A 115343-nucleotide genomic window follows, 5' to 3' on the forward strand; every position below is an offset into this window, starting at 1 on the left:
AATGATCAGATCGTGCCGAAGGCGAACCTGAAAGCCTGGAGTTTGCTGTACGATATCAAGCGTAAGAAGCCCGCGATGGAAATTAAGCCCGGGGTTTTTTACGGAGATTTACCGGGGTATAAGATTCGGGTGAAGGAGGTTTCAGAGAATGGGAAATCCATGAAGGACATGATCATTTATAATCATGCTGATGGGCAGGGGAATAAAGAAGTGATTTTGGCGGATTCCGGGGATATGTACATGATCCATAATGAACGCTATATGGTGATGGAGCTTTATCATGGAAATTCCTATACGGAGTCTAATCCCGATGGTGTGCAGTCCGGTTCGGGTTATCATGATATTGCGCCTTTGATGCGGAATAATTTCATTCGCTCCAAAATGGTGTTCTCCATGCAGTCTTTTGATTTGGAAAGAACCAGAGAGGATTTATTCTCCGGTAACCGGATGATGAAAAACGTGTCCCAGTTAACGCACGATATTGATTCTTTGCAAATGGATGCGGATGCTTTCCGCTATGAACTCTTTAATGGAGTTAACTCCTATTTCACTTACCATATGAGAGACCAGGTGGAGGTGCCTACCCAATATGCGGAACAACATGCCCAGCGACAGGAGATTATTCGTCAAAATAATTTGATTAAAAAAGTCGCGAAAGAAGAGCGAAGGTTGGATTCCCTGGCGCAGAACGGGACAGATACTACCGGAATGATGGCCTTATTCTGGGAAAAACAAAAAACTGGAAAAGAAGATAAGGAGCAAGTTGCTGATGCTAAGCTTAAGAAAATAACGGAGGGCGCAAAGGCTGCTGGTGCTATAGCCGGAGTGAGTGAGGATTCCGTAGCGGCCATCATGGATAGTGCGGAGGGGCTGTTAGCGCAGCAAGAAATCGAGGCGCCCGAGCAAGAGGAGAAGAAAGAGATGATCGCGCCAAATTATTATGCAGATTATTCTTTTGAGGAGGCAAAGTTGACTGAGGCAAAAGTGGATTCACTGCTGTTGGTGAAAAAGCGTAACGCCCGTATGTACCGATCCGCTTTAAGTCAATCGAGATATGTAAAAAACACCATCATGTCTCAGGCAAATAAAATTAAGAACCGCAATAAGTCGCGTTATGGCTTCCAGATCGAATATCAAAAGAAATTTGCCATGTCCATGGCTTGTCTGATCATGTTCCTGATCGGGGCGCCACTAGGGGCGATTATTAAAAAAGGCGGGATTGGTTTTCCGGTGCTGATCTCCATCGTTTTCTTTATTTTCTATTTCATCGTCTCCATGACAGGGGAGAAATGGGCGAAAGAAGGCGTGGTTTCGGCCTTTGCCGGGATCTGGGCAGCAGATTTTGTCCTGCTTCCCTTTGGGTTGTTCTTCCTGCGTCAGGCCAGAATCGATGCCCGACTGTTTGATACCGATTTCTACGCAGTGGTGTTTGATCGGGTGAAGCAGCTGTTCATCAAAAAAAAGAAAAAAGAACAAGCTGAATCGGAAATTGCGGAATAATTTTTGTTAAATGATCAGCCGCAGAGGTGGAAAAATGTTTTACATCACCTTGTAGTAGGGGATTAATTTGCTACCTTTGTGTTTCTTAAATTTATTATCAATCCTAAATTTTTGCTAGCTATGTATTTGGCGAAGGAGAAAAAACAAGAAATCTTTGAAAATCATGGTCGGTTGAAATCTAAGGGTGATACAGGATCAGCGGAATCGCAAATCGCGCTTTTCACGTTTCGTATCAACCATTTGACCGAGCACTTGAAGCAGAACAAAAAAGACCACTCGACTCGTTTGGGTCTTTTAAGATTGGTTGGTAAGCGTCGTTCTTTGTTGGATTATTTAGCAAAGAAAGATATCGAGCGTTACCGTGCGATCATCGCAGAACTTGGAATTAGAAAATAATTTCAAAATACTGAAAGGGAATCCATTTCACAGGATTCCCTTTTTTTGCTAAGAATACCTCCCCCTTATTTGGATAGTTGAAACCTTTTTCGAGGTGATGCTTAAAGATTAAGAGAAATTTTGGAAGTGACATAACCCAAGTTTTGAGCGGATGCGTCTGGTGGGGTAAATGCTGGACGAAAGGGGTTATCTTTTTTGCCTCGAATATAGTTTTTAGAAAGATTCGATTTATAAAATATTAATATGTATCCAAACGTAATTAACAAAACCTTATCGCTACCTGATGGCAGAACCATCAGCGTGGAAACCGGTAAATTGGCTAAGCAAGCCGATGGATCCGTTGTTGTTCGCATGGGAGATACCATGTTGTTGGCCACAGTGGTTTCATCGAAAGATGCTCGTGAAGGTGTAGACTTTTTGCCATTGTCGGTAGACTATCAAGAAAAATTTGCTTCTGCCGGGCGTATCCCTGGAGGCTTCTTGAAGCGTGAGGGTAAGCTTTCCGATCATGAAGTATTGGTGAGCCGTTTGATTGACCGTGCATTGCGTCCATTGTTTCCTGGAGATTATCATGCTGAAACGCAGGTAATGGTTTCCTTGATTTCTGCAGATGAGACTGCCTTGCCGGATGCTTTGGCTTGTTTCGCAGCTTCTGCAGCTATCGCTGTTTCGGATATTCCTTTTGCTGAGCCGGTAGCGGAAGCACGTGTAGCGCGTGTGAACGGGGAGTTTGTGGTGAATCCAACTCCGGCACAAATGGCGGAGGCTGATTTGGACTTGATCGTAGCGGCTACGATGGAGAATATCATGATGGTAGAGGGTGAGATGAAAGAAGTTTCTGAGCAGGATATGCTAGAGGCTTTGAAAGTAGCGCATGCCTCCATCAAAGAAATGTGTAAAATTCAGATTGAGTTGACCGAAGAAACCGGTAACACTGAAAAGCGTGAGTACTCTCACGAAACACATGACGAAGAGTTAGAGAAAGAAATGTTTGAGCAATTGTACGATAAAGTATACGCAGTTGCTAAACAATTGATTAGTAATAAAAAAGAGCGTTCTGCTGCTTTTGCGAAAGTAAAAGAAGAATATATCGAGTCTCTTGGTGAGGATACGGAAGTAGATCTAGGTTTAGTGAGTACTTACTTCGGTAAAATCAATAAAAAAGCGTCTCGTAATTTAGTGTTGGACGAAAAAATCCGTTTGGATGGTCGTCAGCCAGAGCAGGTTCGCCCAATCTGGTCAGAGATTGATTATTTGCCTTCAGCACATGGTTCTGCAGTATTTACCCGTGGGGAAACGCAATCATTGTGTACAACAACTTTAGGTACCAAGCTGGATGAGCAAATGATTGATGGTGCGATGCATCAGGGAACGAATCGTTTCATCCTGCACTACAACTTCCCGGGTTTTTCTACTGGTGAGGCAAAACCTAACCGTGGACCTGGACGTCGTGAGGTAGGACATGGTAATTTGGCATTGCGTGCATTGAAGCAGGTATTGCCATCTCATGAAGAAAATCCATACACCATCCGTATCGTTTCTGATATTCTGGAATCAAATGGTTCCTCATCTATGGCGACCGTATGTGGTGGGTGTCTTTCTATGATGGATGCTGGTGTGCCGATTAAAGCGCCTGTATCTGGTGTTGCAATGGGGATGATCTCTGATGTAGAAACAGATCGCCATGTAGTATTGACAGATATCTTAGGTGATGAGGATCACTTGGGAGATATGGACTTCAAAGTAACCGGTACGGAAGATGGTATCACTGCTTGTCAAATGGACATCAAAGTAGAGGGTCTTTCTTATGAAGTATTGGAGCAGGCATTGATGCAAGCGCGTGACGGTCGTCTTCATATCTTGAATGAAATGAAGAAAACCATCGCTACTCCTCGCGGAGAGATGAAGCCGCATACGCCAAGAACGGTAAGTTTGAAAATCGCTCGTGATATGATCGGTGCGGTAATCGGGCCTGGTGGAAAGATTGTTCAGGAGATTCAAAAAGAAACTGGTGCTACTATCGTGATCGAAGAAGTAGAAGCTGGTGGATTGGTGAATATCTTTGCCGCTTCTCAAGATACCATGGATAAAGCTGTAGCTTGGGTGAAAGGTATTGTAGCGATGCCGGAAGAGGGCGAAGTATACGAAGGTAAAGTGAAGTCAATCACTGCTTTTGGTGCTTTCGTTGAATTTATGCCTGGTAAAGAAGGATTGTTGCACATTTCTGAAGTGAAGTGGGAGCGTCTGGAAAGCATGGAAGGTGTGATTGAAGTAGGCGAGCAGATTCAGGTGAAATTGATCGAAATCGACAAGCGCACTGGAAAATATCGTCTTTCTCGCAAAGTATTGCTAGAAAAGCCTGAAGGATATCAGGAACGCCCTCCTCGTCAAGACAGAGGAAATCGCGGTGACCGTGGCGATCGTCGTGGTGGACGCGATAATCGTGACCGAAGAAGAGATTCTTAATTTCCTGATTTTCAGGAATATTGGTTCGATATTTGTAGTTTGTTAAGAGGTTAACGAAATAAAAAGTAGGAAAATTGATTACACCTTGAAACCCGCTTTTTCTTTTGTCGTATAATAAATGATGCACTTCTGCCTGAAGGCATATTTCGTTAACCTCGGATTTCAGTAAACGCTTAATTACGGATGAGACAACTTAAGATCAGTAAACAGATCACTAACAGGGAAAGCCAGTCCCTTGATAAATATCTTCAGGAAATTGGTAAAGTTGACCTACTAACTCCAGAAGAAGAGGTAACGCTAGCAAAGAGAATCCGCGAAGGAGACCAAATGGCTTTGGAGAAATTGACTAAAGCTAACCTTCGATTCGTAGTTTCTGTAGCCAAGCAGTATCAAAATCAGGGTTTGTCCTTGGGTGATTTGATCAATGAGGGTAACCTTGGTTTGATCAAGGCCGCTCAGCGTTTTGATGAAACTCGTGGTTTTAAATTTATCTCTTATGCGGTTTGGTGGATTCGTCAGTCCATCCTACAAGCTTTGGCAGAGCAGTCTCGTATTGTTCGTTTGCCATTGAACCGTGTAGGGTCTTTGAATAAAATCTCCAAGACTTTCTCAGAGTTGGAGCAGCGCTTTGAGCGTGAGCCATCTCCGGAAGAATTGGCAGAGGTATTGGATGTAAATACTTCTGAGGTGGTGGATACTTTGAAGATTTCCGGTCGCCATGTGTCTGTAGATGCTCCTTTCGTTCAGGGAGAGGAAAACAGTTTGTTGGATGTATTGGAAAATGATACAGAGGAAACACCGGATTCAGAATTGATCAGTGATTCATTACGTCGTGAGGTGCAGCGTGCGCTTTCTACCCTTACTCAACGTGAGGCAGATGTGATTTCGCTTTATTTCGGACTGAATGGAGAGCAGGCCATGACTTTGGAAGAGATCGGGGAGAAATTTAATCTTACTCGTGAGCGTGTGCGCCAGATCAAAGAGAAGGCGATTCGCCGTTTACGTCATACTTCACGTTCTAAAGCACTTAAGCCTTATTTGGGCTAATAGAATATTGATTATTTCATCATTAAAAGGTCTCAGTAGAGACCTTTTTTTTGTAACTTTGGAGTTATTATTGTTCGTTTTTTACAAGTAAAAGCGCTTTTAAGCAATAGAATACTATAAAACAAAAAATAAAATGACAACCGAATCTGTTGACGTATTAATCATTGGTTCTGGTCCTGCGGGTTATACTGCAGCCATTTATGCTTCACGTGCTGGTTTAAAGCCAGTATTGTATCAGGGAATTCAGCCTGGTGGTCAGTTGACGATCACTAATGATGTGGAAAACTTCCCGGGTTATCCTGAAGGAATTAATGGTCCTTCTATGATGATGGATTTCCAAAGTCAGGCGCAGCGTTTCGGAACAGACATTCGTACCGGTATTGCCACTTCAGTGGATTTCTCTTCTTACCCTCATAAAGTGGTCATTGATGAGGCTCATGAGGTAACCGCTAAGTCGGTGATTATCTCTACTGGTGCCTCTGCAAAGTGGTTGGGGCTTCCTTCAGAGGATGAATATAATGGTAGAGGAGTTTCTGCCTGTGCGGTATGTGATGGTTTCTTCTACCGTGGGAAAGACGTTGCGGTAGTAGGTGGTGGTGATACCGCTGCAGAAGAAGCGACTTATCTTTCGAAATTGGCCAATAAGGTTTACTTGATTGTTCGTCGTGATGAAATGCGTGCTTCAAAAATTATGCAGGCGCGTGTTGAACAAACGGAGAATATTGAGGTTTTGTGGAATACTTCTACAGATGAAATTCTGGGAGATGAGAACGGGGTGAACGCGGCGCGGTTGATCAATAATGTGACGAAGGAGAAATATGAAATTGAGGTTTCAGGATTTTTTGTTGCCATTGGTCATAAACCGAATACCGATATCTTTTCTAAATATGTTAATATGGATGAGAGCGGTTATATCCAAACGGAAGCCGGAACATCCAAAACCAATGTGGAAGGAGTATTTGCTGCCGGAGATGCGCAAGACAATGTTTATCGTCAGGCCATCACTGCTGCAGGAACAGGATGTATGGCAGCCCTGGATGCTGAACGTTTCTTAGCCGCCAAAGAAATGGAAATGACAGCTGAATAAGTAGCGTGAAAAAACATTATTTAATTATGATTTTGGCCATCGTCGTGAGTATTCCGGCGATGGCGCAAAAATCCCAAAAGAAGTCTTTCTGGGATTTTTTTAGGTTAAAAAAACAGAAAACACCATCCGAAGTATACTTTGTTCCAGATTCATTATTGGAATACAGTATGGAAGAGGCTTATTTAAAGGAAAGTGAGGCCATTGACGATTTTAATTTCGTTTTTGATTCATTAGAAATTGCGGAAATGGTGCGTCCTCCCCGATCTGTTTTTGACTATGATGATAGTTGTAGAACGAATATAGGCACCTTGGATATCCCTTGTTTCTTTTTGGAGAGCCAGGATTATTATTCGGAATGGTCAACAGTAAACCTAAATCCTTATCAGGTAGATGGTACCAAATTTAAGGACACTTTGGATTTACCGTTGTTCGATGATAAACACGCTTATGTGTCTCCTTTGGCCAAGGATACTTATATTACTTCAGGTTTTGGTATGAGAAGATATCGTTGGCATTATGGCACAGATCTTAAATTGCAAACCGGAGATAGTGTATTAACTGTTTTTGATGGCGTGGTACGTATGGCTCGCTATGACCGTCGCGGTTATGGTTATTATGTGGTCGTGCGCCATTCCAATGGGTTGGAGACTTTATATGGTCATCTTTCGAAGATTTTAGTAAAGGTTGGTCAGGAGGTTAAAGCAGGCGAATTAATTGGGAAGGGTGGTAACACGGGACGAAGTACCGGTTCGCATTTGCATATAGAAGTACGCTATAAGGGGATGGCGATTAATCCGGAAGAGTTTTTTGATTTTGAAGACAAAAGTATTCCATTAAAAGAGGAGGTTTTGAGTTTGAATCCGGAAACTTTTGCCTATTTGAAAGAGGTTAGAAAGGTAGTTCACCACCGAATTCGTAGTGGGGATACTTTATCCCATATTGCAAGAAGGTATCATACTTCCATTAATAAGATTTGCAGGTTAAATGGGATGAGCCGAAATACGGTACTCCGTGTCGGTAAGGTAATTCGGGTAAGATAGATTTTTTATGAAATTAGATATATTAGTATTGGCTGCGCATCCTGACGATGCGGAGCTTTCTTGTTCCGGGACAATTTTATCTCACATAGCTCAAGGTTATAAGGTCGGCATAGTGGATCTGACACGTGGTGAATTAGGTACGCGTGGTTCTGCTGAGCTTCGGGATCAGGAGGCGGCGGCTTCGGCTAAGATCATGAGTTTGTCTGTACGTGAGAACCTGGCTTTTGAGGATGGGTTCTTTCAAAATGATCGGCAGCACCAATTGGAGGTGGTGAAAGTGATCAGAAAATATCGGCCAGAAATTGTTTTGTGCAATGCGCAGTCTGATAGGCATCCTGACCATGGGAAGGGTGGGGAATTAGCTAAAACGGCTTGTTTCTTGGCTGGATTACCAAAGATTGAAACCAGGCTGGAGGGAGAAAAGCAAGAAGCATGGAGGCCGAAAAATTTATACCAGTATATCCAGAGTAATTATATTCAGCCCGATTTTGTAGTGGATTGTTCTGATTTTTGGGAAAAGAAGGTAGCGGCTATTCGAGCATTTTCTTCCCAATTTCATACTGGTGCTGCGGGCAGTGATGAAGGACCTCAAACCTTTATTTCCACCGCCGGATTCATCGATTTTATCAATGCCAGAGGGCGTGAATTTGGGCAGCATATTGGGGTGCAATATGCGGAGGGTTTTACCACTATAAAGTTGATTGGGGTAAAGAATATATTTGACTTAAGTTAACAGGCCGGATTTCCGGTCTTTTTTTATGTCAGCGTTTATTTCAATGCATTGAAGGAATTAAGCAGGTTTATTTATGCCAAAATTTTCCTTTAACTGCAAGGCGGAAAAAATAAAGGTAAAGGCTCTATTTCAGCTTTTTTCCAAGGAAGCAGGGGGTGGGGAGAAAGTAAACTTATTCAATTTGGAACTTATTAAACACTTTGGGAAAATGATTCCTGAGGCTGATAATAGGCCCCTTTATGAGTTTGTTGAGTCTAGTGGTGAACAATTCAGCCTAAGTGTTGGTGCAGCATATTTCGGCCCCTTTAAGTGGGAGAAAGGGTGATCTTCTTATCAAGTGCTATAAAGGTAGCGAGAAATTGGCTTTTGATTGATCAGTTTTGGTGCGTGATTGATATTTGAATAATTTCCAATTTTCTGGCATCTACGATTCCTAATTTCTTTTCGTTCGCTGAATAAACGTCGAAAACTTTTCCTTTTGGAATGAGGGTGTTAAGTTTTCCATTGCTATCAGTAACCATTTTTCGGCTTTTACCTGACTTTTGTTCTTTAAGGATGATTTCCCGTTTGGCTAATTTTTGATCCTGAGGGTCAATTAAAGTGAGTTTTAAAACGGTGGTTGTTGGGGAAGGCATTAATTGACCGTCCAGGTAAAACGGCAGCACAACCGAAGTGTAATAGCGCTGATTTTCAACGTCAGGGACAGTGATTTTTTCAATTTTAGAGGTTGAAGGAGTGGAGATCCAATAGTGCCCTCCTTTGGGTAATGCTCCTTGAATGACCCCGCGGTCATCCGTTGTCATGGCAAAAATTGCATGACTACGGAGATCTTCAAAGTAAATTTCGCCCTGATAGGGGAGGTTTCTCAAATTTTTAAAAGTGATCTGAATTTTTGAATTATCTGCAGATTGTCCGAATGCAAAAAAAGAGCAAATAATTAGGCTTAGCGTAAATGTCAGTGTGGTTTTCATATTATAAAGGTCAGCTTTAATGAGCTAAACAAAAAAATACCGGCAAATGTGTCTCCGGTGGAGAAGGTAAAACTTTTTCGCCAAAAGTCCGATAAAACAAAATTAAATTATACCAATTTATTTTTGCCTTATATCAATGAGGAGGACTCATTTTTTTAAAAATAAGTCAAATAAAAAAGGCTGTCACCCTGACAGCCTGATAATTATTTAATTTTCACCTCTTTAAAGTATTTTCTGAGGATTTCAGCAGCTTCTTCAATACTTTCCTGGGTTGGAGGTTCTACATCCTTTAATTCGTATTCCATGTTCAGGACTTCCCACTTATTGACGCCTAATTTGTGGTAAGGAATAAGTTCGATTTTCTCTATGGATTGGTAATCTTTGAAATGTTGACCGAGTGCTTCAATATGCTCTGGCTGATCGGACCAGCCTGGAACCAATACATATCGTAACCACATGGGCTTACCGGTTTCTTCCCGATAAGCGGCAAGACTGAGGGTAGTTTTATTGCTTAATCCTGTAAGCTTCTTGTGCCATTCTTCATCAAAATGCTTAACATCGAGCATGATGAGGTCTGTTTCCTCCAGTAGATCTTTGGTTTGTTGATCTAACACACGACCATTGGTGTCCAGGCAGGTATTGATGCCTTCCTCATGCAACATTTTGAAGAAGGTTAATAACTTTCCTCTTTGCAATAATGGTTCACCACCCGAGACGGTAACGCCTCCGGTTTTTGCAAAGTAGGAACGCATGTTTTTTGCCCGACGCAAAAGTTCACTCATCTCCTCGAATTTTCCGCCATTCACATCGAGGGTGTCCGGGTTTTGGCAATAAAGGCATCTGAATTGACAGCCTTGAACAAAAATCACGAAGCGAATCCCCGGTCCATCGTGCGTACCAAAGGTTTCCAGGGAGTGAATTCTTAATTTATGGGGATCTTGTTGATTGAGGGCTGTTGCGTCTTGAGCGGCTAGCATAGTTTGTGGAATAATTTGAGTTTTGTTGATCGCGGAGAATATACGGATTGCGAATGGAAATAAAAAAGGCGCCCGGAAGATCGAACGCCTTTTTGAATATTACTAATCTTCAAAATCGACTGTTGTCAATTTAAAAGAGCTTGATTACATAGACTCGTGGAAAGTACGAGCGATAACTTCCAACTGGTGTGCTTTAGACAAACGAACGAAGTTTACAGCGTAACCAGAAACACGGATCGTCAACTGTGGATAGTTCTCAGGATTTTCGTAAGCATCCATCAAAGTATCACGGTTCAATACGTTTACGTTCAAGTGGTGTGCCATATCAGCTTCAGTTTCACCATTGAAGTAACCGTCCATCATGTTCACCAAGTTAGTGATTTGATCACCGCGATCAGCACCCAAAGCCTTAGGAACGATAGAGAAAGTATTGGAGATACCATCCTGTGCATCGTTGTAGTCCAATTTCGCTACTGAGTTCAATGAAGCAACCGCACCATTTCTGTCACGGCCGTGCATTGGGTTAGCACCCGGAGCAAAAGACTCACCTGCTTTACGTCCGTCAGGAGTAGCACCGGTTTTCTTACCGTACATTACGTTAGAGGTAATGGTCAACAATGACATGGTAGGAACCGCGTTGCGGTAAGTAGCATGTTTCTTCAATTCGTTGAAGAAGTAGTGCGTGATTTCTTGTGCGATGCTATCTACGCGATCGTCATCGTTACCGTACTCAGGATATTCTCCTTCAGTTTTGAAATCAACAGCCAAACCTTGCTCGTTACGGATGGCCGTAGTCTTACCAAATTTGATTGCAGACAAGGAGTCAGCGATGATAGAGATACCAGCAGCACCGTAAGCCATATCGATACCTGGGTTGGTATCCAAGAAAGCAAACTGTGATTTTTCGTAGTAGTAATGATCGTGCATGTAGTGGATCATGTTCATCGACTTCGCGTAAACACGAGCAACTTCATCCATCGCCTTTTTGAAGCGATCCATTACTTCGTCATAGTTCAATACATCAGAAGTAAGTGGAGCGATACCCTCAATACAAGTAACACCGTCTTTTTCCTCACGACCGCTGTTCAATGCCAACAACAATGTCTTAGGCAAGTTAGTACGAGCACCGAAGAACTGGATACGCTTACCGATAGACTGCTGAGATACACAACATGCGATACCATAGTCATCAGAACCACGGTTTGGACGCATCAAGTCATCATTTTCGTACTGTACAGAAGAAGTATCAATAGAAACCTGAGCACAGAATTCTTTGAAACCTTGAGGTAAAGCCTCAGACCAAAGCACAGTCAAGTTTGGCTCTGGAGATGCACCCAAGTTGTAAAGCGTCTGCAAGAAACGGAAAGAAGTTTTCGTTACTTTAGTACGACCGTCATTGAATTGACCACCAATCGCTTCAGTTACCCAAGTTGGGTCACCACCGAAGATCTCATCGTAAGCGCCTGGACGCAAGTGACGTACCATACGCAACTTCATTACGAAGTGGTCGATGAACTCCTGAGCTTGTGATTCAGTTAAAGTACCTGCTTTCAATTCTGCCTCGATGTAGATATCAAGGAAAGAAGAAACGTTACCCAATGACATCGCAGCACCATCCTGCTCTTTAACAGCAGCCAAATAAGCGAAGTATACCCACTGTACTGCTTCCTGAGCGTTTTTCGCTGGCTCAGTTACATCAAGACCGTAGAATCCAGCCATTACCTCGATGTCTTTCAATGCAGAAATCTGCATATTGATTTCTTCGCGTAGACGGATTTGATCTTTGATGTCACCGAATTCAACTTTAATGTTGTTGAAGTCAGCAGTTTTTGCAGCGATCAATTGCTTCGTACCGTAAAGTGCTAAACGACGGTAGTCACCAATGATACGACCACGTGCATAGTTATCAGGAAGACCAGTCAAAATTCCTTTAGAGCGGAAAGTACGGATCTCTTTGTCGTAAACCGAGAATACCGCATTGTTGTGGTCTTTAACGTAGTTGAAAACATTTGTAACAGAAGGGTTAACTTCCATTCCACGTTCTTTAACAGCGTTTTCTACTACACGGTAACCTCCGTAAGGCTTCATTGCACGCTTCAACAATTCGTCAGTTTGTAAACCTACGATAGTTTCCAAACCTTCAACGATGTAGCCTGCTTTGTGACTTGTTGCAGAAGAGATAGTATCAGTGTCGATGTCGCGACAACCATCTTTCGCACGCTCTTCTTTCATTGCCACCATACAAGCTTCCCACAATTTAGTGGTCGCCTCTGTTGGGCCTGCAAGGAAAGATGCATCTCCTTCATAAGGAGTGATGTTCAATTCAACGAAGTTCTTTGGGTTGATTTCATTCACCCAAGTACCTTCTACAAAGCCAAGCTCTTTAACTTCTGCCATTTTTAAAGGAATTTGATATTTAAGGGATATACTTTATTTCTTAATTAATTCTCCTTCAGGATTAACTGCTGAGAACTGTTTGTGGTCTAACTTCTCGTCTTCTTTTTTAAGATAAATAAACCAATAGGCTAATCCAACAAAAAGAAAACCTCCCACTATATTTCCTAGCGTTGCCGCTATTAAATTATCAGTAATAAACTGTGTCCAGCTAATATGTGCGCCCTGCAAAATCGCGGCTGGAATTACATACATATTCGCTACACAGTGCTCAAAACCAAAGGCTACGAAAGTCATTACCGGTATCCATATTGCAATAACTTTACCAAAAGTATCTTTAGCAGAGTAGGCCATCCAGGCTGCCATACATACCATCCAGTTGGCGCCCATACCTTTTACAAAGGTAACCCAAAAATGCGCTTCATCCGCTTGTTCTGGTAGAATTCCAACTTTATGTTCTGCAATGTGAATAAGCGTATGTAAAGCAGCACTTCCTTCCGGGAAAATACCGGTTTGCTGAGTAAATAACCAGGCGGTCATTAATCCGCCGATGAAATTACCCGCGTATACCAGACCCCAAACTCTTAAAACCGGCCCAATGCCCGTTTGCTTTCTCAATAGCGGCATGGGCATCGCTGCACATGCACTGGTGAAAATTTCTCCACCCCCAATCACACACATGATGAATCCGATAGGGAATGTTGCGCCTAGGATAAAACTTTTCAATCCCGGATTATTAGCTGCAAGTTTAGGGGAACCTCCCGCAACCAAAATAGCTAACATGAAACCTAAAGCGATAAATGCGCCTCCTAAAATGGATAGCACTAACAGCCTTGCTGTGGAATGTCCATTTTTATCAAATGCGGAGTCGCTGAATACTTTAGCGATATCTTTTGGTTTTAATACTGACATTATGAAATTTAGTGAATTTTCGCTAATTGAAATGTTTGTTAGGTTTCTTTTCGCTGTTTGATTACACTACAAATGTGCGGGCTTAAATTGTTTTAAAACATGACCGTTGTCATTTCGAAACAAGATTTTTACCCAACTAAAGTACGTATACGGAGAGGAAACGCGTTTTTGTGTCTTATTCCCCCTTTTTGTACTTCCATTGTTGTAAATGCAATCATTATGCCATAAAAAAATCTCCTTTCGTTTTAAGCGAAAATTCGCAGTTAGCATTATGAGGCTTTTTGATTATGCGGAAAAATTATGATTCGCTATCGTGAAAAAGAGGGCCAAAAAATGATCAAGCGCATTTTGTCATTATTAAATGATTTTTTTTCTTTTAAAAACAATAATGGGTGTTCATTTTGTTGTATAATCAGTTAATCATTTAATTTTTTAACTATATTTACCAACTAAGTAATTAACCTAATATTCAACCATAGTAAAGCGTATGAGATTCTTAACAACGCTCTGTTTATTACTGATTGGGCAATTTGCCCTTGGGCAGACGGTATCACCTGGAAAAGGTGTGGGCGAGTTAACACTGGGGATGACGGTAGATGATGTTACCTGGGTGTTGGGCTTTGAGGGAAAAAAAATCAGTTATGATGACTACCTGACCGCCTCCGTTAGGGCCAATCCAAAATCATTGCCGGAGACCAAGATTGATTTTGATTATTGTCTGGATTACGTTTTTATTATGACCCTGCCTGTAGAAAAGGTGTTTGTGAAAGATGAAAAGGTAGTGATGATCCAGTTGAGTAGTTTTCCGGATTATAATAAAATCCTGTGTGAAGACATTCAAACAGATGATGGCGTGAAATTTTTTCAGGATGCTCAAATCCTGGACGGACATTATGCTGAAGGTGTTAAAGGACCAGCGGCACTTCACAGCAATTTAAACAATGTATTTTACTATAATAAAGGCGTTGCCTTTGGCCTGGATAATGACAAAATACGTGCGATGTATATTTTTAATCCGCAATAAGGCTTGAGCTAAAGATTGATAACACCCAACGAAAACTGAAATGAAAGCAGTATATAAAAACATTTTGCTGGTGCTGACCGTCAGCTCGATAGGTTTGTTTTCCTGCGAGTCCGCAAAAAAAGACAAGTTGGCCAACGTAGGCGTGGAAAAAACAGAAGCTCAGCGTTTGGCGACGATAGCTGAGGCCATTCCTGCGCCATCCGTTATTCCGGAAATGATTAAAAAGACCGGCGTGGATTACCAGCAGGATTTGATTAATGATATTAATAAGTCTACAGAATATACCTCTTCCACGACTAAGGCGGCCATTAATTTGGGCATCTATGCTGTGGATGTGGCCTACCTTTCCTTGTATGATCGCTCCAATGAGGCTTTGAAATATATGAATGCCTCGGTGAAGATGACGGAGAGCATTGGTTTCTCCTCCGCCCTGGATTATAATATGATCAATCGCTTTGAGAAGAATATGGGGTCGAAAGATTCTCTTTCTAATATTGTCAACGATGCCATCGGTAATGCAGATGCTTACTTCGTGAAGACGAATCGTAAGACGCTGGCTGCTTTAATGCTTGGTGGTGCCTTTATTGAAGGCTTATATATTTCTTCGGAAACCATTAATAGAATTCCTACCGGAAAAGAAGTGCCGGATTTGATTCACGTTATGTTGGAGCAGGAAGAGGCAATCACGGAGCTGGTGGCCTTATTGGATCAGGTAGAAAAGGATGACTGGACTATGGCGTTAAGTAATTCTTTAGAGCAAATTAAAACCTCTTACGGACGTTTAGAATATAAGGATTTGCCTAAAGGTCAGGCAAGTTTGAAGGCGCCTACTGACCGATCTTTAAAACTTTTATTCCGCCAGATATCTGCGGTAAGAAATAATTTTATTCGTTAAGCAGGCATTAAGTAATTTCGCCTTGCCACAAGAATTTATTGGGAAAAGCACTGCTTTTCCCTTTACTTTTTACGCTCATTTTTACAGCTCCAGATTTCCCGAATCACTATGAATGAGAAAACCCTGAAAGGGATTATTCGATTCTTCGCCGTTATTCTTCCTTCGGAAAGCATCAATGAGGAGGTTCGATCTGCTATAGCAAGATTTTCCGAATACCAGTCCGGCTCGGTGGCCTCGGAAAAATACCTCACTATTTTAGAGGCAGAGCTTTCCCAGCCCTATTTGCATGAAGACTTTTTCAAGGAGTCTACCTTAATGACCATTAAGGAAAAATTCTCCTCAAAAGAGCGATTGATGATCATCGCCCTGCTGGCAGAAATTCTTTTAGTGAAGGCCAATGCTGGAGATCACCATCTAGAGATTTATTATGAAGTGTGCCAGTCTCTGGATATTCCATTGGAAGCAGCTGAGGTGATGAAACGCTTTTCGATCGCTTCCAATTATTTGGAAATGCCGAAGGAAAATATCATGGTGATCCATGAGGAAGGAGCGGAGCAGGGGTACCGATTTTGGGCTTTTCGAAAGGTGAGGGAGCATATTTGTGTGCTTCGGGTTCCGGTTTTGGGTGGTTTATTCGTGAAACAATTGGGGCAGGGGAAATTATACCTGGATAATAAACCCGTTCCTGCCAATGAGGTCATTCCATTGCATAAAGGAGGATTTTTGCGTTTGGAAGGTTCCGACGATATGTATTATACCGATTTGGTATGGCACTTTTTCAATCAACAAACCGAGGATGCCTTTCTTTTTGAGGTGAATCATGTTGATTATGCCTTTCCCAATGGACATTTGGGCTTAAATGATATTCATTTTACAGAAAAGCATAGTTCTTTGGTAGGGATAATGGGGCTCAGCGGTGCCGGGAAAACCACCTTGGTCAATGTTTTAAACGGAAATAGCAAACCACTCGCTAATGCAGCACATCCAGAGGGCGGAACCATAAAAATTAATGGGGTTGATATTCATCAGGACCCTGAATCGGTTAAAGGAGTGATTGGTTATGTACCGCAGGAAGATGCTTTGATCGAAAAGCTTACGGTATCTGAAAACCTGACTTTTTCCGCCAAGCTGTCTCTGTCTCATTTGTCTGAGAGTGAGATTCAGTCATTAGTGCATGATAAGCTGCAGGAGCTCAGTTTATTGGAGATTGCGGATTTGCAGGTGGGTAATCCGCTGGAAGGAGGGATTTCCGGTGGGCAAAGAAAGCGACTGAATATTGCGATGGAGCTGCTGCGGGAACCTTCGGTATTGTTTGTGGATGAGCCCACATCAGGTTTGTCATCCAGAGATTCGGATAGGATCATGCGTATTTTGCGAGAGCTCTCACAAGCCGGAAAATTGGTTTTCGTGGTGATTCATCAGCCTTCCTCTGAGATTTTTAAAAGTTTTGACCGTATTCTTATTCTGGATCGTGGTGGCTGTCAGATTTATCATGGTCAGCCGATTTTAGCAGTTCAGCGAATTAAAAAATACCATACGGACCGCAGTGGTGCCGTTTGTGTGCAGTGTGGAAATGTGGATGTTGAGCATCTTTTTGAAGAAATTGATAAACAAAAGTTAGTCGTTGGGGAAAATGGTCGTCCGGAGTATGCCCGGGAGACTGAGCCGATGGATTGGAAGCGGAGTTTTTCGCCTTTTAATTTTCTTTTGGAAGATCAGATCGCGGATAAAATCAAGGCATCCTCCGCCAAGCCGAAGATTAATCTGAACGTTCCTTCCAAATTGAAACAGGCTCGGATTTACTTAAAACGAGATGTTTTATCAAAATTTCGCAATAAACAATATTTACTCATTACCTTATTGCAAGCCCCTGTTTTGGCCTTTGCCCTCGCGATGGTGGTACGTTATGCCCCTGAAGGACAGTCTTATTCTTTTGGGGAAAATATTAATATTCCTTCTTACCTTTTTATGTCTGTTTTTGTGGCCCTGTTTATGGGATTGGTGCAGAGTGGGGAGGAGATATTCAAGGATCGGCCTGTCTTGAAGCGAGAGGCCTTTTTGAATTTGAACCGATCAGCCTATTTAAGTTCGAAGATCCTTTTATTGTTCCTGGTTTCTTTTGTGCAGTCTATGTTTTTCGTAACGGTCTCCATTATGGTTTTGGAAATTCCTATTTCCAATGCTTTTTTCTGGTTGATCATTTTTTCAATAACCTGCCTGGCGAATGTTCTGGGATTGATTATTTCTACTTTATTTAACTCCGTAGTAAATATCTATATCAGTATTCCCATCCTGATTATTCCTCAGCTTTTATTGAGTGGTGTGGTCGTGGATTTTAATGAGGTAAATCCGGTGTTGTCCAATCAAAATGCGGTACCGATGGTAGGAGAGATTATGCCTTCTCGCTGGGCTTTTGAAGGCGTTATGGTGGGTACATTTTTGTATAATGAGTATGAGGAGCAGGTCTATGATTTTGAACAAAAAAATGCCGAGGCAGAATATTATCAACTCTATTACACCCAGGAACTGAATGATATTTTAAGAAAAAGCTACGTGCTGCAGGGCGAAGTCAGGGAAAAGGCAGCTAAAGTTTTGGCGATTGAGATAAAGTACCTCAGCAGTGTATTTGAGGGCTTGCCCGAAGAGCTGCTTCAAAAAGTATTAAATAAAGAAGACCTTGTTCTGGCGGAATTTGAAATGGTGGAAGGTTATATCGATGGGGTGCGTTCCTATTATGCTAATGTTCAAAAGGAGGCATTGAAAGCGCAGAAGCTCTATCTGGAACATATGACTTTGGGGAAGGGGGATCGCAATTTATTTGAGGCTTATAAGAAGCAGTATTATAATGCGACCTTGGCGCGGTATGTTAAGGCGACCAGCAGTATTGCCAGAATTGTGGAGACTGAATCGGGTCTGGTGCAGAAAATCAACCCCATATTCATGACGCCTCGTCCATTTGGTGTACTTGGTTTTCGTTCCATCATGTATGTTCCTAAAAAGTATTTCATGGGGTTTTATATTCCTACACCGCTTTTTAATACCCTGTTTTTATGGGTCATCACCTTATTGCTCATTGGTGTTTTGTATACGGATGTTTTGAATAGGCTTGTTAGTCGAATTAGGACTAAATTTCATTAGCCCATGATTTTTGAGGAGATTATTTATTCTGTTAGGCAATATCCCAGAGCGTGGAAGTTCATTAAAGCGCAAGGTTTATGGTGGATATTTGTAATTCCTTTTTTTCTGGCTATTCTTCTATTTTTACTCTTCGTTTGGGGTGGAAATGAGATGGTGGACAATATGTGGTTATTTTTAGCGGCTTACTTTCCGGATAAAGCCTCCTCCGGCTTCATGAAATTTCTGGAAGGTCTCTTTCACATCGTGGTGAAACTATTACTATTATTATTTTACCTGAAAATAAACCGCTATTTTTTGCTGATTTTACTGTCCCCCTTTTTCTCCTATGTTTCGGAGGTGGTGCAATCCAGAATGACCGGCAAAAAAAAGAAGAACAGCCTAAAGATCGTTTTTTCGGATGCTATTCGGGGCGTTCGAATAGCCGGACGCAACCTGTTTTTAGAGTTGTCTTTCTCTCTTCTTATTTTTGTAGCTTCCTTTATTTTTCCTTTCGGCTTCCCTATTTATTCCATTTTATTGTTAGGAGTGGAAAGCTACTTTTGGGGTTTTTCGATGTTAGATCTTCGAAATGAATTTCATTCAGTGCCTGTAAAAGATTCTCTGGAAGAAGTAAAGAAACATCCTGGTTTAGCCATAGGAAATGGGCTCCCAATGATTTTAGGTTTATTAGTGCCGGTGCTCGGGATTACTTTTATGCCCATGTTCGCCCTGGTAGCAGGGGCATTTAGTGCCAATGATCGCTTTCTGTTCCGTTAATCCCTATTTATTATCCCTGAAAATTTTCCTAATTTGCACCCATGCAGGAGGAGTTAGATTTAAAAAGTTTTAAAGAGGAAGCGGACAGTCGGTTGGCTCATAATAAAGAAATCGCAAAGAAATTACGTAAAGTTAAGCCCAGAGCGCTGGACGGTTTATTTCATGCGGCCCATGATCAGGTTTTTGAAGCAATGGATTGTTTGACTTGTGCCAACTGTTGTAAAACTACCAGCCCCATATTTAAACAGGGGGATATTCAGCGGATGGCCAAGGCTTTTAAAATGAAGGTGCCCGAATTCATAGATGCTTATCTGCATTTGGACAGCGAGGGAGATTACGTGTTGAATGAGGCGCCATGTCCTTTTCTCGCGGCGGATAATACCTGTATCGCGTATGAGTCCCGCCCAACGGCTTGTAGAGAGTACCCCCATACCGACCGAAAAAAAATGAGACAGATTGTAAATCTGACCGTAAGAAATACCTTGGTTTGTCCGGCAGTTTTAAGTGTTTTAAAAATAATTGAAGAAAAGATATAAATACAATTCTAAAAAATAATAGGATTATTTCAGTAAAACAGATTAAGATTTTTATTAAATCATAATGACTCCCTTGTTTTTTTCCACAGTGCCGAACGATTAATTAAGTGCTTGGTTTAATGGTTAGTGGTGTAGAAAATCACCCTTTTTTTGTTTGATTTTTAAGATTTATTATCAGGATTTCAAGCAAAAAAAGTGGTGGTCAGATACCGGAATTTCACAAACTAATTAACCGTTATGACCAAAAATTATCTGTGGAGGGGATGGCTGATAACCTTAGGGTTGATGCTGGGAGCATTTACTACTTTTGCCCAGCAAGCCATTACCGGAAAAGTAATCTCTGGGGATGATCAGCAGCCCATTCCCGGGGTCAATATTGTCGAGAAAGGTACCGCCAATGGTACCATCACCGATTTTGATGGAAATTACAGTATGAGCGTCAGCGGACCTGATGCCATTTTGCTATTTTCCTTTGTCGGGTATCAGGATACAGAACAACAAGTCGGTAGTCAGACCACCATGAATATTTCTATGGCCACTTCCGTGGAGGAGTTGTCTGAAGTGGTGGTAATTGGTTATGGTTCTGCAAAAAAAGAAGATCTTACCGGCTCAGTAAAAGCCATTTCAGCTTCGGACTTTAACCAGGGGTCCCTTAACTCCCCCCAGGAGTTGTTGAACGGGAAAGTTCCCGGGGTGCAAATTACGAACTCCGGAGGTGCGCCCGGAGCCAATTCCACTATACGTATTCGGGGGGGATCCTCTCTTTCGGCTTCCAATGATCCTTTGATTGTGATTGACGGAGTGCCCATTGATAATAATGAGATCGCCGGGATGGCCAATTCCCTGAACACCATTAATCCGAATGATATCGAAACCTTTACGGTATTGAAAGATGCCTCCGCTACCGCCATCTATGGTTCGCGTGCTTCAAATGGGGTGATCATGATTACCACCAAAAAAGGGACTTCAGGTGGGATTTCACTGGATTATAACGGTACTTTTTCGGTGAATACGGTTCCCAAAACCATTGAAAGCCTAAATTCCAATCAGTATCGGGAATTGATGAATACTCGATTCGAAACGACCAATCCGGCTGTGTTGGATTTGTTGGGAGATGCCAATACCGATTGGCAGGATGAAATCCTGAGAACCTCTGTGGCAACGGATCATAATGTTTCGGTTGGAGGAGAAATTGCAGAATTCCTTCCTTATCGTGCCTCTGTTGGGTATTCTTTAAATGATGGTATATTGAAAACTTCCCAATTGAAACGGTGGACGGGTAATATCAATCTGAATCCTAAGTTTTTTGATGATCACCTGGCCGTAAACATCAGTGCCAAAGGGATGAATATTGAAAACCGCTTTGCAGATACCGGGGCTTTGAACGGTGCAATAGGATTTGACCCTACGCAGGTGGTGCGAGATCCGGAACGTTTTGCTCCTTATGGAGGTTACTTTGCCTGGGCAGGCTCGACCGGTCTTCCGATTAATATAGCTCCAGGAAATCCCTTGGCGCTTTTGGAACAAAAGCTAGATAAATCCACTGTTAATCGTTTTATTGGTAATATCCAACTGGATTATAAGTTCCATTTCCTGCCGGAGTTAAGAGCCAATCTGAATCTGGGAACTGACCGTTCGAAAGGAGGAGGGAATGTGATTATTGATCCACAGGCGGCTTTTGATTTAGGAGCTTTCCAAAATGAAGGCGCCAACAAGCGCTATGATGAGAAGAAACGAAATGAATTGCTGGATTTCTATTTACAGTATGTTCATAAGTTTGAAGGGCCGGATTTGAATTTCGATCTGATGGCTGGATATTCCTGGCAGCATTTCTGGAATGAAAAGATTGAAACGGACGTTTTTGGTAACGGAACCATTCGTAATCCGGAATTGATTCAACGCTCAGAGAACTTTCTTGTCTCCTTCTTTGGTCGTCTAAACCTGAATTTGAAAAATCGTTATTTACTGACAGCTACGCTGCGTAATGATAATTCCTCGAGATTTGCGGAGGGGAACCGTGAGGGAGTTTTCCCATCTCTTGCCTTTAGCTGGAATATAGATCAGGAAAGCTTTATGGGCGGAAGTGGGACCTTGTCTACTGCGAAAATCAGAGCGGGATACGGTATAACCGGTCAGCAGGATATTGGGGAGGACTATGGTTATTTAGGAATCTACACCCGTGGACAAGAAACCGCTCAGGCGATTGGTTATAACCCGGATGGTAGTCCGATCTTCGTGTCTACGCTTCGTCCAGAAGGTTTCGATGCTGACTTAAAATGGGAAACTACCACTACCTGGAACGTAGGTATTGATTATGGATTTAAGGATGATCGCTTCACCGGTAGTTTGGATCTATATCTTAGAACTACTGATGATTTGTTGAACACCATTCCGATTCCTGCAGGTTCGAATTTAAGTAATGAGCTGCTGACCAATGTGGGTAGCTTGGAAAATCGTGGTATTGAGTTCTCTTTTGATGCCAATATTATTCAAAATCAGGACTGGTTCTGGAGTGCCGGCATTAATTTCACCTACAATGTGAATGAAATAACCAAGCTGACCCAGGTGGATGATCCGTCCTACAAAGGGGTGCCGACCGGAGGAATAGCCGGAGGTACCGGTAATAATATTCAAATTCACTCCGTAGGATACCCTGCCTTTTCTTTCTTTGTTTGGGAGCAAATATATGATGAAAATGGAAATCCAATAGAAAATGCCTATGTGGATCGCGATGGGAATGGTATCATCAATGACGATGATAAATATAGATATAAAAACTCCGCACCGGATGTTTTGATGGGAGTAAATACCAAAGTGACTTACAAGAATTGGGATTTCAGTGCTTCTGGTCGGGCCAGCTTTGGCAACTACGTTTATAATAATGTGAATTCTGATGGTGCCTTTTACAACAAATTGCAGACCAACGGGCAGTTTACCGGTAATGTCACGACCAATATTTATGAAACCAATTTTGTGACTCCTCAATATTTCTCAGACTATTATGTGGAAGATGCTTCTTATTTCCGATTAGACAACATTATGATCGGATATAATTTTAATAATATTTTCGGAGGAAAGTGGAGAGCCCGGGTTTACGGAACCGTCAACAACGTGTTTGTTATTACAGGGTATGATGGTCTTGATCCTGAGGTTTTTGACGGGATTGATAACGAAGTTTATCCAAGACCGAGAACCTTTATGTTGGGAGTGAATTTGGGATTCTAAACTTAGCTTAACCATGATGATGAAAAAAATAACTGGTGCCTTTCTGGCCATTGTGCTGATGTTAGGCCTTGACTCCTGTATTTCTGATCTGGATGTTACACCAATTGATCCAAATCTGAATACAGCTGATAAAGTATATCAAACTCAAGATGACCTTCGTGAAGGTCTTGCAAAAATTTATGCCGGATTTTCGGTTTCCGGTCAACAAGGACCTGCCGGGCAGGGGGATTTGTCCGGTTTTGATGAAGGTCACTCCCAGTACTTGAGAGGATTGTTTGTGTGTCAGGAATTGCCCACCGAAGAAGTAATTAACGGCTGGAATGATGGTAATTTGCCAAAAGTCAGTCAGATGACCTGGGGAGATGGTAATGAATTCATCCGGTCATTCTACTATCGCGCAATTTATCAGGTTTCACTGGCTAATGAATTTATCCGGCAGGCCTCCAGATTTGTAGGCCAGGAAGGTTTTGAACGCGTTCCTGAGTTCATTGCTGAAGCCCGATACCTGAGAGCTTTCTCTTACTGGCATGCTTTAGATCTGTTTGGCAACGGCGTGCCCTTCGTTACGGAAGCCAATGAAGTAGGTGCTTTTCTTCCGCTTCCGGCAGGGGAAAATGCGCGTGGCCCGGAATTGTACAAATATATTGAATCCGAAGCCTTGGCCATTATTGGAGATAATCCGGAGGATAATGCCAATGTATTGCCAGATGCCGAAGCAGCAGTCTTTGGTGAGGCAGATAAAGCAGCAGCCTATATGCTCCTTGGGAAGTTGTATTTGAATCATGCCGTCTATCTGGGATCTGAGGATAATGGTGAATATCAAAAGGGACTTCAAATCCTTCAAAGACTCTATGATGCGGGTGTATATTCTTTATACACTACGGATGGCCCTAATTACTCCGCTTATGAAGCATTGTTTCTGGCCGACAATCAGCTGACGTCTAATGAAATTATCTGGGCCTTTACCTTTGACGGCTTGAATGCCAAAACCTTTGGAGGAACCACTTATATTATTAATGCTTCCATGGGTGGTGCGATGGATCAGACCGATTACGGAACCGCCGATGCATGGGGAGGAAATAGAACCACCCCGGAATTTGTGGATTATTTTGAAGTAGACTCCCCTAACGATGGGCGTGCATTGTTTTTTACAGAGGGGCAGTCAAAGGAAATTCAAAATCAGGATCAATTCACCGAAGGTTACGCGGTGGTTAAATTTAAGAATAAGAAACAGGATGGTTCTGATGGTAGCAACCTGTCAGAGGGATTTGCGGACACGAATTTTCCGGTATTTCGATTGGCGGATGCTTATTTAATGACCGCCGAACTAGAATGGCGGATTAATGGTTCGATCTCGGCTGCGTCAATTGGGCGTATTAACGAGATTAGAACAAGAGGTGGGGCTAGTACAGTTAATTCCATTACTGATCCTAAAGACTTTCTGTTAAAAGAAAGAGCACGAGAGCTTTATTGGGAAGGGCACCGAAGAACAGATTTGGTCCGCTTTGGAGAGCTTGTTGGGGATAATTATGTATGGGCATTTAAGGGAGGAATTCCTTCGGGTACATCGGTAAATTCACGATACAACTTGATGCCTATTCCAAGTACGGATGTGAATGCAAATCCGAATCTTAAGCAGAATCCTGGTTACTAGGCTATTATTTAAAGAGATTTCAAAGCTATGAAAATAAAATTTTTAATTTTTGGATTGCTAGCCTTCTCCATAGGATTAGTGTCCTGCAATGATGACGACCGCTCCAACCCAAGGGTCAATGGTCCTGACAATAGAACTGCTCCTGTGATTGATCTCCCGGAGTCTATTGTCCTGACGGAGGAAAATTCCGGAGATTCTATTCGATGGGAATGGACCCCAGCAGATTTAGGTGTGGGAATTATTACGAATTATACCGTATTTATGGACCCTGACGGTGGGGACTTTGCTAATGCACAGGCCTTAGGGACAGTAACTACTCCTTATTGGGAGTCCACCAGTAAACAATTGAATATTGGTTTGGTGTTAGCCGGAATTCAGGCTGAAACGCCAACTAATGTCGATATCATCATTCAGGCTATTGTTCCTGGTGTGGATACTTTAATGTCCAATGCGGTGTCAACTACTGTAACTACATGGAATGATCCGGCGGCCTTCCCGGTTGAGCTATTTCTCGCGGGATGGTTTCAGGATTGGAACAATGCGGATGATAGAACAACGCTTGAAGGCGAAGAAGGATTATATTCTGGTGTAATGCCTTTTTATGGCGTGGAGGATCCCGATCAAGGCCATGATGAATTTAAGATTTTAACGCAAAAAGGCAATTGGGATTCTCAGTGGGGAGATAATGAACCTGATGGTGTTTTAGATCCTAAGCAAGACGGAGATCCAGCAGCATTAACCATTCCTGGACCAGCTGGAGATTATAGAATAGATGTGGATTGGACGACCAAGGAGTACACCATTACGCCTACTACTTGGGGTGCAATAGGTGATGCTTTTCCCGAAACGGGTTGGAATAGTAGCAGAGCAATGACATTTAATCAAGCAGATTCTACTTATTCGCTGACTACTGATATGAATGCTGGTCCGTGGAAATTCAGGCTGGATGATAATTGGGATGTGAATTTGGGAGATGATGGTTCTGGAGGCTTAAGCTTTGGAGGGGGAGATTTCAACCTCGATGAAGCAGGAAATTATACCATTATTCTTGACGTGAAGAAAACACTGGACGGTCAGTATTCCTTTACGATTACAAAAAACTAATTACTGTGAATACTTCAATAAAAAAGCCGTCCTCTTTGGGCGGTTTTTTTGTTTCGCTTTAGTCCATATTATTACTTTTTTAATTTTTAGGGGAAAAAAGTGTACCCTGGCTTTTATGGGGTGAGCAAAAAAGAGCGACAAGTGGAGGTATATGCTGCCTATTGGGGAGTCTTTGAGTTGTTAAAAAAACAGAGAGTTCAAACGTTTGCGTTTTAATATTCGCAAAAACACGCACATAAAAGGGTTGAAAATTAAGGAATATGAGATATTGAATTAGTTATTTTTATAAATGGAATACTTATGAACAAAACCTTATACTTTTTAATTGGATTTTTCCTGTTTCTTTCTCAGAGTGTAAGTGCTCAAACTATTACGGCCAGCCCTGAGAAGTTTAAAGCTACGGATGAAGTAACATTTACTGCTGATGTAACCGGTAATGCTTCTTTGGAGGGCCTGACCGAAGCCTGGGCCTGGGTTTGGGTGCCGGATGGGGCAGGTGCAGCAACGAATGTCAATCCTGCTACAGATGCACAGGATGCAGCAAAATGGACCAAGGGAGCAGGGAATGTTTGGACGATTACTTTCGTGCCTACTGAATTTATTGGGGCTTCAGCCGATCAGATTTCTCGAATGGGAATTATCCTGAAAGGAAGAGATTGGAATGACGGGCAAACCTCAGATGTCTTTTTTGATGTAGAGCAAGCAGGCGTTTTAAGTCTGGATTTTACAGCCAGCGTAAGTGGTCCGGTGGAAATAGGGGAAACCGTTACCCTTACAGCGACACCCAATGAAACTGCTGATTTGATCATTAAAGATGCGGAAGGCGTTGTTTTCAGCTCAGAGGCTGATTCCGAGGGAATATCCCATGATTTCACTCCTGAAGCTTCCGGAAGTTATAAATTTATTGCGACCGCCAATACAGCAGATCAGTCTTCTGAAAAGGAATTGGAGATCTTTGTGAAGCCTGATGTAGTAGATGCCGAATTACCCGCAGGCCTGAAATTGGGGCCGAATTACGATGCGAATGATGATACCAAAGTGACCTTTGTTTTAGTGGACCCATTGAAACAAAAGGAATTTGTGTATGTGATCGGGGATTTTAAAGAAACTGATTGGGAAGTTCAGGATCAATATTCCATGAAACGTTATGAGACCGATACTGCCAACTATTGGTGGTTAGAGGTGACCGGACTGACCCCTGGAGAGGAATATATTTATCAATACCTGATGGATGGTAGTGTGAAAATCGCAGATCCATATACTGATAAGGTTTCTGATTTTGATGATCAGTATATTGATGAAGCGCGCTATCCCGGCTTAAAGCCTTATCCGGAAGAAAAGACGCAGTTCCGTGCCTCTTATTTTCAGACAGGACAAACGGAATTTAATTGGTCAAACGAAACCATTAATTTCCAAAAACCGGCATCGGAGTCTTTGGTCGTTTATGAATTGCATATTCGCGACTTTACCGAAGAGCAAACTTATGAAGCCGCTATCGCCCGTTTTGACTATTTAGAATCTGTGGGGGTGAATTGTATAGAGTTGATGCCGGTGAATGAGTTCGAAGGCAATAATTCGTGGGGTTATAATCCGAACTTTTATTTTGCAGTGGATAAATGGTATGGTCATAAAAATGATCTGAAAACCTTCATTGATGAGGCGCATAAAAGAGGGATGGCTGTAGTGATTGATATGGTATTGAATCACACCTTTCACTCTTCTCCTTTCAACAGAATGTACAATGAGGGCGATTATGGAGACCCAACCGCCGATAACCCATGGTACAATCCACAAGGAAATTTCCCGGATGCTGATTTAAATTGGGGGGTAGACTTCAACCACGAAAGTGTGTGGACGCAGGCTTTGGTGGACTCGGTGAATACCTATTGGATGGAAGAATACAAAGTGGATGGTTTCCGTTTTGACTTTACCAAAGGTTTTACCAACCATGTGAAGGAGGGAGATGATATGTGGGGAAGTCGCTATGATCAGGACCGTGTGGATATTTTGAAGCGTATGAATGCGGTGATTAAGGCAAAGGATGAGGATGCCTATGTGATTTTGGAACATTTAACTGATTGGGATGAGGAAGCGGAACTTGCCAAAGAAGGCATGTTGCTTTGGACGGGCGCCGGGCCTCATCATGAGTTCGCTAATGCTGCAAAAGGTGATGGTGCTAATTTGATTGATCAATATTATGGTCGTCGTGATGGTAACGGAAGCTTAGGTGATAATATGGCCCTGGTTTCCTATATGGAGAGCCACGATGAGGAACGCATGAAGTTTGAGTCAGATTATCATGGAAAGGCACTTCATGGATATGATTTGAAGCAGGATAAATATTCAATTGACCGTCAAAAATTATTGGCCGCTTTTTTCCTTCCGGTACCTGGTCCAAAAATGGTATGGCAGTTCGGGGAATTAGGCTATGATGTTTCCATTAATCAAATTGAAAAAGACGGGGAAATCAGCGGAGATTACCGTACGGCAGAGAAGCCGGTGCTTTGGGAGTATAATGATAATGCAGAGCGGGTGAAATTGCGTAAAGTGTATAAGGCCCTATTCGATTTAAGAAATGAATCAGCCTTGTACAAGGCCACGAAAGCCAACACGCAGCTAAAACTGGGCGGTGATCAGCAAGTAAAAACCATTCAGTTGATGTCAGAAACCGGCCTGAAAGTGCATGTAGTGGGTAACTTTGGTATGCAGGCAGCAGAGGTAGGAGCGGCAGATCTTCCTTCGGCAGGTACCTGGTATGAGTATTTCAATGGCGGCAATGAAGTGGTATTCGGTCAGGAAGATAAGAAATTATTGGGCCCTGGAAACTTTCAGGTATATGTAAGTGAAGTAATTGAATTTCCCGAGACGGGATTGATTAATAATGATTTGCCATTCTTTTCCGTAAATCCGGCATCTTTCAAAAAAGAAGAGACCGCAGAGGTGACGTTTTACCCTGAAGGCGGAAATGCAAACTTAATTGATGCTGAAAATGTGAAAATGATGGTGGCGCCTGTTATGGAGATTGGTGGAAATGCAGGGGAATTTTTGAGTGTCGATATGACCGAGGATAGTGGTCGCTTCATTGCTTCCTTCAATCCTATGGAGTTGTTTGGACTGTCCGAAGAAGATGACTTAGTTGCTGTAGAGGTCTATTTTGAAGATGATCAGGGAAATAAAGGATTGTCTAAAGAGGAGGAGAATGGTATCCTGTCCGTGGAGGTGGAACGCGTTTCCATTAACCCTAAAGCATGGAGGGCTTATGAAGAGATCACCATTAATTTTGATCTTTCCGGTTTGGCAATTGGTCAGCAGGAAGATCTTTATCTATGGGCCTGGCATAATGGAGATGAGGAGGAAGAGGTGCTTAATGGTGATTGGGGGGCTTCGGATGAAGCCGCGAAATTAACCAGTTTAGGGAACGGACAGTTCGAAATGAAAATGGTGTCTGCAGATTATTATAATTTATCTCAGGCTGCGATCATGGCAGATGGCATCGAGTTTTTAGTGAAGACCAAAGACGGTGGCATGCAAACCGAGGATTTTGGCCCATTTAAAGCAACGGTTGTGTCGGATTCGGAAGCTGCATCAGATGGCCTTTTGATCTACCCGGTTCCAACGAATGGCCCGCTATTTATCAGTAGTGAGCAGTGGTCCGGAGAAGAGCTGCAAGTGCGAGTGTTAGATGCTATGGGGCGACTGTTAAAACAAAACACCGCCAAGGTGCAAAAAGGTGATCGCCTACAAATAGATCTTTCCGCTTATCAAACTGGATATTTCTTTGTTGAAATATTACAGGGAAGTAAGCGATCTGTTAGAAAAGTAATTAAACTTTGATGAGTTAAAAATAATTTTTGAAAAGCCTCAGTTTCCTTACTGAGGCTTTTTTGTTTGTATTTCAATCACTTCCGTAAAACCCATTCTTTGAGTAAATTAAATTTTAATTGAAATAATACTTTTGAATTTTCAGACTGTTTCATAAAGTCTGACCTGTATCATACCTATGACCACAAAATTCCCTAAATTTGCAGCCATAAAGACTTATTCAGTTTAATAAATACATTATCATGAAATTTCAACCAGGAGTATTATTCGGTGAAGAGTTGATGAAACTTTACCGTTATGCAAATGACAATAAGTTTGCGCTTCCAGCAGTAAACACTATCGGTACTGATTCTATCAATGCAGTTTTGGAGACTGCTGCAAAAGTAAACTCTCCTGTAATCGTTCAATTCTCTAACGGTGGTGCGCAATTCATCGCTGGTAAAGGAGCAGGTAACGCTGATCAAAAAGGTGCTATCGCAGGTTCTATCGCTGGTGCTAAGCACGTTCACTTGATGGCTGAGCTTTACGGTGTTCCAGTTGTTTTGCACACTGACCACTGTGCTAAGAAATTGTTGCCTTGGATCGACGGTTTGTTGGATGCTGGTGAGCAATTCTTCAAAGAGACTGGTAAGCCATTGTTCTCTTCTCATATGATCGACCTTTCTGAGGAGCCATTGGAAGAAAACATTTCTATTTCTGCTGAGTACTTGAAGCGCATGGCGCCAATGGGTATGACTTTGGAAATCGAATTGGGTATCACTGGTGGTGAGGAAGACGGTGTTGATAACTCTGATGTAGATGAGTCTCGTCTTTACACTCAGCCTGAGGAAGTAGATTACGCGTACACTGAGTTGTTGAAAATTTCTCCTAACTTCACTATCGCTGCTTCTTTCGGTAACGTACACGGTGTATACAAGCCAGGTAACGTGAAGTTGACTCCAACTATCTTGCGTGACTCTCAGGCTTATATCCACGAGAAGCACAACACTCCTGAAACTAACCCTGTACACTTCGTATTCCACGGTGGTTCTGGTTCTGAGAAAGCTAAGATCGAGGAAGCTTTGGGTTACGGTTCTATCAAAATGAACATCGATACCGATATGCAGTGGGCTACTTGGGAAGGTGTGATGAACTACTACAAAGCAAACGAAGCTTATTTGCAAGGACAAATCGGTAACCCTAAAGGTGCTGATGAGCCTAACAAGTCTCACTACGATCCTCGTAAGTGGTTGCGTACTGCTCAGGAGTCTTTCGTAACTCGTTTGGAAGAAGCATTCGCTGATTTGAACTGCATGAACCGTAACGCATAATTCGGTTTATTCCAGAAAATAAAATTTAGCCCGGGTATTTAGCCCGGGCTTTTTTTGTTCCCATTTTTTCTATAATTGCTTGATGTAAGCCTAATTATGCATACTTAATTCCTCGTTTCGCAAGGTGGGATACATGAAGGGATATTTTTTATTTCAAGTATTTCCCCACTAAGGTGTGTGGTAAGGAGGAAGCAATTTCACCCCAATTTGGGTATTAAAAATTAGCAAAACCACTCAAATTAATCTGACAACTTAGATCTGCGCGCGACCCTCTAAAGCAAGCGGTGAATAATGCGGCTAAATCCTGAAAGAAAGCGGTTATTAAATGCAATTGATTGTGTGAATATTCATAACAATCGTTTACATTAACATTATTCTGGGATGTCGGATTACGATTTGTATGGATCGTTTAATTTTTTGTATCTTTATTAAGTATTGGCTATGAAAATCAACATTTCCCCAACCTGTTTGTTTTTCAGTAAATTAGCTTAATCCCGGCATCTGTGCTTTCCTTATAATTTCCTGCTTACAATAGTAGGAAAATGACCGCTCGGTCAAAAATTTCGCCTTCGTGTGAAATTTCAGTTTTGAATTTTATTTAGAAGAATCCATTATATTCTATCCTATGAAAAGAGCGATGATTTGGACTTGCGCGTTGGCATTGGGCTTTAGCGCTTGTGGTGGAGGTGCTGATAAAGAGCAAACCACGACATCCAATACAGAGAAAACCACCACTATGCAAACCAGTGAAGGAAAAGCAGTGGTTTATCAGGTATTTACCCGTTTATTCGGAAATACCAATACCACCAACAAACCATGGGGAACCATTGAAGAAAATGGGGTCGGTAAATTCAATGATTTTACAGATAAAGCCCTGGAAGAAATTAAGGACCTTGGCGTAACACACGTTTGGTACACCGGAGTTCCACATCATGCCGTAATTACTGATTATACAAAATATGGTATTTCTAATGATGATCCGGATGTGGTAAAAGGCCGTGCAGGTTCTCCTTATGCCGTAAAGGATTACTATAATGTGAACCCGGATTTGGCTGAAGATCCGGCGAAGCGTTTGGAGGAATTTAAGGCTTTAGTGGACCGTACGCACAAACATGGAATGAAAGTGATTATTGATATCGTTCCGAACCATGTTGCCCGTAAATATGAATCTTTGAATAAAGAGGCAGAAGGTTTCGGGGTAAGTGATGATACTTCTGTGGATTATAAGAAGGATAATAACTTTTATTATATTCCGGGAAAATCATTCAAAGTACCAGCGTCTTTGGATAACTATAAGCCGCTTGGAGGAGATGAACATGCGCTCTCGGATGGCAAATTTGATGAAAATCCGGCTAAATGGACCGGTAATGGTTCTCGTGAAGCGCAGCCTCATTTCCACGATTGGTATGAGACTGTGAAAATCAACTATGGTGTTCGCCCTGATGGTACCTATGACTTCTCAGCGCTTCCTGAAGGATTTGACAAAAAGCCGGCAGCAGATCATTATGCTTTCTGGCAGGATAAGGAAGTGCCATCTTCCTGGACTAAATTTCGTGATGTGGCCTTGTACTGGACAAAAATGGGCGTGGATGGTTTCCGTTTTGATATGGCAGAGATGGTGCCGGTAGAGTTCTGGTCTTATATGAACTCTTCCATTAAAAATGCGAATCCGGATGCCTTTTTGGTGGCAGAGGTTTATAATCCAGCGCAATACCGTAATTATATCCACTTAGGTAAAATGGATTATCTGTATGACAAAGTAGAGCTTTACGATACGTTGAAGCATATCATGCAGGGGCATGGTAGTACGGATAATTTGGCACCAATTCAGGACGGTTTGGCAGATATCGAACACCATATGTTGCACTTTTTGGAAAATCATGATGAGCAACGTATTGCCGCGCCGGAATTTGCAGGTGATATGATGAAAGGTAAGCCCGCTATGGTGGTTTCTGCTTTGATTTCCACTTCTCCAACCATGATTTACTTCGGACAGGAAGTAGGAGAGCCAGCGGCAGAGGATGCCGGTTTCGGTACCAATTCAAGAACGACCATCTTCGATTACTTTGGTGTTCCTCATCACCAGCGTTGGGTCAATGACGGTAAATTTGATGGTGGGCAGTTGACCGAAGAGGAAAAAGGTCTTCGTGATTTCTATGTTCGCTTGTTGAATTTCACCAAGAACAGCAGCGCGCTAATGGGAGAGTATGCCGATATCCATGCCTTCAACCGTCAGAATGCCGCTGATTATGGTGATAAACTGCACAGCTTTGTGCGTTGGGATGATCAGGAAAAACTGATAGTGGTGAATAATTTTGATGCCGCGCAGGGAGCGGAAGTGGAAATGCAGTTGCCTGCCGAAATTGTTAAAGCCTGGGGCTTAAAAGATGGGGATAAAGTGACCATGATGGATCAATTGTATCAGCAGATTTCAGCTGATCTGAAAGTGGAGAATGGGGTAGGTAAATTCAATGTGAAATTAGCGCCTTTGGGTTCCTTTATTTTCAAATTGTAAAAATTGATTATTAGGAATAAATGAAAAGAAAAGCCGTATGCTTGAGTTTACTCAGGGGTACGGCTTTTTATTTTTAATAATGAACCGCAGTTTTCCAGGGATTAAATAATGATGAAAGTCACCTTTTTTAGTAGTCCAAGAGCAATAGCAACCGTTTGCGTAAAGTTATATCGCTGGATTTTGACGGCTTTTTTGGCTTCCTTAAAATTGAGGTATATTTGTATTAATAATTCAAGAGATTGATAATTTTTGGAGCTTATTCTGTAAATTACTTAAAACAGACCCCCTATGTTGAAAAGAATCCGCAATATTTTTTCTGTCGCTTTGATGTCGTTATTGACAGTAGCCTGTGGTGGAAATCAAGTATCGGAACAGGCGGCGGCCACGCCTGAAAATTTACCCTCACATTGGCCAAAAGGTATAACCTACGAAATCTTTGTTCAGTCCTTCGCAGATTCTAATGGCGACGGCATCGGGGATTTTAATGGAATGACTTCTAAGTTGGATTATTTAGCTGACCTCGGTGTTGAGGCCATCTGGTTAATGCCGATTATGAAATCACCTTCTTATCATAAGTATGATGTGGTGGATTATAAATCTGTTCACCCGGATTATGGTACAGAAGAGGAGTTCAAAAAATTCGTAGAGGAAGCGCACAAGCGAAATATTCGCGTGGTGGTTGACTTCATCATTAACCATACCTCTCATGAGCATTGGTGGTTTAAGGAGTCTGCGAAGGGGGATTTTATCACCGATGAGAATGGCGAAAAGGTGAAAAACCCTTACCGTGATTATTTTGACTGGATGACAGAGAAAGAGGCAAAGGCTTCCATTCACTGGGCAAAAGAGGCACAGGGTGATTCGGATAATATCATTCAATGGTATCAAAATCCTTATAATAAAGAAGATAAAGAGCTGTTCTACGGCTACTTTGGCGATCATATGCCGGATATCAACTATGACAATGCGGAAGTAAAAGAGGCCGTATTTGAAATTGGTAAATGGTGGTTGGCTGAAATGGGGATTGACGGCTTCCGTTTAGATGCAGCCAAGCACATTTTTGACCATGAGGAAGAGAAAAACCACGCTTTCTGGGTGGAATTCTACAATGAAATGAAGACCGTAAAGCCAGATGTTTATTTGGTAGGTGAGGTATGGGCGGATTCTGATATCGTAGCGCCTTATCTGCAGGGACTTCAGTCGTTGTTTAACTTTGATTTTGGTTATGCCATAACCGATGCCTGTAAAGATGCGGACGGAACAGGCCTGATTGATAATTACAATGCGATTAGCGCCAAATATCAGGCAGTACAGCCAAATTATGTAGATGCTACTTTCATTACCAATCACGATCAGAATCGTGCGATGTCGGTATTGGAAAACGATATGGATAAAGCCAAAATGGCTGCTTCCATTCTGATGACCTTCCCGGGATCTCCTTACCTGTACTATGGGGAAGAGATCGGAATGCGTGGATTGAAGCCAGATGAGTTGATTCGTGAGCCTTTCCTTTGGGCGAAAGATGCTAAAGAAAATACCACTTGGGAAAAAGCAGAATACACTACTTTTGAGACAGTAGCCACTGCGGAGGTGCAGGAGAAAGATCCGAAATCCATTTTGAATCACTATAAGAACCTGATGCATGCCCGCCGTGCAGAGGATGCACTGACCATGGGGACAATGACTGCCTTGCGTGTAGAAGGAGCTTCAAAAGCAATTTTGGCTTTCGAACGTGATTATAAAGGAGAAAAGGTACTGGTATTCCACAACCTGGGAGACCAGACAGAAAGCCTGAACTTCAAGGCCAGGGATTTCAGCAAAGTGGTATTGGATACGAAGAACAATAAGGTTAAAGACGATAGCATTGAATTGGCAGCTTATTCGACTTTGATTTTAAAGAAATAAGAAATCGGGGGGAGGCCCCCGGTTTTTTTGTGTGCCGGGGAATGGCCCGGGCATAATTTAAAGAGAATCGATTTATATTTTTCAATTAAAACACATGAGACAACAACCAAAATTATCGTTTTGGCAAATGTGGAACGTCAGCTTCGGCTTCCTGGGCGTTCAGTTTGGTTTTGCGTTGCAGAATGGTAACGTGAGCCGTATTCTTCAGGCATTGGGTGCTGATGTGCATCATCTTGGTTTTTTCTGGCTGGCCGCTCCGATCGCAGGTATTATCATTCAACCGATTATTGGGGGTGCTTCTGATCGTAGCTGGATTCAGTATTTACCCGGACGCAGGGGTCGTCGTATTCCATTTATTTTGGCGGGAGCCATCGCCGCGACCATTGCCATGTTCCTGATGCCGAATTCGGAGTTCTTTACTACTTTGATGCCGGCGATGTTTTTTGGTGCGACCATGTTGTTGATCATGGATGCTTCCTTTAATATTACCATGCAGCCCTTCCGTGCTTTGGTGGGGGATATGGTGCCTAAAAACCAACGTGACAAGGGCTATGCTATCCAGTCATTCCTGATTAATACGGGTGCAGTTGTGGGTTCCTTGTTGCCCTTTATTTTGACGGCCGTTGGGGTGGCGAATGAACCTCTTCCAGGTGAAAAAGTGGCTCCCTCTGTGACCTGGTCTTTTTATATCGGAGGCTCTGCCCTTATCTTGTCGGTATTATGGACTTCTCTGAGAACAAAGGAGTATACACCGGAGGAATATTTCGAATATCACCCGATTGAGGAGAAACCAAAAGAGGCGAAAAAGGATTCTTTCATTGATCTACTGAAAAATATGCCAAAACCTATGATTCAGTTGGCTTTGGTACAGTTCTTTTCCTGGGTAGCTTTTTATATGATGTGGGTTTATTCTACGCCTGCAGTAGCAGAACATGTTTGGGGAGCTACGGATCCGCAATCTTTGGAATATAATGAAGCCGGTAACTGGGTTGGCGTATTGTTTGGTGCATATTCTTTGTTCGCTGCTTTATTCTCTATTGTGATGGCGCAGTTGGTGGAGAAATTTGGAAGAAAAACAGTATATGCATTTGCCTTGGTCTTGGGGGGTATAGGATTGGCTTCCTTCCCATATGTGACAGATAAGTATATGTTGATCGTTTCAATGGCTGGGGTAGGGATTGCTTGGGCGGCGATTTTGTCGATGCCATTCGCGATCCTGTCTGAGGTATTACCAGCCGATAAGATGGGGGTTTATATGGGTATTTTCAATTTCACCATTGCCGGCCCACAAATATTGGCAGGTTTAATGGGGGCAACCATCGCAAATGCCTTGGGTGCACCGATCTGGATTATCTTTGTAGCAGGTATTTGCTTATTATTAGGAGCGCTTTCAGTAGGATTAGTAAAACAAAAATAGCGATTCAATAAAAATTTAATAACATAACTATCTTATCTTTAGTTAAATAGTAATTAAGGGGTTAGCTTGTGGCTAATCCCTTATTTTTTTGTACTATTCTCATTGCGCCCAGTGCAAACGAGTGCAGGAGAATTTTAGGTGAAATTATCATATTACTATTGTTGTCCCTTATAATGGGATTAAATTTGATTTATAATCAAGGAAGGGATAGTCATTTTGTGGGATTAATAAAAGCCCTGAAATTATTAGAACTATTTTTACCGAGATCGATTTGTAATATAAGGTTACCATTAGAGCCTTATTGGAAATGAATTTACTTGTCAACTAATAATATTATGGATATCAAAGGATGTATTTTTGATTTGGACGGAGTAGTAGTCGATACCGCCAAATATCATTATCTGGCTTGGAAAAAATTGGGTGCTGAATTGGGCTTTGATTTTACTGAGCAGGACAACGAACGCCTGAAAGGTGTAAGCCGCATGCGCTCTTTGGACATCCTGTTGGAAATCGGTGGTTTGACGATTTCTCAAGAAGAGAAGGAAGCAGCTGCTACTAAGAAAAATGAGTGGTATTTGGAGTTTATTCATCAAATGCAACCGGATGAAATCCTGCCTGGAGTTTTGGATTTCTTCAATCAACTAAAGGAAAATAACATCAAAATTGCCTTGGGTTCTGCATCCAAAAACGCGGTTTTGATCTTAGATATTTTAAAAATCAAAGATTACTTCGATGTAATCGTAGATGGTAACTCGGTATCCAAAGCCAAGCCGGATCCTGAAGTGTTTACTCAGGGAGCGGAAAAAATGGGCTTGACGGCAGCAGAATGTGTGGTATTTGAAGATGCGGAAGCAGGGGTGGAAGCAGCGAAAAATGGTGGCATGCGTTGTGTTGGAATTGGGGAGCAGGAAGTGCTTTCTCAAGCAGACGTAGTCGTATCCGGTTTTACCGAATTTAATATTGAAAATCTAAAAGCTTTATAAAAAACAACCACTGCCTTTGGTAGTGTAGGAAAGTATAATGTGTGGGATTGTTGTCCTCACCCGGTTGGGGGATTGGGTGCAGGACAACCCTTTTTCTTTCTTGGAATTACAATAGCGTTATGAAGGAATATATCAAGCATCACGAGTGGAATATTGTTGAGGAGGGGTTTGACCCTGCTGACAATCGCGTTTCAGAATCTCTATTCTCATTGGGTAACGGCCGTATGGGTGGTCGTGGTAACTTCGAAGAGAAGTATTCTGGCGATAGCCTTTTAGGAAATTATGTGGCAGGTGTTTACTATCCGGACAAAACCCGTGTAGGTTGGTGGAAAAACGGTTACCCTGAGTATTTTGCTAAAGTTTTGAATGCGGCAAACTGGTTAGGGATCCATGTAGAAGTTGACGGCGAGGAGCTGGATTTAGCTACTGCTAAAGTAGAAAACTTCAAGCGTGACCTGAATATGAAAGAAGGTTACCTACAGCGTACCTTCGAAGCGACTTTGCCATCAGGCAAAAAAGTAGCAGTAGTATCTACTCGTTTGTTGTCCATTGTTGATGATGAGGGTGGAGCAATCCGTTACGAAGTAAAAGCGGTTAATTTCTCCGGAAATATCAAGTTTTCTCCATTCGTTGATGGTGACATCGAGAATGAAGATTCGAACTACGATGAAAAATTCTGGGTAGAGGTCGCTAAAGAAAACGAAGCGGGTCAGGCAATCTTGGTGAGTGAGACTTTGAAGACTCAATTCCAGGTGGCTACCGGTATGAAATGGAACTTGACTTTGAACGGTGCCGTTCAGTCTACTGCCATTGAAACCGAAAATAAAGAGAAATTTGTAGGTAACAGCACTACTGTAGCAGTAAGCGAAGGTGATGTTGCGACTATTTTCAAATATATCTGTAACATTTCTTCCGAGAATCATGACAAGGGAGATTTGATTGCAGTAGCTAAGGATTATTTAGCGCGTGTGGAAGCCAAAGGCTTTGATACGATGATGGAAGAGCAGGCTGCTGCCTGGGCGAAAAAATGGGAATTCTCTGATATCCTGATTGAGGGCGATGTGAAAGCGCAGCAGGGTATCCGCTTCAATATCTTCAACATGAACCAGACTTACACTGGTGAGGATGCACGTTTGAACATTGGTCCTAAAGGATTCACTGGTGAGAAATACGGCGGGGTGACTTACTGGGATACGGAAGCTTACTGTGTGCCATTCTACTTGATGACTGCAGAGCCTGAGGTAGTAAGAAATCTGTTGATCTACCGTTACAACCACTTGGAGCGTGCCATCGAGAACGCACAGAAGTTGGGCTTCACTGACGGAGCAGCACTTTACCCAATGGTAACCATGAACGGTGAAGAGTGCCACAATGAGTGGGAGATTACTTTCGAGGAAATCCACCGTAATGGTGCTATTGCATTCGCAATTTACAACTATATCCGCCACACAGGGGATGACAAATACCTTGCAGATTACGGTTTCGAGGTATTGTTGGGAATTACCCGTTTCTGGAAACAGCGTGTGAACTGGTCGGTAGGTTACAACAAATACGTAATGTTGGGGGTAACCGGTCCGAATGAGTTTGATAACAACGTGGACAATAACTGGTACACTTCTTACATCGCAATGTGGTGTATGGAATACACGACCAAAGCAGTCGAAATTCTAAAAGAGAAGTACAGCGAGCGCTATGCGGAATTGGTAGCGAAAACCAATTTCAACGAAGCAGAGGAAGTGGCGAAATGGGCTGAGATCCGTGACAATATGTACCTTGGATATGACGAAGAGCGTAATATCTTCATCCAGGCGGACGGTTTCTTCAACAAAGAGCAAATCTTGGTGAAGGATATGGATCAGTCTCAGTTGCCAATCGTACACCACTGGTCTTGGGATCGCATTCTACGTTCTAACTTCATCAAGCAAGCGGACGTATTGCAGGGAATTTACTTGTTCGAAGAGCGTTTCTCTGTAGAGGAAATTAAAGCGAACTACGATTTCTACGAGCCACGTACGGTTCATGAGTCTTCTCTTTCTCCATGTATCCACTCTATCCTGGCAGGTAAAATTGGTGATCAGGCACGTGCTTACGAATTCTACTTAAGAACTTCTCGTTTGGATTTGGATGACTACAATGCCGATACACGAGACGGTCTTCATATTACTTCCATGGCAGGTACCTGGATGGCAGTGGTAGAAGGTTTTGCAGGTAAGCGTGTATTCGATGACGGCGTATTGCGTTTAGCACCATTTATCCCAGCTGAGTGGGGTGCTTATACTTTCAACATCACCCATCAAGGAGCGATGTTGGCGGTGAGAGTTTCCGAAGGAAAAGTGGAAATTACCAACACTTCTGATGTAGCGATCAACGTATTCGTACATGACAAAGAGGTGGCAGTTCCGGCAAATGGAAATGTAGCGATCTGATAACGATATTCAATAATTGTAATATTCGAAGAGGGGAGGTTTAACTTTCCCTCTTTTTTTATGCAATTGTATTTTCCTGAGGCCTTGGTATAGCAAAATAATCGCATATTTTTCATAATTTAGCCGATATATGATTCTATTTGGGAAGGCATATGCAGTAGTAATGGAGATTTAATTTTTAGATCATGAAAGCGCAAACGACAATTAAAGATATTGCCAAGGCTTTGAATATTTCCCCCTCTACGGTTTCTCGTGCTTTGAAGGATCATCCTGATATTAGCCAAAAAACAAAAGATGCGGTGAATCAGGTGGCAGAGGAGTTGGATTATCACCCGAATACCATTGCTCAGAGCTTGAGAAAAAGCCGTTCGAATACCATTGGGGTGGTTGTGCCGGAGTTGGTACATCATTTCTTTGCCAGTGTGATTTCGGGTATTGAGGATGTTGCCTATAAGGCGGGCTATCGAGTGGTGATTTGTCAAACGAATGAGGATGTGGAGCGGGAGAAGCAAAATGTGAGCGCACTGATTTCTTCCAGGGTGGATGGGATTTTATGTTCCATGACCAAGGAGACCCGGGATTTTAAGCATTTTAAGTCAGTACAGAAGCGTAATATTCCATTGATCTTTTTTGATCGAATTGCCAATGAAGTGAAAGCGGATTCTGTCGTAGTTCAGGATTATGAAGGAGCTTTTCAGGCGGTGGAGCATTTGATCAGTCAGGGTTGTAGAAGGATTGCCCACTTCAAGGGACCGGATTCGCTTTTGATCACCAAACAGCGAATCAACGGTTTTCACGATGCCATGCGTGAGCACAAGTTGCCGGTGGAGCAGGATTTGATTATTGAAGCCGATAACCGGGATTTGGCCAGAGCGACCATAAGACAAATGGTGGAGAGTGGAGCGCCACTTCCGGATGGTATTTTCTGTGTGAATGATAATGTAGCGGTGGGAGCCCTTTTGCAGTTGCGGGAAATGGGGGTAAAAGTACCGGAGCAGGTGAAAATTATTGGTTTTGAGGATGATGTCACCTTTACCCAATTAACGGATCCTCAGATCAGCTCCGTGGTGCAGCCATCCTTTGAAATGGGGCAGTTAGCCACCCATATGTTCTTGGATGAGCTGGCCAGAAAGGAAAGTCATCCGGATAAAATTTTGGAGATTAAAACGCCTCGAATTGAAGTGCTAAAAACCAAAGTGGTAGTCAGAGGATCTTCTTGTGAGAAAGTTTGGGAAGAGGAAAAGAATAGAAGGGTACAGGAATGATCTGTAGGGAAAATATAAAAATGAAAAGCTCCGTATGTGGAGCTTTTTTTATTTCATGAAAAATTGCCTTCAAATAATTTAGGACTTTTCGACTAAACCTTTAAATTATACTCTTCTTTTTACATCCGGGAGACACATTAACTGGTAATCCTATGTTTATCTTGATAATCAGTGCGCCTTTCGTGTAACGATGATTGCGTATAATGAGTTTCCATTTTATAAATAACCAAATTAAACACTATGAGTGAGACCTACTTGGGTATCGACATAGGCGGAACCAATACAAAGTTCGGGATTGTGAGCCGTCAGGGCGAGTTGCTGGAGAAAGTAAAGTATCCTACCGCTGAATTAAGCGCAGAGCCAGATGGATATATAGAGGCCTTTCTGGGAAAATTAACTGCTTTCTTAGAAACGCATCCGGAAATCAAAAAAGTGGGACTTGGCGTCCCGGGGACATTAGGGCCGCGTCGACGTAAGACCATGGAATTTCCCAATATTCCGGGATTGAGTAATTATGATCTGATGGATCGTCTCGAGTCTGATTTTCCTACCCATGTTTTCCGCCTGGAGAATGATGCAAATGCGGCGGCCTTAGGCGAGTTTTTCTTCGCCAAAGAAGTTATTCCGGACGATTATATATTTTTGACCCTGGGTACTGGTGTAGGCGGTGCTGTGATTTATGAAAAAGACATTTTTGGGGGTGAAGGCGGAAATGCCATGGAAGTCGGGCATATTCCGGTAGGCAATGGAAAGTCTTTAGAGGAAACCATCGGTAAGAAAGGGATAGTGGCCATGTGCCGGAAATACCTGGAGGAAGGAAAGTTGGATTCTAAATTAAAAAACAATGAGTCCCTGAATTCTAAAAAAATTCAAAAAGCCTGTCTGGAAGGTGATCCCGTAGCAGTAAAAGTTTTTACAAAAGTAGGAAAATACCTGGGGCAGGGGATCGTTTCCAATCTCCGCATTCTGGACATAGCTACCGTAATTTTAGGCGGAGGAGTGGCAGAAACCTATGACGTGCTTTATCCCGCCATGATGGAGGAGTTAGAAAAATGGCTGACGCCTTATTATCTGGAGAAATTGAACATCAAAACCGCCTCTTTAGCCAATGAGGCCGGTATCCTTGGGGCGGCCTCTCTGGTGATCGCTTCCTGAAAAAAAACAGCTGGTGAGCATGCTCTTCAGCTGTTTTTTTTTGCCATTTCGCAAATTATTTTTTCAACACCTCAATCTCAATCAGGTGATCTGTGGCCGTAAACCGAAGTCGGTAAACGACCTGCTGCTGCTCTTCACAGCCTTTTCCTCCCGAAATCTGGTAATGAAAAAATCGTTGCGATCGTCGGTATAGCTCTTCCTTATTGGGGCGACCTAATAATTTCACGATTTGCGTGGTACTAATTTTTTCCAAATCAGCCTCTTTGGCTTGTAGCAGGGGTAAAAGCGCTGCTCTTTTGCCCTGACAGCCCTCTCGATCGGCTTTCCAGCTTTCCTGATCAAAGCCCGGAATTTCAGGGGTAGGTTTACAGGAGAAAAAACTTAAACAAGTGAATAGGAATAAAAAGGATAATAGATTCATAGGTCGTGCTTAGTCAAAAACGAAAATAGTCAAAATGTAGGTTTTATCCACTGTCGGTTGCTTTTGAAATGCGAGATTTGCCGAAATTCTATATTTATTCGCATTGATATAATCAAAGCTTAATGAGTGGAAATGCATTGGCGTGTAAGGTAAATTCAAAAAATCACTTAAATTGCCGATAAATTTTTATAACACATCATGGAGTCTTTTTTAAAGTTTTTTAGAACCAGCTCATTGGTCTTGGCCGTCGGGGTGTTCTTGTACGTTTATGCCTGGATGCCAGAAGGAGTGACGGTTTCGGTGGATGCAGTAGGGAATTCGGAACTAATTGTGACCAAGGATTCCTTTTTCTTCGGGGGTTTGATTTTCTTATTGTCTATCAATGGGGTGTTTTTCATTTATCTGAATTTGTTGAAAAATATGAAAGTGAGGAAAATTTCCGGAGGCCTGACTTATCGGAATCCAATTTTTCGTCATGAGATGATTCAATGGTTTTTGGCGCTGAATGGCATCCTTAATTTGGGATTTATTTTATCTATGGCCTTTTTGGCTTCGTTCAATAATCAGCAGTTTGGAGATGGTGGCGTTTTGGGCAATACCATTTTCTTATTTCCGGTGGTAATGTTGGCTGCTATGGTCTGGTTGGTGGTGATATTGTCGAAAAACAGGCGCTAGTGACGACAATTTTAAGGAATACCAGTAAAATATTTGCAACCCACCCAAAAGGTTTAGTAAATTAACATGCCTTTTTCTTAAAAATTGTAAGATTTTGGAAAGGGTTGAGATTATATATTTTTTCAGCGCGCGATCTTAGGATTAAAACAATGGCGAAACAGCAAGAAGCAGTATATACCGAAGACAGTATTAAATCCCTGGACTGGAAGGAGCATATCCGGCTGCGTCCGGGTATGTATATCGGTAAGTTGGGGGATGGATCTTCAGCGGATGATGGGATTTATGTACTCGTCAAAGAGATTATAGATAACAGTATCGATGAGCATATGATGGGCTACGGCAAGCAGATTGACGTGACCATTTCGGATCATCGTGTAAAAATCAGAGACTATGGTCGTGGGATTCCTTTGGGAAAAACCATCGACTGTGTTTCCAAAATCAATACCGGTGGAAAGTACGATTCCGGTGCCTTCCAAAAATCAGTAGGATTGAATGGGGTAGGTACTAAGGCGGTAAACGCCCTTTCCAATTATTTCAAGGTGCAGTCGCACCGCGAGGGGGAAACCAAAATAGCGGAATTTAATCAGGGAGAGTTGGTAACCGATCATCCAATCGGTAAAACGGATCAGCCCAATGGTACCAAAATCACCTTTGAGCCGGATGGTACGGTATTTAAGAACTACCATTTCATTCCGCAGTATCTGGAAAACCAGATCTGGAACTATGCCTTTTTGAATGCGGGTCTGACCATTAATTTCAATGGACAGAAATACCATTCCGAGCATGGTTTGCGTGACCTGTTGGAAAGAAAAACCAATGCGGAGGAATTGCGCTATCCGATTATTCACCTGAGAGGGGAGGATATCGAAATCGCCTTTTCACACTCTAATCAGTACGGAGAGGAATATTACTCCTTCGTGAATGGTCAGTACACTACGCAAGGTGGTACACACCTTCAGGCTTTCCGTGAGGCTTTGGTGAAAACGGTTCGGGAGTTCTTCGGCAAGAATTTCGATGCGGCGGACGTTCGCGCCAGTATCGTAGGTTCTATAGCTGTACGAGTGCAGGAACCTGTTTTTGAATCTCAAACCAAAACGAAGCTGGGCTCTTTGAATGTAGCGCCTGAAGGAGCCACGATGCGCTCTTTCGTGGGAGACTATGTGAAGAAGGTGTTGGATGATTATTTACATAAGCATCCGGATGCGGCGGAGGCATTGCTGAAGCGTATCAACCAATCGGAGCGGGAGCGAAAGGAGATTTCCGGCATTAAGAAGTTGGCCAATGAGCGTGCGAAAAAGGCCAATTTGCACAATAAGAAATTACGCGACTGTCGCATTCACTTTAATGATGCCAAGGCAGGAGATAAGAAAGAAAATACGATGATCTTCATTACCGAGGGTGACTCTGCCTCCGGTTCCATCACCAAGTCCAGAGATGTAAGTTCTCAGGCGGTATTCTCTTTGAGAGGAAAGCCATTGAATTGCTTCGGTCTGACCAAAAAGGTGGTCTATGAAAATGAAGAGTTCAACTTATTGCAACACGCCCTGAATATTGAAGACGGTCTGGATGGTTTGCGTTACCGGAAGATCGTAATCGCAACGGATGCCGATGTTGATGGTATGCACATTCGCTTGCTACTGTTGACCTTCTTCCTGCAGTTTTTCCCTGATTTGGTGAAACAAGGACACGTCTATATTTTGGAGACGCCACTTTTCCGTGTTCGAAATAAAAAAGCTACTCATTATTGCTACGATGAGGAGGAAAAACAGAAGGCGATGAAGAAATTAGGAGGTAAGCCTGAAATTACCCGATTTAAGGGTTTGGGGGAGATCTCTCCAGACGAATTCGGGAACTTTATCGGCGAAGATATCCGTCTGGATCCGGTAATTTTACAGAAAGAAACAAAAATCGAGGATTTGCTCAGCTTCTTCATGGGTAAAAACACGCCAAAACGTCAGTCTTTTATCATTGACAATTTGCGTGTGGAGAAAGATTTAGTGGAAGAAGAAGTGGTTTAATTTTTTTTAAGTATTCCTAAGGCAAGGCCTTTTTAAAAATATCATGAGCGACGAAAATACTTTTAATGACGCTGAAGATCAGGAAATGAATGGAGATATTCACGCGGCCACCATGGTCTCGGGAATGTATGAAAGCTGGTTTCTGGATTACGCCTCTTACGTAATTTTGGAGCGTGCTGTACCCGCCATTCAGGATGGTCTGAAACCGGTGCAACGCAGGATTTTACACTCCATGAAGGAGCTGGATGATGGACGCTTCAATAAGGTAGCCAATATCATCGGGGCGACGATGCAGTATCACCCACACGGAGATGCTTCCATCGGAGATGCGATCGTGACCATCGGGCAAAAAGATTTATTGATTGAAACTCAGGGGAACTGGGGAGATATCCGTACGGGTGATCGCTCCGCTGCCCCTCGTTATATTGAGGCAAGACTGTCCAAATTCGCTTTGGATGTGGTCTATAACCCTCAAACGACCGACTGGCAATTGTCTTATGATGGGCGTAAAAAAGAACCCATTACTTTGCCGGTTAAATTTCCACTTTTGTTGGCGCAAGGGGTGGAAGGTATTGCGGTGGGACTTTCCACCAAGATGATGCCCCATAACTTTGTGGAGCTGATTAAGGCTTCCATCGATATTCTGAAAGGAAAGCGGGCCAATATTCTGCCAGATTTCCCTACCGGGGGTACGGCGGATTTTACCAATTATAATGAAGGTAAAAAAGGTTCTAAAATTCGCGTGCGTGCTAAAATTGAAGCCGCGGATAAAAAGACCCTTCTCATAAAAGATATCCCTTATTCCACCACGACCAGCTCTGTGATCGATTCGATTTTGAAAGCGAACGATAAAGGGAAGCTGAAAGTGAAAAAGGTGATTGACAATACCGCAAAGGATGTCGAGATCGAGATCCAGTTAGGGCCGGGTCAGTCTCCGGATGTGGTGATTGATGCACTTTACGCTTTTACGGATTGTGAAGTATCCATTTCTCCAAATGCCTGCGTAATTATCGACGAGAAGCCGCACTTCATGTCGGTGAATGATATTCTGGCTTATTGTACTAAGCAGACAGTAGAGCTGTTGAAGCAGGAGCTGGAAATTCGCCGTGGCGAGTTGATGGAAAAAATCCTGTTCAGTTCATTGGAGAAAATCTTCATTGAGAACAGAATTTACCGTGACATTGAGGAATGCGAAACCTGGGAAGCGGTATTGCAAACCATAGACCAGGGACTGGATCCATTCAAGAAGGATTTCTATCGTGAAATTACCGAAGAGGATTTGGTGCGCCTGACCGAAATCAAGATTAAGCGTATCTCCAAGTTTGACTCCTTTAAGGCAGATGAAGCCATGAAAAAGCTAACTGATGAGTTGGCTGAGGTAGAACATAATTTGGAGAACCTGATTGACTATGCCATTGCGTATTTCAAAGACTTATTGAAAAAGTATGGCAAAGGACGTGAGCGTAAAACCGAGATCCGCAATTTTGAAGACATTAATGCGACTGTAGTTGCGGCGAATAATACTAAGCTTTATGTCAACCGTACGGAAGGTTTTATCGGAACGTCGCTGAAAAAGGATGAGTTCGTGACTGACTGTTCGGATATTGACGACATCATTGTTTTCCGTAGGGATGGGGCCTGCATCGTGACTAAAATCTCCGACAAAGCCTTTGTTGGAAAAGATATCATCCATGTTGCGGTTTTCAAGAAAAATGATGACCGTATGGTCTACAATGTCGCTTATTTGGATGCCTCCAAGAAGCGTACTTTTGTGAAGCGTTTTCAGGTATTAGCCGTTACCCGTGACCGGGAGTACAATATCACCAAAGGGGGACCAAAATCTAAAATCCTTTACTTCTCTGCAAATCCGAATGGGGAAGCCGAGGTAGTGAAAGTAAAACTGACGCCGGGCTGTCCGGCACGTCAGAAGATTTTTGAATATGATTTCGCTGACCTGGCCATCAAAGGTCGCGATGTAGTAGGGAATACGTTGACCGCTTACCCGATCAGTAAAAACGGTATCACTAAGATCTCTGATGGAGTATCTACCCTGGGCGGTATCGATGTGTATTATGATGACCATGTGGGGCGCCTGAACACCGAAGGCCGTGGTAAATTGTTGGGGAACTTCCTGGATCAGTCCATTCTTTGTATTCTGAAAGATGGTTCCTACGAGTTGACCAACTATGAGCTGACCAATCGATACAATGTGGATGAGGTGGTTCATATCGAACAGTTTGATCCAGAGAAGCCAATCACGGCTATTTACTATGATGGGAATAATAAAACCCATTATGTGAAGCGGTTTATGATTGAAACCACCACTCTGGACAAGCGATTCAAATTTATCACTGATGCCCGTAGCTCTAAAATGCTGGCAGTGACTCTGGATAAATTGGCGCAAGTCGAAATCACCTACAAGCGCAAAGTGGACGGCAAGACTGAAGGGATCTTTGATTTGGATGTCCTGGCTGAAGTGAAAGGCTGGAGAGCTTTAGGCAATAAACTGAGTGCCTATCCGGTGAAATCCGTGAAAGTGATTGAAAGTAAACCGGCACCTGTGGCCGCTAAATCCACTCAAGAAAATGTTGAAGTGGATGAAGACGATCAGGAACAGTTAGGTTTGTTTTAAGAAATCAATAAGCCTCGCTCTTTTTGGGAGTGAGGTTTTTTTTATTTTTTATGCGATATTGTTTTTTTTATTTGCCGCTGTTAATCTTACCATTTACAGTCTTGGCTCAAATACCGGAGGTCAAAACCTTTAATGCCTATAACAGGGATTACGCCACTGATTGGATTGCTTTTTCTAATTCTTTGGACAAGGACGATATGATCTCCCAGTTTATTGACTATGCTCAGGGGCAGCCCGCCTGGGTGGATCGCTTTAGTCGGGAGCGCTTTTATTTAGGTAATTATATATCATTGGTTGATTTTGATGCTGATGAGGAGGACGAAATCGTCTACCAGGGGCCTCTGTTCGGGGAGTCCCAGGTTTTTGAGATTTATAAGAGGAAAGACGATAAAACATTTGATTTAATTTTTTCATCACAGCAGGGGGTGATAACTTCAGAATGGAATGGGGAACAATTAAGCCGATTATATGTGCGGGATTGGGGGTGCTGTATGGAAGAGCACATTACGAGTGTGGTTTTTGAAGTTCAAATGGAGCAAGGGCAGCTTAAATTTCAGAGGAGTTTTCAGTTTGTTTCGCACTTTCTGGAGACTAAACCCAAAGCTTATTTTAAATCACCAATAGCTTTCCAGACATTGAATGAAAGCTATACTTTGAGGGTAACACCAGAAATTGTAAAAGAGGGCCTTTTTGTTGATTTGGATCCTGAAAAGGGAAATGTATTAAGTCATTATCCAAAAGGAACCGAAGGAATTGCCTTGGCAGAGAAGGTAGATAAGACGGGGCGTATTTGGTGGTATGTATTAATTGATACTTCAAATCAGTATACGAAATCAAACATATATTTAGGAAGTATTGAAGGAGATGGATATGTCTCTGGCTGGATGAGTAGTCGTTATCTGCAGATTTTGGAAAGCAATTGATTTCAATTGCAAATGAAATTTTATAGCTTGAAAAGAGTGCCGTTTCCACTTCATTTTTTGCTATGCTCACCACCAGCTTTTCCAAAACACCAAGCACGAAAACTTCGGCCTTGGCAGATCATCTGATTTTAGGTTTTATCATTCTCCTGAAATTCATCCTGCAGTATTTCGCTATCAACCCGGTTTATGAATTGCATCGGGATGAATATTTACATATTGATTTGGGTAATCATTTGGCCTGGGGCTATGCTTCTGTCCCTCCCATGACCGGTTTAATTTCGAAGGTCATCCTTTCGTTGGGAGGCGCGGTCTTTTGGGTGAAATTTTTCCCGGCCCTCTTTGGTGCGGGGCTTTTATATTTCGTCTGGAAAACGGTGGAGGAGCTTGATGGAGGTTTGTTTGCGAAGGTGCTGGCCACTTCATCCGTCATGTTTTCTGTACTGGTTAGAATCAATACCCTTTATCAGCCCAATTCCCTGGATTTTCTTTGCTGGACAGCCTTATTCTATTTTGTGATCAAGTATGTTAATCGGGGAGAGATACAGTGGTTATATGGGATAGGCTTAGTCTTTGGTATCGGTTTTCTGAATAAATACAATATTGTCTTTTTGGTCATTGGAATCATACCTGCCATAGCATTGTCTCCGCATCGAAAGCTTTTTAAAAACGCACACTTCTATAAGGCAGTCGGGCTGGCAGTGATTTTAATCAGCCCCAATTTGTATTGGCAGTGGATCAATGATTTTCCGGTGATTAAACATATGACGGCCCTGACCGAAATTCAGTTGGTAAAGGTGAGCCGATGGGATTTTCTCAAGGAACAGCTTTACTTTTTCTTCGGCTCCTTGCCGGTATTGTTGACGGGTATAGGAGCATTGCTGGTAAATCAGAAGTATAAGCGATACCAGTTTCTTGCCTTTGCCTTGATTTTTATTTTGGCACTTTTTACTTATTTAAGGGCAAAAGGATATTATGCCATTGGTCTTTATCCGGTATTTTTAGCCTTCGGGGCGGTAGTGTTAGAGCAGTATTTAAAGAATAGTTGGAAGAAGTTTATTGGTCTTGTATTGTTGGTTTTCCCTATTGGTTTTTTTGTCTTTATGATGCCGATTTTTTTGCCTGTATGGTCACCTGAAAAGATGGAGGAGGAACAAGAGATGTTCAATGATCTGGGATTGAACCGTTGGGAAGACGGAAAACTTCATGCTATCCCTCAAGATTTTGCCGATATGTTGGGCTGGAAAGAATTGGCAGGAATTGTGGATCAGGGCATCGGCCAATTAGCCTCCAAAGATCATTTGTTAATACATTGTGATAATTACGGACAGGCGGGTGCGATCAACTATTATTCTAATTCCGGGGTGCCGGCATTGTCCCTGAATGCAGATTATATCAATTGGTATGATCTGGAAAAAGAGCCGATCATTAATGTGGTTTTGGTAAACAATGCCGGTAATTTTGACCGCGACAGGGAAGAAAACCTGTTTTCCGAAGTCATTAAAATCGGTGAAATTCAGCATCCATTAGCAAGAGAAAAGGGAACGACCGTGTATTTGTTAAAAGGTGCCAAAACGTCCATCAATGATATTTTGAAATCCGAAATTGCCCAACGAAAATCCACCGAATAATATTATTTGATATATAAAATAATACCACCCAATACCACAGAGACGCATCGCATGCGTCTCTTTTCACCAAACCCAACCCCAATTTAACCCCAAAATTCAATGAATAGAATCATCCGGTATTTTGATCCCCACGCCCGAATGGTTTGGGCCATTCGGAAAATTGAATTTTGGATATAATTGATAGGTAAATATTTGATGGCGACAAATCATTGGTGTTGCATGTTCCTGGTATGGTAGCATCCTATGCATGAATATGGGGGATTGGTTTTTCGATTAAAATGCGTTTCTGAATGGTGTGGTTCATATGATGGAATGACCTTGAGACGCATGCGATGCGTCTTCCATCCATTTCCCCAAATCCGATTCCTATTGGCATCGCCATATTGTAATGTCGGTATTAACCATAGAGACGCATGCGATGCGTCTCTATGGTCATCCGGTCATCCGGCCATTCGGAATTAATTCCCAAACAATTACCCCTTTCGATTAAACCGGTCTGTCCACCATTTGGACGGGTTATTCAAAATATATTGGTAAATACGTTGAAATGCCTGTGGATCCCAGACCACATTATCGTAATACCGGCTTTGCCATCTGAAATCTTCCCGAATTTTCCTTGCCCTGCTGGTGACAGCTCCCTTGAACCCCCGAATAATGGCAGGGAGGTTATTCGACTGTGAGCCGGGCTGGTTGCCCTCCCAATTGGGAAATTGATTGTGAATATTCTCTCCAATGGAGATCAATGCGTGGAAATGATTGGGCATCACGATGAAAATATCATTGCTAAGATTCATATCCGTTCGCATTTCAAAGGTTCGCAGCCATTCCTCCTGAGCAATCTGACCAATTGTTGATAGGTACATTTTTGAATCCCTGACTTCACCAAAGAAATGACGATGATGGTGACAACAAATGGTAATGAAATAAGCACCCGCCCGACCATAATCCCAGTTTTTCAATCGCGGAGAGGATATCCGATATTTATTTTGAAATTTATCATTCATAGTAGTGGTTAATGTTTCCACCCCCGATACCCTATTCCCCATCAATGGTTTTCATTTCCACCACATAAATGACAAAAAAAACCTCAGAGACGCATTGCATGCGTCTCGCAACATATCAACCCCACAACGTATGACCCCGCATTGCATGCGTCTCGCAACATATCAACCCCACAACGTATGACCCCGCATTGCATGCGTCTCGCAACATATCAACCCCACAACGTATAATCCCGCACCCCATAGATCACGAATCGAATTCAACCCGCGAGACATACGCCCCGCATCAAATATAACCCGCGAACCCCAAACCAAAATCACGATCCATGCCATTCCCCATAAAAAGCCCATTAATCAACCCATATCACATTTTCCATCTGCCCGATTTTCCCTAAATTGCATTTCAAAAAATTACGATTCGCAATAATGAATATTGATCCAAAAAAACTGCAGCAGGCGAAAATTGAATATTTTCAGGAATATGTGACGGAGACCAAGAAAGCATTGCTGGAACAGGTGATGGATGAGAGAACCCGCCAAATCGCCATTGTTTTAGAGGATGTGTATAAGCCACACAATGCCTCAGCAGTTTTCCGTAATTGCGATTGTTTTGGGGTGCAGGATTTGCACATCATCAATAATTCCACCGAATATCATATTAATCCTAATGTATCAAAAGGTGCTTCGAACTGGGTGACCATGCACCGTTATGAACAAGAGGGTAAACCCAATACCGACCTTTGCTATAAGGAATTAAAAAGCGAGGGCTATAAAATCTATGCGACCTCCCCGAATGTGGAGGGCAAAACGCTGGACCAGGTGGATTTAAATGGGAAGGTGGCCATTGCCTTTGGAAATGAGGCCGATGGTTTATCTGATTTTGCTTTGGATCAGGCCGATGAATTACTCCGCATTCCAATGTATGGCTTCACGGAATCTTTTAATATCTCGGTGACCACGGCTTTGTGTTTGCACAGCCTTGTGGAACGCTTACGTAAAGAGCGGAATGACTGGCATTTGACCGAAGAGGATCGTCAATTTTTGCGATCGGTTTGGTATATGGGGCTTACTCGAAATGCCGACATGCATTTAAAGCGACTAATGGAAGAAATGACCGCCCTATAAAAGGGAAGGATAAAAAAAAGACAAGGTTTTCAGACCTTGTCTTCGTGTTTTATCAGAATGCATCAGGAGGCTGCCATCAGCACTTCCTTTTGCGGAACCGAATAATATGCATCGTATTGCTGCATCTTATATTTCCGAATAATGCTCTTCAGAAGGCTAATATAGTTTGAACCTTCCTCAGAATAAGCCGTCAGGTGATTCACGAGTTCTAATGAATTACTTTCCACCTGCATAGCATTTCTTAAATCCTCATAAGCATAAACCCGTCCGATTATGTCCAGATAGTGCTCCGTGGAAGAGAGGATGTCATTATAAGCCCGAACGTATACAGGACGGTTGTTACGTGTCCCCTTAGTCGCTCTTCTGGGCTCATTAGCGGAAAAGCTCCATACTCCAAAGGCATTGTTAGCCTCTAAAAATATAGAAGAAGTTCCCCATCCGGTTTCCATCACGCTCTGTGCCAGAATCATACTGATTGGAGGCGGAGTCATGCGTAATGGTAATTCCTCTACCGATTTAGCTTTATATTTGGCTAAATAGAGGCTCAGCAGAGCTTTCGTGGAGGGATCGTATTGGCGATTATTAATCATCATCTCCACTCTCTCCTTCTCTGCCAATTTGCGTTCCCTCGCCAAAATGATTGTTGGAAGCATCATATCGATGAATTTGGCGGTTTTTTCATGCACCGGCAGATTTCCCAAGCTTTTTAAATTTTGGTAAATCACGGGTGCTACCCCCGGACCATCCACTGGAAGGATGTCATCGGTTTGCTCCATGAATAAATAGTTGGCGCTAAATTCAGTTTCCTCATTGTCATCGTGTCCTTCTGTTAAGTTCACGTGGGTACTACAGGAATTTCCAAAAGGACCCAAAAGCAATAGGAAACCAAGGGTTTTCAAACGCTTCATACAGTAACTTGTTGGTACGGCACGAAATTTAGCAAGGATCTTGCCAAAAATTGCATTTTTAGGATAAGTGATTGTTGGTTAGTGGGTTACTTCGTCTTCGCTGCCTTGTGACATAGAGGTGGTTCCCTGGTATTATCATGACTTTAGGTTGATGGGAACAAACACAAAGCAGCTTTCCGGAAGCCAGAACTGGAGAAAATATTAAAATTAGGTATGTCAGTCAGTCTAATGAACAGGTGTCAGTAAAATGTCAGGCTTACTTGAAGCCAGAACGGAAATGTTGCTTTGGTGGGTGTTATTAAGCCGAATTATGCAGGCTTAAATCCTTGTTTAGCTGTAAGGCGGAAAAAATGAAGGAATTTTTCCTATTTCGAGTTTTTTCCAACGAAGCAGATGAAGGAGGAGCAAGCATGCATGCCCCAATTGAGGCTATCAAAAATAAAAGAAAATTACATGCTATAATTTGAAGATAAGTATTTTGAGTTGTTGGTTTAGTGAAATTAGCGGTGCGTGATGCGGATTAAGATAGAGATTTTAAGTAGTAGACACAGTCTCTTAGCATGGGAAATCCCATTAAAGTGGGATGCTTGAATCGGCCTTTATTGATCATGCCAATTTTTTCCATCACGCGAATAGAGGGTTCATTGATTTTTGGGGCGACAGCAAAAATCTCTTTCAGTCCTAGTTGATTTTTCCCATATTCAAAACAAGCTTCCGCGCCTTCCGGGGCCAGCCCCATTCCCCAAAACTCTTTTTTTAGTCGCCAGCCAATATCAATGCAGGGAGTAAATGGGGCTTTATAGTGCTGGTCACTCAAGCCGATGAAACCGATAAATTCATTGCTTTCCAATAATTCCACTGCCCAATAGCAATAGCCTTTTTCCTCAAACTGTGAATTCATTTTTTGCATGAAGTGGCGGCAGTCATTTTCATCCGGTATCGTAGGGAAATAGCGCATGACCTGTTCATCTTGGTTCATTTGTAATAAAGAGGGGAGCTCATTGTCCTGCCAGGTTCTGAAACCTAATCTTGGGGTAGTGAAAATATAGGAGGCTTGTTTCAAAAGGTGATACGTTTTGCGTCGAATATATTCTTTTGGACGGAAAAAGGGATAGAAGCGATTTTCTATAAATTTAATGTTTATGGCTGACTTCAGATGCGCTGCCCAGAAATGCTTCATCTGTAAGGATTGTGTTTGACTAAATGGGACGAATTGTTGACTGAATACGACAAAAAGTCCTCATCTGCATAACTACCTTTGTAATCTTCCGTTTTGATCTTCATATTCGAATTTCGAACTACCCCAAAATATTAATATTACCAGACTTCCGAACGATTTGCACTTTGCCTATATTAAATATGCAACTGCTAAATATCTATATATGAGCAATATCGAAAATAATACGCTTTCCCAAATCAATCTGTTAGCCGAACGGATGAACGGTACCATCATCGGTCAGGAGCTGGTGGTTCGCAGGATCATCGCCTGTTTGCTGGCGGATGGTAATATGTTGCTGGAGGGGCTTCCAGGCCTGGCTAAAACCCGTGCCATTAACTCCTTGGCTAAATTCATGGACTTAGGATTGAGCAGGGTGCAGTTCACTCCGGACCTGTTGCCTTCGGATGTTACCGGTACCGAAATTTATCAACCGGGTGGAGAGGAAGCTTTTGTTTTTCAGAAAGGTCCTATTTTCAATAATCTGATTTTGGCGGATGAGATCAACAGGGCTCCGGCAAAAGTACAAGCCGCCTTATTGGAAGCCATGCAGGAGCGTCAGGTGACGGTAGCGGGTACAACGCATCAGTTACCAGCCCCTTTTTTTGTGATGGCCACTCAAAACCCGATTGAGCAGGAAGGGACTTATCCGCTACCGGAAGCACAGATGGACCGTTTTCTTTTACATGTGAATGTGGAATATCCAAGTCCGGAGGATGAGTTGAAAGTATTGCGCTTGGTGCGGTCGGAGTCTGCCCCGAGGAACAAGGAGAAAGTTGAAAAAATTGATCCTCAGGTGATTGCGGATGCCCGCGCACAGATCAACGAAGTGCAGGTCGCTGAGAATATCGAAAAATATATTGTGGATATCATTACGGCTACGCGTCAGCCTGAAAAGTACGATGAGGATCTGGCCCGTTGGATTGAAGTAGGCGCTTCACCACGTGCGACGATAGGTTTGGAAAATATGGGGCGTGTGAATGCCTGGATGGAAGGCCGTGACTATGTGACGGTGGAGGATATCAGAGCCGTGGCACATGATGTTCTGCGTCACCGTATCAGCTTATCTTATGAGGCGAATGCCGACCGTAAATCGGGCAATGATATTGTCGATTTGCTATTGCGCAAAGTAGCAGTGTCCTAGTGGTTTTTTATTGTAGCTAAATCAATAGAGATGAGTTATCCGGAAAAAGTAGCGATAGGATCAGCCGCATTGATGCGACTGGAGTATGCCGTGAATCAGGGGAATTTTCTTCCACCCAAACCTGTATTTTCACTGTTGGCAGGGAAGCATGCCTCCAAGTTGAGAGGCCGTGGTTTGGACTTTGAAGAAGTACGTCGATATGTTCCCGGAGATGATATTCGACATATTGATTGGAAGGTAACGGCCCGCACGAAAGTCACCCACAGCAAGGTCTTCAATGAAGAAAAAGAACGTCCTGCTTTTGTGATTTGTGATCAAAGCAGTGCCATGTTTTTTGGTTCAGTGGCCTACACCAAATCCGTCATTGCGGCGCAATTGGCGGCCCTGTCCGGCTTTAAAGTCCTTAAACAGGGAGATCGGATAGGAGGAATTGTCTTTGATGATGAGCAGATTGCTTTTGTTCAGCCGAAACGGAACCGTAAAACTCTGATGCACTTTCTCGATCAGGTAGCGGCGAAGAATTTAGCTCTTCCGGAGAAAAAGACCCTGCAAAGAAATACGGCTATTCTAAATCGTTCGCTGTACCAGGCAGAAATGTCGGTGAGCAAGGATTTTGTGGTCACACTAATTACGGATATGAATGAGGCCGATGAGGAGACTTATTCCCGATTGATTCGTTTGTCGCGCCATAATGATGTGATCATCGTCCATATTTCTGATCCCATGGATGAGGAATTGACAGGCTCCGATATGGTCCTGACTGATGGCAAGAAACAATTGCTTTGGGATCGGGAAAAGAAAAATGCGGGGGAGAAATATATTTCCCGACAATCGGTATTGGCGGAAAAGCTGGTGAAAATGGAGCGCTATGGGATGCCGGTATTGACGCTCAACACGAGTGATTCTTTGGAGAAGCAACTGAATGAAATTTTAAATGAAGGGAGGCGAGCATGAGTACGATGCAATCGGAAATTGAAATCGGCCATTTAATCCGACCGGAGCCGATCCAACAGGATTTTTCTACTCTGGGCTGGTCGGTGCTTTTCGTATTGATATTTATCATTGTCCTGACGATTTCCATTTTAGCCATCAGAAAATATCAGAAAAATCGCTATCGTCGGGAAGCGACAAAAGCCTTGCAGTCCATTGAAAATACTTATCAGCAAAATGACAGTAGTCCGGAAGTGATTCAGGCAACTAATCGTCTGTTGAAGCAGGTGGCGATAACGGCTTATGGACGGGTGGCGGTGGCATCTTTGTTTGGGCAGGAGTGGGTGAATTTTCTGAATGAACAGATGAAAAAGCGACCATTTGCCGAGGAAGACACCCTTTCCCTTATCAATTATCATATGTATCAAAAAAGTTTATCTGCCGAGGCCAAGCCTTTGGTGGCCACCTTTATTCAACAATCTAAAAAGTGGATCCATGGACATGAACTTTGAAATAGCCTATCCCTGGGTGTTCTTTTTATTGCCTTTACCCATATTGTTCTATTGGCTTCTTCCACCTTTGAAGAAAAGAAGAACAGCTTTGAAAGGGGCCTTCTTTTTTCGCTCGGCAGAAGCCATGGAAGTCAAGCCACAGGAAAGCGCTTGGATTTCCCGTCGTAATATTTTGCAATGGTTGGGACTGTCGATTTCCTGGTTGGGAATTCTGGCGGCCGCCAGTAACCCCAAGCTCGTCGGACAGCCGGATATGAAGGTGAAAACTTCCCGCAGTTTTCTGGTGGTGGCGGATATTTCCTTTAGTATGGATACCCGCGATTGGGCCGGAACGGATGGGAAAATGTACACGCGCTGGGAAGGGGTGAAGCAGGTATTAGGAGACTTTATTGAGAAGCGAAAAGGGGATCGTTTGGGACTGGTTTTTTTTGGATCCAATGCCTATTTGCAAGCCCCTTTGACGACCGATACGGAGATTATCAATTGGCTGTTATCACAGGCGGAGGTCAGTATGGCCGGGCAGATGACGGCTATAGGCAAGGCCATTGGCTTTTCCCATGAATTGCTTCAAGCAGATTCTTTGGATCATAAGGTCATGTTATTATTAACCGATGGGGCCGATAGTGGAGGCGGAATATCTCCTTTGGTTGTGGCCACAGCGGCCGCGAAGGACAGTGTGACCATCTACACTTTAGGCATTGGAGATCCGAATGCGCCGAGCTCGGATTTGGATGAGGCAACGCTCAAAGCGATCGCAGAAGAAACGGGTGGCCAATATTTCCTTGCGATGGATGAACAGCAATTGGCGCAGGTGTATGAGACGCTGAATGCTTTGGAGCCAATGGAATTTGAGGAAGAAGAGTACCGTCCGGAGCAGTTGCTCTTCATTTACCCGCTGGCCTTTAGTTTAATCTCGGGATTGATCATTACGTTGATCATCACGCTTTTAAAATTTATTCGAAGATAAGATGGAGCTGATCGAAAATTGGATAAAACAATTTCCCTTGGAGCAATTTCATTTGCTTCGTCCGCAGTGGTTGTGGCTGTTGGTGCCGGCGGTGGTGGTTTTTATTGCTTTATTGTTCTTGAATCGCGAGAGTGATCAATGGAAGAAATTGGTAGCGCCGCATTTACAGGATTTCATGTTTTCTAAAGGGAAAAAATGGGCGTCCTTATTACCGATTTTGGGATTCTTACTTACCATGATGCTTGGCATATTTGCCCTGGCCGGTCCGGCTTGGGAGAAAGTAGAGGTGCCCGGCAGTAAGACCAAGGCCGTGACCTTAATCGCCCTGGACATGTCCCGATCTATGTTGGTAGAAGATTTGTCTCCCAACCGATTGGAACGCGCGAAGCTGAAGATTCATGATTATCTGGAATCCTCTCCGGGCGCCAATACCGGCATGTTGGTGTATGCCGGAACACCCCACATCATTCTACCTCCCTGCTCGGATTATAAAATTCTGGAAAAGCAGATTGAGAACTTGAGTGTTGGGGTGATGCCCGTTCCCGGTACCAATATGGAATTGATGTTGGCCCTGGCCGATACGGTTCTCAAAAATGTGCAGGCGCCTTCCACCCTGATGATCATCACCGATGAACTCGAGGAAAACGAAGGGGAATTATTAAAAAAATGGGTCGATGGAAACATTCATAAGATCGAAATATTGCCGGTTGCCACCCCTAAAGGTGGTGCCGTTCCGGGTTATCGGAAGGGAACGATTTTAAAAGATAAACAAAGAAAAGAAGTTTTTTCGGCCAGCTCAGTGTCGGTGTTTAATCAGTTGGGCATGCATGAAGGGATCACCGTAAATGCTTTGACTTTGGATCCTTCTGATGTGGAAGCCATGGCCCAAAGACAGCGGGAAAGTCTGGAGTTTCAACTGGATGATACCGAAAGTGAAGATGAATGGATCGATCAGGGTTATTGGTTATGCTTGCCTTTGCTGCTATTGCTTTTGTTTTGGTTTCGCAGAGGTTGGGTGTTACAATGGTGCTGGGTTTTCGTATTCTTATTTTCCTCCTGTAGTCCGGATAGTCAATATGCTGATTGGTGGTACAGTCAAGATTATCAGGCACAATATAAAGAGCAGCAGGGAGCACTGGAAGTGGCCGCCGAGCAATATGAGGATATGGCACATAAGGCCGCTGTCTATTTTCAAATGGGCGATTACGAATCTGCGGCTACGCTTTATGCCATGGACAGTACCGCCACGGGAAAATACAATCTGGCTTTGACTTATTCTAAAATGGGGCGCTATCAGCAGGCACGCGACGCTTTCCAACAAGCCTTGGAACTCAATCCGGATTTGGCCGGGGCAGAAGAGGCATTAGCCCGCACGCAGCAGGTGATGTACCAGATAGACTCCCTGAATGCGGCCTTGGAAAAGCAGGGAATCGTGCCGCAGGTCGATGGTTTGGGAGAGCTTCAGGAAAGAGCGCCGCAGACGGAGGATGAGGAGTTGACTTCCGATACGGAAGTGGACGAATTGCCTGATGAGGGGGATAGGGTTACGGATGAAGTAGAAACGGAAATGCGGAAAGCCGAGGAAGCGGATAATCCGGAGGATTTGCCTCAGGGTGGGGAAGAAATTCAGCTGGATCCTTCACAGATATTATTAAAAGAGGTGTCCGACGATCCCTCGGAGTTTTTGAAAAGGCGTTTTGAATATCAGAAAACGCATGATTATCCTCATGTAAAAGCTGGTGAAAAGGTATGGTAAGAAAGATGAAGAAATTTAGCGTGTTCGTCCTTTTGTTCCTCTGGACATTAGTGCCATCTTATGCACAACAAATTGATGCCTTTGCGACTTTGACGCTGAGCAGGAAAACCACCTATGCACAGCAACCGGTTCGGGCAAAGGTGACCGTTTATACTGCCACCTGGTTTACCGATCCATTGGATATTCAGCCCATCCAAATTGAAAATGGTTTTGCCGTTCCTTTTTTTAGGGCTGTTCCGGGGATTTTCCATATCAATGGTAAGCAATATTCCGGTTTGGAATTTTATTATCAGATTTTTCCTTTAGCGGAAGGAGCATTGCAAATTCCGGATATTCAAATCAAAACTGCCAGTCCGCCTGTGGGGGATTATAAAGGCAAGCCGATCACAATTACTGCCAAAGGGAAGGCGATTAAAATTAAGGAAACACCGGCTGGCCTGGGAGAGAATTGGTTTGTAGCCAATCGGGTGCAGCTTTCGGAGCAATATGATCAGCCCTTGCTTAAATTGAAGCAGGGAGATGTGGTGGAGCGCAAAGTGAAAGTCTATGCGCAGGGCACGCTTCCGATTTTTATTCCGGAGACGAAATTTCCCAAGGAGGATTTTGCCACGGTATATCCAAAATCAGGGACCACCAAGGATGAAAGAGATGATGAATCCGTGAATGGTTCCCGCACGGATCGGGCATTATATCTTTTTGATCGCCAAGGGGAATTCCTGATTCATGGCATAGAAATTTCCTATTGGAATCCTTTGCTTCAGCGGGTGCAGCATTATAAAACCAAAGATCAGAAGGTAGTGGTGGCAGCCAATCCGGATTTGGGGATGGTGGCCAGCATCAAAGACTCTCTGCAGGCGGCGAATGCAACTTTTGTTGATGCGGCGCCAAAGGAACATTTATGGTTTGGTTATCAGCCCTGGAAGGTTTTGGTGGCTGGTCTTTTGTTGGTAGTATTACTCTCAAAGGCAATCAAAATTCTCCGAAAATGGAGGAAGAAAATAAGGGCTCATTGGCTTCAATATAAGCGTTCGGAACCTTATTTACTCCGACAAATCAAGGCAGGGCATTCGGTAAAGGCTTTTCAGTCAGAAGTATATGAATGGCTGAATGTTTTTGGGCAGGGAGCGTATTATGGCTTGAGGGACTTCTTTGGGCAGACGGATGCAGATCAGAAAATATTGAGAGCATTTGAAAAGAATAAGGCTTCTAAAAGTCAACGAAAACGATTACTTCAAGCAATAAAAAGAAGACGGAAGGCATTGCTCGTATACCAAAAACAAAGAGGGGGATTGGGGGTCTTAAAGTCTTTGAATCCAGGGAGCTGACCGTAAATCCCTTATTTTATTCACATCATCGTGTAATTCTCTATATCTAATGGTGAATAATTCGGAGGAATAATTCATACTTGCTTTAGATGTCGTGGTTTTTAAACCCGAATTATTCATCACTAAATTCATTAACTGAGTGCAAGTAATTTAATTTCAGTTCATTGTAATTTATTTTCTTTGATTTAGAATAGCCCCAATTTGAGCAGGCTTGCTTTTTCCTCATTCATCTGCCACCTTGGAAAAAACTCGAAATAGGAAACTATTCCTTCATTTTTTCCGCCTTACAGCTAAACGAGGATTTAAGCATGAATCATTCGGGTTTATGCGCCATGGTGAAAAAATCAGAATAATGAGGGAAAATAGGGTTGCCCTCCTACCTTATTACCCTATAATTTTTGATTAAAAGCGTAATTCAGCGCGCTAAAATTAGGGGCTCAAAAGAATTTTTGCCAACTTCCGAAAGTTTAAATTTTTGTAGTTTCTTTTGCCTTTATTAATGATGAAGTTTTTTGAAAATAGCTTTAATCGACCTAATGAATGGTTCCGATATTTATTAACCTGCCTGTTGAGTTTTGTAGTTTTTGCCCAGATTCTTGGGGGAATTCCTCTAATGATTCTTATTGGAGTGAAGGCCGCAAATCAGGGTGGAGTGATGACGGATCCTTTGAATTTTGAAGCTTATGGCGTTTCAAGTACCCTGGGCTTGGGCATAATGCTATTTTCTTTTGTGATGGGTTTGTTTGGTTTATGGTTATTTTTCAAAGTTTTTCATAAAAAGCCTTTTACCGACCTATTCAATGGACAGGGCACTTTCCGATGGAAAAGGTTTTTTTATGCCGTAGGGATTTGGGGAGGCCTCATGTTAGTCTATTTAGTTGGGCAATTGCTCATCACGCCGGAAGCTTTCCATTGGCAGTTTGACTGGCGCCAGTTTTATCCATTACTGATCGTTTCGGTCATCTTAATTCCACTCCAAACGTCCTATGAAGAATTGTTATTTCGCGGATATTTAGCTCAGGGAGTAGGGGTTTGGACCAGGAACAGATGGCTGGTGGTGATCATCCCGGCTGCCATATTTGCTTTGATGCATATTATGAATCCGGAAGTAGAAGCTTACGGCTTTTGGCTGACGATGCCACAATATTTGTTTTTCGGACTTTTATTCGGAATCTGTACCGTTTTGGACGATGGCCTGGAAGTTTGTCTCGGAGCACATGCAATTAATAATGTTTTCTTGTCCTTATTCGTGACTTCAGAGGAGTCGGTGTTTAAGACCCATTCTGTCCTTAAGCAGGTGGAAATTGATCCAGTGATGGAATTAATCAGTCTGTTGGTTTTGGGCACGCTTTTCTTTTTTATCATGTACAAACTATTGGGCTGGAAATGGAAGGTGATGAATGATAAAATCGCCCCGACCACTTTGTCTAATCAACCTTTTATGGAAATTAATCAGGATCATTAATCAGGATGGTTTAGGCCTGAGGAGGATGCGCATCGCTTTCTCATAAAACTACAAATGGTTAAATACAGGAAAGACCCAGTTCCAATTGATGTTCTTTTTGATTTGAGTGCTTTCTCTTACCAGGGCGACTATTTTTACCTAAATTATTCATCGTTAAACTCATTAATCTGACTCCAATAGCCGATTATCAATCTTTTATAGTTGTTTTTGTTTGATGCTGATTAGCCCGAATTTGGGTGAGCTAGCTTCCTCCTCATGGATCTGCTTCGTAGGGAAAACTTGAAACAGGGAAATTTGTGCATTTTTCCCAAGCTTTCAGCTAACCAAGGGTTTAAGTATGAATAATCTTGGTTAGCCCAACCTATTTCTTCAAACTATGAATAATGTCTTTTTCCTCCTGGGAGGGGAGTGCCTCGCCAATGGAAAACCAAATCCCTGTTTTAAAATGGATGCTTAAGATATCGTTCAATAAGGGAGGAGATATGGTCTGAAAACCATACACCAGGGTGATGGCTTTTTCCTGCAGAATCGCACGGCATAGGGCCAAAACTTCCCTTTGTCTTTGATTGACTTTCGTACCATTTTCACCGGTATTGGTGGAGAGCGTCATCCATTCCTCCGGAGGTAGACAAAGCGTTTGAATGTTTTCCAGTACCTCTCTGGTGTGGGATTTTATGGAATCCAAACGAGAATAGGTGATGGCTTCATAGACCGTTCTTCCGAGTAATGGGAAATCTGAAGAGGCGACGCCAATATTTTGACGGAGACCTTGGGCAGCATAATCCGCTATGGCCTTTCCATTCAGACGTAAATCCAGGTCATTCATCATTTGAATTTTAAGCAAATGCTTGGTGAACAGGAAAGGAGAAAGTCCGTTGGAAAGACTTATCTGATTAATACCATTCTCCAGTTTAAGGTGCTGTCCTTGCGCTTTAAAATGCCATTCCAGTTGAATTGGATGGCTGGGGAAAGCAGCACCCTCAAGCTGCTTTTCTTCGGGGATATTTAAGATATCCTGAAGTTTCCTAAGTGAAATATGACCTAATTTGTAGACTGTTTCTAAGGCAAATAGTCTCCTGAATACGGGTAAAAGGGTAATGTAGAGTAGAATGAAGGAGATCAATGGCCCGCCTCCGGTTGCCGCATCGGAGTCCGTGTTAATGTAAAAAAGATAAAGGACCACCGTTAGGGCCGTATATTGAAAAAAGTGAATGTACCCTTTGTTTAACATCAGCCAGCTGTTGTAAGAGACGGCAGCTTTTTTGATTTGGCCGGATCGATTAGCATACTTTTCCTGTTCCACTTCCTGCTTGTTCATCATAATCACCGAAAGCATTCCATGAAGGGTTCTACTGACAAATGACAACTGTCCGGAAGTCTTATTCCTTTTGTCCAGAGAGTGGGATTCTACCTGTTTATTCAGGTAGCGAATAACAATTAAAGATAAGGCCGACATGATGAGAATCGCCAGCCCCCCTTCAAATTGTAACTGTAAAAGCCAATACATCCCTACCGTAAGGATGGAAAAGTCGATAATGACCTCCAGGCTCCCCTTGAGATATAAATTTTTCAGACTTTGAATATCTCCCGAATAGCGAAGCAAATATTTTCCCACTCCCTTTTGATGGTAAATTTCCAGGGGCAAGGCCAACTGATGAGTAAAGAGCCGATCCTTGATACTTTTGATAAATAATTCCCCTTCTGCGCGCAGTAATTTTTGGTACCACCATTGGAATAGAAAACGAGCGCTCACCAGGATAAAAAAGAATAGGATAAACTTAGGAACGGTGTCCCACCAGATTTTGGGCAGGAAATCCAGAAACCGAACGCGATGCCCTTTGAAGTGAAACACCAATTGGTAATACTTTCCCACACTCACCGGAATAATGATGGTGAGCAAATTTGCAATAATCCCAAGGCCTACAATTTTGGTTGAAGTCCACTTTCGACTTAGCAGAAACTGTAGGCAGGGGTGTTTGAATAAAGATTTCATGATCAGGGATGAAAGAATGTGCCTGAACCTAGGCCGAATTATTCATAAATAAATCGTTTTTTAGCTGCCAGAAAGCAATATAGGGTTTGAGGCCTGATTTGCGTCTTTTCAAACAGGCAGTTCGATCAGGCGTACCAACAATGACTCAGGCCAGCCTATGGTCGTTTGCAATTGTGCTCCCTTAATCGGGCCGTACTCCTTTTGAATCATTGCAAGCGTAGTGGGTGAAGCAGAGAATTGCCCTTACAAAAGACTTTAGAGTACAGAAATCCTTTGGGGAAGAATATGTGCCAATTTGTCCGGAGCCAGAAAATGATTAAGCTTCAGCACCGGAATATTGATGATTTCTTTCACTTCCTCAATTAATAATGGGCTGGAGGTGAATATCCCACTCAAAACAAAAGGAGGTAGTCCAACCGATTTCAATATTTCTACTCCGCTAAGAATGGCCAGGGAGTCATAACAAGACAGCATCACCCCATCTACTATATTCATGAATTCTTTACAGTTGATTAAGTTTTTGGTTTCTCTTTGGAGTAATCCGTCTGCGATTTCAATAACTACTGTATTGGGTTGCACTTCTTCTACCTGATTGAGCAGCGTTTCCAGGATATTCAATATTTCTATGGTCTCGCACATGTAGGTCGAAGGGTAGCCTAAATGAGAGAAATCCAAAGCCAAATCTGCGCCGGCATCTTCTACCAGCTTACGGTCTTTGTCGTAGGCCGTGCCGGTTAATTTGATGAAACCAATTCGCTGCCCCATATTTTTTAGACCTTTGGTTAAATAGGCAGCGGTGGTGGTTTTTCCGGAATCCATACTGGAGCCCAGGGAAAGGATCACTTTATAGGAGCGATGCTTTCTGGAATTAAATAAATAGGGTTGAGATTTGAAATAGCGCGTGTTGAGTACCTGGTCGGATGCTGGATTCATCGCATAGCCAATCATTCTGACATCAGTACTTCCTACTTTACTAAATCTGGAATGTGCGGACTTTAAACTGCCAACCACACCCCCCTGACCAAGAATTTGGTAAACCTCTTGCGGCTGGTCAGGAACATAGCCTTCAAACTGAGAAGTGGCATATCGATTACCAAAGGTGGCCAGAATGTAATCCCCCACAAACAGGCTTTCGTTGACGCCATATTCATTTTGTAAAGCGGTATGTTTTCCGATTTTAAGGACCTCAAAAAGCGCAACATCGCCCATTTCTGGCTGATACTCCTTGTTCAGGCCTTCATTTATATAATAATCTCCAATATGTCTGGTGATCAGACTTTTCTTCACTGGATTCATAAGTCAAGATTTTTGTACCGGGCGTACTCCCGATTGAGTTTAGAAATTCATATGCCCCTATATTCAAGCACCCATATGTGAAAGGCACTTTGCTTCTGAAAGTTGACCTTCACCGGATGTACCTTTGGTTTTTTCTTTGAGATGTAAGTTTTGAATTATGTAGTGCAAAAATATACGGGCAAGAAGGGTGATCATTGGCCGAATAAAACTGAAGTGGACTCAGTCATTGGTTTTTTGGATGGCTCATGGAGTTCGTAGTATTTGGTTAAAATTCAACACCTGGTTTAGATTATATTTAGATTTAAATATAAATTTTTCACATATCGCCATTTGAATTATTTCTTTCAACAAACTGATTCCCTTGAGTTTATGTTTAGAGGTGAGCGTTTAAAATCCATTTTAAGTCATTTGATGGACAATTTTAGTAATACTTTTTTGGGAGGAAACAGGTGGAAAATTGGCTTTATTATAAGGGTTGTGCATCAGAATAGAATTTATCTAATTGTGATTTTCCTTTTTAAATGAAAGTCGAGGGGAGCCGGGAGTTTTTTGGGGGATTGGAGTTTTTTGTTTTTAAGGACGAAATGGAATAGAACTCTCCAGTTGTAAAGGGTTGAGTATGAGTAGTAAGGTTTGTGTTCTTTCAGCAAAATTGCGTCTGATTTGTTTCGTTTAAAGGACAGCCCAAAGGTGATATTTTCTTCTTTTTTGAGGGATCAATCCTCCGCTTTAATACCTTTCATTGTTTGAAAAAAAAGACTAGATATGAACTTCAAGATGATCGTTTTTCTGTTTTGCTTACCCCTGATCTTATCCTGCTCTGTGGAGCAGCCAAAGCAGGAGAACCAGCTCAAAACACTTTTTCACAACACTTATAAGGTGTATCAGCTCATGCGCCATGAAAATGGACTGTATTATGATTACGTCCATACAGAGGGAGGGAAAGGTGCTGGCTCCTCCGCCAGTATTGGTATGGGGCTGGTGGCGATGTGTGTGGGCCATGAAATGGGCTGGGAGCCCAAAGCGGAGGAGCTCATTATTCAGACGCTTAAAAGTGTTTTGGGAGAGGGAGCCGAGGGGGTGGCTTTGGATCGGAACGCTGAAAACTGTTTTATTCATTTTTTTGATATTGAAACTGGAGCCCCGGTAGGATCAAACTATAGTCCTATCGATACGGACATCATGATTGGAGGAGCCCTGTTTGCAAAGCAATATTTTTCTGATAATCCCACCATTGCTTACTATGCGGATAAAATGTACAGCATGGTGAATCACGATATTTTCATTGGGGATCCGGCCAAAGGAGAAATTGTATTAAACCTGACCAAGGAGGGAGTAGCTTCCCCAGGCAGAACACTTCCTTATAATGAATATATGATGGTGGCTTGGCTGGCGATGAATCAGGAAGGAAATAATGGTCAGGCAGCGAAACTGTGGGAGCAATATTATGCCAAAACCAGTCAGATGCCGGCAACCACTTACACTTCGAAAAATGGGGAGCAATTTCAGGTGTTAACGGATGTTCCGAATCACTTTACTTCGAATTTCACTTTCATGTTCAATTATCTTTTTGTGCATGATTTTTCAAATCAGGAGCAGTATCAGGAGGCTATGCGGCAGGCAGCCCTGGCAGACCGAGCATGGTGGCACGATCGGACAGAACTGGAGGAAAAAGGAAAGCAAGCCTATGAATGGGGGACCACTGCCGGAATGGGGCTAAAGTTGCGAAATGGGGAAATTCAGGAAGGTTATACAGTGGATCGTATTTGTCCAACCGAAAATATCAACACTCAATGGGATCAAAATATGGGAAGAAATGTAGCGCCTTCTGCTTTGGCAGGCTATGCGCTGGTACTACCGGATTTAGTACGAGCTGATTTATTACAAATGCTGCAGGATGAACGTAAAATTGGTCAGATTACTTTGCCTAAAAAAGAGGGGATTTCCACCGGTGATGAAATGGTTTTATGGAAATACAGTTATTCAGACCTAAATTGGAAACCTAAAAAAATTGAAGGGGTGGATTATGCTTGTATGCTGATGGGGCTGGCTTCTTTACCGGAGTTTTTAGGGCCGGAATTTTTCAATCAACATAACAACTTTTTCGAATAATTATAATTCGAACAAGAAACTCAAACACCCCTATCAGTGCGACTTCAGGGGTGTTTTTTTATTTAGAAAAACCGTTAGGTTTTATTTCATTAAGTGACATTTGTTACTGAAAATCAGTGGGTAATTTAGTATTTTCATGATACACCAAAGGGACTTTATCATGAAAACCATAGTGATAATTGGTGGGAATTTTTCAGGCTTTACCACCGCGCTGGAATTAAAGCGTAAATTAAAAAATCAAGCCCGGGTGATTGTCGTGGATAAGAGGGATTATTTTTTATTCATTCCTTCTTTAATATGGGTGCCATTTGGCCGTCGGAAAGTAGCCGATATCAAGGTAGACAGTGTTCAGGTTTTTAAAAAGTACGGGGTTGAGTTCGTGCATCAGGAGGTACTAAGTGTCGATCTTCAACAGCAACAGGTTCGACTCAAAGAAGGCTTTTTAGGATTTGACGAGCTCGTAATTGCTTCCGGACCAAAGGTGGACTTTGAGGTGGCCGATGGGCTGAGAGAATACGCGCATTATATCGGGACGCCAAAGGGGGCGGAAAAAATGGGCGAGGCTTTGGAGGCCTTTAAAAACGCACCGGGCCCCATAGTGATTGGGGCAACACAATCTGCCGGATGTATGGGAGCAGCCTATGAGTTTTTATTCAATATAGAAGAGTGGCTTCGTGCTCAGAAAATCCGGAAAAAAGTGGAGCTGTACTGGATTACCCCCGAGCATTATTTAGGACATTTTGGTATTGATGGCATTCCTTTGGGAGAATCTATGTTGAAAGGTTTTATGAAGATGTTCAATATCCATTATATCACCGAGGTAGGGGTAGAAAAAATGGAGCAGGAGAAGATCTATTTAACCAATGGACAGCAGTTGGATTATAAATTGGCCATGCTGATGCCTCCTTTTATCGGGGCAGATTATGTAAGGCAAAGCCCTGACCTAAAGGCCGCGCCGAATGGATTCATTCCCGTAAAGGAAAACTATCAGCATGAGGATTATGATTTTGTCTGGGCAGCCGGACTGGCCGTAAATGTCAAACCTCCTTTTAAGGCGGGAAAAGTGCCATTTAGTGTTCCAAAGACCGGTTATCCATCGGATGAAACGGGCAAAATTGTAGCAGAGAATATTTATAGAAAATTGTCAGGGAAGGGCAGTTTTATCAAAAAGCCCTGGGGTAAGATTCCGGCCCTCTGTGTGATGGATGCCGGTAAAAAAGAGGTGATCATTGTGGCCAACCATCTTTTTAAACCCAGGACATTTGCGGTCATGATCCCCAATGTGTTCTATGATGTGTTTAAGGTGTTGTTTGAGAAATATTTCTTGTGGAAAACCAAAAATGGATACGCCCACCTACCCTGATCCATTTTCAATGTTGTGAGGGTTATATTCATCCAATCCAAAGCCCTCAAAAAAAAGTCCCCAATCATTGGGGACTTTACTTATTTCTTAAACTCGAATTATTTTAACCCGAAATATTCATGCTTAAATCCTCGTTCAGCTGCCAGGCGGAAAAAAATGAAGGAATTTTTGCTGTTTCGAGTTTTTTCCAAGGAAGCAGATGAATAAGGAGAAAGCAAGCCTGCCCATATTTGGGCTATCAGCAATTCAGCAGACCCAATCGTAATGAAAGGGCAAACAACTCCTTGTGGTAGATTTTAAAGCTAGCGGTGAATAATCCGAGTTAAAAGTGCACTTTGTCCAGTACCTCTCCTTTTTTTCTTCTAAAGTTCCGAACGATCAATCGGTTAGATCGGTCATAGTTCAAATATCCCCATGCCCAGTTAATAAAGGTAACCACCCGGTTACGGAAGCCTACCAATAGCATCAGGTGAACAAACATCCAGGCAAACCAGGCCATGGTGCCGGAAAATTTCCAAAAGGGCAAATCAACCACGGCGCGGTTCCGGCCAATGGTGGCCATCGTTCCTTTGTCTTTGTATTTGAACGGCTTAAGGTTTTTGCCTTTGGCCAATCGGTTAAAGTTCTTGGCCAAATAGGATCCTTGTTGCATGGCCACGGATCCTAGCATAGGCAGTCCGCGGTTATATTTTTCCGTTTGCATCAAAGCGACATCTCCCATCGCCCAAATATCCTGGCTATCTTTTACCTGACAGTTTTCATCGACGATAATGCGGTTTCCGGCGCCTATTTTTTCGGCTTGAATGCCCTCTACCGGAGCGCCCATTACCCCGGCGGCCCATATTAGGGTTTCAGCAGGAATTTCCCGGTCAGCAGTGGTAACGGTTTTGCCATCATAATCTTTCACCAGAGTGTCCACCCAAAGGTTAACCCCCATGCCTTCTAAGAATTTCAGGGCTTTTTGAGAGGCTTGCTTACTCATGGCAGCCAGTAGGCTTGGGGCAGCCTCTATCAGGTGAATCTCCATATCCCGAAGGTCCAGGTCCGGATAGTCCGTGGGCAAAACGTGCAATTTTAGCTCAGCCAACGCACCGGCTAATTCAACACCTGTCGGGCCTCCGCCCACAATCACAAATGTCATTAATCGCTTTTGCTCGGCAACATCCTGGGCGTATAATGCCTTTTCGAAATTCTGGAGAATCATGCTGCGTAAATCCAGCGATTGCGTCAGGCTCTTCATCGGCATGGCATTGGCTTCCACATTTTTCATTCCAAAATAATTGGAACGGGCGCCGGTAGCCATCACCAAATGGTCATATCTCAAATCTCCAATAGAGGTGCGGACAATTTTTTGCTCTTCATTTACCTCTTGAATTTCTGCCATTCTGAAATGGAATCGTTTCTTATTGGCGAAAGTTTTTCGAAGTGGGTAGGCGATGGAGTCGGGTTCTAATCCTGCGGTGGCTACCTGATAAAGGAGGGGTTGGAAGGTGTGGTAGTTGTGGCGGTCAAGCATAACGACCTGATAATGTTCAGTGTCGATGTTTTTGGCAAGGTTAAGTCCGGCAAATCCTCCGCCGAGAATCACGACTCGGGGCAGAGATATCTCTGGGATATTCATATTGATTGTTCTTAAAAAGGGTGTTTGTTTTGTCCCGCAATTTCTTTCTTTATTTGTTAATTAACAATACGACAGAAATAAATCCCCTTTTTAGGGCATTACAAATAATAGAATGGAGTCTTTTGGAACCTAGGGTTGCACCGGCACTTCCAGAGCTGCCATAAATTGCTTAAAGTTCTGAACGTAACTTAGAATACCCGTCCAAATGCTTTCCTCCAGCATACTACTTCCGCCCATAAAATTGGGGGGAATGTTATAAATGAAATTCAAACTGAAATTTTGTACCAAGGTTTCCTCATTACCTATGGGCTGGTAAAGTGTAATGATATAGGACTTCTCTGAAGTTTTATGTAATAGCACGCGCCCGAAATCATAATTCTCCTGCAGATAAACCTTGTTTGCCTTTTGGTTGAGCAATTGTAGAAACTTAAGCAATGTTTCGTCCTCTTTTGGTCTCTCCGGAAAGTTCAAACGGAACTTAAACTCAGGTTCCATGATCCCGCCATATAATTGAAAGTTTAAAGAGTCAATCTGGTGGATGGTATTGTTGGGCAATAGAGCCTGAATGGTGCCCGGGTCCGCCAGTAAATCCGGATTGATCTGCGCTATATTGGTGGGAATTTCAAATGCCACCCGACTAAGTAAAATATAATATTTCCCTGTATCTTTTTGAATTATCTGATCCCGATCCATTAACTGGATAAGCTGGCGGCTCAGGTCCTTTTCTTTGAAATTTTTTGGGAATATTACCTCTCCGCTCTTATTGAACAATAACATTTTTCCCTGAACCCCATTGTTCAGCAGCCAATCGGTATCTGCCGCGAATTGGATTGAGTTTTCTTTTCTGAGTTTCGGGAAGTTTTCAGCATGACCATTTTCAACTATCAAAAGGCCAAGACTGATCAGGAATATAAGTCTGTTGAAAAAATTCATGAAAATCGCTTAGTTTCCAAACTGGATTATTTTTTGAAAAAACAACGCAAATTAGAGGCCTAACGCGCATCCGCCAATCAAATGATAAAAAAAAATCAAAAAAAAATCGGTCGGAATTTTACTTGTAATGGGAGGTGGTAAAGGCTTGGGATTGAGTGTTATGCAAAAATCACCTCATTATCTTGCTGTTTTTTGCTAATAAGTCAGAAAATTAGGCAAATAACGGTAGTTGTTCTAAAAAGTTTCAATTTTAAAGGAATGATTCACATTATTTACTATTGTTTCAAAAAGTTAACAAGTCTGTTGTTTTCATAACAACCGTTTGTACCTGTGGCTATGAATGCCGTAATTCGCTTAAGTTTTCTACATAAATTACTCATGTAGGGAATAGGGGAGTTTCCCCATCAACAGTGCTTTTATTATTAGAAACATATCATCCAGCAATTCTATGCGTTTTGGAATTTTGAAGGAATTGACAGAGAAACGAGTGGCCATCACTCCTGACTTTGTCAAGAAATTAGTAGCTCAGAAACATGAAGTTGTTTTTGAGAAGGGCTGCGGAGCAAATTCAGCCCTGGCGGATGTACTTTTTGAGGAAGCAGGTGCTCAGGCATCTGATCGTACGGAAGTTCTTTCCTCTTCTGATGTCATTACCACTATTTTGCCACTGGCCACAGAGGAGCTTTCCAATGTGAAAAAAGGAGCGGTATTGATCTCTCAATTTCAGCCATTTGCACAAGCAGAAGTTTGTGAAACCTTGGCGAATCATGGTCTTACAGGTTTCAGCCTGGACATGATCCCTCGCTCTACCATTGCACAGTCTATGGACGTATTGTCTTCCATGGCTTCGATTTCAGGCTATAAGGCGGTGCTGACTGCCGCTAATTATTTGCCACGTTATATGCCGATGTTATCCACTGCAGCTGGTACTATTCGCCCGGCCAAGATGTTGGTGTTGGGTGCCGGAGTAGCAGGTCTTCAGGCTATTGCTACTGGTCGTCGTTTGGGCGCAGTAGTGGAGGCTTTCGATACGCGCGCAGCAGCTAAGGAAGAGGTATTGTCGTTGGGAGCGAAGTTCGTGGAGGTTGAAGGTGCTACTGATGACAGAGGTGCCGGAGGTTATGCCGTAGAGCAAACCGAAGAGTACAAAAAACGTCAATCAGAATTGATTTTCGATAAAGTATCTAAAGCGGATATCGTGATCACCACTGCTCAGCTTCGTGGTCGTCCGGCTCCTCTTTTGGTTAACGAAGACATGTTGAAAGCCATGCCTGATGGGGCGGTTTGTGTGGATTTGGCCGCTACTACCGGAGGTAATGTGGCTTTCTCTAAGCATCGTGAGATTGTTAAGCAGCATGGAGTGACCATTATTGGTAATTCAGAGCTTTCTGATGATGTGGCAGAGCATGCTTCTCAGCTATTCAGCCGAAATGTAGAGAACTTCCTGAACGTATTCTTGTCAGAAGAAGGCCTTACCTATGATTTCGAAAATGAAATTATCGGGGATTCTTGTATTGTATACCAGGGCGAAGTGCGTTATGGCGCTCCTGCTTTGACTAAATAATTGAAACAGTATGGACGTAATATTAAACTTCATCGCTGAAAACTTGCCAATGATCACCATCTTGACTTTGGCAACTTTTGTAGGAATAGAGATTATCGCTAAGGTTCCTACTGTTTTGCACACTCCATTGATGTCCGGATCCAATGCGATCTCCGGTGTTGTGGTGATTGGTGCTATATTATTGATCCGGGATGCAAAACCGGATGAGTATTTGACTTTGATTATTGGCTTTTTGGGTATTGCATTAGCCATGATTAACGTGGTTGGTGGTTTTGCGGTGACCAACCGTATGTTGGAAATGTTCAAAAAGAAAAAGAAATAAGCGGACATTTTCATTACGCTTTTAAGAAATACAATAATGGAAAGACATATCACAGACTTTTTATACTTAATCAGTATTGTCGTTTTCATCTTCGGGATGAAAGGACTTTCCAGTCCGGCCACTGCACGTAAAGGTAACTTGACCGCTGCAGCAGGTATGGGATTGGCTATTTTAATCGCCTTGTTTTCCCCTGCAGAGGGAAGCTTTGATAACCATATTTGGATTATCGCAGGTATGGTTGTCGGTTCGGCTATCGGTTTGGTTTCTGCCAAGCGTGTAGCGATGACCAAAATGCCGGAGATGGTATCCCTTTTCAACGGTTTGGGTGGTGCTACCGCGATGTTGATCGGTTTTATCGAACTGAAGAATTACCAGCCAGCGGTAATCTCTACCGTTAAATCGTTATTGTCTAATGGCGAAGCAGCAAGCTTGATGAACGGAGAGGTTTTCTCCTCCATTTTTGCATTGATTATCGGTGCGGTTTCTTTCTCCGGTTCTTTGATCGCCTGGGGTAAATTGAATGGTTCTCTTCGCGACAACATCAAATTGCCAGCCCCTCAGATTGTGAACTTAGTGACTTTGACGGCTATCATTGCGCTATCGGTAATGATCATGAATGGGGAGGAAATGAACTTCGCCTTACTATTGATCCTGACTGTTCTAGGTTTATTCTATGGTGTAGCATTCGTTTCTCCAATTGGTGGTGGTGACATGCCGGTAGTGATTTCTCTTTTGAACTCTTTCACCGGAGTAGGTGCCGCAGTAGCCGGTTTGATTTACGGTAACAATATTATGATCATCGGTGGTATCCTGGTAGGTGCATCCGGTACCATTTTGACCGTATTGATGTGTGAGGCCATGAACCGTTCTTTGATTTCGGTAATTGTGGGTGGATTAGGTTCTTCCGGAAGTTCTTCGGGATCTGATCGTGAGGAAGTAGTAAAAGAAGCTACTCCTGCCGATTTGGCGATTCAATTGAAATATTCTGAGCGTGTAGTGATCGTTCCTGGTTACGGTTTGGCCGTAGCACAGGCGCAGCACGTTTGTCATGAATTGGAGCAGTCTTTGGAGGCTGAAGGTGTTGATGTAAAATATGCGATTCACCCGGTGGCTGGTCGTATGCCTGGTCACATGAACGTATTGTTGGCAGAGTCTGATGTAGATTATGACAAGTTGATGGAGCTGGAGCCTGCGAATGACGCCTTTAACAATACCGATGTTGTATTGGTAATTGGTGCGAATGACGTAGTAAACCCTGCAGCCAAAACGGATACGGGCTCTCCTATTTATGGAATGCCTATTTTGGACGTTGAACAAGCCAAAAACGTAATTGTATTTAAGCGTTCGATGAGCACAGGTTATGCCGGTATTCAGAACCCATTGTTCTTTGGTGAACGTACCAAAATGCTTTTCGGTGATGCAAAAGCTTCTCTGGGTAAATTGAAAGAAGAATTAAACAATGCATAATTCGGACAGCATCCGATAAAAATATAGAAAGCCGGAGGATTTTCCTTCGGCTTTTTTTTTAATCAAAATTTGAGGGGCAGATGCCATAATTTCACATTGCAGCCTTTTTTAAGCCCGAAATATTCACTAAGTCAATTCAAAACACTCACTGCAAGCTATTACTGTTTTTTGTTTTTAATAGCCCGAATTTGGGTGGGCTTGCTTTCTCCTCCTTCAACTGCTTCGTTTGAAAAAATGCTAAATGTGGGACTATTTCTTCATTTTCCCGGCTTGCAGCTAATCGATCATAAAGGCTTGCATAATTCGTATAAAAGGCAAAAAAATAGAAAAGAAACGATTTTACGCCATTATATGCCTTACGTAAGATTTATTTAAATAATTCTTATATATTTTTGTGGTCAGACGATAATAATTGAAGAAATTTCGTTCTTAAATAAGATCCAAAAATCACTTTTGTATATGTACGGAAAATTTGTCTTTCCAACGCTCCTGAGCATTTTATTGATTACTTCCTCTCTTTTTGCACAAACCAAGTCGGTTGATTCCTTTTTAAATGGGAAGCAAAAGGTTTATGGGGCCACCGTTTCTGCAGGAGGAAATGTGATGGTCTATGTAAGTAATTATAAGAAAAAGAAGACTATTGAGCTCTTCGAAGTCACTAAAAATGAAAATGGCAAGTGGGGAGAGCCAATTCGCCTGACCAACCTAAGTAATAAATTTGAAATTATTACTGATCCTTTTATTTCTTATGATGCTAATTTTTTACTGTTTTCCGCCATCGAAAAAGGGGGAGCCAGTTATGATATTTACTTTAGTGAAAGAAGAGGTTCGGTTTGGCAGACGCCCCGTCCGGTAGGAGGTGAAGTGAATACCTGGAAGGTGGAAGGATCTCCTTCCCTTAGCCTGGATGGTAAGCAATTATATTTCCTGAGAGATGAATTTGGTGACCCCGAAAAAGGGAGGACACAGCTTTATGTGGCCGACTGGGCCGGAGATGCCAGTTATAACAACGTTCGACTGCTAAAAGGAAGCTTTAATGAGCAAAATGTTAAACGGCCTATTTTATATCGTGGGGGAAATGTGATCCTAATGTCATTGCAAAAGGATAATAAGATTGGGGGCTATGATGTGAATTACACTTATCAACTCGAGGACGGGACTTGGTCGGATCCATTGCCCCTGGCCTTTATGAATACACCCAAGGATGATTTTTTGGCCGGATTACCCGTTACGGGTGAGGCGGTTTATACCACTGTCGACCAGGAGTTATTTCAAATAGAAATTCCGGAATCTATACCCGCGACCCCTTTGGTTTTGATGAAGGGTTATTTGAGGGATCGAAAAGTAGGGATGCATGTGGATGCGGTGGTTCGTCTGATAGAGGTGGGGTCTAATAAAGAAGTTTTGGTAGGTAGGAATAATCCTACTGATGGATTTTACTCCATTATTGCACCAGTGGGGAAAAAGTACAAATTGAATTTCTTTTCAAAAAATCATGTGGAGTTTGATACTTTGCTGGATTTTAGCGGCATTCAAACTTTTGTACAGTATGATCAAAATATTGAAATGACTTCAGAGGTTTTGGTCCAATACGCTTTACAGGATTTGAATAGTTTACGCCCTACCAGTGGGGAGATTCGCATTTTTACCGGTAATCAGTTGATTCATTCCTCTTATTTTGAGGCGGGTCAGCAACCTCAGCAAATCCCATTGCCGTTGGGGTATAAATATCAGTTTGAAATCATTTCCAATACCTGTCAACCCTATCGGGGGATTATCAATTTTCAGGATAGTAAGCGATATCCCGCCATTTTTGAGAAAAAGATTCGGATGAGAAGGAAGCTTCAGGAGATTTATTTTGAAATTCTGACCCCGGAGGGGGAGAAGCCGAAGGATACCAACATACAGGTGAAAAATTTGGAAACGGACAAAGGCAGAACCTATTCTGCGGTGAGTCTGGCCTATTTGGAATATGGTTCCCGTTATCAGGTAGAGGTGATGCGACAAGATGAAGTTTTGGAAACCATGAACCTGGTAGTGGATCCGGAAGGGAAAATTTACAGGGTGAGTCAGGACTGGCAGTGGGGGCAGCCTTTGAAGCAGCAGGTTACTGCTCCGGAAGGTCCGAAAATTGAAATGAAATTGGAGCAGATTTAACCCGGATTATTCATGCCTTAATCCGCGTTTAGCTGCTAGTTGGAAAAAATAAAGGGATTTTTCCTATTTCGAGTTATTTCCAAGGAAGCAGTTGAATGAGGAGAAGGCAGGTTTACTCTAATTTGGTTATTAAAAATCAAAGAATATAATTGTAATCGATAGATTGTTAGGGGTTTGGGTGGTTTGAGGAATTCAGCGGTGAATACTTCGGGTTAGGGGAATTGGTTTTATACAGGAACAGGTCATCCATTTAGGGTGACCTGTTTTTTTATGCCATTCAGGCGGTTACTTTTTCCTCTATACCTCTGAGATCAACAGGAACCACGCGAGACACCCCCTGTTCGAGCATCGTCACGCCATACATGATGTCTGTGGAGGCCATGGTGCGCTTGTTGTGGGTGACAATGATAAACTGCGACTCATTGGAGAAGGTGCGGATGATATTGTTGAATTTGTCAATATTGGCATCATCCAAAGGTGCGTCCACCTCATCAAAAATACAGAAGGGTGCTGGCTTGAGCAGATAAATGGCAAATAGCAGAGAGGTGGCTGTCAGGGTTTTTTCCCCTCCAGAAAGCTGGCTAATGGATAATGGTCGCTTCCCTTTCGGTTTGGCGATAATATCGATTTTTGATTCCAGCGGGTTTTCAGGATCTGATAGCGTCAGATCGCAGTCATCCTCTTCGGTGAACAGCGAGCGGAAAACACGGATGAAATTAGTCTTGATTTTCCCAAAAGCCTCCATAAAGTTCTCCCGGGCGGTCTCATCAATCTGACTGATGGTGTCCATCAAATCATTTTTGGCTTCATATAAATCCTCCTTCTGTTGATTGATGAAAGTATAACGCTCCTGAATTTCATTATATGCTTCCACCGCCAGTGGATTAATCGGGCCAATGCGGTCCAGCTTGCTTTTAGTTTCCTGCACCCATTGTTTCAGCTGCTCCACAGCGTGGGGGATCTGCTCCGGATCGGTGTTTTCCAGCAATTCTTCCAGATCCACCTCAAATTCTACCTTCAAGCGCTCCTGAGTAGATTGCATACCCAGTTTGGCTTCGTTGAGCGCCTGTGAATATTTCATCACTAATTCATCTGTCACCTCTTTTTCCCGAAGATATTGCTTAGCTTCTTTCTCTGCGCTGTCAATCGCGGTGCGGTGAAGGCCGTATTTCTTTTCCGTATCTTCCACTACGCGTTCCAATTGTTCCCGCTCCGCATACAGGCGCATGAGTTCTTCATCCTTTTCCACCTGGTGGTTTTGCAGGTTGGCCTGTTCCTCCTGTAATTCTGCTAATTCATCTTTTGCCTGCTGGCTTTGATCCTGAATGTGCTTTTGGTGTTTTTGCTGCAGCTCATATTGCTGTTCCGCGGATTGAAGGGCATTTTCCTGTCGGTGAAAATTCAGGTTGACTTCATTGAATTGTGCTAAAACCAGCTCGAATTCTTCCTTTTGAACATCCACCTGTTCTTTGAGTATTTCTCCCTGTTCCACCAATCCTTCAATCTCTGCAGAAAGCCGCTCTTTTTGAGGGCTGAGAGACTGAATTTCTTCTTCCAGTGTACTGAGTTGATCCCCCAGCGCTTCCTGGTTATATTCACTTTGCTGAATGACCTGATGTACCTGTTCGAATTTGGTTCGGGCAACGGCTTGTTCCTGTTTTAAAATAGCGACTTCTGCTTTTAATCGATCTATTTGTTCCTTTTCAGACCCCGCTTTTAGGGTGGCGATTTTCTTCAGGCACTCCTCCAGCGCTATTTCTTCTCCTTTTAATTTTTCTTCTAGCTGAAGCACCACAGATTTTAGCTTTTCTACTTGTCGGGCAGTGCCCAGGCCATGCTGGTCCGCATTGACCGATCCTCCGCCAATGGAAAACTTTTTCTGAATAATACTGCCATCATTGTTGACAAATATGCCATTGGCATTTGGTGGGATAGCCTTTTCATGCTCCACAAAATATACCCGATGGAGTAATAAGCTTAGAAGAGGGTGGTATTCCGCCGCACTTTCCATTACTTCCATGGCAGCTGTAAGTCCGCTGATATGGGGTGTCTCCGAGATTTTATTAATCTGGTCCAATAAGAAAAAATGCGCTTTCCCTTTTTCATCTTCCTTCAACCGGCGAATAGCCGCTTTGGCTTCCTGGGCAGTAGGAACAATGAAATAGTTCATAAAGGGTTCCAGGAAGGTGGTTAATGCCGCACGAAATCGATCGGGGGCATCCACAATTTCAGAAAGCAGGGGAGCCGCTTTGCCTTCCCAGTCCTGATGGTTTCGAATATGTTGCAGGGCCTCAGGATAGCCCTCTAGGTTCTCCATCAGTGATTTTTTCAGCTGAAACTCATTTTCTTTGGCATCCAGAATTCGGGAAGATTTTCGGATTTGTTCTTTGAGTTCATCAGCAAGATGTTCCTGTTCCTGAATGTTTTCCTGAAGCTCCAGTTCCGACCTTTCCAATCCTTCCAGGACGCCTGCCTTATCGGCAAACTCTTCATTCAGATCATTCAGTTTATCTTCAAAAATGCTGAGGTCTCGTTGCTGATTTTGCTTTTCTGCCAGCCCTTTTTCCATTTCCATTTTTAGCGCAGAACGCTGAACCCTGGCGATTTCCAGGTCTTTCTGGCTTTGGAAAAGGGACTGCTGTGCACTTTTTTCACGGCTGATCACAGACTCCAGCTGGTTTTGCGATAAATCCAGTTGCTGGCGGGCCTGTTCTTTTTGGCTTTCCAGCTGATTTTTTTGCGCTTCTACTTCCAGCAACATGCGCTCAGCTGAGGTCATGGTTTGCGTGGCGGCCTGCATTTGCTGCTCCACATTGCGCAGGTTCTGTTGCTGTTCTTCCAGCTGTATTTTGAGTTGGTTGATACGCTCACTCAAAAAGCGTTTACGTTCCGTTTTTACCTGCTTATCGCTTTCGTAATCGCGGATTTTTCCAACATGCTGATTGAGGTTTTGCTGATTGCTGCGTAATAATTGCTCCACATTCAGCAGATCCGCTTTTAGTTTTTCAACCTCTGCCTCTTTCAGCGCAATTTGGCTACTGATATGGGCGCGCTGATCATTTTCCTTGTTTAATTGTTCTTCCACACGGAAAAACTGATCCCGGAAAGTTTTTACTTCCTGACAGGCCAGTTGAAGGCTGAAATTTTTGTAGTCTTCTTTTAGTTTAAAGTAGCGCTTGGCGGTTTTTGCCTGCCGCTCCAAAGACTTCATGTTTTTCTCAATTTCCGCCAATAAGTCTTCCACCCGCTCCAAATCGGCATCTGTATCTTTAAGTTTCTTGAGGGTCTCCTTTTTACGGGCCTTAAACTTAGAGATGCCGGCAGCCTCTTCGAACAATCCCCGGCGGGAATTATCCTTATCATTCAGGATTTCTTCCACCATTCTCAGCTCAATAATCGCATAGGAATTGGACGTAATTCCCGTATCCATGAAGAGTCCCGTGATGTCTTTAAGGCGGCAGGTAACGCCATTTAAAAGGTATTCGCTGTCTCCGCTGCGGTAATATCTTCTGGAAATGGTGACGGTATGGTATTCCGTCGGGAGCAGGTTTTTCGTGTTTTTGAAGGTCAGGGAAACTTCTGCCAGGTTGGTGGCTTTGCGGTTTCGGGTACCATTAAAGATGATGTTCTCCATCTTTTCTGATCGCAAAGCACTGGTTTTTTGCTCGCCCAATACCCATCGGATGGCATCTACTACATTGGACTTTCCACAACCATTGGGGCCGACAATACCGGTAATTCCCTCATTAAAATTGATTTCAACGCGGTCTCCAAAACTTTTGAAGCCCTTAATCTCTAAAGACGTTAATTGCATGCAAACAGAAGGCTAAAAAATGATGCTTAATGGGCGTGATGATCACAAATTTGGTTGGTAGGTACTTTTGCAGAACCGAGGCACACCGGGCAATCGCCGTTCAGATGTTTTTCTCCCTCACACATGCTACAGGTGGCAAAGCCGGAGTTGGAGCATTTGGTACAAGACTGATAATCATTCAATCCAAACTGATTCACGGAAATTTGTACCCCCTGCCCATTGCAGGCATTACAACGCTCTTTACCGATTCCATGGCAACGTGGGCAGGATTGTTCCAATGTCCCCAGGCCATCACAATCCTGACAGGGCTTTAGTCGATAGCCCAAAGCGTTGCAAAAATTACAATCCAGGATCACTTTAAGCTTGTTATCAATTTTTGTCTTCAATTCTGCGGCCTGCCGAAAATAATCGCCACTGTTTCCGGTCATATTTAAGTAGCGTTCGGTGAAATTTTCCGCATTTTTATACTGGCCAATTTCATACAGGGTTTCCGCAAATAGGTAAGCCATATTATAAGGCAATACCTCTTTGGTGGCCAATGCGCGTCTGAACGCAATATTGGCATTCTGGAAATCACCATTATCCATATATTGTTTACCCAGGCTCACCCATTGGATCACTTCCCGTGAAAACTGATAGTCATCACCCTGATAATATTGAGCATTTGCTTGTTGCTGACTTCCAAAAATCAGCAAGCCCAGCATAAGGATCAATGGCTTAATGGTTGAGGGGAAAATATTCGATTCGAATTGTATGCGCATAAAGGTATGGAATAAAAAAATGTAGCCTCTAAAATAGATCTTTTCGGCCTGAAAGTCGATTTTTTAACACTTTTTGACTTTTGCCTATTAGGTCTTATTTCTTTTTGACAAACAAGGACTTAACGAAAAGCATAAATTCAGTGCGTATTTCCGGATCGGTCACAATACTTTTTAAAGTAGAAAATAAATAGCCCATGGTGACCGTCTCCGCTTTTGTTGCTTCCTCTGCCGGAACCATAAGCTGATGTTCCTGCTTATTGGGCTTGGGAGCTTTGGCTGCTTTTTTCTGTTCCTTTTTCTTTTTGGGAGCAATCGCCACTTTGCCATCTTTGGACTTAACGCTGATTTCCTCTGCCCCTTTTAGCTCCGCTTCATGGTCTGCAGAACGTTGAGGCTGATGCAATTCATCGGCTTCTTTGAAGCTTTTCTGCGCATCTTCCATTTTGCCCAGGCGCTCCAGAATCATGCCCCGGTTGTTGTGAGATATCGCATCTTTAGGATCCAGTTCAATGGCTTTGTCGTAGTCTGCTACCGCACCTTTATGATCTTTCATGCGTTCACGGATGAAAGCGCGCGAAGCATAACGGTACCCATTGTTAGGCTCCAGAGAAATGGCTTTATCAAAGTCAGCCATAGCCTTCTCATTTTGTCCCAACAGGTGATAGCATACACCACGATCACCAAAATGCTGGGCATGGAAAGGTTCCATGGAAATAAGGAATGAATAATCTTTAGCGGCCTCTTCAAACTGCTGATTTTTACCCAAAGCGATGGCACGGTTGACCCTACTGGATTTATGCGATGGATCCAATAGCAGTACCTGATTGAACTTTTTTATGGCCTCCGGAATATTATTGGCTTGTGCTTTGGCTAACCCCTCGTTGAAAAGTTGATCTAAATTCATGCTCCTATTTTTCGATGCTTTTTCTTAACCGACCGCAAATATAAGATTATTTGGGCGGAAATCTTACAAAATAAGCTTTACGCAAATTCTGTGCTGAAATAACCTCCTGTCTAAGGGGGAATGCTGCCGCCTAATTTTTTGATAAAAAATTTGTGTTCTTTTCATTTCCCTTAATTTTGCAGCCATGTCAAATTCAACCCTTACCTCATCATCGTCAATGGAAATCCGAAAGAAAGTCGGACTGTTGATGGTTATTTCTTTCTTAGCGCGTTGGGCCGTGGCGCAGTTTACCGAATTGGGAAACGATGAAGTGTATTACTGGACCTATGCACTCATGCCAGATATTAGTCATTTTGATCATCCGCCTTTGGTGGGCTGGTTAATTCGAATAACCACGCTGAATTTGACCTGGACTTCTGAAATTTTTGTACGCCTGTCTGCGGTGCTTATTGGTACTGTAAATATCTGGATTTTTTATCGGGTAGGGGCTTATCTCAAAGATGAGCTCACTGGTTGGTATGCGGCTTTGCTTTATACTGCTTCGGTTTATTGTTCTATTATTGCAGGTGCTTTTATTTTGCCGGATACGCCACAGTCTGTATTTTGGCTTTTAGGTTTGTTCGCTTTTATTAAGGCATTTAATCCGGAGAGCAGAGGGGAATTAGCAGGAAAGCAATTGCTTTTGGCCGGATTGTGGTCCGGTTTGGCCATGTACAGCAAGTACCATGGCGTGTTTCTTTGGATGGGTGCTTTGCTATATATTACTCTTTATGACCGTAAGTGGTGGTTACGTTGGGAATTGTGGGCGGCCGGCATTCTGTCTTTGTTGATTTTCTCTCCGGTCTTTGTGTGGAATTTCCAAAATGACTTCATTTCTTTCACTTTTCATGGAGAACGGGTGGATCCGGCCAGTGGATTTAAACCTCATTATTTACTTCAGGCACTTATCGGGCAGATTGCCTATAACAATCCAATCAATTCCGTGCTGTGCATGATAGCCCTGGGGGCATTTTTTAAGGGGAAAATTCCTAAAACACCTTCTAACCGCTTATTGGTGTGGATGGGATTGCCATTGATATTACTCTTTACCGGGGTCGCTTTTTTTCGTCAGATTTTGCCCCATTGGACCAGTCCGGCATTTTTTTCTTTAATGCTACTGGCTGCCATTTGGTTTCGTCAAAAGGAAAATCCAGTCTTTTGGCCAAAAGCATTGGTATGGGCGAATGGACTGGTACTATTTACCATTCTGCTGGGCCTGATACAGATTAACAGTGGTTTCATTCCCCTGAGCCATGAGACTGAAGAAAACCGGGTGGGTAAAGGTGATATCACGCTGGATATGCAAACCTGGTCGGATCTGAAAGCACCTTTTGCGGCATTTTTGGAAGAGGAAAAGGCCAAAGATCAATACCTGGGGGATAAAATGCTAAGTCCGAAATGGTTTCCCGCGGCGCATTTAGATTATTATGTAGCCACTCCGCTTCAGTTGAAAATGATGGGAGGGGGCAGCCTGCTCGATACCCATCAATATGCCTGGTTAACGGAGAAAAGGGGAGGCTTTGTCAAAGGGGAAAGTGCCTATTATATTACGCCTTCTTCTATGTTTAAAGATCCGATTCCCTATTACGGATCCCATTTTGAAAAAGTGGAATTGGCCACTGTGATTCCGGTCTTTCGTGGTGGAAAATTAGCACGTAATTTTTTTGTATATCGTTTGGTGAATGCCAAGGAAAGTTTGCATCCATTTGATCGGGATTATTGGCAATAAGTCGGGAGAATGACCTCCGTTTTTTTGTATGTTTTGATAGCGAATGGAGGTTTAATGCGCTTGAAGTCAGTTTTCGTCGGCAAGTGGACTTTTGGAGGTCTTTGTTGCCGAGAACAGATCCTTATTGGCAATATTGCTGTAAATTGAGGTATGTTTAGTAAAGAAAATAAGCCTAAAATTGTGTTGCCCAGTCCCCTTAAAGCCCCTGATTTGATGGGCTGCGGAATGGAGCATTCAAATGTTACCCTGACAGACCTGGTAGAGGAATACAATGGCTTACTGAGCCTTTTGAAAGTAGCCGTGAATCATATCGCCCAAGCTAATGATTTGGAGATTGTCCAGCTGCATCAGATTGATCTATCCGGTTCCAATTATTGGTTGATCAATGGTAATCAGCTATCCAAAATTATTCCTAAGTTCGCCTATCTTGAGTATGCCTTTGACGATTTATATTTACTAAAAACACCCAGTAAAGAAATTATTAAGCTCCTTCGTGGCGTAGATTATGCAGAAGCACTTAAGGCTTTACAAGCGATGAAAGTAATGTAAGTCTAATAAAATGAGGTGATTAGATCTGTGTAGCTTTGATGGTGAAAAAAAATTCATTTTATTTGTTTTATGCGAACAAAAGATGAAGGTAAAATTAATCGGATCTATCAGGCTACAGTAGACTTAGTGATGCAAGTGGGCATTGCAGGGGCGACCATTCCTAAAATAGCCAAGAAAGCCGGAATGGCTTCGGGTACTCTTTATATTTATTTTGAGAACAAAGAGGATTTACTTCGCCAACTTTACCTTCATCTAAAAAGTGAAATGGTTTCCGTTACTTTTGGTGCTTTAGATAAGTCCGCTCCTTTTAAGTTGCAAATGTTCCAATTGTGGAAGGAATTTCTTGCTATGGCGGTAGAGAAGTATCCTGAACGAATTTTTTTAGAACAATATAAAATTTCACCCTTTTATGACGAACAGGTCATGGAGGCTTCCATTGGTTGGGTGAAGCAGGCGGAGGATTTTTTGGAAGAAGGTAAAAACCAGCTGCTTGTCAAGGATATCCAAAAAGATTTAGTGTATTCCATGATGTATGGCTTTTTAAATGAACTCGCGGTTCAGCACCGGAGGGGTTTATTTCACCTGAATGATCATCGCATAGGAGACTCTTTTGGTTTATTATGGGATGCCATAAAAGCGTAATAAATGAAAACTTTTTCATTTGATCTTCGTTTGTTAGGTCTGTTAATGTAATTTATATGGACTTAATAAAAATAGGGGCCTTGCTTATGATTTTTACAATCAGTGGCGTGGGCTATCACCGGATGACAGCGGTGGAGAATGAAATAGCATCAGTACATTTTAATGGAGATCAGTTTGTTAATCTCAGCCCAACAAAGGCATATTCCGATTATGAATATTGGCCCATGCTCAAAGCTTACTGGGATGCCGATGCGCAAGATCGATTGCCCAAAATAGAAATTCCGGTGCATGAACTAAAAGCGGGAGATTTTGATAGCATACCAGCGGACTTTTCTTATACTTGGTTGGGTCATTCTTCTTTTTTGCTGGAGATAGAGGGGAACCGTTTGTTGTTCGATCCTGTGTTGGGTGATCGGGCTTCGATGCTTTCGTTTGCGGGTCCAAAACGGATGCATGAATCGCCTATTTCGGTGACGGATCTGCCCGCTTTAAATGGGGTTGTGATTTCTCATGACCATTATGACCACCTGGATAAACCTACCATTCAGGCCCTGGCTCAAGGAAGTCAGGTTCATTTTTATATGCCACTGGAAGTTGGGAAGCATTTCAGGGCCTGGGGCGTTCCTGAGGAGCGTATTCATGAGTATGACTGGTGGGATGCTGTGCAATTTGGATCTGTGAAAATGGTTTGTACGCCGGCTCGTCACTCCTCAGGACGTGGGCTTTTTGATCAAAACAGTACATTGTGGTCCTCTTGGTCATTAATCGGGGAAAAGTATAAAGTTTTCTATAGTGGAGATACGGCCGATATGCCTGAGTTTGCGGATATAGTAGCACAATTTGGCGCTTTTGATATCAGTATTTTCCAGGTTGGAGCCTATAATACATTATGGGAAGATGCGCACATTTTGCCTTCTCAGGCTTTGGAGGCTAATGCGGTCCTTGGTGTGAAAACAATGATTCCTGTGCACTGGGCTACATTTGATCTGGCTTTGCATCCCTGGGATGCGCCCATTAAAGCTTTGTATTCTGCGGCAGATCAGTATTCCTTTTTTATCCGGGTACCGGAAATAGGGGAATCGGTAGATGTGGCTGGTCTCAGAAATAATTCTGATTGGTGGAACAACGAACTGGTGAAAAAGGCTGCATCCTGAAATTGCTAGGGGGGACTTGGTGTAAGAATAGTGTTAATTTATCCGTTTTTTGTCATCATATTACCTGATATTTTCTAATTCTTGTCCGGTTTTTTTTTAATTCATCCTGTTATTTTGTAAATACACTTAATCATATTACCAGGGTATATTCTTTGTACATAGATAAGAAATTGAAAAGAATATGAGGGAATTAAAAGACACACCTAAATTGAATCTCTTGATCCAAGAAGATGTAGAACAGCAACTTAATGAGTTGAAGAAATTGAAGAAACCGGTAAAGGAAGACCTGTTAGAGGATGTGTTGGAGGGCTTTAAGGAGTTAGCAAAGCAAATTGAATCCGGCCAAAAGGATCCTGATGTTAAGTAAAAAAGCTTGCGGTAATTTTTTTAAACTCATCCAGGTTGATTTTGATATGCGCCTTTTTGGCGGAAGATAGTTTTCCGTCACGGTGGCTGTTATTTACACTTGGGCATATCAGCATCCGATAGTTCATTTCTTTTCTCAGGCATAATTCATAATACAACGGGCTTGTGTATTCCTCCGGGAATATCTCTAGGACCCTCGTGCCTTTTTTACAGTAAAACAGGTTGGTCAAGGCTGCGCCATGTGGTGCAATGATGGATTTGGCATTTCTGAAAAGATTGATCTGTTCACCAAGCGTGTAATTTCCTAAATCCAAAATGGCAAACCCCATATCTTCTAAAATGGGTATGATTTCGTCTTCATTTATGACTTTTCTTTGAGTGGTATCCCTTCTGCTGATATAAATTTTTTCCGGGCTGTACGTAATTGGAGTCTTAATGTCATTGAAAAATTCCTGAGTCCATGGTTTGTACCATCCATTATGACGGCTGCTGGAAGCGCACCAAAGCTCGTCAAAGGAAAGAAAAGTGTTTTCTTTCATGACCTTAATTTTTGAGGGCGGAATGCCTATTAGCGCTAAGGATTGTTTTTGAAAGGGGAGTTCATGAGCCGAGACTAAAAACCAATCTATTGTTTCGAAATCTCCGCTTTTGATGAGCAAGGCTGTTTTTGCCAGTGCATCGACCATCCAGTGAAAGTAATTGTTTTTGCCTCCTCCTGCTAACAAATTGAATACTCTGCCTGCAAGGTGGCTGGTCGATTCCATCCTGGGTAGAAAGTATTGCTCCGGATCATGGTTGGCCTGGTGACCAATTTGATGGATCATGGAGAGTGGTTGGATGATTTTACCCTCTTTAATTAATATATTTTCGAATAAATTATCGGAGAACAGAAGCCCGTCTTTTACGACATGAAGGCCATCATTTGAGATGATTACGGGCTCGTGTTGTACTTTATAATCCTGTCGGTAATATTGGAAAGTAGCGACAGGTACCACCGGATTTAAGGTGTATGTCGGGATGATTTGTTTAAACTCTTTCGGGGAAGAGTAAATAATGGGAAAGGCTTTTAAAGAGGTGAGTGGAGCAAGGAAATTGCCCAGCTCATGTGTGTTAATTGCTCTTCTGGCGATACTTTTAAGCTTTTGACTGTTGAGCTTCATCTGGATCTGGAATGGGTATAATTATTTAAAGTCCGATCTCCATTCTTTGTTAACCGCTTTGAATAAATTATAGCTTGTTGGCCATATTCCTGTTTTTAGCTAATTTGCGGTCATAATTAGAAATCATGCAATTAGTAGTAAAAGCAGATAGTTGGGATGCATTAATGCGTCAATCAGTGGAGATTTTGAAGCCTTTCTCGGCCTGTAGGGTATTTAAGCTGACCATGGATTTATTTCATGCAGAGGAGTGTTTTGTAGATGCTTTGGATGATTACCGTTTCATGGAAATTGTAGAGCATATGTTCAGCGGTCAGACGGTCATGCTTTGGAATACGCATCCGAAATCAGGTTTGGAAAAAAAATTTGAGATCAGATTTAGGTTTAGGGCCAAAGGTATTACGCTATATCATCCCAAGTATAAAGAGACATTGTTGACGGAGGGATAGTCAATGAAGATACCCGTTGAAGAGATATGGTCAAAAAAAAGGCCCGAAGGTTAACCTTCGGGCCTTTTTAATTGTGCCTTTAAATATTATTCAGCAGCCGGAGTATTAATCATCGCCTCAACAGAAGCCATCAATTGCTTTGCATTTGAGTTGTTAGGATCAATCTCCAAAGCTTTCTCTAACAATGGAACCGCCTTTTTCGCTTCTTCTTTTGCCTGCTCGATTTTCGCTGGATCAGCTTGCATAGTGTTGGCTTTCTTTACGATAGCAGCACCTTCTTTGTAATACTTGCTAGACAAAGTTCTGGTCATCGTCTTACTTTTTGGGCAAGACTCCAATCCTTTTTCACAAGCGGCAAACATCTCTTCATTTTTCTTCGCTTTTTTCAAAGAAGCCACTTTCAAGTCCCAAGAGTTACACGCTTTGTAGTTGTTCTCAATAGCCTGATCGAAAAATGGTACTGCCTCTGCATACTGCTTATTTTTGTAGCAGGAGTAACCAGCATTGAAATAAACCGTAGCATCTACCTCTTCCGGCATTACTTCAATTGCCTTTTTATAGTTATCCAAAGCAGTAGTATAGTCCTTAGCGGCCATTGCTTTGTTACCTTCATTTTTCAATTCTGCAAAATCCTGCGCATTAGCAGTAAATGCCATTGCCATGGCACAAACGATTGCTAAAAAAGTTCTTTTCATAGTGATTTTAACTAATTATCTGTGAAATCCATCCTAAATATATGGAGAGCTTACCGAAAGCTCCAAATATTCAATTTCATTTATGCGTTAAAAATGGTTAAATGAGTTAAAAAAACATCAAACGTCCATTCTTTTAAATAGAATCATTATCTTCGAAGTTTTTCTCGTCAATGAGGGTGCCGTACTTGTCGTAATATCTCCATTTTCCGCTAGGCTTATCCTCTCTATATTTCCCGTTGCTGGAAACCCGACCATTTTTATGAAAATAAAGCCAGAGCCCTTCCTTTTTGCCATTCACAAATTCACCTTCTGCTTTTACCTTCCCGTTTGGAAAAAATAATTTGCTTTTGCCCTGCTTCAAGCCATTCTCATAGTATTCCTCCATGGTTTTCTTTCCATCCTCATCGTAGGTGATCAGGCTTCCGGTGCCCTCTTTGAAGGAGCCTTTATTCAAAATTTTCCCTTTAGGGGAAATAGGGTCTGTAACGGATTGAAGTCGACCATTGGAGAAGGTGAGCTCTTGTTGTAATTTCCCGTTGGGGTAGAAATAGCCCCAAAGGCCTTCTTCTTTGTTATTTTTGTAAGTGCCCAGATAGGCCAGTTGTTTATTTTCATGATAATAGAACCACTGTCCTCCTTTCTCGCCAAAAACAAAATGACCTTCCGAACGGAGAGATCCATTTTCATAAAAGGTTTTCCAAAGGCCACTTTTCTCATCGTCTTTGTATTCCCCCACCTCAGAGTTTTGTCCGTTTTCATGGAAAAATTCCCAGGTGCCTGTTTTTAAACCTTCTTCATACTTTCCCCGGGCACTCATGAGTTTATTCTCATAGTACTCCGCATAATCTCCATGTTCTAAGCCATCTTTGAATTGAATGTTCTTATAGAGGTTACCATTGGGGTAGAAAATCAATGCCCGGCCTTGAACCGTGTCCCGCTGATAATTGAATTCAGATTCTTTTCGACCATTTTCAAAATAGGTGATCTGAATGCCTTCAATCAACCCGTTGACAAAGGTTTCTTCTTTATATTTTGCTAGGGAATAAGGGTAGGAGTACTTCCACGTGCCGGTCTCTTTTCCTTTGATGAACTGCCCTTTAGTAATAACATTGCCCATGTCATCATATTCTAAAAATTCGCCATCCTGCAGGCTTCCCTTGTATTGTGTTTTTGTTTTGATATTTCCCCAGGCGTTGTAGGTAATCACGGCACCCTCCACTTCTCCATTCACATAGGTGATGGTTTGTGACTTTCTGCCAGATTCAGAAAAGTTGGTCCATTCACCATTTTTCAAGCCGCTGTTATAGGAGCCGGATTGCTTAATGTTTCCGTTTTCATAATACAAATTATAAAGGCCGGAGAGTTTATCGTTGGTGTAAACGGCTTCAGAGAAAATTTTCCCACTGGCATAAATCTTCCTCTCTGCTCCATTTTTCATTCCGGATTTATAAGTGGATTTGGCGTATAATCGGCCATTATCGGTGTACTGATTCCAAACACCTTCCTTTTGCCCGTTTTTGTAAATTCCGGCTATAAGGGAATCTCCTTTGTCTGAAATAAAGTACCAAACCCCTTCCGGTTTACCTTCTGCATTGTTTTGCCCAACGAGTCTGGCTTCTTCCTGAGCCAGGCAAATAGAGGGGATGAAAAATGTAAAGGTCAGAATAATAGAATAATACAATCGCATGAACGTCATGGGGTAAAAAAACCAAAAACTAAGATGTTCCAATGACTTAAAATTAACATTTTCGACTGGAAATTGAATAGAAATGATGTCTTTTCCTGAGGCATAAAAAAAGCCAGCCTCGTAAGAAGCTGACTTTTGAGTGGTATTGTTTATTGTTTAGCCTTTTTTAGGTGCTCCCGCCAGAATTTCTGCGGAGCAACCTGCGGTATATTTCTCGAAGTTTTTGTTGAACAAGTCCACTAACTTGTTGCATTCTTCCTGATATTTAATGGCATCAGTCCAGGTAGCGCGTGGGTTCAAAACCTCTGGTGCTACTCCTTCGCAAGCAGTTGGGAATTCAAAGCCAAATTCTTCATGCTGCTCAAAACGAACGTTGTCAAGTTTGCCTTCCAAAGCAGCAGTAATCATAGCACGGGTCTCTCTGAGCTTCATGCGAGAGCCGGATCCGTTTAAGCCTGTGTTGATCATCCAGACGTTGACCTCCTGCTCATCCATTTTTTTACCCAACAACTCTGCGTATTTGGCAGGGTGTAGAGGGAGGAAAGCAGCGCCAAAGCATGCGGAGAATGTTGGGGTTGGCTCTGTGATGCCCATCTCTGTGCCGGCAACCTTTGAAGTGTATCCTGAAATAAAATGGAACATCGCCTGCCCTTTCGATAATCGTGAAATTGGGGGGATTACCCCAAAGGCATCAAAGGTCAGGAAGAAAATATTTTTAGGGATTGCGCCAATGGAGGGCGCTTTGGCATTATCAATAAAATGCAAAGGATAGGAAACGCGAATATTTTCGGTGACCTCTGTATTTTCATAATCAATTTTGCGGGATCTGTCAAAGAATCGGGTGTTCTCTTCGATCGCACCGAAGCGAATTGCTCTCCAGATATCTGGCTCTTTTTCTTCTGATAAATCTACGGATTTGGCGTAGCATCCTCCTTCAAAGTTGAAGACGGTATTTTCGGTCCAACCATGTTCGTCATCGCCTATTAAAGCACGATTAGGGTCTGCGGATAGGGTGGTTTTACCGGTGCCGGACAAACCAAAGAAGATGGCCACATCTCCATCTTTACCTTCGTTTGCAGAGCAGTGCATCGACAATACGTCGTGATCGTGTGGAAGAACATAGTTCAAAACCGAGAAGATGCCTTTCTTCATTTCTCCGGCATAGGCAGTTCCGCCGATAATTAACTCCCGGGTGGTCATGTTAACAATCGCGAAGTTTTTACCATTCATGCCTAACTCCTGGTAATTTTCTGCTTCAAAATTCGGATTGCAGATAATGGTCCAGTTGGCCTCAAAGTTTTCTAATTCTTCTTCCGATGGACGAATAAACATATTATAGTTGAACATATGTTGCCATGCCAACGTGTTATACGAACGAACATTCAGGCGGTAGTTTGGATCTGCGCCAGCATACATGTCGCGCACATAAAGGGTCTCGCCTTCGAAAGACTCGATCAAAACCTTTTTCAGATAGTCGAATTTTTCCTGAGAAATGGGTTGGTTGATTTTCCCCCACCATACAGAATCCTTGGTGTTTGGATCCTCTACTGTGTACTTGTCCTTTGGTGATCGTCCGGTGAATTTGCCGGTGTCAACCATCACTGACCCTCGGTCAGTCAAGACGCCTTCGCCTCTTGAAAGGATTTCTTCTGTACATTCAGCGGGTCCCAAGTTCCACTTTACTACAGTTGGTTTGAAGTCGTAAGCATCAAAACCATTTCGAGATTTAATACCGAATTCTTGCATAATAAAAAAAGTTAAAAAAGCGTCGTGTTTTGTTACATAATAAATGTAGTCTCGAAACTAAGTTAATTTTATGATTTAAATCAAGTTTCAAATAAAATATGCGTGATATTTTTCATTGTTAAATTTTCAAAACATGACCCTTGTTTTGGGTTTATTTTAAAATAATTACATTTTATTTCAGGTTGTGTTTGGGGCTGTTTTTCGGCGGGTTTGAATGTGATAATTGTTTTGTTATTCATTTAAATTTCTATTTCTTTGTGGAAGTCCCAAGTAAGCATCTTACCTTTGATGGGCTAAGTATTACCAATTTGTAGTTACGGGTTACGGAGAAAGATTTTATTTAGGAGCAGACAGGCGCACACCGGAAATTTATTTAGAGTCTTCCACAGGCTTAATGAGATTTGTGGGGAGGTCCATACCTGAGGATGCCCGTGCCTTTTTTACCAAGGTTACGGATTGGTTAAAGGAGTATCTTGAGAATCCGGCACCCACTACCCGCGTCATTTTTCAATTGGAATATATGAATACCAGCTCAAGTAAGTGCTTCGTGGATATGCTGAAAATGCTTGAAGTTGTCCATCAGGACGCTACTGATGTGACCTTGGTTTGGTATTATGATGAGGAGGATGAGGATATGGAAGATACGGGGGAAGACTTTAAGAATATGTTTGAGTTCCCGGTGGAGTTGAGGGGGGTGGATGATTTGCTTCAAAGACCATTTGACTTGTAGTTTCAAAAAGATATAAAAGGCCCTGAATCAGGGCCTTATTTTTTAAATGCTATTTTTCTTTTCTGAATTTGGAGAGCCAGTGTTCCATTTGTTTTCCTGCGGCTTCCCGTCCTCCCAGGCCGAATGATAGTGCGAATGCCACCGCGATAGCGCCTAAGGTGAGGCCGAATGCCAGATTGACAATCTCGTCAGCGATGCCCATTTGTCTTAAGGAAATCGCGACGAAGAGACCTATTATTCCTGCCCGGGCGATGGCGGCTAAAAATGCATTTTCTTGATTTTTGCTTAGCACTTTGTAGGCGAGTGATGCCATCCAGCTTCCAATGGCCAGAATCATAAGTCCGAAGAAAATATGACCGGAAAGAATAAGGAGGTCGCCAAGGATAATGGCTAATTGAATGAACTCAAGCTTTTCGATTGCGGTAATGATACCGGAAAAGGCGATAAAGAAAAATACAAGTTGTCCCAATAGCTTAGAGATGGACTTCTTGTCTGAAAACCATTGGAAAATGGTGATTTTTTTGATGAGCTCATCCAGCTTTAGGTTCAGAAGTAGGCTTTCTATGATTTTTGCTATGTAACGTCCTCCGATAAGGAAAAGAGCTAAAATTAAGGCCGCTGCGATAATATTGGGGATGGCGTTAAGCAGGGTGGATAGCGCTTCGGTGGCAGGGTCCGAGATTACTTTCATTTTCAAACTATCAAGCGATATGATCAGGATAGGGATAAAGACCACCAAGAAAACCACTTGTTTGATCAGTTTTGTGAAATCAAAATTGAGTGTTATGCCTAATCTGCCAGAAAGGGAATCGATGCTGCTGGAGATTAGTCCGGTGGCTTCTGAAGCAATATTGGCCAATACATAGCCTGCGAAGCCAATAACGAAAGCAGCGAGTAGTCTGGGTAAGAAAATGAGGAATTCATTCAGCATCGCCTGTAGGGGTAGTAAAACGCCTCTTACGCCCATCATGTCAAGAACGAGTAGGAGAACATAAACTACCGCCAAATAGTAGATAATTTTTGAGATGCTGCTTTCTAAGTGGAAGGATTCACTTCCGGTTCTTTCGTTAATCCATTTATCCAGTTTGGCTTTGCTTAAGAGTTTACTGGTTAGGTTTTTTAATCCTTTAGCAATTAATAGTCCTACGATCAGGACGATAATGGCTCCCACTGCTGATGGAACCACAGTGCCAAAAGAGGAGAGGACAGGGTCAATAAATTGGTCCAGGTAGTTTTTCATGCTTAGTTAGTTTGTAAAATATGCTATGAGTAAACATGAAAACTTCCTGCTTATGTTCTTTTGTCTTTTATTAAGAAGGGATAAAAAGTTTGGAATAGAATTTATGAGGGTAAACTCAATGGAAAATTTGATTTTGTTGGATAGTCAAAAAACGAAATTCGTAATAATATTACCAATTGAGCGGCGGGAGGTGTGGTGTTGCAACCGTTTGCGAAAAGTGGTTTTTTGAGTGATTTTTAATGATTTTCAGCAGTTTTTTTATTGATACACTTAGTGGTCGGGTGGGGAAGGATATTGAATTTGTTATAAAATGTGGGTATTGAGTTGTGTTGTGTCAGGCGATTAATTGGGCTTTAAAGAGTACGTTTTTGCTGGTTTTAATGCGTTTGTACTCGAAGCCTTCTAGTATAAAAGCTGCCATTATTTCTCCTTTACTGATCGGTTTAGCGCTTATTTTGGTGATTTCGCCACTAATTTGGGAGATGTCAATGGGCGTGTCTGTGGGGAGGCTTTTGGTCCAATGTTGCGCAATGTGAGCTCTAAGCCAATTTACAGTTGTCATATCCAAAGGATAAACGGCCTGTGTCCTATCATCAATGAAGCCTTTGCTGAATAAATTTTGGGGGAGCTTATTCATAAATCAAGTGACCTTATTCGTTATATTTAATTTTATACGGTTTTATTAATATATAGTTCTTTTTGTTGATTTAGTCTGAATCAATCAGGATCAAGTCCTTGTTTAGCTACAAGTCAGTAAAAAACAGTAGTATTTCTCTATTGTCTAGGTTAATTCAATCTGGCAGAGGAATGAGGTAAGGGCCAGCTTATCAAAATATGGGCTATCTGGATTTAGGTATTTTACTTTAAATAAGTGTTTTAGTTCGGTGGGTGGGGCTGGTTGTGATTAGTTCGAGTAGGTCTTCGTTCGCGATAGCGGACTTGGCGATTTCAACTTTGCTACTGGAGCAAAATAATAAGGTCAGGCAAAGGTAGTCAGGTCTGTTAAGGTCTTTCCAGGGGCTGAAAACCAATTAATTTTATATTCTCATTTGGCTTCAAGATGGAAAAAGAAGGGGTATTGCGCTGTTATTAAGTTTTTTCAAAAGATGCAGCGGGTGAGCGTATTGGAGGCTTGGTCGAATTTTTGAATTAAAAACCCATCCTATTTGACTTGATATTCAGGGGTTTACCTCGGGTTGCTGTATAGTATGATATATGATTCCAATTAATATTAAGTATAAAAAAAGGCTGACGCTAATGTCAGCCTTTTATTTTTTATTTATAAAGGGTTGTCCCTAAAAATGATCTTACATCATGCCTGGCATTCCGCCGCCCATTGGAGGCATAGCAGGAGCTGCACCAGCTTCCTCAGGTTGATCGGCAACCACACACTCGGTAGTCAACAATAGAGAAGCAATTGAGGCTGCATTCTCTAGCGCCAAGCGAGTAACTTTCGTTGGGTCGATGATACCTGCTGCTACCATAGCCTCGTATTTGTCGTCGCGTGCGTTGTACCCGAAGTCACCTTCACCCTCGCGGATTTTCTGAACAACTACAGAACCTTCACCACCAGAGTTAGCCACAATCGTGCGTAATGGAGCTTCAATAGCTGTGCGAACGATATTGATACCGGTTGTTTGGTCTTCATTAGCGCCTTCAACACCATCCAATACAGAGGATGCACGGATCAAAGCAACACCACCACCAGGAACGATACCTTCCTGAACAGCTGCGCGAGTTGCGTGAAGCGCATCATCTACACGGTCTTTCTTCTCTTTCATCTCTACTTCAGTAGCAGCGCCAATGTAAAGAATCGCTACACCGCCAGCCAATTTCGCTAAACGCTCTTGTAGTTTTTCTTTATCGTACTCAGAAGTAGTGTTCTCAATCTGAACCTTGATTTCATTTACACGTGCTTTAATCGCCTCAGAGTCGCCTGCGCCGTTCACGATCACCGTGTTGTCCTTATCAATGTTCACTTTTTCAGCAGTTCCCAGCATGTCGATAGTCGCTGCATCCAATTTGAATCCACGCTCCTCAGAGATTACTGTACCACCAGTCAAAATAGCGATGTCTTCCAACATTGCTTTACGACGATCACCGAAACCTGGCGCTTTAACTGCGGCAATTTTCAAAGATCCACGCATTTTGTTTACTACTAGCGTAGCCAATGCTTCTCCTTCGATGTCCTCGGCAACGATTACCAATGGCTTTCCAGTTTGAACTACTGCTTCCAATACTGGCAACAATTCTTTCATGTTGCTGATTTTCTTGTCGTAGATCAGGATGTATGGAGATTCCATTTCTGCTTCCATTTTCTCTGTGTTGGTCACAAAGTATGGAGACAAATAACCACGATCAAACTGCATACCTTCCACAGTTTTTACCTCGGTTTCAGTACCTTTTGCTTCTTCAACAGTGATCACACCGTCTTTGCCTACTTTCTCCATCGCTTCTGCGATCATTTTACCGATCTCGAAGTCGTTATTAGCAGAGATAGTACCTACCTGCGCAACCTCTTCGTTTGAAGTGATGGCCTTGGAAGTTTTCTTCAAATCTTCAATGATCAAAGCAACTGCTTTGTCAATTCCACGCTTGATGTCCATTGGGTTAGCGCCGGCAGCTACGTTTTTGATACCTGCTTCGAAGATCGCTTGTGTCAATACAGTAGCAGTAGTCGTACCGTCACCAGCCATGTCAGCAGTTTTAGAAGCTACTTCTTTTACCAGCTGTGCTGCCATGTTTTCTACCGAATCCTCTAGCTCAATTTCTTTTGCTACGGAAACACCATCTTTGGTTACGGCTGGGGCACCGAATTTTTTGTCCAAGATTACGTTACGGCCTTTAGGACCCAAAGTAACTTTTACCGCTTCAGCAATTACTGAAACACCTTTCTTTAGTTTCTCACGTGCTTCGCCGTGGAATAAAATATCTTTAGCCATGGTTCAATGGTTTTAAATCAATCAAAAAAACAGATTAAATAATTGCGAAGATATCTGCTTCGCGCATGATCAAGTAAGTCTTACCTTCAAAGGTAATCTCTGTACCTGCGTACTTTCCATAAAGTACAGTGTCGCCAACTTTTACCGTTAATGGCTCATCTTTTTTACCTGGACCTACAGCTACGATTTTACCTTGAGAAGGCTTTTCTGTAGCGGTGTCAGGGATAATGATTCCTGATGCAGTCGTAGTCTCAGCTGCTGCAGCCTCAACTAGTACACGATCCGCAAGCGGTTGGATGTTTACGTTAGACATTGCTGTTTTTATGTTTTTAAGTTAAAATCTTTCTGCCTGATATCATCATAGAGTGTGCCAATCGAGAAAATCAGGATCTTTGTGACAAATTGGCTTAAAATGACGTCAGGCAGGTTTTTTATGGACTGTCAGGCCAGTCTTGGGCTGTCATTCTGTAGCCGAAATTTTGTCATATCTGACCATGAAACACAAAAAAGCCGCTCCAAAAATGAAGCGGCTTTTTATATCAATATCTTATTAACTTATTCTGCAGAATCAGTTGCTGGGGCAGTCTCTAAGGTTTCGCCTTCGATGGTTGCATCCGATGCCTCACCACCAAGGTTTGGTAGCGTAGCGCTCTGTCCGGCTTTCTCCAGGTTAGGACTGTTGAAAGTGTTTACACCTGCCCCTCTTTGTTCTTCGATAAAAAAGTTAGTGGAAAGTGTAAGGACTACAATAGCAATCGCTAGACCCCAAGTGACTTTCTCCAAAAAATCAGTAGTTTTCTTAACTCCCATAATTTGAGAGGTGCTTGATCCACCAAACTGAGAAGATAATCCTCCTCCTTTTGGGTTTTGCGCTAAGACAACCACAACCAGCAAAATTGCTGCAACGATGATCACTCCAATTAAAACAGTAAACATTTATTATTTTTGATTTTGTAGTTTTTCAATGCAATTCACAAAGTAAGCTTTTTTCTCGGGAAATTTCCAAATCAGGGCCTCGTAAATCTTTACTGCCTCTGAGAAATTCCCTTGACGCTCCATTATCTTTGCCAAATTTTCTGTATACAGTTCTGAACTCATCTTAGTACTTTGATTGGACAAGTCCACTGCTTTGGTGCTTTCACGCTCCGCCTCCAGAGGGCGGCTAACGCTCGGACAATCCGCAATGAAACGGTCAATCAGGTCACTTTGCTCTTTGAGCAGATGCTCTCGATCTGTCATATAAGTGTTATCCACCTGCTTATTTTCTTCTTCGGTAATCGATTTCTCCTCTGCATCGGGAAAAGCCTGCTCATCATCCTGCTGATCTTCGTATTCCGTCTTTACTCGTAAATATTCTTCTAAAGAGGCGTGGATTTGCTCCGCTAAATTAGCTTCCGCTTCAATTTCGGGACTACACGCTGCGGTAAATCCTTCCATTTTGGGCTCTGCTACTTCCGATGCGGAGGGCAAATTTAGTGTATTATTATTTTTTATTCCACTTTCTGATGATACAAAATTGTCCTCTTCTAATAATTTATGCTGTGGGATAAGATATTTCCCTGAGGTTGTTTCATCCGAAAGGGTCAAAGAGAAAAATTGCTTAAGGTTTTGGGTTTCCAGCACTGATTTTAGATGTTTTCGATTAGGGGAACGCAGGGCAGCACTTGCCAGCATTTCTCTGTAATCTAACCCATCATTCTCCTTTGCAATCTTGGCCATTAAGATTTTGTATAGCGAACAATAGGGGTGTTGTTCACTTAAATCCTGCAGGTCAGTGATTTCCGACAAGGTAACCTTTTCAAGGTTAAAAAGCATGTGATGAAAAGTCGAAGGTTCCACAATTTATTGATTAGTGAAAGGAAAATATAAACGGAAAAAAAGTGCCAAGCAAGACAATTTTTAACAGATTAAATCCAATTAATTACCAGTTGGCCACAGTGGCATTAAAGATGTCCAGAATAATTTGATCTGTGATGACTGGAATTAAGTTTTGCTCTGCCGAAGATCTGTCCTGTGAATTAGGGTCATAATCATCAAAGAAAGAGAAAGATTTATTCTCAAAATCGAAAGTGTCATCGCTGTTATTAATGTAGTCTGCTTTAACGGTAATCGTTAAACGTTCCACTCCGGCTGCATCAGCGCCATCAATATTTTGATTACCTCCAGACTGAGGAGCTTGTGGTGAAAATCTATAGCCGGTTATGATGCCTTCAATTTGTAAATCACCTTCTTCGTCCACTAGTGCCAGGGAGGTGTTTTGTTGAAAGTAGTCCCGGATAGCATTGGTGAAGTCCTGAGATAAGTTTGCCGGACCGGCATTTGATTCATCGTAAAAAGTACCAATAGAAATGGTTCTTACTTTGGAGTAATCGATGGAAGCTCCGGTGAAGGAGTAAAACCCACAACCGGAAAACAAAAAGGTGGAAGCGGCAATAAATAGTAGATTGCCAATATATAATTTAAACTTATTCATTTACGTTGTTGCTAATTCTTTCGGGGCGTAAAAATAATCAAAAAGCTTGATATTCAGACTTTATTGGTCGATTTCGTACTGTTTGATTTTTCGGTAAAGTGTTCGCTCTGATATACCCAAATCCTGTGCCGCATACCGTCTTTTGTTGTTGTTTTTCCTTAAGGCCTTGATAATGAGGTCTTTTTCTGTTTTTTCGATGCTCAAAGACTCATCCGGCTCGGTTTCATGAGAAATGTCTTCTACGGTGGTTAAATCATAGGTGTCGATTTCGTCTTCCTCCTCAGAATAAAGCAGGGAGCTATGTTCTTCCGGCTCTACTTTGTTTGAATAGCCGGAGCTTGGCTCCGCATTGTAGTTAGAGGGGCTAGGGGATGAGGGGTAGCCCGTTCCCAGCATGGGCAGGTTGCTGGATGTGCTGGCTGCCGGGGCGGTGGATGGTGTCGCACTACCTTTGCCTCTCATCAGCTCCATGATCATACCTTTCATTTCAGTCATGTCTCGGCGCATTTCAAACAATACCTTGTACAGCAGGTCGCGCTCCGACATATTATCAAAGCTGGTGCGCTCGTTTTCCGGTTCATTGTTATGGCGGATCACCGATGGCAGGTTCGGAGCCTCCTTTGGAATGTATTTTTTCAGGGTTTCCGCATCAATCTTGCGGTTCATCTCCAATACAGAAACCTGTTCCACCATATTTCTTAGTTGGCGGATGTTACCGGGAAAGCGGTATTTTAGCAATACTTCCTGAGCTGATGGATCCAGGGAAACCGGTGTCATATGGTATTTGTCGGAAAAATCAGCGGCAAATTTCCGGAACAAAAGCAGGCTGTCACGCCCTCTTTCTCTTAATGGAGGGACAAAGATGGGCACCGTATTCAGTCGGTAGTATAAATCTTCACGAAAATCGCCCTTTTCAACGGCCTTGACCAGGTTTACATTGGTGGCCGCCACTACGCGAACGTTGGTTTTTTGAACTTTAGAAGAACCTACGCGGATAAATTCGCCATTTTCCAGGACACGCAACAGGCGGGCCTGAGTGCCCAGTGGCATTTCTCCAATCTCATCCAGAAAAATGGTTCCGCCATCGGTTACTTCGAAATAGCCTTTACGAGCTTCGCTGGCACCTGTAAAGGAGCCTTTTTCATGTCCGAATAATTCTGAGTCGATAGTTCCCTCCGGAATGGCCCCTGTATTCACGGCGATAAATTGTCCGTGCTTCCTGGCCGAAAGGTGGTGGATGATCTTGGAAAAAGATTCCTTACCGCTACCACTTTCTCCGGTAATGAGTACGGACATATCCGTTGGGGCTACCTGCATCGCCACCTGTATGGCATGATTCAATAAATTGGAATTCCCAACAATGCCGAATCTTTGTTTGATGCTTTGAACTTCTTCTTCAGAAAATATGGACATAGTGTCTTTGAGCTAGTTTTAAACGATCGATTAAAAAATGTTGGAATAAAAAAGTAAAAGGGAATGTGGCGGTAAAGCTTCATTCCCTTTTATTATACAGGTTTATGCGTCTACCGCTTCGCCAATCAGTGTTCCCTGCGTGCAGTCGGTTACCTTGACATGGGCGTACTGACCGATCTTAAGGTCTTTTTTGTCGAAGACAATCACCTTATTGGCAGAGTTCCTTCCACTCAATTGGTTTTCGTCACGCTTGGAAACCTTATCAATCAAAACTTTATAAGTCTTTCCGATTGATTTTTTATTTCTTTCCAGAGAAGAGCGATTCTGAATGGCGATTACCTCTTCTAGTCTTCGCTTCTTTACCTCCAATGGAATGTCATCTTCATATTTTTTGTGCGCCAAAGTTCCCGGGCGCTCAGAATAGAAGAACATATAGGAGTAATCATATTGTACATACTCCATCAGGCTTAAAGTGTCCTGATGCTCTTCCTCTGTTTCGGTACAGAAACCGGTGATAAAATCAGAAGAAATTCCACATTCGTCACCGATGATGCGACGGATAGCATCTACGCGATTAATGTACCATTCGCGGTCGTAAGTACGGTTCATCATCTCCAACACACGGCTGTTGCCGGACTGCGCCGGAAGGTGAATGTAATTACAGATGTTTTCGTGTTTGGCCATGGTGTGCAATACCTCATCCGTAATGTCTTTAGGGTGAGAGGTAGAGAAACGTACACGCAATTCCGGAGAAACCTTGGCGACTAACTCCAAAAGATTCGCGAAGTTCACGATGTCCTCCGCATTGGATTTGTTAATTTCTTTTTTGGTGTTGGACTCAAAATCATCCGCCCATTTGTAGGAATCCACATTTTGTCCTAATAAGGTCACCTCGCGGTATCCTTTGTTGAAAAGGTCCTGTGCCTCGGCTACAATGGATTTCGGGTCACGGCTGCGCTCACGTCCACGGGTGAAAGGTACAATACAGAAAGAACACATATTGTCACATCCACGCATAATGGAGATGAAAGCGGAGATGCCGTTGCTGTTCAAACGCACAGGCGTTACATCGGCATAAGTCTCTTCTTTTGACAAAATGGTATTAACCGCTTTTTGTCCGTCCTCTACCTTGCCTACTAATCCCGGAAGATCGCGGTAGGCATCAGGGCCAACGACCAAGTCTACAATTTTTTCCTCTTCCAAAAGCTTGGACTTCAGGCGCTCTGCCATACATCCCAATACACCTACCATAGTGTCTGGGCGTTTTTTCTTCAGGGCGTTGAAATTTGCCAGGCGCTTACGTACGGTATCTTCCGCTTTCTCGCGAATCGAACAAGTGTTCAAAAAGATAACATCCGCTGCCTTGTAATCATCCGTAGTGTCATATCCATTTTCGGTCATGATGGAAGTGACAATCTCAGAATCAGAAAAGTTCATCTGACAGCCATAGCTCTCGATGTACATTTTTTTGGTTTTCCCCGTTTGGGAATTCTCACTAATCTTTACCCCGCAGGTTGCGTCTTTTTGAGAGACGGTTTCCTCCTGGTCAAGAATGTTTAGTTCTTTAATGATCTCGCTCATTTTTTATCTATTCATCTACCATCGAGGCTTTTACAATAAATATGCCTCAATATCCAGTAAGCAAAATTAATAAATTGATGGTAAAACTGACAGATTGTCAGATAAATTTCCCCTATACTTTCTAAACTTCTATCGATCGCTGATCGGAGGAAAAGGAGCTTTCAGCGGTGCCTGAGGGGGTTAAGCCCAAAAAGCCCGACCCTATCGAGAATTAGGGTCGGGCTTTTTGTAATCATTCTAAATTACATTAGGTTTTTCTTTTTTTCTTTTTGGCCGCCGGGAATAGGATATTATTGAGGATTAATCGGTATCCCGGGGAGTTGGGGTGAAGATTCAGATCTGTGGGTTCTTCTCCCACCAGGTGTTTATAATCCTCCGGATCGTGTCCGCCATAGAAAGTCCAGAAGCCTTTTCCAAAGACACCATGCACATAGCGCGCCTCATCGATGGACTTGGTTTCCCCCATAATGACTACATCAGATTTGATGAGTTTCTTTTTATAGGCAGTGGTTTGCCCCATAAAACCTTTGATAATACGATCATGGTTTTGAGTCAGCATGGTTGGGATCGGGTCCCATTTGGCGGAAAATTCGAATAGGGAAAAATAATCATTGGATTCCGAAAGCCCTCGCTCCATTTCCTGATTATCAATATTGGAAAATTCATACTCCATCGGATTTCGATTGATGGAAAAATCGGTGAAGGCGAAGCAGGGTTCATAATTCAGTTTTTGCTGGGCATGCGGATCAGCCGGATCGCCGTCATACATGGATTCGCAAATGTCAACGCCATCAGCGGAAAGTGCAATGTCAAAGGTGTCAGTGGCAGAACACATGGCAAACAGGAAGCCCCCGCCGGAAACAAATTCCTGAATACGTTTGACCACTGCTAATTTCATTTCTGATACTTTGTTGAAGCCGTGTTTCCTGGCAGATTCCTCAAACTCCTTTTGTTGTTCAATGTACCATGCTTGATAACGATAGGCGCGATAGAACTTACCATACTGACCGGTGAAGTCTTCATGATGCAAATGAAGCCAATCGTATTTCGGGAGGTCTCCGTACATGACCTCATCATCGAAAATCACCTCGTAAGGGATCTCGGCATAAGTTAAGACCAGGGTGACGGCATCATCCCAGGGTTGCTTGCTTTTTGGAGTGTAAACGGCAATCTTAGGCGGCTTCTCCAGTTTCATGACGTCGGTGTTGGTGGTGGGGGAGGCGAGTTGTTGCACAATCTGGTTGGATTGTCCATCAGAGATCACCTCATAGGAAACGCCCCGAATGACGCATTCATTCTCAAATTTCTGGCTGTATTTTACCATAAAGCTGCCCCCTCGATAGTTCAGTAACCAGGAGATTTCCTGTTCCTGATCCAAGATCCAATAAGCGATGCCATAAGCTTTTAGGTGATTGGTTTGCTTTTGATCCATGGGTAGTAATAAATACATGGCCCTGGCCTGCAAACTAAACAGTATTAGGAATAAAGTGAGAAGGAGACGGGAGTGTTGGTATTTCATAGTCTGGAATAATAACCGCTTATATAATAAATAGTGAAAACAGCAGGACTTTGTTCACATTTTTATTTAACTCTAATAAATTGTACTTATTATCGTTTAATACGTTGTAATTTTCCTTAAACCTATGCAATTCCTCGAAAATTTTAAAGAAGGCCTTACCTCGATTAAAGGAAATCTGTTAAGATCGTCCCTGACCGCAACCATTATTGCTATTGGAATTAGCTCTTTGGTAGGGATTATTACTGCCATTGATGGCATGAAGGCAAGTATTGAGGGGAATTTAAGTTCATTAGGTGCGAATACCTATACGCTGAGGTCTATTAATAATAATTCAAGGGGCAACGAAGGTGGTAAAGCCCGAAAAATTTTCCCACCCATCAAGTATGCCGAGTTTCAGCGTTTTCAGGAGAAATTTCAAGGAGAGGAAACCATGTCCTTGTCGGCTTATTTAAGCTGGAATGCAGAAATTAAGTTTGGTTCGGAGAAAACGAATCCAAATGTTCGGATTGTCGGGATTGACCATAATTATTTGACGCTGGAAGATGCGGAGTTTGCTTATGGTCGTGACCTGACGCCTAACGAAGTAAGCAGCGGGGCGCCGGTGGTGATTCTGGGAGATGCTATTGCTTCCAAATTATTTCCGGTAGGGCAAAGAATAAACCCTGTAGGAAAGTTTATTACTGCCTATGGGGCAAGTTTCAGGATTGTGGGGGTGTTAAAAAGCAAGGGGGCTTTGAATAATAATCAGGGAGTGGATCGGGCGATTATGATTCCGATTGAAAAAGCAAGAATGCTTTCGGCGGGCAGTCAGTTAAATTATAACCTGAAGGTTGGGCTTGGGGCGGCCATGGAAATTGAGCCTTCAATAGGTCGGGCTACGCCAATTATGCGTGCTATTCGCCAGGACCGTCCTGGGGAGGAGAATAGTTTTGAAATCAAAAGAGATCAAAGTCTCGCCGAAAGCCTGAATGAAATTTCGGGTCAGTTGAAGATTGGGGCTATAGGGATTGGTTTTATTACTATTTTGGGAGCGGCCATTGGTTTGATGAATATCATGATGGTGTCGGTAACCGAAAGGACCCGTGAGATTGGAGTGAGGAAGGCGTTGGGGGCTACTCCGGCCAAAATTAAACAACAATTTTTGATTGAGGCCATTACCATTTGTCTGATTGGTGGATTTGCCGGCGTTTTGCTGGGTTTTATTTTTGGGAATGTCGTCGCGCGTACGGTGGATGCTAAAGGCCTGGTTTTTCCTGTGGAGTGGATGTTCCTCGGCTTTGTAGTGTCCGTTTTGGTGGGGGTGATTTCAGGTTATATGCCAGCGGCTAAAGCTTCTAAGTTAGATCCAATTGAGTCCCTTCGTTTTGAATAAAAAGTGGATACGAAAGACTGTTAAAAGGGATGGTTCTTGTAAGAAAATGCCTGTTTGCGTAAAAAAATGATGGTTTTCGTGGCTTTTTTGGTCGTTTTGATGTGTAAAATGAAATAAAAAGCGGAATTTGGGGATGTCACATCCCGAGAAATTTGCGTCATTTTCCTTCGTTGTTTCTATTTTATTTGTAACATCTGACTGACGGGAGTCGAATAAACTTTATGGGTCTTCGAATAGCATATAGTATCTTTATTTTTTTTCTGTGTTTTCTGCCGGCATTAGGTGTTGCCGGGGAATTGGTTATTCGTGGCCTTTATCAGGGGAGAGACCTATATGTGCAGAATCCCGAATTGCCGGATGGCGGTTTTGCAACAGCTGAAGTTTTTTTGAACGGTACCAAAGTTTTAGCGCATCCCACTTCCTCAGCCTACACTATTCCATTAAATACGTTAAAGGTGGATGATTCCGTTAAGGTGCTCATTACGTATGATGGGGCTTTGCCTCCAAAGGTAATTAATCCGCAAGTATTGCGACCTAAAGTGAAATTTACCTTCCTGGCAATATCGGCCAATGAGCAAAATATAAAATGGACGGTGGATGGAAATGGCCTTGACGGAACTTTTATCCTGCAAAGACTGGTGGACGGGAAGTGGACTATAGCCGGTAGTCATCAATCGGATAATATGGATAGGGAATCTTTTCAGTTGCCGGTGACGCATCAGGAAGGGAATAATCGCTATCGAATTCGATTTCTGGCCTCCGTTGGAAAGACTTTCTATTCTAAAGTGGTGGATTATGAAAATTTTCAGGACCCTGTTACTTTTTACCCGGAACGCGTTTCTACTAAGCTGTATCTGAATAAAGCGGTGGCTTATGAGGTGGAAGATGCTTATGGGAATTTTATTGTGGGGGGTGCCGGAAAGGAAATTGATATGAGTCAGGCGGAGACTGGTTTATACTATTTAATTGTAGGGGAGCAAAGAAAGAAATTTTATAAAAAATAAGGCGGAATTTAGTCGCAGGTGTTTTAGTGATCTTAGGCTGGTGTTGACCAGTCTTTTTTTTGTTCTTCCTCCAGATGTATCCTTTACTTGCTGAAGGGTGGGTTCTCTGCTTCGTGATTTTCGGAGAGTTTCTATTGAAAAGTGAAAAAAAAGGGAATGCCTCTGAAGCTTTCCCTTTTTTTTATTTTTGGGACTGGCTTATTAACTCTAATTATTACCGCTAAATTTACCGGGCAAGTGCAAGTTGCTTATAGTAAGATGAATACAAATCGTTGTCTTAGCTTTGAATTAGCCCGAATTTGGACAAGCTTGCTTTCTCCTCATTCATCTGTTTCGTTGGAAAAAACTCAAAATAGAAAACTATTTCTTCATTTTTCCCGCCTTTCAGTTAAACGAGGATTAAAGCATTGATAATCCGGGTTAATGTTTTTCGAATATGGTTTCGATTTCATCAATCTCCATCTGTCCCTGTTCATTGATGTTTTTCATCTTCACCTGCTTCAGTTCATTGATCAGCATTGGGTCATATTTGGCTGCCACACGTATATAGTTTTCAGTAAATCCAAGCATTTTACCTTCATGGATTTCATCCTCAAATAATACGGTGTAGTTTTTATCAATATGTTCCTGGTAGAATTGTCTTCTTTTCTTTTCAGAAAGGATACGAAGCATTTTTGCGCGTTTGCTTCTTTCCTTAACCGGCACCACTTCTCCCATATCTACCGCTTCGGTATTCGGGCGCTCAGAATAGGGGAATACGTGTAGGTAGGAGATTGGTAATTCGCTCAGGAAGTTATAAGTTTCCAGAAAGCGTTCCTCTGTTTCGCCGGGAAAGCCTACGATCACATCTACCCCGATACCACAATGGGGCATCAGTTCCTTAATCTTCTTGACGCGGTCCGCATAAAGGTCTCTTTTATAGCGACGCTTCATTAATCGCAGGATCTCCGGTGAGCCGGACTGTAAAGGAATATGGAAATGTGGGACGAATTTCTCAGACTGTGCCGTGAACTCAATGATTTCGTCTGTCAATAAGTTCGGTTCGATAGAAGAAATACGAATGCGCTCAATACCTTCCACTTTATCCAGGGCTTTCGCCAAATCCACAAATTTATCTTCCCGCTGTCCATTACGGATACCGAAATCTCCGGTGTTTACTCCGGTTAAAACGATTTCCTTAACGCCTGCTGCGACAATCTCCTTGGCGGATTTCACAACATTCTCAATCGTATCGGATCGGCTCGCTCCCCTGGCCATTGGAATAGTGCAGTAAGTACATGGGTAATCGCAGCCGTCCTGCACTTTCAGGAAAGTTCGGGTGCGGTCATTTAAGGAATAGGCGTTATGATAATCCAACGCATCCTCTATATCGGAATAGTATACTTCTGCTTTCTTTTCCTGGGTAAATGGATCCACCTTGGGTTGGAAGTTCTCATCCAAAATGTCCAATAGGCGGAATTTTTCTGCAGCACCAAATACGGCATCCACGCCATCAATGGTCGCAATCTCCTTTGGTTTAAGCTGTGCGTAGCACCCGAGGATGGCCACATACCCCTTCGGGTTAATCTTCATTGCTTCCTGCACCACTTTGCGGCATTTCTTGTCCGCATTGTCGGTTACTGAGCATGTATTAATAATGAAGATGTCCGGATTGGCATCAAACTCGACTTTTCGATATCCTCTCTCCTCGAAATTGCGGGCAATAGTGGAGGTTTCTGAAAAGTTAAGCTTACAGCCTAAAGTATAAAACGCAACTTTTTTCATAGCGCGCAAAGGTAGTGATTTTTTGGCCGTTTTTTGCTCTGATAGCGCAATAAATAACAGTTGGCGATGTGTTAGTTAGAATAATATATTCACATATTTTAATCATTCAATTAATATTTTTCTAATTCTGCAAACTGATTGACTGATAAGGGAGTAGGATTTTGAGATTCGTATTTCAGAAATTGTTTTTTGAAAAGATCGTAAATATTACGTAGGGGTGTTTTTTTAGCCAAAATTGATTGATACCTTGTGTTTGTAAATAATTCAGGCTTATATTTGAGCCGTTAATACAGCCGTGATTTAAGATATGTAAGAAATCACGTTAATTTTCAACCCTACAAGAACTGAAATGGCACATTTGAGATTCAAAGCGCTAGAAGAGCTTTCTAAAAGATCCGCTGTAAAGGTGGAGGAACCAGCAGAACCGATTTCATCCTATTTCGGTGTAAATTCATTTGACTTAGAGAAAATGAAGCGCACCTTGGCTCCTGATACTTTCAAAAGAGTAAAAGATGCCATTGAGAATGGTAAAAAGATTGACGTTGATACTGCTGATGCGATTGCTGCTGCAGTAAAGACCTGGGCAATGGACAAAGGAGTTACACATTATACTCACTGGTTCCAGCCACTTACCGGTTCAACTGCTGAAAAGCACGATTCTTTCTTTGATGCCTTTGCAGGACTTGAGCGTTTGAAAGGTGAAGCTTTGATCCGTCAGGAGCCGGATGCCTCTTCATTCCCGAACGGTGGTATCCGTTCTACTTTCGAGGCACGTGGTTATACCGCCTGGGATCCATCATCTCCAATTTTTATCTTTGGTAATACACTTTGTATTCCTACCGTTTTCGTTTCTTATACTTCTGAGTCTTTGGATTACAAAGCTCCTTTGTTGAAGGCAATCGAGGCAGTAGATAAAGCATCCACTCGTGTATGTCGTTACTTCGATCGTAACGTAAACCACGTAACTGCTTCTTTGGGTTGTGAGCAAGAGTACTTTGTGATTGACAAAGGATTGTATTACTCACGTCCTGATTTGGTAATGTCTGGTCGTACATTGTTCGGTCACGCTCCAGCGCGCGGTCAGCAGTTGGATGATCATTATTTTGGTACTATTGCTCCTCGTGTATTAGATTACATGAAGGATTTCGAGATCGAGGCTTTGAAATTGGGTATTCCTGTTTCTACTCGTCACAATGAGGTAGCTCCTTCTCAGTATGAGGTGGCACCATTGTTCGAGGAAGTAAACAAAGCTTCTGATCATAATAAATTATTGCAAGACTTGATGGACAAAGTGGCGGAGCGCCATGACCTGAAAGTATTGTTCCACGAGAAGCCATTCGCTAATCTGAATGGTACTGGTAAGCACAACAACTGGTCTTTGATCACTGATCAGGGGGTTAACTTGTTGCAGCCATCTTCTTCTGCACGTGAGAACTTGCAGTTCCTAACTTTCTTCGTAAACACCATTAAGGCGGTTCACGAACATGCTGATTTGCTTCGTGCGTCTACTGCTTCGGCAGGTAACGATCACCGTTTGGGTGCAAACGAAGCTCCTCCGGCCATTATCTCCGCTTTCATCGGTCAGCAGTTGACTGCTGTATTGGATGAGTTGGAAAACAACGGTAATGTTGAGGTAGAGAAAGGCGATAACATGTACATGAAGTTAGGTATTGACAAGATTCCTGAAATCTTGTTGGATAACACTGACCGTAACCGTACTTCTCCATTTGCTTTCACTGGTAACAAATTTGAGTACCGTGCAGTGGGTGGTGATGCGAACTGTGCAGGCCCAATGGCAGTATTGAACGTAATTGTGGCAGAACAGCTTCAGCAGTTTGCTGATGAGGTTGATGCAGCTATCGAAGGCGGAAAAGAAAAGCGTTTGGCAATTGTTGACGTATTGCGTCGTTATATTAAGGAGTCTAAAGCGATTCGTTTCGAAGGTGACGGTTACTCTGATGAGTGGGTTGTTGAAGCGGAGAAGCGTGGTCTTCCAAATATTAAGACTACTCCAGAGGCATTGGAGGCTTACATTTCTGATAAAGCGGTTGCTTTGTTCGGTAAGCACCATGTATTGTCGGAGCGTGAGCTTCATGCACGTGTTGAAATCCTTCAGGAGAACTACATTAACAAGATTCAGATTGAGTCTCGTGTAATGGGTGACCTTGCAGCGAACCATATCATTCCTACCGTTGTTCAGTATCAAAACAAATTGATCCAAAACGCTCAGGGGCTTAAGGATCTTGGAATCGATAATTCAGAGATTGTTTCTACTATCGAAAAAATCAACAAGCACTTGTCTAATCTGAAAGTAGCGATCACCAACATGACGAACGCCCGTAAGGAAGTGAATCAGATCGAGGATGCTACTGAGAAAGCAAAAGCTTACTGCTTTGGTATCAAAGAAAAGTATTTCGAAGAGATCCGTTATGCGGTTGACAAGTTGGAGCTTTATGTTGACAATGAAGATTGGCCATTGACTAAATACCGTGAGTTGTTATTCTTACGTTAATTAATAGTATAGCAAAAGATTTAAAAACCTCAGTTCCCTTTAGGGCTGAGGTTTTTTTGTGCTTAAATGTTCGAAACAACCAATTGCTAGATAACGATGAAAAGCTATAAAATTACTGCGGAAATCTTGTAGCAAAAAACATAAGGGGCTGGATGTATTTTTTGATGAGGGACTGGGTGCTTGATGAAAATAGTCTGTATTTAATGGTAAAAAAAAGAGAAAAAGCATTTGATGTTTTTTTTTAATATTTTTTTGTAATGATTTTTCTCAGCTGGAGGTGATTGTTCTTTTTTTGAGTTGAGAGGGGAAGAATAACGCTCCTAATTGAAATAGGCACTTTTTGCGCATCGCTCTTGTTAATTTTAGACAAGTTTTTCATGTTTCTGAACGATTGAATGAAAAAAAGAGTGACTTGAGAAGTTAAAAGCGGTTCTTAGCATCCTAAATAGGGTAAAGTTTTTCGATGAATGATTTTGTATAGGGGCAGGTTATGGCTTTTGGGGATCGATTGGGATGAATAATAAAATAAGACTTGTCTAAAATGGCAATTGGAATAAAGGGTTTCTTTCTTTTAGAGAAAATATTTATAAAAAAAATAGGAAAAACTTATATGTAGTGATGTGGTTTGAATTTAACCTTTCGAAGAGGGCTGGCGTTCCTATTTTTACATAATCCGATTTGACTAACTTATATTGAATAATTAAATCATCACTTATGAAAGAGACGAATAGGTTGGGGGTGATCAGAGCTGCCTTGGATACTGCCATCAGCCAACCACTGGTAGGGCTATATTTAGCCGAGTATGGTTATACCAAAGAAACGATCGCAGAGGGTGATTTACTTTATGAGAATTATGTGCAGGCATCAGATGCTACTCGAAAATTAAGTTTTGAGGTGGAACAGGCTATTATTGCCTATCAAAAGCGATTTAAGAAATTTGAAGCGAGATATCGAGAACATCGAAAGCTGGCTATGGTAAAATTCAAAGCTCAGGAGCCTGTTTTGAGAGCACTTGATTTGGTGGCCCCTTGTGGTGATAATATGTCAGAACGCATGTTGTCCATGCGAAGGTTTTATTACGGTTTGAAGGGAGACCAGCAGCTGACTGAAGCGTTAAAAGCAGTGAAAATCAATGAGGGAGTAGTGAAGTCCGCCATAAGGGAGTTTGGCTTAATTGAAAATGAAAAGTCACAGGTGCAGCGTCATCGAGGCATTTTACAGTCCATGAATGCAGTGAAGTCAGAACAATTCGAAAGATTGCAGTTGTGGATGAGTGATTTTATTCAGGTGGCACGCATTGCTCTGAAGGACAATGAGCAGCTCCTTGAAGGTTTAGGGGTGACGGTTAAGTAAAAGTGTTCATTTATTTTTGATAGTTGTACAAAAAGTAGGGGGGGATGACCTCGGTTCATCCCCCATTTGTTCGAAAATTCATCCAGATTGCTATATTGTTGAGAGCCGTGGGCGTTTGTGCTACGGCTTCTTTCTTTTTTGAACAAAAAGTAATCATGGGGAAGTCTGGGATGGGAATTGCTTCACTAAAATCCTTTTCATTTCGGCAATGAGCATTGTAATAACAGGGGGGGTAAATAGATCTTATTTTCAGTATGTTAATGCTTTAGGTGCGTAAATGATGTCGGAGGGTGGAGGTTGATTTAATTATTTGAATAAATTTTTTAACTTTAAATCAAATCAATCTTATTTTAATCATGGGTAATCGATCTAAAGTCTACACATTAACCCTGATAAGTGCCTTGGTATTATGGGGTTGTTCTGAATTTCAAGGGGAAGGTCCCAGGATGGAGTCGTTCATGGACAATTGGGATTGGGGAGAGATGGTCGCCACGGTGGATTGGGGCTTTAACTTTGAGCGTAATAGCATTGAAGTGAAATCAGCCCAAGATATTCAGGATTTTATTACAGAAGTGGAACAAGAGATGCTAACTGAAGTAGGGGATGAGCGTTTATATGGTGTTCATGCTCAATTCGACGGTGAGAAGCTGACTTATTTCCTGATTACGGATCCGAATGATGCGCGGCTTTCAGTAGAAGAAAAAAAGGCCTTTACCCTGGATCAGGATAAAAGCCCTTTTGAGTTATTGATCAAATGCGACCAATCCTAAAGATATTAATTTTCTACTGTTTGGACTTCGTTTCTTGGCTTGATATCCAAATTGTTGAAATCTACCAGATCTACCAATTGGCTAAGGTCATCGTCATAGGTGACCTTCACAAAATCTCCTTTTTGGGTGACCGGAAGCTCGTTGGAAATCATGGTATTACCGATGAAAATGCGGTCTTCCGCTCCCGTAAGTACCAGATAGAAATTCATATTGCCATTTCTTACGTCACTACCGACCCTTAATACTTTAGCTTCTAGCTGCAGGGTGTTTTTATTCTCTGAAGGGATATTGAGGTGTCCCTTGCTATTGACTGCATTCTTGTAGGCGCGTAAACATTCCTTGATATTATTGCCAACGCCAACAATGGTGTAATCTTCAACAGAAACCATTCCGATCATCTTTACTAATCCGCCTCGGTCTTTCAAAGACATCACATAGGTGGGAATGCCATTAATATTATAAGTCACCGGAAAGGTGACGCCATACCCTTTCTCCTGGACTTTTCCTGCGGCAGAAGACATAGCAGCCGTTTCTGTAGCGCCGATTTGTTGGAACCAGGTGGCGTCTTTGCTGCGGGTATCGATCAACATGAAGCCTACGGTCCCCTGGTCAGCTCCCACGGAAGTTAATCCTGTGTACCAATAGCTTTTGCCATCTGCGCCAAAAACTAATGACATCCCTTCAGTTGGCTTCAGCTTGTTTTCATTAGAGAAATTCCAGTAACCCTGTACAAATTCGCCCCAGTCGGATAATTGTTCTTTTACAAAATCATAGGGCTGAATGCGATCCACCCATTCCGGTGTTTCAGTGATGGTGTAGGCTTGTTGAGCTCCGGTTTCCGGATTTACGAT

Annotated in this window: 85 protein-coding genes and 1 pseudogene (2 of these 86 running past the window's edge); 55 read left to right on the forward strand and 31 right to left on the reverse strand. The window is 42.5% G+C overall.

Annotated elements, in window-relative coordinates:
• The 7 genes from AAA970_RS04910 to bshB1 form a co-directional block, all read left to right on the forward strand.
• Positions 1–1500 carry the 3' portion of an LptF/LptG family permease gene (locus AAA970_RS04910; RefSeq protein ID WP_338236167.1) on the forward strand. Its footprint begins 351 nt before the window's first position, so the window shows 1500 of its 1851 coding nt (coding positions 352–1851); its start codon lies beyond the left edge, outside the window; it ends in the stop codon at positions 1498–1500.
• A gap of 120 nt (positions 1501–1620) precedes the next feature.
• Positions 1621–1896, forward strand: a complete 276-nt coding sequence (gene rpsO, locus AAA970_RS04915; protein ID WP_338237703.1) for a 30S ribosomal protein S15 — start codon at positions 1621–1623, stop codon at positions 1894–1896.
• Positions 1897–2139: 243 nt separating this feature from the next.
• Positions 2140–4362, forward strand: coding sequence for a polyribonucleotide nucleotidyltransferase (pnp, locus tag AAA970_RS04920; protein WP_338236168.1), 2223 nt, complete (start codon positions 2140–2142; stop codon positions 4360–4362).
• Between the two features lie 183 nt (positions 4363–4545).
• Positions 4546–5409: a sigma-70 family RNA polymerase sigma factor gene (locus tag AAA970_RS04925; protein WP_053404322.1), complete on the forward strand. Its 864-nt coding sequence runs from the start codon at positions 4546–4548 to the stop codon at positions 5407–5409.
• A 133-nt stretch (positions 5410–5542) separates the two neighbouring features.
• A complete protein-coding gene (gene trxB / locus AAA970_RS04930; protein ID WP_338236169.1) occupies positions 5543–6496 on the forward strand; it encodes a thioredoxin-disulfide reductase in 954 nt (317 codons plus the stop codon).
• Positions 6497–6522: 26 nt separating this feature from the next.
• A complete protein-coding gene (locus AAA970_RS04935) occupies positions 6523–7536 on the forward strand; it encodes a M23 family metallopeptidase (protein WP_053404324.1) in 1014 nt (337 codons plus the stop codon).
• Between the two features lie 7 nt (positions 7537–7543).
• Entirely contained in the window at positions 7544–8269 is a 726-nt protein-coding gene (bshB1, locus tag AAA970_RS04940) for a bacillithiol biosynthesis deacetylase BshB1 (RefSeq protein ID WP_338236170.1), read from the forward strand.
• Between the two features lie 374 nt (positions 8270–8643).
• Here bshB1 and AAA970_RS04945 read toward each other — a convergent pair whose 3' ends face one another.
• The 4 genes from AAA970_RS04945 to AAA970_RS04960 form a co-directional block, all read right to left on the reverse strand.
• Positions 8644–9240, reverse strand: coding sequence for a hypothetical protein (locus AAA970_RS04945; protein ID WP_338236171.1), 597 nt, complete (start codon positions 9238–9240; stop codon positions 8644–8646).
• Between the two features lie 203 nt (positions 9241–9443).
• Positions 9444–10217, reverse strand: coding sequence for a pyruvate formate-lyase-activating protein (gene pflA / locus AAA970_RS04950; protein WP_338236172.1), 774 nt, complete (start codon positions 10215–10217; stop codon positions 9444–9446).
• A 144-nt stretch (positions 10218–10361) separates the two neighbouring features.
• Positions 10362–12614 carry a formate C-acetyltransferase gene (gene pflB, locus AAA970_RS04955; RefSeq protein ID WP_053404329.1) on the reverse strand — a complete coding sequence of 751 codons (2253 nt, stop codon included), beginning with the start codon at positions 12612–12614 and terminating at the stop codon, positions 10362–10364.
• 33 nt (positions 12615–12647) lie between these two features.
• The gene (locus tag AAA970_RS04960) at positions 12648–13523 is read right to left on the reverse strand and encodes a formate/nitrite transporter family protein (RefSeq protein WP_338236173.1); all 876 of its coding nucleotides are present in this window, start codon (positions 13521–13523) and stop codon (positions 12648–12650) included.
• Positions 13524–14010: 487 nt separating this feature from the next.
• Here AAA970_RS04960 and AAA970_RS04965 point away from each other — a divergent pair, with 487 nt between their 5' ends.
• The 17 genes from AAA970_RS04965 (at position 14011) to AAA970_RS05045 (ending at position 42653) form a co-directional block, all read left to right on the forward strand.
• The gene (locus tag AAA970_RS04965) at positions 14011–14547 is read left to right on the forward strand and encodes a hypothetical protein (RefSeq protein ID WP_060685830.1); all 537 of its coding nucleotides are present in this window, start codon (positions 14011–14013) and stop codon (positions 14545–14547) included.
• Positions 14548–14587: 40 nt separating this feature from the next.
• Positions 14588–15442, forward strand: a complete 855-nt coding sequence (locus AAA970_RS04970) for a hypothetical protein (protein ID WP_338236174.1) — start codon at positions 14588–14590, stop codon at positions 15440–15442.
• Between the two features lie 108 nt (positions 15443–15550).
• Positions 15551–18580 (forward strand): ATP-binding cassette domain-containing protein, encoded by a 3030-nt coding sequence (locus AAA970_RS04975; protein WP_338236175.1) that lies wholly within the window; start codon positions 15551–15553, stop codon positions 18578–18580.
• Positions 18581–18583: 3 nt separating this feature from the next.
• Positions 18584–19336, forward strand: a complete 753-nt coding sequence (locus AAA970_RS04980; RefSeq protein ID WP_338236176.1) for an EI24 domain-containing protein — start codon at positions 18584–18586, stop codon at positions 19334–19336.
• A 41-nt stretch (positions 19337–19377) separates the two neighbouring features.
• A complete protein-coding gene (locus AAA970_RS04985) occupies positions 19378–19872 on the forward strand; it encodes a YkgJ family cysteine cluster protein (protein ID WP_338236177.1) in 495 nt (164 codons plus the stop codon).
• 237 nt (positions 19873–20109) lie between these two features.
• The gene (locus tag AAA970_RS04990) at positions 20110–23097 is read left to right on the forward strand and encodes a SusC/RagA family TonB-linked outer membrane protein (RefSeq protein WP_338236178.1); all 2988 of its coding nucleotides are present in this window, start codon (positions 20110–20112) and stop codon (positions 23095–23097) included.
• A gap of 13 nt (positions 23098–23110) precedes the next feature.
• Positions 23111–24751 (forward strand): RagB/SusD family nutrient uptake outer membrane protein, encoded by a 1641-nt coding sequence (locus tag AAA970_RS04995; RefSeq protein WP_338236179.1) that lies wholly within the window; start codon positions 23111–23113, stop codon positions 24749–24751.
• Positions 24752–24778: 27 nt separating this feature from the next.
• The gene (locus AAA970_RS05000) at positions 24779–25855 is read left to right on the forward strand and encodes a SusE domain-containing protein (RefSeq protein ID WP_338236180.1); all 1077 of its coding nucleotides are present in this window, start codon (positions 24779–24781) and stop codon (positions 25853–25855) included.
• A 300-nt stretch (positions 25856–26155) separates the two neighbouring features.
• Positions 26156–29689: an alpha-amylase family glycosyl hydrolase gene (locus tag AAA970_RS05005; protein ID WP_338236181.1), complete on the forward strand. Its 3534-nt coding sequence runs from the start codon at positions 26156–26158 to the stop codon at positions 29687–29689.
• Positions 29690–29919: 230 nt separating this feature from the next.
• Complete coding sequence (gene fbaA, locus AAA970_RS05010; protein WP_053404339.1) at positions 29920–30987, forward strand: class II fructose-bisphosphate aldolase; 1068 nt, start codon at positions 29920–29922, stop codon at positions 30985–30987.
• Positions 30988–31612: 625 nt separating this feature from the next.
• Entirely contained in the window at positions 31613–33502 is a 1890-nt protein-coding gene (locus tag AAA970_RS05015) for an alpha-amylase family protein (RefSeq protein WP_338236182.1), read from the forward strand.
• A 288-nt stretch (positions 33503–33790) separates the two neighbouring features.
• Entirely contained in the window at positions 33791–35407 is a 1617-nt protein-coding gene (locus tag AAA970_RS05020; RefSeq protein WP_338236183.1) for an alpha-amylase family glycosyl hydrolase, read from the forward strand.
• Between the two features lie 94 nt (positions 35408–35501).
• Positions 35502–36824, forward strand: coding sequence for an MFS transporter (locus AAA970_RS05025; RefSeq protein ID WP_338236184.1), 1323 nt, complete (start codon positions 35502–35504; stop codon positions 36822–36824).
• Positions 36825–37159: 335 nt separating this feature from the next.
• Positions 37160–37807: a beta-phosphoglucomutase gene (gene pgmB / locus AAA970_RS05030; protein WP_338236185.1), complete on the forward strand. Its 648-nt coding sequence runs from the start codon at positions 37160–37162 to the stop codon at positions 37805–37807.
• 119 nt (positions 37808–37926) lie between these two features.
• Entirely contained in the window at positions 37927–40233 is a 2307-nt protein-coding gene (locus AAA970_RS05035; protein ID WP_338236186.1) for a family 65 glycosyl hydrolase domain-containing protein, read from the forward strand.
• 185 nt (positions 40234–40418) lie between these two features.
• A complete protein-coding gene (locus tag AAA970_RS05040) occupies positions 40419–41498 on the forward strand; it encodes a LacI family DNA-binding transcriptional regulator (protein ID WP_053404344.1) in 1080 nt (359 codons plus the stop codon).
• A 240-nt stretch (positions 41499–41738) separates the two neighbouring features.
• Entirely contained in the window at positions 41739–42653 is a 915-nt protein-coding gene (locus tag AAA970_RS05045) for an ROK family protein (RefSeq protein WP_338236187.1), read from the forward strand.
• A 55-nt stretch (positions 42654–42708) separates the two neighbouring features.
• On the opposite strand, the gene AAA970_RS05050 is transcribed toward AAA970_RS05045, so the two are convergent.
• Positions 42709–43074 (reverse strand): hypothetical protein, encoded by a 366-nt coding sequence (locus AAA970_RS05050; protein WP_338236188.1) that lies wholly within the window; start codon positions 43072–43074, stop codon positions 42709–42711.
• A gap of 198 nt (positions 43075–43272) precedes the next feature.
• Between AAA970_RS05050 and AAA970_RS05055 the strand changes: the two genes are divergently transcribed.
• From AAA970_RS05055 to AAA970_RS05075, 5 genes are all read left to right on the forward strand, one after another.
• Positions 43273–43749, forward strand: a complete 477-nt coding sequence (locus tag AAA970_RS05055; RefSeq protein WP_338236189.1) for a hypothetical protein — start codon at positions 43273–43275, stop codon at positions 43747–43749.
• Positions 43750–43898: 149 nt separating this feature from the next.
• Positions 43899–45767 (forward strand): DNA topoisomerase IV subunit B, encoded by a 1869-nt coding sequence (locus AAA970_RS05060; protein ID WP_338236190.1) that lies wholly within the window; start codon positions 43899–43901, stop codon positions 45765–45767.
• Between the two features lie 43 nt (positions 45768–45810).
• Positions 45811–48399 (forward strand): DNA gyrase/topoisomerase IV subunit A, encoded by a 2589-nt coding sequence (locus AAA970_RS05065; RefSeq protein ID WP_053404348.1) that lies wholly within the window; start codon positions 45811–45813, stop codon positions 48397–48399.
• A gap of 101 nt (positions 48400–48500) precedes the next feature.
• On the forward strand, positions 48501–49322 hold the full coding sequence (locus tag AAA970_RS05070) for a hypothetical protein (protein WP_338236191.1): 822 nt from the start codon (positions 48501–48503) through the stop codon (positions 49320–49322).
• Between the two features lie 62 nt (positions 49323–49384).
• Complete coding sequence (locus AAA970_RS05075; protein ID WP_338236193.1) at positions 49385–50950, forward strand: glycosyltransferase family 39 protein; 1566 nt, start codon at positions 49385–49387, stop codon at positions 50948–50950.
• Positions 50951–51423: 473 nt separating this feature from the next.
• On the opposite strand, the gene AAA970_RS05080 is transcribed toward AAA970_RS05075, so the two are convergent.
• On the reverse strand, positions 51424–51954 hold the full coding sequence (locus tag AAA970_RS05080; RefSeq protein WP_338236194.1) for a hypothetical protein: 531 nt from the start codon (positions 51952–51954) through the stop codon (positions 51424–51426).
• 423 nt (positions 51955–52377) lie between these two features.
• On the opposite strand from AAA970_RS05080, the gene AAA970_RS05085 reads away from it, so the two are divergent.
• Positions 52378–53076 (forward strand): TrmH family RNA methyltransferase, encoded by a 699-nt coding sequence (locus AAA970_RS05085; RefSeq protein WP_338236195.1) that lies wholly within the window; start codon positions 52378–52380, stop codon positions 53074–53076.
• A 62-nt stretch (positions 53077–53138) separates the two neighbouring features.
• On the opposite strand, the gene AAA970_RS05090 is transcribed toward AAA970_RS05085, so the two are convergent.
• Positions 53139–53984, reverse strand: coding sequence for a glucosaminidase domain-containing protein (locus AAA970_RS05090; RefSeq protein WP_338236196.1), 846 nt, complete (start codon positions 53982–53984; stop codon positions 53139–53141).
• Between the two features lie 520 nt (positions 53985–54504).
• Complete coding sequence (locus AAA970_RS05095) at positions 54505–55164, reverse strand: GNAT family N-acetyltransferase (RefSeq protein WP_338236197.1); 660 nt, start codon at positions 55162–55164, stop codon at positions 54505–54507.
• A gap of 202 nt (positions 55165–55366) precedes the next feature.
• On the opposite strand from AAA970_RS05095, the gene AAA970_RS05100 reads away from it, so the two are divergent.
• From AAA970_RS05100 to AAA970_RS05130, 7 genes are all read left to right on the forward strand, one after another.
• Positions 55367–56344 (forward strand): AAA family ATPase, encoded by a 978-nt coding sequence (locus AAA970_RS05100; RefSeq protein WP_338236198.1) that lies wholly within the window; start codon positions 55367–55369, stop codon positions 56342–56344.
• Positions 56345–56374: 30 nt separating this feature from the next.
• On the forward strand, positions 56375–57298 hold the full coding sequence (locus AAA970_RS05105) for a DUF58 domain-containing protein (protein ID WP_338236199.1): 924 nt from the start codon (positions 56375–56377) through the stop codon (positions 57296–57298).
• Positions 57295–57786, forward strand: coding sequence for a DUF4381 domain-containing protein (locus tag AAA970_RS05110; protein WP_338236200.1), 492 nt, complete (start codon positions 57295–57297; stop codon positions 57784–57786). The genes AAA970_RS05105 and AAA970_RS05110 overlap by 4 nt, the downstream gene beginning before the upstream one ends.
• Positions 57776–58753, forward strand: a complete 978-nt coding sequence (locus AAA970_RS05115; RefSeq protein WP_338236201.1) for a VWA domain-containing protein — start codon at positions 57776–57778, stop codon at positions 58751–58753. Before AAA970_RS05110 ends, AAA970_RS05115 begins: the two co-directional genes overlap by 11 nt.
• Before the next feature lies 1 nt (position 58754).
• Positions 58755–60509 carry a VWA domain-containing protein gene (locus AAA970_RS05120; RefSeq protein ID WP_338236202.1) on the forward strand — a complete coding sequence of 585 codons (1755 nt, stop codon included), beginning with the start codon at positions 58755–58757 and terminating at the stop codon, positions 60507–60509.
• Positions 60510–60514: 5 nt separating this feature from the next.
• Positions 60515–61834, forward strand: a complete 1320-nt coding sequence (locus tag AAA970_RS05125) for a hypothetical protein (protein WP_338236203.1) — start codon at positions 60515–60517, stop codon at positions 61832–61834.
• Positions 61835–62333: 499 nt separating this feature from the next.
• Positions 62334–63299 carry a CPBP family intramembrane glutamic endopeptidase gene (locus tag AAA970_RS05130; protein WP_338236204.1) on the forward strand — a complete coding sequence of 322 codons (966 nt, stop codon included), beginning with the start codon at positions 62334–62336 and terminating at the stop codon, positions 63297–63299.
• Between the two features lie 361 nt (positions 63300–63660).
• On the opposite strand, the gene AAA970_RS05135 is transcribed toward AAA970_RS05130, so the two are convergent.
• Complete coding sequence (locus AAA970_RS05135) at positions 63661–65292, reverse strand: ABC transporter transmembrane domain-containing protein (protein WP_338236205.1); 1632 nt, start codon at positions 65290–65292, stop codon at positions 63661–63663.
• A gap of 255 nt (positions 65293–65547) precedes the next feature.
• Positions 65548–66588 carry a hypothetical protein gene (locus tag AAA970_RS05140; protein ID WP_338236206.1) on the reverse strand — a complete coding sequence of 347 codons (1041 nt, stop codon included), beginning with the start codon at positions 66586–66588 and terminating at the stop codon, positions 65548–65550.
• Between the two features lie 765 nt (positions 66589–67353).
• Between AAA970_RS05140 and AAA970_RS05145 the strand changes: the two genes are divergently transcribed.
• Positions 67354–68700: a hypothetical protein gene (locus AAA970_RS05145; RefSeq protein ID WP_338236207.1), complete on the forward strand. Its 1347-nt coding sequence runs from the start codon at positions 67354–67356 to the stop codon at positions 68698–68700.
• A gap of 160 nt (positions 68701–68860) precedes the next feature.
• A complete protein-coding gene (locus AAA970_RS05150) occupies positions 68861–70063 on the forward strand; it encodes an NAD(P)/FAD-dependent oxidoreductase (protein ID WP_338236208.1) in 1203 nt (400 codons plus the stop codon).
• Positions 70064–70385: 322 nt separating this feature from the next.
• Here AAA970_RS05150 and AAA970_RS05155 read toward each other — a convergent pair whose 3' ends face one another.
• On the reverse strand, positions 70386–71684 hold the full coding sequence (locus AAA970_RS05155; RefSeq protein ID WP_060685859.1) for an FAD-dependent oxidoreductase: 1299 nt from the start codon (positions 71682–71684) through the stop codon (positions 70386–70388).
• A 129-nt stretch (positions 71685–71813) separates the two neighbouring features.
• The gene (locus AAA970_RS05160; RefSeq protein ID WP_338236209.1) at positions 71814–72617 is read right to left on the reverse strand and encodes a hypothetical protein; all 804 of its coding nucleotides are present in this window, start codon (positions 72615–72617) and stop codon (positions 71814–71816) included.
• A gap of 448 nt (positions 72618–73065) precedes the next feature.
• Between AAA970_RS05160 and AAA970_RS05165 the strand changes: the two genes are divergently transcribed.
• From AAA970_RS05165 to AAA970_RS05180, 4 genes are all read left to right on the forward strand, one after another.
• Positions 73066–74181 (forward strand): NAD(P) transhydrogenase subunit alpha, encoded by a 1116-nt coding sequence (locus AAA970_RS05165; RefSeq protein ID WP_338236210.1) that lies wholly within the window; start codon positions 73066–73068, stop codon positions 74179–74181.
• Positions 74182–74191: 10 nt separating this feature from the next.
• Positions 74192–74503, forward strand: coding sequence for an NAD(P) transhydrogenase subunit alpha part 2 (locus AAA970_RS05170; RefSeq protein WP_053404373.1), 312 nt, complete (start codon positions 74192–74194; stop codon positions 74501–74503).
• A 36-nt stretch (positions 74504–74539) separates the two neighbouring features.
• Positions 74540–75970 (forward strand): NAD(P)(+) transhydrogenase (Re/Si-specific) subunit beta, encoded by a 1431-nt coding sequence (locus AAA970_RS05175; RefSeq protein WP_338236211.1) that lies wholly within the window; start codon positions 74540–74542, stop codon positions 75968–75970.
• A gap of 459 nt (positions 75971–76429) precedes the next feature.
• Complete coding sequence (locus AAA970_RS05180) at positions 76430–78127, forward strand: TolB family protein (protein WP_338236212.1); 1698 nt, start codon at positions 76430–76432, stop codon at positions 78125–78127.
• Between the two features lie 277 nt (positions 78128–78404).
• Here AAA970_RS05180 and smc read toward each other — a convergent pair whose 3' ends face one another.
• The 3 genes from smc to AAA970_RS05195 form a co-directional block, all read right to left on the reverse strand.
• On the reverse strand, positions 78405–81941 hold the full coding sequence (gene smc / locus AAA970_RS05185) for a chromosome segregation protein SMC (RefSeq protein ID WP_338236213.1): 3537 nt from the start codon (positions 81939–81941) through the stop codon (positions 78405–78407).
• 26 nt (positions 81942–81967) lie between these two features.
• A complete protein-coding gene (locus tag AAA970_RS05190) occupies positions 81968–82702 on the reverse strand; it encodes a molecular chaperone DnaJ (protein ID WP_338236214.1) in 735 nt (244 codons plus the stop codon).
• A 94-nt stretch (positions 82703–82796) separates the two neighbouring features.
• Positions 82797–83606 carry a tetratricopeptide repeat protein gene (locus AAA970_RS05195; RefSeq protein ID WP_338236215.1) on the reverse strand — a complete coding sequence of 270 codons (810 nt, stop codon included), beginning with the start codon at positions 83604–83606 and terminating at the stop codon, positions 82797–82799.
• A 184-nt stretch (positions 83607–83790) separates the two neighbouring features.
• Between AAA970_RS05195 and AAA970_RS05200 the strand changes: the two genes are divergently transcribed.
• The 5 genes from AAA970_RS05200 (at position 83791) to AAA970_RS05220 (ending at position 88086) form a co-directional block, all read left to right on the forward strand.
• Positions 83791–85374, forward strand: a complete 1584-nt coding sequence (locus AAA970_RS05200) for an ArnT family glycosyltransferase (protein WP_338236216.1) — start codon at positions 83791–83793, stop codon at positions 85372–85374.
• A 150-nt stretch (positions 85375–85524) separates the two neighbouring features.
• Positions 85525–85923 carry a hypothetical protein gene (locus AAA970_RS05205; RefSeq protein WP_053404380.1) on the forward strand — a complete coding sequence of 133 codons (399 nt, stop codon included), beginning with the start codon at positions 85525–85527 and terminating at the stop codon, positions 85921–85923.
• Positions 85924–85992: 69 nt separating this feature from the next.
• Positions 85993–86565, forward strand: a complete 573-nt coding sequence (locus AAA970_RS05210) for a TetR/AcrR family transcriptional regulator (RefSeq protein ID WP_338236217.1) — start codon at positions 85993–85995, stop codon at positions 86563–86565.
• 86 nt (positions 86566–86651) lie between these two features.
• Positions 86652–87719, forward strand: a complete 1068-nt coding sequence (locus AAA970_RS05215; protein ID WP_338236218.1) for an MBL fold metallo-hydrolase — start codon at positions 86652–86654, stop codon at positions 87717–87719.
• Positions 87720–87936: 217 nt separating this feature from the next.
• Positions 87937–88086, forward strand: coding sequence for a hypothetical protein (locus tag AAA970_RS05220; RefSeq protein ID WP_157600839.1), 150 nt, complete (start codon positions 87937–87939; stop codon positions 88084–88086).
• Here AAA970_RS05220 and AAA970_RS05225 read toward each other — a convergent pair.
• On the reverse strand, positions 88079–89245 hold the full coding sequence (locus AAA970_RS05225) for a glycosyltransferase family 61 protein (protein ID WP_338236219.1): 1167 nt from the start codon (positions 89243–89245) through the stop codon (positions 88079–88081). The genes AAA970_RS05220 and AAA970_RS05225 overlap by 8 nt on opposite strands.
• A 125-nt stretch (positions 89246–89370) precedes the next feature.
• On the opposite strand from AAA970_RS05225, the gene AAA970_RS05230 reads away from it, so the two are divergent.
• Positions 89371–89691 (forward strand): hypothetical protein, encoded by a 321-nt coding sequence (locus AAA970_RS05230; RefSeq protein ID WP_338236220.1) that lies wholly within the window; start codon positions 89371–89373, stop codon positions 89689–89691.
• An 86-nt stretch (positions 89692–89777) separates the two neighbouring features.
• Here the strand turns inward: AAA970_RS05230 and AAA970_RS05235 are convergent, their stop codons facing one another.
• The 3 genes from AAA970_RS05235 to pckA all read right to left on the reverse strand — a co-directional run bounded on the left by AAA970_RS05235 (position 89778) and on the right by pckA (position 93819).
• Positions 89778–90386 (reverse strand): tetratricopeptide repeat protein, encoded by a 609-nt coding sequence (locus AAA970_RS05235; protein WP_338236221.1) that lies wholly within the window; start codon positions 90384–90386, stop codon positions 89778–89780.
• A gap of 133 nt (positions 90387–90519) precedes the next feature.
• A complete protein-coding gene (locus AAA970_RS05240) occupies positions 90520–92115 on the reverse strand; it encodes a toxin-antitoxin system YwqK family antitoxin (protein ID WP_338236222.1) in 1596 nt (531 codons plus the stop codon).
• Between the two features lie 114 nt (positions 92116–92229).
• A complete protein-coding gene (pckA, locus tag AAA970_RS05245) occupies positions 92230–93819 on the reverse strand; it encodes a phosphoenolpyruvate carboxykinase (ATP) (protein WP_338236223.1) in 1590 nt (529 codons plus the stop codon).
• 361 nt (positions 93820–94180) lie between these two features.
• Between pckA and AAA970_RS05250 the strand changes: the two are divergent.
• Positions 94181–94549, forward strand: a pseudogene (locus tag AAA970_RS05250) (DUF1987 domain-containing protein); the annotation flags it as partial.
• Between the two features lie 49 nt (positions 94550–94598).
• On the opposite strand, the gene AAA970_RS05255 reads toward AAA970_RS05250, so the two are convergent.
• The 10 genes from AAA970_RS05255 to AAA970_RS05300 form a co-directional block, all read right to left on the reverse strand.
• Positions 94599–95789: a mechanosensitive ion channel gene (locus tag AAA970_RS05255; protein ID WP_338236224.1), complete on the reverse strand. Its 1191-nt coding sequence runs from the start codon at positions 95787–95789 to the stop codon at positions 94599–94601.
• Between the two features lie 334 nt (positions 95790–96123).
• Complete coding sequence (locus tag AAA970_RS05260; RefSeq protein ID WP_338236225.1) at positions 96124–96351, reverse strand: hypothetical protein; 228 nt, start codon at positions 96349–96351, stop codon at positions 96124–96126.
• Between the two features lie 745 nt (positions 96352–97096).
• Positions 97097–98731: a chaperonin GroEL gene (gene groL, locus AAA970_RS05265; RefSeq protein WP_053404391.1), complete on the reverse strand. Its 1635-nt coding sequence runs from the start codon at positions 98729–98731 to the stop codon at positions 97097–97099.
• Between the two features lie 34 nt (positions 98732–98765).
• On the reverse strand, positions 98766–99044 hold the full coding sequence (locus tag AAA970_RS05270) for a co-chaperone GroES (protein ID WP_060685877.1): 279 nt from the start codon (positions 99042–99044) through the stop codon (positions 98766–98768).
• 242 nt (positions 99045–99286) lie between these two features.
• The gene (gene secG / locus AAA970_RS05275) at positions 99287–99667 is read right to left on the reverse strand and encodes a preprotein translocase subunit SecG (protein ID WP_060685878.1); all 381 of its coding nucleotides are present in this window, start codon (positions 99665–99667) and stop codon (positions 99287–99289) included.
• 3 nt (positions 99668–99670) lie between these two features.
• Complete coding sequence (locus AAA970_RS05280; RefSeq protein WP_338236226.1) at positions 99671–100546, reverse strand: hypothetical protein; 876 nt, start codon at positions 100544–100546, stop codon at positions 99671–99673.
• Positions 100547–100652: 106 nt separating this feature from the next.
• The gene (locus AAA970_RS05285; RefSeq protein ID WP_060685880.1) at positions 100653–101204 is read right to left on the reverse strand and encodes an LPS assembly lipoprotein LptE; all 552 of its coding nucleotides are present in this window, start codon (positions 101202–101204) and stop codon (positions 100653–100655) included.
• 60 nt (positions 101205–101264) lie between these two features.
• On the reverse strand, positions 101265–102617 hold the full coding sequence (locus tag AAA970_RS05290; protein ID WP_420916712.1) for a sigma-54 interaction domain-containing protein: 1353 nt from the start codon (positions 102615–102617) through the stop codon (positions 101265–101267).
• A 102-nt stretch (positions 102618–102719) separates the two neighbouring features.
• The gene (gene miaB / locus AAA970_RS05295) at positions 102720–104198 is read right to left on the reverse strand and encodes a tRNA (N6-isopentenyl adenosine(37)-C2)-methylthiotransferase MiaB (RefSeq protein WP_338236227.1); all 1479 of its coding nucleotides are present in this window, start codon (positions 104196–104198) and stop codon (positions 102720–102722) included.
• Between the two features lie 247 nt (positions 104199–104445).
• Positions 104446–105717 carry an asparagine synthetase B gene (locus AAA970_RS05300; protein WP_338236228.1) on the reverse strand — a complete coding sequence of 424 codons (1272 nt, stop codon included), beginning with the start codon at positions 105715–105717 and terminating at the stop codon, positions 104446–104448.
• Between the two features lie 124 nt (positions 105718–105841).
• Here AAA970_RS05300 and AAA970_RS05305 point away from each other — a divergent pair, with 124 nt between their 5' ends.
• Positions 105842–107089 carry an ABC transporter permease gene (locus AAA970_RS05305; RefSeq protein ID WP_338236229.1) on the forward strand — a complete coding sequence of 416 codons (1248 nt, stop codon included), beginning with the start codon at positions 105842–105844 and terminating at the stop codon, positions 107087–107089.
• Positions 107090–107310: 221 nt separating this feature from the next.
• On the forward strand, positions 107311–108093 hold the full coding sequence (locus AAA970_RS05310; protein ID WP_338236230.1) for a T9SS C-terminal target domain-containing protein: 783 nt from the start codon (positions 107311–107313) through the stop codon (positions 108091–108093).
• 420 nt (positions 108094–108513) lie between these two features.
• Here the strand turns inward: AAA970_RS05310 and mtaB are convergent, their stop codons facing one another.
• On the reverse strand, positions 108514–109857 hold the full coding sequence (gene mtaB, locus AAA970_RS05315; protein WP_338236231.1) for a tRNA (N(6)-L-threonylcarbamoyladenosine(37)-C(2))-methylthiotransferase MtaB: 1344 nt from the start codon (positions 109855–109857) through the stop codon (positions 108514–108516).
• Between the two features lie 349 nt (positions 109858–110206).
• On the opposite strand from mtaB, the gene AAA970_RS05320 reads away from it, so the two are divergent.
• The 3 genes from AAA970_RS05320 (at position 110207) to AAA970_RS05330 (ending at position 114492) form a co-directional block, all read left to right on the forward strand.
• Positions 110207–112369 (forward strand): glutamine synthetase III family protein, encoded by a 2163-nt coding sequence (locus AAA970_RS05320; protein ID WP_053404400.1) that lies wholly within the window; start codon positions 110207–110209, stop codon positions 112367–112369.
• 714 nt (positions 112370–113083) lie between these two features.
• Entirely contained in the window at positions 113084–113722 is a 639-nt protein-coding gene (locus AAA970_RS05325) for a PQLLE family protein (protein WP_338236232.1), read from the forward strand.
• Between the two features lie 356 nt (positions 113723–114078).
• A complete protein-coding gene (locus AAA970_RS05330; protein ID WP_338236233.1) occupies positions 114079–114492 on the forward strand; it encodes a hypothetical protein in 414 nt (137 codons plus the stop codon).
• Between the two features lie 5 nt (positions 114493–114497).
• Here the strand turns inward: AAA970_RS05330 and AAA970_RS05335 are convergent, their stop codons facing one another.
• A protein-coding gene (locus tag AAA970_RS05335) for a hypothetical protein (protein ID WP_338236234.1) crosses the window boundary here: on the reverse strand, positions 114498–115343 show its 3' portion. Its footprint extends 795 nt past the window's final position; 846 of the gene's 1641 nt are visible here — the last part of the coding sequence; the start codon falls outside the window, past its right edge; its stop codon occupies positions 114498–114500.

This window comes from Persicobacter diffluens (assembly GCF_036244895.1).
GTDB lineage: Bacteria > Bacteroidota > Bacteroidia > Cytophagales > Cyclobacteriaceae > Persicobacter > Persicobacter diffluens.

Coding starts and splice junctions, on each gene's coding strand:
- rpsO (WP_338237703.1), top strand. CDS start 1,621: ATGTATTTGGCGAAGGAGAAAAAACAAGAAATCTTTGAAAATCATGGT.
- pnp (WP_338236168.1), top strand. CDS start 2,140: ATGTATCCAAACGTAATTAACAAAACCTTATCGCTACCTGATGGCAGA.
- AAA970_RS04925 (WP_053404322.1), top strand. CDS start 4,546: ATGAGACAACTTAAGATCAGTAAACAGATCACTAACAGGGAAAGCCAG.
- trxB (WP_338236169.1), top strand. CDS start 5,543: ATGACAACCGAATCTGTTGACGTATTAATCATTGGTTCTGGTCCTGCG.
- AAA970_RS04935 (WP_053404324.1), top strand. CDS start 6,523: ATGATTTTGGCCATCGTCGTGAGTATTCCGGCGATGGCGCAAAAATCC.
- bshB1 (WP_338236170.1), top strand. CDS start 7,544: ATGAAATTAGATATATTAGTATTGGCTGCGCATCCTGACGATGCGGAG.
- AAA970_RS04945 (WP_338236171.1), bottom strand. CDS start 9,240: ATGAAAACCACACTGACATTTACGCTAAGCCTAATTATTTGCTCTTTT.
- pflA (WP_338236172.1), bottom strand. CDS start 10,217: ATGCTAGCCGCTCAAGACGCAACAGCCCTCAATCAACAAGATCCCCAT.
- pflB (WP_053404329.1), bottom strand. CDS start 12,614: ATGGCAGAAGTTAAAGAGCTTGGCTTTGTAGAAGGTACTTGGGTGAAT.
- AAA970_RS04960 (WP_338236173.1), bottom strand. CDS start 13,523: ATGTCAGTATTAAAACCAAAAGATATCGCTAAAGTATTCAGCGACTCC.
- AAA970_RS04965 (WP_060685830.1), top strand. CDS start 14,011: ATGAGATTCTTAACAACGCTCTGTTTATTACTGATTGGGCAATTTGCC.
- AAA970_RS04970 (WP_338236174.1), top strand. CDS start 14,588: ATGAAAGCAGTATATAAAAACATTTTGCTGGTGCTGACCGTCAGCTCG.
- AAA970_RS04975 (WP_338236175.1), top strand. CDS start 15,551: ATGAATGAGAAAACCCTGAAAGGGATTATTCGATTCTTCGCCGTTATT.
- AAA970_RS04980 (WP_338236176.1), top strand. CDS start 18,584: ATGATTTTTGAGGAGATTATTTATTCTGTTAGGCAATATCCCAGAGCG.
- AAA970_RS04985 (WP_338236177.1), top strand. CDS start 19,378: ATGCAGGAGGAGTTAGATTTAAAAAGTTTTAAAGAGGAAGCGGACAGT.
- AAA970_RS04990 (WP_338236178.1), top strand. CDS start 20,110: ATGACCAAAAATTATCTGTGGAGGGGATGGCTGATAACCTTAGGGTTG.
- AAA970_RS04995 (WP_338236179.1), top strand. CDS start 23,111: ATGATGATGAAAAAAATAACTGGTGCCTTTCTGGCCATTGTGCTGATG.
- AAA970_RS05000 (WP_338236180.1), top strand. CDS start 24,779: ATGAAAATAAAATTTTTAATTTTTGGATTGCTAGCCTTCTCCATAGGA.
- AAA970_RS05005 (WP_338236181.1), top strand. CDS start 26,156: ATGAACAAAACCTTATACTTTTTAATTGGATTTTTCCTGTTTCTTTCT.
- fbaA (WP_053404339.1), top strand. CDS start 29,920: ATGAAATTTCAACCAGGAGTATTATTCGGTGAAGAGTTGATGAAACTT.
- AAA970_RS05015 (WP_338236182.1), top strand. CDS start 31,613: ATGAAAAGAGCGATGATTTGGACTTGCGCGTTGGCATTGGGCTTTAGC.
- AAA970_RS05020 (WP_338236183.1), top strand. CDS start 33,791: ATGTTGAAAAGAATCCGCAATATTTTTTCTGTCGCTTTGATGTCGTTA.
- AAA970_RS05025 (WP_338236184.1), top strand. CDS start 35,502: ATGAGACAACAACCAAAATTATCGTTTTGGCAAATGTGGAACGTCAGC.
- pgmB (WP_338236185.1), top strand. CDS start 37,160: ATGGATATCAAAGGATGTATTTTTGATTTGGACGGAGTAGTAGTCGAT.
- AAA970_RS05035 (WP_338236186.1), top strand. CDS start 37,927: ATGAAGGAATATATCAAGCATCACGAGTGGAATATTGTTGAGGAGGGG.
- AAA970_RS05040 (WP_053404344.1), top strand. CDS start 40,419: ATGAAAGCGCAAACGACAATTAAAGATATTGCCAAGGCTTTGAATATT.
- AAA970_RS05045 (WP_338236187.1), top strand. CDS start 41,739: ATGAGTGAGACCTACTTGGGTATCGACATAGGCGGAACCAATACAAAG.
- AAA970_RS05050 (WP_338236188.1), bottom strand. CDS start 43,074: ATGAATCTATTATCCTTTTTATTCCTATTCACTTGTTTAAGTTTTTTC.
- AAA970_RS05055 (WP_338236189.1), top strand. CDS start 43,273: ATGGAGTCTTTTTTAAAGTTTTTTAGAACCAGCTCATTGGTCTTGGCC.
- AAA970_RS05060 (WP_338236190.1), top strand. CDS start 43,899: ATGGCGAAACAGCAAGAAGCAGTATATACCGAAGACAGTATTAAATCC.
- AAA970_RS05065 (WP_053404348.1), top strand. CDS start 45,811: ATGAGCGACGAAAATACTTTTAATGACGCTGAAGATCAGGAAATGAAT.
- AAA970_RS05075 (WP_338236193.1), top strand. CDS start 49,385: ATGCTCACCACCAGCTTTTCCAAAACACCAAGCACGAAAACTTCGGCC.
- AAA970_RS05080 (WP_338236194.1), bottom strand. CDS start 51,954: ATGAATGATAAATTTCAAAATAAATATCGGATATCCTCTCCGCGATTG.
- AAA970_RS05085 (WP_338236195.1), top strand. CDS start 52,378: ATGAATATTGATCCAAAAAAACTGCAGCAGGCGAAAATTGAATATTTT.
- AAA970_RS05090 (WP_338236196.1), bottom strand. CDS start 53,984: ATGAAGCGTTTGAAAACCCTTGGTTTCCTATTGCTTTTGGGTCCTTTT.
- AAA970_RS05095 (WP_338236197.1), bottom strand. CDS start 55,164: ATGAAGCATTTCTGGGCAGCGCATCTGAAGTCAGCCATAAACATTAAA.
- AAA970_RS05100 (WP_338236198.1), top strand. CDS start 55,367: ATGAGCAATATCGAAAATAATACGCTTTCCCAAATCAATCTGTTAGCC.
- AAA970_RS05105 (WP_338236199.1), top strand. CDS start 56,375: ATGAGTTATCCGGAAAAAGTAGCGATAGGATCAGCCGCATTGATGCGA.
- AAA970_RS05110 (WP_338236200.1), top strand. CDS start 57,295: ATGAGTACGATGCAATCGGAAATTGAAATCGGCCATTTAATCCGACCG.
- AAA970_RS05115 (WP_338236201.1), top strand. CDS start 57,776: ATGAACTTTGAAATAGCCTATCCCTGGGTGTTCTTTTTATTGCCTTTA.
- AAA970_RS05120 (WP_338236202.1), top strand. CDS start 58,755: ATGGAGCTGATCGAAAATTGGATAAAACAATTTCCCTTGGAGCAATTT.
- AAA970_RS05125 (WP_338236203.1), top strand. CDS start 60,515: ATGAAGAAATTTAGCGTGTTCGTCCTTTTGTTCCTCTGGACATTAGTG.
- AAA970_RS05130 (WP_338236204.1), top strand. CDS start 62,334: ATGATGAAGTTTTTTGAAAATAGCTTTAATCGACCTAATGAATGGTTC.
- AAA970_RS05135 (WP_338236205.1), bottom strand. CDS start 65,292: ATGAAATCTTTATTCAAACACCCCTGCCTACAGTTTCTGCTAAGTCGA.
- AAA970_RS05140 (WP_338236206.1), bottom strand. CDS start 66,588: ATGAATCCAGTGAAGAAAAGTCTGATCACCAGACATATTGGAGATTAT.
- AAA970_RS05145 (WP_338236207.1), top strand. CDS start 67,354: ATGAACTTCAAGATGATCGTTTTTCTGTTTTGCTTACCCCTGATCTTA.
- AAA970_RS05150 (WP_338236208.1), top strand. CDS start 68,861: ATGAAAACCATAGTGATAATTGGTGGGAATTTTTCAGGCTTTACCACC.
- AAA970_RS05155 (WP_060685859.1), bottom strand. CDS start 71,684: ATGAATATCCCAGAGATATCTCTGCCCCGAGTCGTGATTCTCGGCGGA.
- AAA970_RS05160 (WP_338236209.1), bottom strand. CDS start 72,617: ATGAATTTTTTCAACAGACTTATATTCCTGATCAGTCTTGGCCTTTTG.
- AAA970_RS05165 (WP_338236210.1), top strand. CDS start 73,066: ATGCGTTTTGGAATTTTGAAGGAATTGACAGAGAAACGAGTGGCCATC.
- AAA970_RS05170 (WP_053404373.1), top strand. CDS start 74,192: ATGGACGTAATATTAAACTTCATCGCTGAAAACTTGCCAATGATCACC.
- AAA970_RS05175 (WP_338236211.1), top strand. CDS start 74,540: ATGGAAAGACATATCACAGACTTTTTATACTTAATCAGTATTGTCGTT.
- AAA970_RS05180 (WP_338236212.1), top strand. CDS start 76,430: ATGTACGGAAAATTTGTCTTTCCAACGCTCCTGAGCATTTTATTGATT.
- smc (WP_338236213.1), bottom strand. CDS start 81,941: ATGCAATTAACGTCTTTAGAGATTAAGGGCTTCAAAAGTTTTGGAGAC.
- AAA970_RS05190 (WP_338236214.1), bottom strand. CDS start 82,702: ATGCGCATACAATTCGAATCGAATATTTTCCCCTCAACCATTAAGCCA.
- AAA970_RS05195 (WP_338236215.1), bottom strand. CDS start 83,606: ATGAATTTAGATCAACTTTTCAACGAGGGGTTAGCCAAAGCACAAGCC.
- AAA970_RS05200 (WP_338236216.1), top strand. CDS start 83,791: ATGTCAAATTCAACCCTTACCTCATCATCGTCAATGGAAATCCGAAAG.
- AAA970_RS05205 (WP_053404380.1), top strand. CDS start 85,525: ATGTTTAGTAAAGAAAATAAGCCTAAAATTGTGTTGCCCAGTCCCCTT.
- AAA970_RS05210 (WP_338236217.1), top strand. CDS start 85,993: ATGCGAACAAAAGATGAAGGTAAAATTAATCGGATCTATCAGGCTACA.
- AAA970_RS05215 (WP_338236218.1), top strand. CDS start 86,652: ATGATTTTTACAATCAGTGGCGTGGGCTATCACCGGATGACAGCGGTG.
- AAA970_RS05225 (WP_338236219.1), bottom strand. CDS start 89,245: ATGAAGCTCAACAGTCAAAAGCTTAAAAGTATCGCCAGAAGAGCAATT.
- AAA970_RS05230 (WP_338236220.1), top strand. CDS start 89,371: ATGCAATTAGTAGTAAAAGCAGATAGTTGGGATGCATTAATGCGTCAA.
- AAA970_RS05235 (WP_338236221.1), bottom strand. CDS start 90,386: ATGAAAAGAACTTTTTTAGCAATCGTTTGTGCCATGGCAATGGCATTT.
- pckA (WP_338236223.1), bottom strand. CDS start 93,819: ATGCAAGAATTCGGTATTAAATCTCGAAATGGTTTTGATGCTTACGAC.
- AAA970_RS05255 (WP_338236224.1), bottom strand. CDS start 95,789: ATGAAAAACTACCTGGACCAATTTATTGACCCTGTCCTCTCCTCTTTT.
- AAA970_RS05260 (WP_338236225.1), bottom strand. CDS start 96,351: ATGACAACTGTAAATTGGCTTAGAGCTCACATTGCGCAACATTGGACC.
- groL (WP_053404391.1), bottom strand. CDS start 98,731: ATGGCTAAAGATATTTTATTCCACGGCGAAGCACGTGAGAAACTAAAG.
- AAA970_RS05270 (WP_060685877.1), bottom strand. CDS start 99,044: ATGTCTAACGTAAACATCCAACCGCTTGCGGATCGTGTACTAGTTGAG.
- secG (WP_060685878.1), bottom strand. CDS start 99,667: ATGTTTACTGTTTTAATTGGAGTGATCATCGTTGCAGCAATTTTGCTG.
- AAA970_RS05280 (WP_338236226.1), bottom strand. CDS start 100,546: ATGCTTTTTAACCTTGAAAAGGTTACCTTGTCGGAAATCACTGACCTG.
- AAA970_RS05285 (WP_060685880.1), bottom strand. CDS start 101,204: ATGAATAAGTTTAAATTATATATTGGCAATCTACTATTTATTGCCGCT.
- AAA970_RS05290 (WP_420916712.1), bottom strand. CDS start 102,617: ATGTCCATATTTTCTGAAGAAGAAGTTCAAAGCATCAAACAAAGATTC.
- miaB (WP_338236227.1), bottom strand. CDS start 104,198: ATGAGCGAGATCATTAAAGAACTAAACATTCTTGACCAGGAGGAAACC.
- AAA970_RS05300 (WP_338236228.1), bottom strand. CDS start 105,717: ATGAAATACCAACACTCCCGTCTCCTTCTCACTTTATTCCTAATACTG.
- AAA970_RS05305 (WP_338236229.1), top strand. CDS start 105,842: ATGCAATTCCTCGAAAATTTTAAAGAAGGCCTTACCTCGATTAAAGGA.
- AAA970_RS05310 (WP_338236230.1), top strand. CDS start 107,311: ATGGGTCTTCGAATAGCATATAGTATCTTTATTTTTTTTCTGTGTTTT.
- mtaB (WP_338236231.1), bottom strand. CDS start 109,857: ATGAAAAAAGTTGCGTTTTATACTTTAGGCTGTAAGCTTAACTTTTCA.
- AAA970_RS05320 (WP_053404400.1), top strand. CDS start 110,207: ATGGCACATTTGAGATTCAAAGCGCTAGAAGAGCTTTCTAAAAGATCC.
- AAA970_RS05325 (WP_338236232.1), top strand. CDS start 113,084: ATGAAAGAGACGAATAGGTTGGGGGTGATCAGAGCTGCCTTGGATACT.
- AAA970_RS05330 (WP_338236233.1), top strand. CDS start 114,079: ATGGGTAATCGATCTAAAGTCTACACATTAACCCTGATAAGTGCCTTG.